115 protein-coding genes, 2 tRNA genes, 8 pseudogenes and 1 riboswitch (2 of these 126 only partly in view) are annotated in these 110,466 nt (G+C 63.0%); of the genes and pseudogenes, 72 read left to right on the forward strand and 53 right to left on the reverse strand.

Translation table 11 applies throughout. The features are described 5' to 3' along the window. On the reverse strand, positions 1-489 hold the beginning of the coding sequence (locus tag HK436_RS10020; RefSeq protein WP_173189289.1) for an ROK family protein. 753 nt of this gene lie to the left of the window's left edge; 489 of the gene's 1,242 nt are visible here — the first part of the coding sequence; it begins with the start codon at positions 487-489; its stop codon lies off the left edge, out of view. 187 nt (positions 490-676) lie between these two features. Between HK436_RS10020 and xylF the strand changes: the two genes are divergently transcribed. The 3 genes and pseudogenes from xylF (at position 677) to HK436_RS10035 (ending at position 3,933) form a co-directional block, all read left to right on the forward strand. Further along, positions 677-1,720, forward strand: coding sequence for a D-xylose ABC transporter substrate-binding protein (gene xylF, locus HK436_RS10025; protein WP_173189291.1), 1,044 nt, complete (start codon positions 677-679; stop codon positions 1,718-1,720). A gap of 105 nt (positions 1,721-1,825) precedes the next feature. Continuing rightward, positions 1,826-3,135: pseudogene (locus tag HK436_RS10030) on the forward strand (sugar ABC transporter permease). Between the two features lie 12 nt (positions 3,136-3,147). Further along, positions 3,148-3,933 carry an ATP-binding cassette domain-containing protein gene (locus tag HK436_RS10035; RefSeq protein ID WP_173189293.1) on the forward strand — a complete coding sequence of 262 codons (786 nt, stop codon included), beginning with the start codon at positions 3,148-3,150 and terminating at the stop codon, positions 3,931-3,933. A 75-nt stretch (positions 3,934-4,008) separates the two neighbouring features. Here the strand turns inward: HK436_RS10035 and HK436_RS10040 are convergent, their stop codons facing one another. After that, complete coding sequence (locus HK436_RS10040) at positions 4,009-4,266, reverse strand: YMGG-like glycine zipper-containing protein (protein ID WP_173189295.1); 258 nt, start codon at positions 4,264-4,266, stop codon at positions 4,009-4,011. 235 nt (positions 4,267-4,501) lie between these two features. Between HK436_RS10040 and HK436_RS10045 the strand changes: the two are divergent. From HK436_RS10045 to HK436_RS10060, 4 genes and pseudogenes are all read left to right on the forward strand, one after another. Then, positions 4,502-5,415: pseudogene (locus HK436_RS10045) on the forward strand (site-specific tyrosine recombinase XerD). A gap of 84 nt (positions 5,416-5,499) precedes the next feature. Beyond that, positions 5,500-6,450 (forward strand): acetyl-CoA carboxylase carboxyltransferase subunit alpha, encoded by a 951-nt coding sequence (locus tag HK436_RS10050; protein ID WP_173189297.1) that lies wholly within the window; start codon positions 5,500-5,502, stop codon positions 6,448-6,450. 207 nt (positions 6,451-6,657) lie between these two features. Then, entirely contained in the window at positions 6,658-7,851 is a 1,194-nt protein-coding gene (locus HK436_RS10055) for a L,D-transpeptidase family protein (RefSeq protein WP_173189299.1), read from the forward strand. Beyond that, positions 7,852-8,091 carry a sulfurtransferase TusA family protein gene (locus HK436_RS10060; protein ID WP_173189301.1) on the forward strand — a complete coding sequence of 80 codons (240 nt, stop codon included), beginning with the start codon at positions 7,852-7,854 and terminating at the stop codon, positions 8,089-8,091. A gap of 10 nt (positions 8,092-8,101) precedes the next feature. Here the strand turns inward: HK436_RS10060 and HK436_RS10065 are convergent, their stop codons facing one another. Further along, entirely contained in the window at positions 8,102-9,205 is a 1,104-nt protein-coding gene (locus tag HK436_RS10065; protein ID WP_376769157.1) for a CobW family GTP-binding protein, read from the reverse strand. 7 nt (positions 9,206-9,212) lie between these two features. Then, positions 9,213-10,307, reverse strand: a complete 1,095-nt coding sequence (locus HK436_RS10070; protein ID WP_173189304.1) for a D-alanyl-D-alanine carboxypeptidase family protein — start codon at positions 10,305-10,307, stop codon at positions 9,213-9,215. A gap of 209 nt (positions 10,308-10,516) precedes the next feature. Here HK436_RS10070 and HK436_RS10075 point away from each other — a divergent pair, with 209 nt between their 5' ends. From HK436_RS10075 to HK436_RS10100, 6 genes are all read left to right on the forward strand, one after another. Next, positions 10,517-11,683 carry a M20 aminoacylase family protein gene (locus HK436_RS10075; RefSeq protein ID WP_173189306.1) on the forward strand — a complete coding sequence of 389 codons (1,167 nt, stop codon included), beginning with the start codon at positions 10,517-10,519 and terminating at the stop codon, positions 11,681-11,683. A gap of 65 nt (positions 11,684-11,748) precedes the next feature. Next, a tRNA-Arg gene (locus tag HK436_RS10080) sits at positions 11,749-11,825 on the forward strand. 397 nt (positions 11,826-12,222) lie between these two features. Beyond that, positions 12,223-13,968, forward strand: coding sequence for a S8 family peptidase (locus tag HK436_RS10085; protein ID WP_173189308.1), 1,746 nt, complete (start codon positions 12,223-12,225; stop codon positions 13,966-13,968). Further along, on the forward strand, positions 13,965-14,630 hold the full coding sequence (locus tag HK436_RS10090) for a hypothetical protein (RefSeq protein WP_173189310.1): 666 nt from the start codon (positions 13,965-13,967) through the stop codon (positions 14,628-14,630). Before HK436_RS10085 ends, HK436_RS10090 begins: the two co-directional genes overlap by 4 nt. A gap of 152 nt (positions 14,631-14,782) precedes the next feature. Next, positions 14,783-15,076 carry a hypothetical protein gene (locus tag HK436_RS10095; RefSeq protein ID WP_173189311.1) on the forward strand — a complete coding sequence of 98 codons (294 nt, stop codon included), beginning with the start codon at positions 14,783-14,785 and terminating at the stop codon, positions 15,074-15,076. Positions 15,077-15,532: 456 nt separating this feature from the next. Further along, positions 15,533-15,787, forward strand: coding sequence for a GlsB/YeaQ/YmgE family stress response membrane protein (locus tag HK436_RS10100; protein ID WP_173189313.1), 255 nt, complete (start codon positions 15,533-15,535; stop codon positions 15,785-15,787). A 15-nt stretch (positions 15,788-15,802) separates the two neighbouring features. Here HK436_RS10100 and HK436_RS10105 read toward each other — a convergent pair whose 3' ends face one another. The 9 genes and pseudogenes from HK436_RS10105 to HK436_RS10145 all read right to left on the reverse strand — a co-directional run bounded on the left by HK436_RS10105 (position 15,803) and on the right by HK436_RS10145 (position 26,091). Beyond that, a complete protein-coding gene (locus HK436_RS10105) occupies positions 15,803-16,117 on the reverse strand; it encodes a hypothetical protein (RefSeq protein ID WP_173189315.1) in 315 nt (104 codons plus the stop codon). Between the two features lie 152 nt (positions 16,118-16,269). Next, entirely contained in the window at positions 16,270-18,462 is a 2,193-nt protein-coding gene (locus tag HK436_RS10110; RefSeq protein WP_173189317.1) for a TRAP transporter permease, read from the reverse strand. 112 nt (positions 18,463-18,574) lie between these two features. After that, positions 18,575-19,549: a TAXI family TRAP transporter solute-binding subunit gene (locus HK436_RS10115; RefSeq protein WP_173189318.1), complete on the reverse strand. Its 975-nt coding sequence runs from the start codon at positions 19,547-19,549 to the stop codon at positions 18,575-18,577. Positions 19,550-19,778: 229 nt separating this feature from the next. Further along, the gene (locus tag HK436_RS10120) at positions 19,779-21,122 is read right to left on the reverse strand and encodes a sigma-54-dependent transcriptional regulator (RefSeq protein ID WP_173189320.1); all 1,344 of its coding nucleotides are present in this window, start codon (positions 21,120-21,122) and stop codon (positions 19,779-19,781) included. Continuing rightward, positions 21,119-22,869: pseudogene (locus HK436_RS10125) on the reverse strand (sensor histidine kinase). The gene HK436_RS10120 and the pseudogene HK436_RS10125 overlap by 4 nt, the downstream one beginning before the upstream one ends. Before the next feature lie 165 nt (positions 22,870-23,034). After that, positions 23,035-23,331, reverse strand: a complete 297-nt coding sequence (locus HK436_RS10130) for a GNAT family N-acetyltransferase (protein WP_173189322.1) — start codon at positions 23,329-23,331, stop codon at positions 23,035-23,037. After that, positions 23,328-23,956, reverse strand: a pseudogene (locus tag HK436_RS10135) (alpha/beta hydrolase). The gene HK436_RS10130 and the pseudogene HK436_RS10135 overlap by 4 nt, the downstream one beginning before the upstream one ends. A 4-nt stretch (positions 23,957-23,960) precedes the next feature. After that, on the reverse strand, positions 23,961-24,896 hold the full coding sequence (locus HK436_RS10140) for a VOC family protein (RefSeq protein ID WP_173189324.1): 936 nt from the start codon (positions 24,894-24,896) through the stop codon (positions 23,961-23,963). A 205-nt stretch (positions 24,897-25,101) separates the two neighbouring features. Beyond that, positions 25,102-26,091: a PRC-barrel domain-containing protein gene (locus HK436_RS10145; RefSeq protein WP_312860538.1), complete on the reverse strand. Its 990-nt coding sequence runs from the start codon at positions 26,089-26,091 to the stop codon at positions 25,102-25,104. Between the two features lie 350 nt (positions 26,092-26,441). Between HK436_RS10145 and HK436_RS10150 the strand changes: the two genes are divergently transcribed. Next, positions 26,442-27,347 (forward strand): diacylglycerol/lipid kinase family protein, encoded by a 906-nt coding sequence (locus tag HK436_RS10150; RefSeq protein WP_173189326.1) that lies wholly within the window; start codon positions 26,442-26,444, stop codon positions 27,345-27,347. A gap of 6 nt (positions 27,348-27,353) precedes the next feature. Here the strand turns inward: HK436_RS10150 and HK436_RS10155 are convergent, their stop codons facing one another. From HK436_RS10155 to HK436_RS10170, 4 genes are all read right to left on the reverse strand, one after another. Next, positions 27,354-27,557: a hypothetical protein gene (locus tag HK436_RS10155; RefSeq protein ID WP_173186379.1), complete on the reverse strand. Its 204-nt coding sequence runs from the start codon at positions 27,555-27,557 to the stop codon at positions 27,354-27,356. Positions 27,558-27,641: 84 nt separating this feature from the next. Then, a complete protein-coding gene (locus HK436_RS10160; protein WP_194248458.1) occupies positions 27,642-27,995 on the reverse strand; it encodes a hypothetical protein in 354 nt (117 codons plus the stop codon). 110 nt (positions 27,996-28,105) lie between these two features. Then, positions 28,106-28,447: an ElaB/YgaM/YqjD family protein gene (locus HK436_RS10165; protein ID WP_173189328.1), complete on the reverse strand. Its 342-nt coding sequence runs from the start codon at positions 28,445-28,447 to the stop codon at positions 28,106-28,108. Between the two features lie 87 nt (positions 28,448-28,534). Further along, positions 28,535-29,290, reverse strand: a complete 756-nt coding sequence (locus HK436_RS10170; protein ID WP_173189330.1) for a Crp/Fnr family transcriptional regulator — start codon at positions 29,288-29,290, stop codon at positions 28,535-28,537. A 90-nt stretch (positions 29,291-29,380) separates the two neighbouring features. Between HK436_RS10170 and HK436_RS10175 the strand changes: the two genes are divergently transcribed. Then, positions 29,381-29,833: a response regulator gene (locus HK436_RS10175; protein WP_244648645.1), complete on the forward strand. Its 453-nt coding sequence runs from the start codon at positions 29,381-29,383 to the stop codon at positions 29,831-29,833. On the opposite strand, the gene HK436_RS10180 is transcribed toward HK436_RS10175, so the two are convergent. After that, on the reverse strand, positions 29,819-30,370 hold the full coding sequence (locus HK436_RS10180) for a sigma-70 family RNA polymerase sigma factor (protein ID WP_173189331.1): 552 nt from the start codon (positions 30,368-30,370) through the stop codon (positions 29,819-29,821). The genes HK436_RS10175 and HK436_RS10180 overlap by 15 nt on opposite strands. A gap of 2 nt (positions 30,371-30,372) precedes the next feature. Then, positions 30,373-30,585, reverse strand: coding sequence for a NepR family anti-sigma factor (locus HK436_RS10185; protein WP_173189332.1), 213 nt, complete (start codon positions 30,583-30,585; stop codon positions 30,373-30,375). 221 nt (positions 30,586-30,806) lie between these two features. On the opposite strand from HK436_RS10185, the gene HK436_RS10190 reads away from it, so the two are divergent. From HK436_RS10190 to HK436_RS10205, 4 genes are all read left to right on the forward strand, one after another. Then, positions 30,807-31,601, forward strand: a complete 795-nt coding sequence (locus tag HK436_RS10190; protein ID WP_173189333.1) for a response regulator — start codon at positions 30,807-30,809, stop codon at positions 31,599-31,601. Between the two features lie 150 nt (positions 31,602-31,751). Next, the gene (locus HK436_RS10195) at positions 31,752-31,919 is read left to right on the forward strand and encodes a DUF1328 domain-containing protein (RefSeq protein ID WP_173189334.1); all 168 of its coding nucleotides are present in this window, start codon (positions 31,752-31,754) and stop codon (positions 31,917-31,919) included. Between the two features lie 267 nt (positions 31,920-32,186). Then, positions 32,187-33,134 carry a sensor histidine kinase gene (locus tag HK436_RS10200; protein ID WP_244648647.1) on the forward strand — a complete coding sequence of 316 codons (948 nt, stop codon included), beginning with the start codon at positions 32,187-32,189 and terminating at the stop codon, positions 33,132-33,134. Positions 33,135-33,376: 242 nt separating this feature from the next. Continuing rightward, the gene (locus tag HK436_RS10205) at positions 33,377-33,556 is read left to right on the forward strand and encodes a hypothetical protein (protein ID WP_173189336.1); all 180 of its coding nucleotides are present in this window, start codon (positions 33,377-33,379) and stop codon (positions 33,554-33,556) included. Positions 33,557-33,568: 12 nt separating this feature from the next. Here HK436_RS10205 and HK436_RS10210 read toward each other — a convergent pair whose 3' ends face one another. Then, positions 33,569-33,718, reverse strand: a complete 150-nt coding sequence (locus HK436_RS10210; protein ID WP_173189337.1) for a histidine kinase — start codon at positions 33,716-33,718, stop codon at positions 33,569-33,571. Between the two features lie 254 nt (positions 33,719-33,972). Here HK436_RS10210 and HK436_RS10215 point away from each other — a divergent pair, with 254 nt between their 5' ends. The 5 genes from HK436_RS10215 to rlmN all read left to right on the forward strand — a co-directional run bounded on the left by HK436_RS10215 (position 33,973) and on the right by rlmN (position 38,678). Further along, positions 33,973-34,569 carry a shikimate kinase gene (locus tag HK436_RS10215; RefSeq protein WP_312860539.1) on the forward strand — a complete coding sequence of 199 codons (597 nt, stop codon included), beginning with the start codon at positions 33,973-33,975 and terminating at the stop codon, positions 34,567-34,569. After that, entirely contained in the window at positions 34,569-35,696 is a 1,128-nt protein-coding gene (aroB, locus tag HK436_RS10220) for a 3-dehydroquinate synthase (protein WP_173189339.1), read from the forward strand. The genes HK436_RS10215 and aroB overlap by 1 nt, the downstream gene beginning before the upstream one ends. Next, a complete protein-coding gene (locus HK436_RS10225; RefSeq protein WP_173189340.1) occupies positions 35,693-36,964 on the forward strand; it encodes an HlyC/CorC family transporter in 1,272 nt (423 codons plus the stop codon). The genes aroB and HK436_RS10225 overlap by 4 nt, the downstream gene beginning before the upstream one ends. A 10-nt stretch (positions 36,965-36,974) precedes the next feature. Further along, complete coding sequence (locus tag HK436_RS10230; RefSeq protein WP_173189341.1) at positions 36,975-37,553, forward strand: TetR/AcrR family transcriptional regulator; 579 nt, start codon at positions 36,975-36,977, stop codon at positions 37,551-37,553. Between the two features lie 174 nt (positions 37,554-37,727). Next, positions 37,728-38,678 carry a 23S rRNA (adenine(2503)-C(2))-methyltransferase RlmN gene (rlmN, locus tag HK436_RS10235; protein WP_244648649.1) on the forward strand — a complete coding sequence of 317 codons (951 nt, stop codon included), beginning with the start codon at positions 37,728-37,730 and terminating at the stop codon, positions 38,676-38,678. A 6-nt stretch (positions 38,679-38,684) separates the two neighbouring features. On the opposite strand, the gene HK436_RS10240 is transcribed toward rlmN, so the two are convergent. Further along, positions 38,685-38,987, reverse strand: coding sequence for a BolA family protein (locus tag HK436_RS10240; RefSeq protein ID WP_173189343.1), 303 nt, complete (start codon positions 38,985-38,987; stop codon positions 38,685-38,687). A 147-nt stretch (positions 38,988-39,134) separates the two neighbouring features. Between HK436_RS10240 and HK436_RS10245 the strand changes: the two genes are divergently transcribed. The 4 genes from HK436_RS10245 (at position 39,135) to HK436_RS10260 (ending at position 43,711) form a co-directional block, all read left to right on the forward strand. Then, positions 39,135-39,752: a J domain-containing protein gene (locus HK436_RS10245; protein WP_173189345.1), complete on the forward strand. Its 618-nt coding sequence runs from the start codon at positions 39,135-39,137 to the stop codon at positions 39,750-39,752. Positions 39,753-39,830: 78 nt separating this feature from the next. Next, entirely contained in the window at positions 39,831-40,817 is a 987-nt protein-coding gene (gene cobS / locus HK436_RS10250; protein ID WP_173190099.1) for a cobaltochelatase subunit CobS, read from the forward strand. A gap of 3 nt (positions 40,818-40,820) precedes the next feature. Next, positions 40,821-42,713: a cobaltochelatase subunit CobT gene (gene cobT / locus HK436_RS10255; RefSeq protein WP_173189347.1), complete on the forward strand. Its 1,893-nt coding sequence runs from the start codon at positions 40,821-40,823 to the stop codon at positions 42,711-42,713. Further along, complete coding sequence (locus tag HK436_RS10260; protein WP_173189349.1) at positions 42,710-43,711, forward strand: esterase-like activity of phytase family protein; 1,002 nt, start codon at positions 42,710-42,712, stop codon at positions 43,709-43,711. The genes cobT and HK436_RS10260 overlap by 4 nt, the downstream gene beginning before the upstream one ends. A 206-nt stretch (positions 43,712-43,917) precedes the next feature. Here the strand turns inward: HK436_RS10260 and HK436_RS10265 are convergent, their stop codons facing one another. Genes HK436_RS10265 through HK436_RS10275 form a run of 3 tightly spaced genes read right to left on the reverse strand, consistent with a single transcriptional unit; the run spans position 43,918 to position 45,452 of the window. After that, a complete protein-coding gene (locus tag HK436_RS10265) occupies positions 43,918-44,280 on the reverse strand; it encodes a response regulator (RefSeq protein WP_173189351.1) in 363 nt (120 codons plus the stop codon). A gap of 3 nt (positions 44,281-44,283) precedes the next feature. Next, on the reverse strand, positions 44,284-44,826 hold the full coding sequence (gene hpt, locus HK436_RS10270) for a hypoxanthine phosphoribosyltransferase (RefSeq protein ID WP_173189353.1): 543 nt from the start codon (positions 44,824-44,826) through the stop codon (positions 44,284-44,286). Continuing rightward, positions 44,826-45,452, reverse strand: a complete 627-nt coding sequence (locus HK436_RS10275; protein WP_173189355.1) for a hypothetical protein — start codon at positions 45,450-45,452, stop codon at positions 44,826-44,828. The genes hpt and HK436_RS10275 overlap by 1 nt, the downstream gene beginning before the upstream one ends. Before the next feature lie 182 nt (positions 45,453-45,634). Between HK436_RS10275 and ftsE the strand changes: the two genes are divergently transcribed. The 4 genes from ftsE to HK436_RS10295 all read left to right on the forward strand — a co-directional run bounded on the left by ftsE (position 45,635) and on the right by HK436_RS10295 (position 48,913). Further along, entirely contained in the window at positions 45,635-46,294 is a 660-nt protein-coding gene (ftsE, locus tag HK436_RS10280; protein WP_173189357.1) for a cell division ATP-binding protein FtsE, read from the forward strand. Further along, positions 46,287-47,273 carry a cell division protein FtsX gene (locus HK436_RS10285; RefSeq protein ID WP_173189359.1) on the forward strand — a complete coding sequence of 329 codons (987 nt, stop codon included), beginning with the start codon at positions 46,287-46,289 and terminating at the stop codon, positions 47,271-47,273. The genes ftsE and HK436_RS10285 overlap by 8 nt, the downstream gene beginning before the upstream one ends. A 64-nt stretch (positions 47,274-47,337) precedes the next feature. Then, positions 47,338-48,027: a YdcF family protein gene (locus HK436_RS10290; protein WP_173189361.1), complete on the forward strand. Its 690-nt coding sequence runs from the start codon at positions 47,338-47,340 to the stop codon at positions 48,025-48,027. Positions 48,028-48,112: 85 nt separating this feature from the next. Further along, complete coding sequence (locus HK436_RS10295) at positions 48,113-48,913, forward strand: lysophospholipid acyltransferase family protein (RefSeq protein ID WP_173189363.1); 801 nt, start codon at positions 48,113-48,115, stop codon at positions 48,911-48,913. Here the strand turns inward: HK436_RS10295 and HK436_RS10300 are convergent. Then, a complete protein-coding gene (locus HK436_RS10300; RefSeq protein WP_173189365.1) occupies positions 48,873-49,421 on the reverse strand; it encodes a gamma-glutamylcyclotransferase in 549 nt (182 codons plus the stop codon). The two genes, HK436_RS10295 and HK436_RS10300, sit on opposite strands and share 41 nt — an antisense overlap. 62 nt (positions 49,422-49,483) lie before the next feature. On the opposite strand from HK436_RS10300, the gene HK436_RS10305 reads away from it, so the two are divergent. Continuing rightward, positions 49,484-50,476 carry a DUF2125 domain-containing protein gene (locus tag HK436_RS10305; RefSeq protein ID WP_173189367.1) on the forward strand — a complete coding sequence of 331 codons (993 nt, stop codon included), beginning with the start codon at positions 49,484-49,486 and terminating at the stop codon, positions 50,474-50,476. Between the two features lie 3 nt (positions 50,477-50,479). Here the strand turns inward: HK436_RS10305 and HK436_RS10310 are convergent, their stop codons facing one another. Both HK436_RS10310 and hisC read right to left on the reverse strand, forming a co-directional pair. Beyond that, a complete protein-coding gene (locus tag HK436_RS10310; protein WP_173189369.1) occupies positions 50,480-51,415 on the reverse strand; it encodes a prephenate/arogenate dehydrogenase family protein in 936 nt (311 codons plus the stop codon). A 3-nt stretch (positions 51,416-51,418) separates the two neighbouring features. Beyond that, a pseudogene (gene hisC, locus HK436_RS10315) lies at positions 51,419-52,524 on the reverse strand (histidinol-phosphate transaminase). An 80-nt stretch (positions 52,525-52,604) separates the two neighbouring features. Further along, a riboswitch (SAM riboswitch) is annotated at positions 52,605-52,682 on the forward strand. A gap of 55 nt (positions 52,683-52,737) precedes the next feature. On the opposite strand from hisC, the gene metA reads away from it, so the two are divergent. Continuing rightward, positions 52,738-53,676: a homoserine O-acetyltransferase MetA gene (metA, locus tag HK436_RS10320; protein ID WP_173189371.1), complete on the forward strand. Its 939-nt coding sequence runs from the start codon at positions 52,738-52,740 to the stop codon at positions 53,674-53,676. Here the strand turns inward: metA and HK436_RS10325 are convergent. Both HK436_RS10325 and HK436_RS10330 read right to left on the reverse strand, forming a co-directional pair. Then, a complete protein-coding gene (locus HK436_RS10325; protein WP_173189373.1) occupies positions 53,603-55,006 on the reverse strand; it encodes a mechanosensitive ion channel family protein in 1,404 nt (467 codons plus the stop codon). The two genes, metA and HK436_RS10325, sit on opposite strands and share 74 nt — an antisense overlap. Positions 55,007-55,057: 51 nt before the next feature. After that, positions 55,058-55,819, reverse strand: a complete 762-nt coding sequence (locus tag HK436_RS10330; RefSeq protein WP_173190100.1) for a class I SAM-dependent methyltransferase — start codon at positions 55,817-55,819, stop codon at positions 55,058-55,060. Positions 55,820-55,926: 107 nt separating this feature from the next. On the opposite strand from HK436_RS10330, the gene gloB reads away from it, so the two are divergent. Both gloB and HK436_RS10340 read left to right on the forward strand, forming a co-directional pair. Next, positions 55,927-56,694, forward strand: coding sequence for a hydroxyacylglutathione hydrolase (gloB, locus tag HK436_RS10335; RefSeq protein ID WP_173189375.1), 768 nt, complete (start codon positions 55,927-55,929; stop codon positions 56,692-56,694). 1 nt (position 56,695) lies between these two features. Continuing rightward, positions 56,696-57,127 (forward strand): cupin domain-containing protein, encoded by a 432-nt coding sequence (locus tag HK436_RS10340; protein WP_173189377.1) that lies wholly within the window; start codon positions 56,696-56,698, stop codon positions 57,125-57,127. On the opposite strand, the gene HK436_RS10345 is transcribed toward HK436_RS10340, so the two are convergent. The 4 genes and pseudogenes from HK436_RS10345 to HK436_RS33995 all read right to left on the reverse strand — a co-directional run. Next, a complete protein-coding gene (locus HK436_RS10345) occupies positions 57,117-57,785 on the reverse strand; it encodes a lysoplasmalogenase family protein (RefSeq protein ID WP_173189379.1) in 669 nt (222 codons plus the stop codon). The genes HK436_RS10340 and HK436_RS10345 overlap by 11 nt on opposite strands. After that, a complete protein-coding gene (gene yddG, locus HK436_RS10350) occupies positions 57,782-58,672 on the reverse strand; it encodes an aromatic amino acid exporter YddG (RefSeq protein WP_173189381.1) in 891 nt (296 codons plus the stop codon). Before yddG ends, HK436_RS10345 begins: the two co-directional genes overlap by 4 nt. 72 nt (positions 58,673-58,744) lie before the next feature. Continuing rightward, positions 58,745-59,032, reverse strand: a complete 288-nt coding sequence (locus HK436_RS33990; protein WP_244648651.1) for a hypothetical protein — start codon at positions 59,030-59,032, stop codon at positions 58,745-58,747. Between the two features lie 2 nt (positions 59,033-59,034). Next, positions 59,035-59,505: pseudogene (locus HK436_RS33995) on the reverse strand (DUF3108 domain-containing protein); the annotation flags it as partial. 254 nt (positions 59,506-59,759) lie between these two features. Here HK436_RS33995 and rpmB point away from each other — a divergent pair. Further along, positions 59,760-60,056, forward strand: a complete 297-nt coding sequence (gene rpmB, locus HK436_RS10360) for a 50S ribosomal protein L28 (protein WP_173189385.1) — start codon at positions 59,760-59,762, stop codon at positions 60,054-60,056. Between the two features lie 81 nt (positions 60,057-60,137). Next, positions 60,138-60,755, forward strand: a complete 618-nt coding sequence (locus HK436_RS10365; protein ID WP_194248460.1) for a queuosine precursor transporter — start codon at positions 60,138-60,140, stop codon at positions 60,753-60,755. Positions 60,756-61,118: 363 nt separating this feature from the next. Here HK436_RS10365 and HK436_RS10370 read toward each other — a convergent pair whose 3' ends face one another. The 4 genes from HK436_RS10370 to argH all read right to left on the reverse strand — a co-directional run bounded on the left by HK436_RS10370 (position 61,119) and on the right by argH (position 66,748). Next, positions 61,119-63,677: a TIGR02302 family protein gene (locus HK436_RS10370; protein ID WP_173189387.1), complete on the reverse strand. Its 2,559-nt coding sequence runs from the start codon at positions 63,675-63,677 to the stop codon at positions 61,119-61,121. 124 nt (positions 63,678-63,801) lie between these two features. Continuing rightward, positions 63,802-65,067, reverse strand: coding sequence for a diaminopimelate decarboxylase (gene lysA, locus HK436_RS10375; protein WP_173189389.1), 1,266 nt, complete (start codon positions 65,065-65,067; stop codon positions 63,802-63,804). Between the two features lie 12 nt (positions 65,068-65,079). Beyond that, entirely contained in the window at positions 65,080-65,292 is a 213-nt protein-coding gene (locus tag HK436_RS10380) for a hypothetical protein (protein ID WP_173189391.1), read from the reverse strand. Between the two features lie 34 nt (positions 65,293-65,326). Beyond that, positions 65,327-66,748: an argininosuccinate lyase gene (argH, locus tag HK436_RS10385; protein ID WP_173189393.1), complete on the reverse strand. Its 1,422-nt coding sequence runs from the start codon at positions 66,746-66,748 to the stop codon at positions 65,327-65,329. 40 nt (positions 66,749-66,788) lie between these two features. On the opposite strand from argH, the gene tlpA reads away from it, so the two are divergent. Then, a complete protein-coding gene (gene tlpA, locus HK436_RS10390; protein WP_173189395.1) occupies positions 66,789-67,457 on the forward strand; it encodes a thiol:disulfide interchange protein TlpA in 669 nt (222 codons plus the stop codon). Positions 67,458-67,658: 201 nt separating this feature from the next. On the opposite strand, the gene HK436_RS10395 is transcribed toward tlpA, so the two are convergent. From HK436_RS10395 to HK436_RS10450, 12 genes are all read right to left on the reverse strand, one after another. Next, positions 67,659-68,981 (reverse strand): branched-chain amino acid ABC transporter permease, encoded by a 1,323-nt coding sequence (locus tag HK436_RS10395; protein WP_173189397.1) that lies wholly within the window; start codon positions 68,979-68,981, stop codon positions 67,659-67,661. After that, on the reverse strand, positions 68,978-69,982 hold the full coding sequence (locus HK436_RS10400; protein WP_173189399.1) for a branched-chain amino acid ABC transporter permease: 1,005 nt from the start codon (positions 69,980-69,982) through the stop codon (positions 68,978-68,980). Before HK436_RS10400 ends, HK436_RS10395 begins: the two co-directional genes overlap by 4 nt. A 4-nt stretch (positions 69,983-69,986) precedes the next feature. After that, a complete protein-coding gene (locus HK436_RS10405; RefSeq protein ID WP_173189401.1) occupies positions 69,987-70,691 on the reverse strand; it encodes an ABC transporter ATP-binding protein in 705 nt (234 codons plus the stop codon). Beyond that, a complete protein-coding gene (locus HK436_RS10410) occupies positions 70,688-71,482 on the reverse strand; it encodes an ABC transporter ATP-binding protein (RefSeq protein ID WP_173189403.1) in 795 nt (264 codons plus the stop codon). Before HK436_RS10410 ends, HK436_RS10405 begins: the two co-directional genes overlap by 4 nt. 278 nt (positions 71,483-71,760) lie before the next feature. Further along, on the reverse strand, positions 71,761-72,966 hold the full coding sequence (locus HK436_RS10415) for an ABC transporter substrate-binding protein (protein ID WP_173189405.1): 1,206 nt from the start codon (positions 72,964-72,966) through the stop codon (positions 71,761-71,763). 230 nt (positions 72,967-73,196) lie between these two features. After that, positions 73,197-74,078 (reverse strand): 3-hydroxybutyryl-CoA dehydrogenase, encoded by an 882-nt coding sequence (locus tag HK436_RS10420; protein WP_173189407.1) that lies wholly within the window; start codon positions 74,076-74,078, stop codon positions 73,197-73,199. A 121-nt stretch (positions 74,079-74,199) separates the two neighbouring features. Continuing rightward, positions 74,200-75,129, reverse strand: coding sequence for an electron transfer flavoprotein subunit alpha/FixB family protein (locus HK436_RS10425; RefSeq protein ID WP_173189409.1), 930 nt, complete (start codon positions 75,127-75,129; stop codon positions 74,200-74,202). Between the two features lie 25 nt (positions 75,130-75,154). Beyond that, entirely contained in the window at positions 75,155-75,901 is a 747-nt protein-coding gene (locus HK436_RS10430) for an electron transfer flavoprotein subunit beta/FixA family protein (protein ID WP_173189411.1), read from the reverse strand. A 213-nt stretch (positions 75,902-76,114) separates the two neighbouring features. After that, positions 76,115-76,879: a rhomboid family intramembrane serine protease gene (locus HK436_RS10435; protein WP_173189413.1), complete on the reverse strand. Its 765-nt coding sequence runs from the start codon at positions 76,877-76,879 to the stop codon at positions 76,115-76,117. 30 nt (positions 76,880-76,909) lie between these two features. After that, positions 76,910-77,491: a cob(I)yrinic acid a,c-diamide adenosyltransferase gene (locus tag HK436_RS10440; protein WP_173189415.1), complete on the reverse strand. Its 582-nt coding sequence runs from the start codon at positions 77,489-77,491 to the stop codon at positions 76,910-76,912. A gap of 19 nt (positions 77,492-77,510) precedes the next feature. Continuing rightward, positions 77,511-77,702 carry a twin transmembrane helix small protein gene (locus tag HK436_RS10445; RefSeq protein WP_173189417.1) on the reverse strand — a complete coding sequence of 64 codons (192 nt, stop codon included), beginning with the start codon at positions 77,700-77,702 and terminating at the stop codon, positions 77,511-77,513. 19 nt (positions 77,703-77,721) lie between these two features. Beyond that, positions 77,722-78,588: an SDR family oxidoreductase gene (locus tag HK436_RS10450; RefSeq protein ID WP_173189419.1), complete on the reverse strand. Its 867-nt coding sequence runs from the start codon at positions 78,586-78,588 to the stop codon at positions 77,722-77,724. Between the two features lie 51 nt (positions 78,589-78,639). On the opposite strand from HK436_RS10450, the gene HK436_RS10455 reads away from it, so the two are divergent. Continuing rightward, positions 78,640-79,494: a YihY/virulence factor BrkB family protein gene (locus HK436_RS10455; RefSeq protein WP_173189421.1), complete on the forward strand. Its 855-nt coding sequence runs from the start codon at positions 78,640-78,642 to the stop codon at positions 79,492-79,494. 186 nt (positions 79,495-79,680) lie between these two features. Continuing rightward, entirely contained in the window at positions 79,681-81,459 is a 1,779-nt protein-coding gene (locus HK436_RS10460) for a methyl-accepting chemotaxis protein (protein WP_173189423.1), read from the forward strand. Positions 81,460-81,466: 7 nt separating this feature from the next. Here the strand turns inward: HK436_RS10460 and HK436_RS10465 are convergent, their stop codons facing one another. Together HK436_RS10465 and gluQRS are read right to left on the reverse strand one after the other, a co-directional pair. Then, complete coding sequence (locus HK436_RS10465; RefSeq protein ID WP_173189425.1) at positions 81,467-82,330, reverse strand: DMT family transporter; 864 nt, start codon at positions 82,328-82,330, stop codon at positions 81,467-81,469. A gap of 169 nt (positions 82,331-82,499) precedes the next feature. Next, positions 82,500-83,375 (reverse strand): annotated as a pseudogene (gluQRS, locus tag HK436_RS10470) (tRNA glutamyl-Q(34) synthetase GluQRS). A 77-nt stretch (positions 83,376-83,452) separates the two neighbouring features. On the opposite strand from gluQRS, the gene HK436_RS10475 reads away from it, so the two are divergent. After that, positions 83,453-84,151 (forward strand): DNA-3-methyladenine glycosylase family protein, encoded by a 699-nt coding sequence (locus tag HK436_RS10475; RefSeq protein ID WP_173190104.1) that lies wholly within the window; start codon positions 83,453-83,455, stop codon positions 84,149-84,151. 74 nt (positions 84,152-84,225) lie between these two features. After that, positions 84,226-84,783, forward strand: coding sequence for an HNH endonuclease (locus tag HK436_RS10480; protein WP_173189427.1), 558 nt, complete (start codon positions 84,226-84,228; stop codon positions 84,781-84,783). A gap of 42 nt (positions 84,784-84,825) precedes the next feature. Here the strand turns inward: HK436_RS10480 and HK436_RS10485 are convergent, their stop codons facing one another. Together HK436_RS10485 and HK436_RS10490 are read right to left on the reverse strand one after the other, a co-directional pair. Next, positions 84,826-85,332 (reverse strand): disulfide bond formation protein B, encoded by a 507-nt coding sequence (locus HK436_RS10485; RefSeq protein ID WP_173189429.1) that lies wholly within the window; start codon positions 85,330-85,332, stop codon positions 84,826-84,828. Positions 85,333-85,340: 8 nt separating this feature from the next. Continuing rightward, positions 85,341-85,922 carry a YqaA family protein gene (locus HK436_RS10490; RefSeq protein ID WP_173189431.1) on the reverse strand — a complete coding sequence of 194 codons (582 nt, stop codon included), beginning with the start codon at positions 85,920-85,922 and terminating at the stop codon, positions 85,341-85,343. Between the two features lie 357 nt (positions 85,923-86,279). Between HK436_RS10490 and HK436_RS10495 the strand changes: the two genes are divergently transcribed. The 29 genes and pseudogenes from HK436_RS10495 to HK436_RS10625 form a co-directional block, all read left to right on the forward strand. Further along, entirely contained in the window at positions 86,280-87,065 is a 786-nt protein-coding gene (locus HK436_RS10495) for an SGNH/GDSL hydrolase family protein (RefSeq protein ID WP_173189433.1), read from the forward strand. Positions 87,066-87,162: 97 nt separating this feature from the next. After that, positions 87,163-87,247, forward strand: a tRNA-Leu gene (locus HK436_RS10500). Positions 87,248-87,445: 198 nt separating this feature from the next. Beyond that, positions 87,446-88,150, forward strand: a complete 705-nt coding sequence (locus tag HK436_RS31310; RefSeq protein ID WP_244648656.1) for a tyrosine-type recombinase/integrase — start codon at positions 87,446-87,448, stop codon at positions 88,148-88,150. Further along, entirely contained in the window at positions 88,150-88,362 is a 213-nt protein-coding gene (locus HK436_RS32345) for a tyrosine-type recombinase/integrase (RefSeq protein ID WP_376769142.1), read from the forward strand. The genes HK436_RS31310 and HK436_RS32345 overlap by 1 nt, the downstream gene beginning before the upstream one ends. A gap of 23 nt (positions 88,363-88,385) precedes the next feature. Next, positions 88,386-88,655, forward strand: coding sequence for a tyrosine-type recombinase/integrase (locus tag HK436_RS32350; RefSeq protein WP_280515594.1), 270 nt, complete (start codon positions 88,386-88,388; stop codon positions 88,653-88,655). A 90-nt stretch (positions 88,656-88,745) separates the two neighbouring features. Beyond that, entirely contained in the window at positions 88,746-88,970 is a 225-nt protein-coding gene (locus HK436_RS10510) for a helix-turn-helix transcriptional regulator (protein WP_173189435.1), read from the forward strand. A 1-nt stretch (position 88,971) separates the two neighbouring features. Beyond that, positions 88,972-89,589, forward strand: a complete 618-nt coding sequence (locus HK436_RS10515; RefSeq protein ID WP_173189437.1) for a DUF1441 family protein — start codon at positions 88,972-88,974, stop codon at positions 89,587-89,589. Next, the gene (locus HK436_RS10520) at positions 89,586-91,661 is read left to right on the forward strand and encodes a phage terminase large subunit family protein (RefSeq protein WP_173189439.1); all 2,076 of its coding nucleotides are present in this window, start codon (positions 89,586-89,588) and stop codon (positions 91,659-91,661) included. The genes HK436_RS10515 and HK436_RS10520 overlap by 4 nt, the downstream gene beginning before the upstream one ends. Positions 91,662-91,733: 72 nt before the next feature. Next, positions 91,734-91,958: a gpW family head-tail joining protein gene (gene gpW, locus HK436_RS10525; protein WP_173189441.1), complete on the forward strand. Its 225-nt coding sequence runs from the start codon at positions 91,734-91,736 to the stop codon at positions 91,956-91,958. A 107-nt stretch (positions 91,959-92,065) separates the two neighbouring features. Then, a pseudogene (locus tag HK436_RS10535) lies at positions 92,066-93,588 on the forward strand (phage portal protein). Then, positions 93,546-93,671, forward strand: a complete 126-nt coding sequence (locus tag HK436_RS32355) for a hypothetical protein (protein ID WP_280515595.1) — start codon at positions 93,546-93,548, stop codon at positions 93,669-93,671. Before HK436_RS10535 ends, HK436_RS32355 begins: the two are co-directional and overlap by 43 nt. Next, entirely contained in the window at positions 93,664-94,998 is a 1,335-nt protein-coding gene (locus HK436_RS10540; RefSeq protein ID WP_206680498.1) for a S49 family peptidase, read from the forward strand. Before HK436_RS32355 ends, HK436_RS10540 begins: the two co-directional genes overlap by 8 nt. Before the next feature lie 47 nt (positions 94,999-95,045). Next, positions 95,046-95,468: a head decoration protein gene (locus HK436_RS10545; protein WP_173189447.1), complete on the forward strand. Its 423-nt coding sequence runs from the start codon at positions 95,046-95,048 to the stop codon at positions 95,466-95,468. Positions 95,469-95,529: 61 nt separating this feature from the next. Further along, complete coding sequence (locus HK436_RS10550) at positions 95,530-96,612, forward strand: major capsid protein (protein WP_173189449.1); 1,083 nt, start codon at positions 95,530-95,532, stop codon at positions 96,610-96,612. A gap of 82 nt (positions 96,613-96,694) precedes the next feature. Next, entirely contained in the window at positions 96,695-96,988 is a 294-nt protein-coding gene (locus HK436_RS10555) for a hypothetical protein (protein ID WP_173189451.1), read from the forward strand. A 56-nt stretch (positions 96,989-97,044) separates the two neighbouring features. Then, positions 97,045-97,503, forward strand: coding sequence for a hypothetical protein (locus tag HK436_RS10560; protein WP_173189452.1), 459 nt, complete (start codon positions 97,045-97,047; stop codon positions 97,501-97,503). Then, on the forward strand, positions 97,500-98,126 hold the full coding sequence (locus HK436_RS10565) for a phage tail protein (RefSeq protein ID WP_173189454.1): 627 nt from the start codon (positions 97,500-97,502) through the stop codon (positions 98,124-98,126). Before HK436_RS10560 ends, HK436_RS10565 begins: the two co-directional genes overlap by 4 nt. A 44-nt stretch (positions 98,127-98,170) precedes the next feature. After that, a complete protein-coding gene (locus tag HK436_RS10570) occupies positions 98,171-98,617 on the forward strand; it encodes a hypothetical protein (RefSeq protein WP_206680499.1) in 447 nt (148 codons plus the stop codon). A gap of 202 nt (positions 98,618-98,819) precedes the next feature. Further along, positions 98,820-99,554, forward strand: a complete 735-nt coding sequence (locus HK436_RS10575) for a phage tail tube protein (RefSeq protein WP_206680500.1) — start codon at positions 98,820-98,822, stop codon at positions 99,552-99,554. Positions 99,555-99,584: 30 nt separating this feature from the next. After that, positions 99,585-99,989, forward strand: coding sequence for a phage pre-tape measure protein (locus HK436_RS10580; protein WP_173189458.1), 405 nt, complete (start codon positions 99,585-99,587; stop codon positions 99,987-99,989). Positions 99,990-100,092: 103 nt separating this feature from the next. Further along, the gene (locus HK436_RS10585; RefSeq protein WP_173189460.1) at positions 100,093-100,248 is read left to right on the forward strand and encodes a hypothetical protein; all 156 of its coding nucleotides are present in this window, start codon (positions 100,093-100,095) and stop codon (positions 100,246-100,248) included. Between the two features lie 944 nt (positions 100,249-101,192). Further along, complete coding sequence (locus HK436_RS10590) at positions 101,193-102,236, forward strand: tape measure protein (protein ID WP_173189462.1); 1,044 nt, start codon at positions 101,193-101,195, stop codon at positions 102,234-102,236. A gap of 68 nt (positions 102,237-102,304) precedes the next feature. Beyond that, positions 102,305-105,049, forward strand: a complete 2,745-nt coding sequence (locus HK436_RS10595; protein WP_173189464.1) for a hypothetical protein — start codon at positions 102,305-102,307, stop codon at positions 105,047-105,049. Between the two features lies 1 nt (position 105,050). Then, a complete protein-coding gene (locus tag HK436_RS10600) occupies positions 105,051-105,557 on the forward strand; it encodes a hypothetical protein (protein WP_173189466.1) in 507 nt (168 codons plus the stop codon). Then, the gene (locus HK436_RS10605) at positions 105,554-107,134 is read left to right on the forward strand and encodes a WD40/YVTN/BNR-like repeat-containing protein (RefSeq protein ID WP_173189468.1); all 1,581 of its coding nucleotides are present in this window, start codon (positions 105,554-105,556) and stop codon (positions 107,132-107,134) included. The genes HK436_RS10600 and HK436_RS10605 overlap by 4 nt, the downstream gene beginning before the upstream one ends. Continuing rightward, entirely contained in the window at positions 107,131-107,961 is an 831-nt protein-coding gene (locus tag HK436_RS10610; protein WP_173189470.1) for a phage BR0599 family protein, read from the forward strand. The genes HK436_RS10605 and HK436_RS10610 overlap by 4 nt, the downstream gene beginning before the upstream one ends. A gap of 6 nt (positions 107,962-107,967) precedes the next feature. Continuing rightward, positions 107,968-108,204, forward strand: a complete 237-nt coding sequence (locus tag HK436_RS10615) for a hypothetical protein (RefSeq protein WP_173189471.1) — start codon at positions 107,968-107,970, stop codon at positions 108,202-108,204. Continuing rightward, positions 108,201-108,395, forward strand: coding sequence for a hypothetical protein (locus HK436_RS10620; RefSeq protein ID WP_173189473.1), 195 nt, complete (start codon positions 108,201-108,203; stop codon positions 108,393-108,395). The genes HK436_RS10615 and HK436_RS10620 overlap by 4 nt, the downstream gene beginning before the upstream one ends. Then, on the forward strand, positions 108,388-110,466 hold the 5' portion of the coding sequence (locus HK436_RS10625; protein WP_173189475.1) for a phage tail protein. The gene runs 690 nt beyond the window's last position; the window shows 2,079 of its 2,769 coding nt (coding positions 1-2,079); the start codon lies at positions 108,388-108,390; the stop codon falls past the right edge of the window. The genes HK436_RS10620 and HK436_RS10625 overlap by 8 nt, the downstream gene beginning before the upstream one ends.

Raw genomic sequence — 110,466 nt, forward strand, 5'->3', positions numbered from 1 at the left:
GCGCGCCTCGGAATCGGTGATGCCCTGGATCGCAAGCGTCATGCGCAGCACCGGGCCGTGGTCCGGTTCCATGCGCGCCAGCAGCCTGCCAACGGCGGCGGTGACGGCTTCGACGAGGCCGCTGGCCGTCATCGTCAGCGTCGCGGGGCGCGAAATATCGTGTATGATCGCCTTGCCCGAATAGTCGATCAAGGAAGCGGAGAGCGAGTTGAGCGAGAGGGCGATGGCGACGACGGTGGCCGCGCGTGGGTTTAGGCCGAGCGCGACCTGCGGACGGCCGCGCTTCAGCGCTGCCGTTTCTCCATTCTTGGCCTGCGCCAGAATGCCTTCCTCGATGAGGTCGGCGGAGATCGTCGATATGGTGGAATTGCTGAGCCCGGTGACGGCGGCGATCTCTGTCCGCGATGGCTGTCCGGCACGCCGCACGGCGGCAATCACCATTGCGCGATTGCGGCGCCGAAGATCGTCGTGGCGTACGCCGACCGTCATGTTCCCATCCTCCCTGGTGCGCCGCCGGTCTAGCCGCCTTCCGGCAGCTTTGCCAGCACCGCGCGGAAGATATTGACACAGGGCTTCCGCTGAGTCATTATTTTTTTCGAGGCTCGAAAAAAGAGCTTCGCATCTGTTGTAGAGCAAGTGTCATCAAGCGCTCCAACGGGGCGCAGGGAGGAACATCATGAAGAGATTTGCAACCGCCATGCTGGCGGGCGTCGCCATGTCGCTCACGCTTTCTGCCGCGGCTCATGCCGAAGGCAAGATCATCGGCGTGTCGTGGTCGAACTTTCAGGAAGAGCGCTGGAAGACCGACGAAGCCGCGATGAAGGCAGCGATCGAAGGCGCCGGCAACACCTACATCTCGGCCGATGCGCAGTCGTCCGCCGCCAAGCAGCTTACCGACGTCGAGGCGCTGATCTCGCAGGGCGCCAACGCCCTCATCATCCTGGCGCAGGATGCCAGCGCAATCGGCCCCGCCGTCGAAAACGCAGTCGCGGAAGGCATCCCGGTCGTGGGCTATGACCGCCTGATCGAGAATGCCGACGCCTTCTACCTGACCTTCGACAACAAAGAAGTGGGCCGCATGCAGGCGCGCGCCGTGTTCGAAGTTGCGCCCGAAGGCAACTACGCGTTCATCAAGGGCTCGTCGGCCGATCCGAACGCCGACTTCCTGTTCTCCGGCCAGATGGAAGTTCTCAAGGAAGCGATCGACAGCGGCGCCATCAAGAATGTCGGCGAGGCCTACACGGATGGCTGGCTGCCGGCTAACGCACAGCGCAACATGGAACAGATCCTGACCCAGAACAACAACGAGGTCGACGCGGTCGTGGCGTCCAACGACGGCACCGCCGGCGGCGTGGTTGCTGCGCTCGAGGCACAGGGTCTTGCCGGTTCGGTGCCGGTTTCCGGCCAGGATGGCGACCATGCCGCGCTGAACCGCGTTGCGCTCGGAACCCAGACCGTTTCGGTCTGGAAGGATGCGCGTGAACTCGGCAAGGCTGCGGCGGAGATCGCCAACCAGCTTTCCGACGGCACCGCGATGGATGCGGTGGAAGGCGCAATGAAGTGGTCCGACGGCCCGAATGGCGTCGAGATGAACGCGATCTTCCTGTCGCCCAACCCGATCACGCGCGACAACCTCAATGAGGTCATCGATGCGGGCTGGGTCTCCAAGGATGTCGTCTGCCAGGGCGTTGCCGCCGGCACCGTGGCTGCCTGCGACTGAGCGCGGCTGACTGCCCTCGCAAACGCCGCGGTTTGACGAGAACCGCGGCGTTTCATTGCTGAATTTGCCGGCGCCGGTTTCCGCGCTCCGGATGGGAGGACGACAATGTCGGATGCAACAACGCATGCGCCGGCTGACAAGGCACGGGCCAGCGAGCTTGGCCCTGTCGCACGCTTTCTCAAGGCAACGGAACTCGATACACGCATGCTGGGCATGATCGGGGCGCTGCTGCTGATCTGGATCGTGTTCCATCTGCTGTCCGGGGGCTTTTCCTGACCCCGCGCAATCTTTGGAACCTGTCGGTTCAGTCGTCATCCATTGCGGTGATGGCAACCGGCATGGTGCTGGTCATCGTGACCCGAAACATAGACCTTTCGGTCGGTTCCGTCCTCGGCTTCGCCGGTATGATCATGGGCGTGACACAGGCGGAAGTACTGCCCAGCCTCATCGGTTTCGGCCATCCGGCGATGTGGTTGCTGGCCGCCCTTGTCGGCCTTGCGGTCGGTGTTGCCGTCGGCGCGCTGCACGGGTTCATCATTGCCTATCTCGGCGTTCCGGCCTTCATTGTCACGCTGGGTGGATTGCTCGTTTGGCGCGGCGCGGCCTGGTGGGTGACCAGCGGGCGAACCGTCGCGCCCATGGACGCCACGTTCCGCCTTATGGGTGGTGGACCGGATGGCGCGATCGGCGCGATGTGGAGCTGGATCGTCGGCCTCGTAGCCTGCGCCGCCGTCGTCCTGATGCTGATTGGCGGGCGTACCCAGCGGCGGCGTTTCAACTTTCCGCTGCGCCCGGTCTGGGCGGAGGTGTTTCTTGCCGTGGTCGCCTGCGGTCTGATCCTTGCGGCCGTGATGGTCGCCAATTCCTATCCATGGCCGGTCGGCATCGTGCGCCGATATTATGAGGCGCTTGGCGAAAGCGTGCCGGAGAATGCGTTCATTGCGCATGGCATCGCCATTCCGGTTCTGATCGCGCTCGGCGTCGGCATCATCATGACATTCGTTGCCACGCGCACCCGCTTCGGCCGCTATGTCTTCGCCATCGGTGGCAATCCGGAAGCCGCCATGCTTGCCGGCATCAACACACGCTGGGTGACGATGAAAATCTTCATGGTGATGGGCGCGCTCGCTGCCATCGCGGCCATGATCTCGACCGCACGCCTCAACGCCGCCACCAACGCTCAGGGCACGCTCGACGAGCTGCTGACGATCGCCGCGGCTGTCATCGGCGGCACCTCGCTGTCGGGCGGCGTCGGCACGATCGCGGGAGCGATGATCGGCGCGGTGCTGATGCAGTCACTCGCCTCGGGCATGATCCTGCTCGGTGTCGACACGCCGCTGCAGAACATTGTCGTCGGTTTGGCGCTTGTCGTGGCCGTGTGGCTCGACACCGTCTATCGCCGTCGCGTGCAGTAAGGGAGGATGACCATGGCAAGCCAGGCACCGCTCGTCGAGATGAAGAACATCTCGATCTCTTTCGGCGGCATTCATGCCGTCGACGACGCCTCGATCGACCTCCACGCAGGTGAGGTTGTCGCATTGCTCGGCCACAACGGCGCCGGCAAGTCGACGCTGATCAAGATCCTCTCGGGCGCATACAAACGCGACGAGGGGCGGATTTTCGTCAATGGCGAGGAAGCCTCGATCCACAATCCGCGCGACGCAAAGAAATACGGCATCGAGACGATCTACCAGACGCTGGCTCTGGCCGACAATGTCGACGCCGCCGCCAACCTGTTCCTCGGTCGCGAACTGCGCACGCCATGGGGCACGCTCGACGACGTTGCGATGGAGTCCGAAACGCGCAAGGTGATGGGGCGGCTCAATCCGCGTTTCCAGCGTTTCAAGGAGCCGGTCATCAAGCTCTCGGGCGGTCAGCGGCAGTCTGTGGCCATTGCGCGCGCCATCCACTTCAACGCACGCATTCTGATCATGGATGAGCCGACGGCGGCGCTCGGTCCACAGGAGACCGCCCAGGTCGGCGAACTGGTCAAGCAGCTCAAGGCCGACGGCATCGGTATCTTCCTCATCAGCCACGACATCCACGACGTGTTCGATCTCGCTGATCGTGTTTGCGTGATGAAGAACGGGCAGGTGGTTGGTACCGCTCGGACGGAAGACGTCACCAAGGACGAGGTGCTGGGCATGATCATCCTCGGCAAGTGCCCTCCTGGTGCAACGCCCGGCCCCGGCGCGATGCGCGAGGCGGCCTGACAGTTCTGCCAATCGTCGGCGCAAACTAAAAGGGACCCTCGCGGGTCCCTTTTCGTCTGGCGAGATGCCGAGCGACTAGCAGCGGTCGGTGTAGACCTGGCCGTACTGATCGCGGTAGCGGCAATAGCCCGGGCGATCGGCAACCCGACCGATCAGATAGCCGCTGGCGCCGCCAATGGCCGCACCCGCAAGGGCGCCGCCTACACGGCCGGTCGCGAGACCGCCGACAGCAGCACCAACCGCCGCGCCGCCAACTGCCGTCTGTTCGGCCGTCGTGCAGCCGGTTGCAGCAAGGCCAGCCACAAGCGCGGCCGCCAACATAACTTTCTTCATACCTGCCTCCATTGTTGCAATCACCCTTCCGCTGGCACCATGCCGCCAGCTTGTGGCCTTATCAAGTCCCCACTTGGGATGCATCCGCGCCACATGATTGCGTCGGGATTTGACCACAAGGAAACTTGCGAAAGGCGAAAGGGTTCCCGACAAGCCGGAACGGCCCGTCGAAAGCCTTCATATTTTGACAATGCGTCGGGCGCTAGAGTCCAGGGATCGGCGAAGAGGCATATGAATGAAGGGCGCGGCAAGGCTCGAAGCATTCCTTGAGATGATGAGCGCGGAGCGTGGAGCGAGCGCCAACACGCTCGAGGCCTATCGGCGCGATCTCGAAGACGCCGCTGGCTTTGTCGACGGGGGCTTGCATCGGCGAACGCCGACGATATCCGGCGCTGGCTCGACGATGTCGCTGCGCGCGGTTTCGCGCGATCCTCGCAGGCGCGGAAGCTTTCCGCCGTGCGTCAGTTCTTCAAGTTCCTCTACGTCGAGGGCATGCGCACCGACGATCCAACAGGCATCGTCGACACCCCTAGGAAGGAGCGGCCGCTTCCCAAGACAATGGGAGAAGACGCGGTCACGCGTCTGCTCGAACGGGCCGAGACTGACAGGCAAATGGCGGAGAACGACGCGGACAGGCTCGCTGCGTGCCGCCTGCATGCGCTTGTCGAAACGCTTTATGCGACTGGATTGCGCGTGTCCGAACTGGTGTCGCTGCCTCTCACCGTGGCCTTGCGTGACGAGCGCTTCTTTGTCGTGCGGGGCAAGGGCGGCAAGGAAAGAATGGTTCCGCTGTCGCAAAAGGCCCGTGCGGCGCTGCGAGACTGGCTGGAGATTCGTGCGCAATATGCGTCTTTCAAGGATAGTCCGTTCCTTTTCCCGGCGACTTCAGAGAGCGGGCATCTGCCCAGGCAGGTTTTCGCGCGCGAATTGAAGGGACTGGCGAGCCGGGCCGGGGTGCCGGCCGCCAAGGTGTCGCCGCATGTGCTGCGGCATGCTTTCGCCAGCCATCTTTTGCAGAACGGCGCCGATCTGCGCGCCGTACAGCAGCTTCTCGGCCACGCGGACATCTCCACGACCCAGATTTACACTCATGTGCTTGAAAACCGGCTGGTTGAGCTCGTAAGCCAGCATCATCCGCTTGCCGAGTAGCGCTCGGATCGTTATGTGAAGCCCCCAACAGCGCATTTTTCGCGCCTTTCGACCGCTCAATCACCTCCAGATACAGTAGGGCGAATGTTCAACTATCTCGATTTCGAAAAACCGGTTGCCGACCTCGAAGGCAAGATTCTCGAGCTCAAGAAGCTCTCAGAGAGTGGCGAGTCGGTGGATGTCGGAGATGAGATCGCGCGGCTGGAGAAGCGATCCCAGGAAGCCCTGCGCGAAGCCTACAGGCAGTTGACGCCCTGGCAGAAGGTGCAGGTCGCGCGTCACCCCGACCGGCCGCATTGCCTGGATTATGTGCAGGGCCTGTTCACGGACTTCACCCCGCTTGCAGGTGACCGGGCGTTCGGCGAGGACAATGCGGTCATCGCCGGGTTCGCGCGGTTCCAGGGTGAGGCGGTTGCCTTGCTGGGGCTCGAGAAGGGCAACGACACGCAGACCCGCATCAAACATAATTTCGGCAGTGCGCGCCCCGAAGGCTACCGCAAGGCGGTGCGCGTCATGGAAATGGCGGACCGTTTCGGCATCCCGGTAGTCAGCTTGGTCGATACGGCCGGCGCCTATCCGGGCATCGGCGCGGAGGAGCGCGGCCAGGCGGAAGCCATTGCACGGTCGACCTCGGCCTGCCTGTCGCTGCGCTCGCCCAACATTTCGGTCATCATCGGCGAAGGCGGCTCCGGCGGCGCGATCGCGATCGCCGTGGCCAACCATGTCTATATGCTCGAGCACTCCATCTATTCGGTGATTTCGCCGGAAGGTGCGGCCTCCATTCTCTGGCGCGATACGACGCGCTCCAAGGATGCCGCGACCAACATGAAGATCACGGCGCAGGATCTTCTGGAGCTCAAGATCATCGACGGCGTGATCGCGGAGCCGCTGGGCGGTGCGCACCGTGGCACAGACGCGGTCATCAAGGCCACCGGCGAACAGATAGCCAAGGGGTTTGAGGACCTTTCCGGTGCGAATATGGACTATCGCGAGCACCGTCGCGAAAAGTTCCTTGCGATGGGCCGTACGCTCTAGCGGGCAATTGCACCACCGTTTTGCCACAAAATCGCCGCGTCTGTACTTTCAATGAAAGTGACGCTGCATTGCTTTCGCCGGGTGCGAAAGGTAAATATTGCGGTAAGAATTTTTCAAGGTTAACCGATCAATGATCGGTATCGGGGCACAAGCAGTTTCGGGGACGGACGGCCCCGGCATTCAAACCAGAGTACGATCCGCGATCCAATGAAGACCAGTATCGCACGCGCCAGCCTCTTGATGATGGCAGCCCTTTTCATCGCGGGTTGCACCGAGGCCACATTCGAGGATATCGCGCCCAAGGCGGAGAAGAGGCTGCCGCCCGCGCTCGTGCAGTCCATGCGCGCCAAGGGCATGTCGACGACCTCGCCGATCATGGTGCGCATCTTCAAGGAAGAGGCGGTGCTAGAGGTCTGGAAACAGAAGGACAACGGCCGCTACGACCTCGCCACCAGCTACGACATATGCAAGTGGTCCGGAAAGCTGGGGCCTAAGTTCACGGAAGGTGACAGGCAGGCGCCCGAGGGCTTCTACACGGTGCGCCCGCATCAGATGAACCCGCAGTCGAGCTATCACCTCTCGTTCAACATCGGCTTCCCGAATGCTTACGACCGGGCGCACGGCCGCACTGGCCAGCATCTGATGGTGCATGGCGCATGCTCGTCGGCGGGCTGCTACTCCATGACCGACGAACAGGTCGAGCAGATTTACGCTTTTGCCCGCGATGCATTCAAAGGCGGCCAGACCGACTTCCAGATACAGGCTTTCCCCTTCCGCATGACGGCCGCCAACATGGCGCGTTACCAGGACGATCCGAACTACGAGTTCTGGACCATGCTCAAGGAAGGCTACGACCATTTCGAGATCACCAAGGTCCCGCCGAAGGTCGATGTCTGCGGCAAGCGTTACGTGTTCAACCAGATCGCGCCGGCCGGCACCACATTCTCGCCGACCGCCGCCTGCCCGGCGACCACGCAGCCGGAATCGCTGTCTGTTGCCTACAAGAGCTATCAGTCCACTTACGATTCCGCCTTCTCCGCGGCTCTGGGCTCGCGCAAATCGTCGACGCCTGCGCCGACGATTGCCGGTGTGAAAGAGGCAGCGCTTGTCGCCGACTGGTCGCGTCGCCGCGCGCGTGGCGAGAAGGTGACCCGCCTGCCGCCGTCGCTGGAGCGGCCGCAGGTCCTGATGGCCGAAGAGCAGAAGGCACCTCAGAAGCTCGAGGCAACGGTTGCTGCCGTGCCGACGCCGGCGCCGGCCACTGAACAGGCCGCTGCACCGGCGGTCGAGCCCGAGGGCAACGCGCAGTCCGAGACCGTTGCTGCCGGCGCGCAGGCTACGCAACCGGAGCGTGAGGGCAAGAGCCTGCGCCGCCGGCTGCTCGGCATGTTCGGCGGCTAATTGCTTCGCGACGCAGCCGAAACGTATGATCTCAGGGGTTTGAACTGCCCCCTGCCGGTACTGCGCGCAAAAAAGCGGCTGGCCAGCATGGCCCAGGGCGCACGGCTGTGGCTCGAGACCACCGACCCGCTCGCCATCATCGACATTCCAGCCTTCTGCACCGACAGCGGCCACAGGCTTGTCGCCACCGAGGATGCGCCCGGTGGCGGAAACCGCTTCCTGATCGAACGGGGCGGCTGAGCGCGGTCGCTCAGACCTTGTAGCCGGCGATGGCGAGCGGATTGTCCGCGAGAGCCGCTCGGTCCGGCGTGTCGATAGCCGGTTCGCCCGTGAAGGCGGTAAAAAGCCGCCTCACATAATCCTCCGGCAGGTCGAAGGCGATGATGACGATCCTGGTGCCACGCGGGCCTTCCGGCCAACCTGCAAGCCGCGCGGGCGGATGAAGCAGCGTCTGAACGCCGTGAATGACCAGCGGGCGGCCCGGGTCTTCCGCGAGCTCGATCACGCCCTTCATGCGCAGCAACTTGCTGCCCTGGGTCGAACGCAGCAGGTCGAGGAACATTTCGATCGTAGAAAACGAAACCGGCCTGTCGTGGACGAGTGACACCGTGGTTACACGATCGTCGTGATGATGGTGATGGCCGTGATCATGATGCTCATGGTCATGATCGTCATGATCATGATGGTCGTGCTGCCGTTCCTCACCTAGCCAGCGGCGGACATCGGCGATCTTGGAATTCGGATCGTAGAGCCCGCAATCCAGCAGGTCCGACGCTCTCGTTGAGGAGACGCTGCCGTCAAGGATCGGTGCATTGGGGTTGAGCGCGCGCAACCGCGCGCGCAGCGTCCCGCTCTCGTCGGCGAGATCGGACTTCGTCAGCACGATCCGATCGGCCACTGCTATCTGCCGCACGGCCTGCTCGTGGGTGTCCAGCGTTGCCGCCGCATTGACGGCGTCAACCACGCAGACCACGCCGTCCAGCCGCAGCGCCTGGGCCAGCACAGGGTGTCCCATTACCGATTGCAGGACGGGCACAGGATCGGCCAGTCCGGTCGTTTCGATGACGATGCGTTTCAGCGGGGCGATGCGGCCGGTCTGCACCCGGTCGATCAGGTCAGCCAGCGTGTCGACGAGTTCGCCGCGGACCGTGCAGCACAGGCAACCGTCAGATAGTTCGATCACGCCGTCCGACGCCTGCTCGACCAGCATGTGGTCGATGGAGACCTCGCCGAATTCGTTGACGATGACAGCGGTGTTCTGAAGCGCCGGGTCTTTCAGCAGCCTGTTGAGCAGCGTGGTCTTGCCCGCCCCGAGGAAGCCGGTGAGGATCGAGACCGCGATCGGTTCGTGGATCACCTGTTCAGCCGCCTTCCGCCATCGCCGCTGGCGCATAATCCGGGCGCGGGGTAGGGATCGGCACGTCGGCATAGCGCGGTGCCTTCGATTCCGGGCCTGTCGCACCGCCAAGCGCCACGGCGACCGCTACGCGCTCGCGCGTCGGCTCCTTGATATAGGGAGAGGTGTACACGGGGTGCCCTTCGGGACCGCGCGCTTCGGTGACCGCCTTCCAGTGCGCCTCGGTGCAGATCACCGGACGCAGGTTCACAGCGCTCGGTGCCTCCTTGCCTGAAGGGCGTAGCTGGCCGAGATAGGGCGCGGTATCCCCCGGGGTCGCAAAGCCGCGCTCCAGCAGATTGGCGGCCTTGTCGGCGCGCGCCTCCACTGTCGGCTCGCCGATCACGACGGCCATCAGGCTGCGTCCGCCTCGGGTGGCGGTGGCGATCAGGTTGAAGCCGGAGGGGCAGGTGTAGCCCGTCTTCATGCCGTTGGCGCCGTCGAAGCGCATGATCAGGTCGTTGTGGTTCTCGAGCAGTTTGCCACCGGCCTGCAGGGCTTCCATGCTGAAATAATGCGCGTGTTGGGGGAACTCGTTGCGCAGGGCCATCGCCAGCACTGCGAGGTCGCGTGCGTTGGTCGTCTGCTCGTCGGCATGAAGCCCGTGGGGATTGACGAAACGTGTGCCGGACATGCCGAGGCGCTGCGCTTCGGCGTTCATGCGTGCCGCGAACGCGCTGCGCGAGCCAGCAACGCTTTCGGCGAGCGCCGTTGCGATGTCGTTGGCCGACTTGACCATCAATATCTTGATCGCATTGTCCACGGTCAACACGGACCCAGGCTTGTAGCCCATCTTGCTGGGCGGCTCCTTTGCGGCGCGCTCGGAGATGCGCACCGGCGAATCGAACGCGATCTCCCCAGCCTTCACGGCACGAAAAGTCACCAGCACCGTCATTAACTTGGTCAGCGAAGCCGGATACCAGGGCGCAAACGCATCCTCCTGCTCCAGCACCTTGCCGGTGTTGAGGTCCACAAGAACCGCCGGGCCGGCCTGTGCCGCGCCTGCCGCGAACACGGTCGCCAATGCCAGCCCTATCGTCGGGAAAAAACGCCGCCGCATGATCAATCCAAAATCGCCTCTTGCCGAATTCGCCCGCTGGTCATTAAGGTTCCGCCGAGGTGGCGAGCGCCACCCATCATTTGCCGAAACAACAGGACCCGGACGTTCACCCCCTGCTATTTAGCCTATGTGACGCCAAGATGGCAAAGCCGTCGTGGTTTGATACCGGTTGGGGAACGAATACGGGGCAAGCATGAGGGGCTGAGCGGATGCCAATTCTCAATCGCGTCGCGGAGCTGCACGACGAAGTCACCGGATGGCGCCGCCACCTGCACACCATCCCGGAACTTCTCTACGATGTGCACCAGACGGCAGCCTTCGTCGAAGGCAAGCTGCGGGAGTTCGACTGCGACGAGGTCGTGCCCGGCCTGGGGCGGACCGGTGTTGTCGGCATCATCAAGGGAAACCTCGGCGACGGGCCGACGATCGGCCTGCGGGCCGACATGGACGCGCTGCCGCTCAATGAGATCACAGGCAAACCCTACGCCTCGCAGACGCCGGGCAAGATGCACGCCTGCGGCCATGACGGCCACACCGCCATGCTGCTGGGCGCGGCGAAATATCTCGCTGAGACCCGCAATTTCGCGGGCTCCGTCGCGGTGATCTTCCAGCCGGCCGAGGAAGGTGGCGCCGGCGGCAGGGCCATGGTGCAGGACGGGATGATGGAGCGCTTCGGCATCTCTCGCGTCTTCGGCATGCACAACATGCCCGGCCTGCCGGTCGGCCAGTTCGCGATCCGCCCGGGGCCGATCATGGCGGCGACGGCCGAGTTCACCATCACTGTGAAAGGGCGCGGCGGTCATGCAGCCATGCCGCACGGCACGGTCGATCCGATCGTGATCGCCAGCCAGATCGTGCAGGGCCTGCAGACGATCGCGGCGCGCTCGGTCGATCCGATCGATTCGATCGTTGTGTCCGTGACCAAGTTCCACGCGGGCGACGCCTACAACGTCATTCCCCAGGAGGCGCAGCTCGCCGGTACGATCCGTACGCTGCGCACGGAGGTGGGCGAGGCTTCCCGTGAGCGCATGCGCGCCATCTGCCAGGGCATAGCTGCCGCGCACGGCGCTACCGTCGATGTCGACATCGACGTGAACTACCCCGTCACCTTCAACAATGCCGAGGAAACCGAGTTTGCCTCGGGCATCGCCATTGAAGTGGCCGGCGCGCCGCAGGTGAATACCGACATCAACCCGGTGATGGGCGGCGAGGATTTCTCCTACATGCTGGAGGCCCGTCCCGGCGCCTTCATCTTTGCGGGCAATGGCGACACCGCCAACCTTCACAACCCCGCCTACGACTTCAACGACGAGCTGATCCCGCACGGAATTTCGTATTGGGTGCGGCTGACGGAAACCGCGCTCGGACGGGCCTGACAGGCCCGTTCGTCGGCCCCAAAACGGTTGGCGAAAGCCCGCGAAACGTCTATACCGCGCTCAGCGGTCCCGTAGCTCAGCAGGATAGAGCATCAGATTCCTAATCTGAGGGTCACAGGTTCGAATCCTGTCGGGATCACCAGCGCTCTCTTCCCGCAGAAAAAGTTTGCCGTGGCGCTTCAAGTGATTGGTGGCCACTGCGTACCGCTTCGCATTCATCTCCAAAAGCTATGCGCGCGTGCAAAAGTGTATGCCCGAGGGATCGCCGGTACGTTCGATTGCCGTAGCCCGGTAATGGTCTCTCTGCGGCATAGGCTCGCCATCACGGCGGGCTGACACAGCCGTTTCAATGCAAGTCAGCGCAATCCGGATGCCGTTCCGCGGTGGGGTCGATGCTGCTCGCGGTTTTTGCACAGGAGGCATTCATGGCAGATAGGGCGAAGGCTTGGCGCGGGCGCCTTTTGGGCGCGATCGCGGTCGGTCTTTTGGTTTCGACGGGAGCGGGCCCGTCCATGGCATCTGGGGAGGCACCCGCTGCCGTGACCCGCAAATTCGAGAAGCACGAGGCTTTGTGGGCGAAGCTCGCGGCCAACCCCGAGGCGCGGCTGCCCGTCATCGTGCGTTTCGACATGCCCGCGCTGCCCGATGCCGCCAGCTTCGCGAGCCCGGCTGCGGCGGACGAGGCCCATACAAAGGCAATCCGTGCCGCGCAGGACAGGATCCTCGCGACGGCTTTCCCGCAAGGCGCACTGTCTTCCGCGTCAGCGGCGGAGAAGAATCTCAAACGCATGGACTTCTCGCCGATGTTCGGCATCGTTGCCAGCGCGGACGAGATCGCGCGCCTTGCCACCGATCCGAACGTGACCCTCATCCAGGAGGATCGCCTCAGCAAGCCGTCACTGAACGAGTCGCTGCCGCTGATCCAGATGCCGGCAATGTATGCGGCCGGCGCAACGGGCAACGGGCACCACGTGGCTGTGCTCGACACCGGCGGCCGGCGTAGCCATCAATTCCTTTCGAGCCGTATCAATTCCGAAGCCTGCTACAACACAACCGGGATCCAGGGTTCCGTCAGCCAGTGTCCGGGTGGCGCCAGTTCCTCGACCGCCACGGGATCGGGCGAGGACTGCACGGCGAGCAACATCTATGGATGCGGGCACGGCACGCATGTTGCCGGCACGGTCGCCGGTTACAATACCTCGCCTGCCTCGGGACAGCCGACAAGCGGTGTCGCTCGCGACGCGCGTCTCATTTCGATCAACGTGTTTTCCCGCTTTCCAGCGAACTCGAGCAGCCCTTGCGGTGCAATTTCCGGATACACCCATTGCGTCCTGACCTTCGACACGGACCAGATACGCGGGCTGGAGAGGGTCTATGCGCTGCGCAACACCTATAAAATTGCAGCCGTCAATATGAGCCTGGGTGGCGGGGAGGTTTCCGCACACTGCGACAACGACGCGCGCAAGCCGATCATCGACCAGCTAAAGGCCGCCCGCATCGCAACGGTGATTGCGGCGGGCAATGACGGCTACGATTCCGCCGTCGGAGCGCCGGGTTGTATTTCCAGCGCGGTCACGGTGGGTTCGTCCACCAAGTGGGACTTCCGGTCCGACTTCTCCAACTGGGGCAATCTGATCGACGTGGTCGCACCGGGCTCGGACATCTATTCGTCCTACATCAACGGCAGCGCCAACAACTACTTCTCCTTCAGTTCGGGGACCTCAATGGCGTCGCCTCACGTTGCGGGTGCGTTCGCGGCGCTGCGCAACGCCTTCCCCAACGCCACAGTCGATCAGATCGAGAACGCGCTCAAATCGACGGGCGAGGGTATTTCCTCGGCAGGGGTGGTGAAGCCGCGTATCAACGTCAACGATGCGCGCATCGTGCTCGGCGGTGGAACGCCGCCACCACCTCCAACCGGGCCTGCAAACAACCACTTCGTTAACCGGATCACGGTGCCGCTCCCGGCTGTCGGCGGTACGCGGACGGTCACTGGCTCGAATGTCGGCGGAACTGCAGAGGGCGGCGAGCCGATCCATGCTGGCAAGCACAGTGCGCTCAACAGCGTGTGGTGGCGTTATACGCCGACTGCGTCGGGGCCCATCACCATCGATACGCTCGGCAGCAATTTCGACACCGTTCTCGCCGTCTACCGGGGTCGTCTGTTGGCTCGCTGGCGGAAGTCGCCTCCAACGACGATGCCGATTACTACACGATCCAGTCGCAGGTCAGATTCAACGCCACTGCGGGCGTCGAATACCAGATCGCGGTCGCCGGCTACATGAACGAGGCAGGCAACATACGCCTCAGCGTGCATGGTGGTGTGGCGGCGGCACCGGCCAACGACAATTTCGTCGACAGGCAGAATGTAAATCCGCCTTCGCGCGCTGGCTCGCGTCGAACCGTTGCCGGTTCGACTGTGCTTGCGACCGCAGAGCGCTTCGAGCCCTACCACGCCGGCTGGAGAAACTCGCGCAACAGTGTCTGGTATCGTTTTACGCCACAGAGCACGGGCCGGGTGACGATCGATACCAGAGGCAGCGATTTCGATACTATCCTGGCGGTCTATTCCCGCAACAGCCTGCGTCACCTCACCGAGGTCGCATCAAACAACAACACCGTTGGCCTCGGGCGCCAGTCGCGGGTCAGCTTCCGGGCACTTGCTGGGCGCCAATACCAGATCGCGATTACCGGATACGCCAACCGAGGCGGGAATCTAAGACTTAACATCACCGGTGGGGAGCCAGTCAGGCGATCGTCGGCGCTGGACAACACTGCGGCTGCCGACAGGGTCAATGGCTCGTCTGCTCCATCACAAGCTGTCGACGGGGTATCCTCCAACGCTGCAGCGCAGTCCGTAAGCCCATCAGCTGCAACACTGCCGCTGTTGCAGCAGGGCAAGCCGTTACGGGGGCAGGCGATACGAATGACATCGCAACCGGCTTAAAGCCGGCGCCGACCAGCAGCGTCGACGGTGTAAAGCTTGTCAGCACGATCGTGGCTTCAGGCACTGATGGCTCGCTGCCGGATGGTGGGGACGAGAGCGTTGCGATGCTGGCCGTTACGAATGCCGGCAGCCGGGCGGCTAGGCTCACGGCGGTGCTGTCGGTCGTCTCGGCGGACGGTGTTTCAATTCCGGTTCCGGCAGGGCTGTCGATCTGCCGGACCGACGCAAGCAGCGGAACATGCGTCGGCGTCAAGGCGACGTCCGTGGTCTTTGATGCCGAACCGGATCGCGTGATCACATTCGCGGCGTTTGCCAGCAGTCGCGAGGACGTGAGCGCGCTTCAATCCGGCCACGGCGTTCTTCAGGTCCGGTTCCGGCAGGGTAATGACACCATTGGAACTGCCAGCCTGGAAATCGGCGGTACGCACGTAATCGGTTCGCTGTAGCGCTCTCCAGCGGTAGGTCTGAAAGTCAAAAGCCCCGCGGCCGAAAGGCTGCGGGGCTGTTGCCTGAGCGACCCCCTCTCCGGGCGTTGCATTCATGGGTGACAGATTCATACCGCTGGGGCAAGTCAGCCCTCAAGCGTCCGGGGAGAAAAAGCTCCAGAAACAGAAAAACCCGCCGGGGGAGGAGGATCCGGCGGGTCAATCTGAAGCGCGGCAAGGGAGGAGGTTCGCCGCGCCAGGTTGTCGGCTTTCTGGGAGGAGGAAGATCGCCGACACCGGTGAGATAGAAATTGCCGTTCACGAATTCAATTGCAGAATCTGCATGGCTGCCTTGCGAGAACGGCTGCGCCGTTCCGCCGCACGTTCAGAAGCGATCCGCGCCTCGCGTGGTGCTGCTGGACAGCGCCTTCGCTGGGGTCCATGATCCTCTTGTCTCAGGAGAGGAGGCCCCGAATCATGGGCATTGAAAGTCTTATCGTCTTCATTCTTATCGGTGCGATTGCGGGCTGGCTGGCTGGCCAGTTGGTCAAGGGCTACGGGTTCGGACTGCTGGGCAATATCGTGGTCGGCATCGTCGGCGCGTTCATTGCCGGGTTCCTGTTCCCCGCGCTTGGCATCAGCCTGGGTAGCGGCGTCATCGCAGCCATCATCCACGCCACGATAGGCGCGGTGATCCTGCTGGTGCTCATCAGGCTCATCAAACAGGCCTAGGGCTCTGCGCCGGCGCTAACGGCGCCGGCTGCCCAGTATCGCGGCTGCGGCGACGGTCAGAGCCACCAGCCCCACCACTGCAACGGTCCGCGTCGGATTGGCGCGGATCGTTTCCTCGAAATCGTGAGCGCGCCGGCGGATGACGGGCAAAGCGTCCGATACGCGTTCCGCAAGTTCTGCATAAAGATCGCTGGCCTGGTCGCGCGTGTCGCGATAGGCGCTGCTGCCTTGCCGGGACGCAGCCTTTCCGAGAGCCGCGACTTCCTTGCGCAGCGCCCCGATTTCCTTATGGAGGTCGAGTGAGGACTGGTGTCTTGAGAAAAGCGCCATGCTGTAAACTCCATGCCTGAAAGGGTCAGCGCCAAGCCGCCGCTGCGAAGGCAGCGGCGGTGCTGTAGTGGCAACGGAATTGCGTGGCAAATGGTTCCGTCCGGACGGCGGGCACGACGTAGGCCGCGGCGCCCGCCCTCGGGAGCGGCCGGTCAGTCCAGGCCTCTTGCGATGGTGCGCGTTCCGACGAGACCCTTCTGGTAGACGAAGACCCCCACGGCAATCACGAGACCGGCGATGTCGGTCGCCAGCCCGCCCTTGATCATCGCCAGGGCTCCTGCCAGCAGCAGCACACGCATGACTGCGTTGAGCGGACCGAAGAACCATGCCTGCACGGCTGCCGAAAGCAGGTAGACGCCAAGGCAGGCGGTTGCGAACACGTGCAGGATTTCGAGCCACGAGCCCTGCATGAGCAGCGCCTGAGAATAGAAGAACATGAACGGCACCACGAAGGCGGCGAGGCCGAACTTGAAGGCTTCCACCGATGTTCGCATCGGATCGGATCCTGACAGTGCAGCCCCGGCGTAGGCTGCCAGCGCGACCGGCGGCGTGATCGCGGACATCACTGCGTAGTAAAACACGAAGAAATGCGCGGTCAGCACCGGTATGCCCAGCGAGATCAGGCCCGGCGCGACGACGGCGGCCGCGACCGCATAGGCCGCGGTCGTCGGCATGCCCATGCCGAGAATGATCGATATGCACATCGCAAAGAACAAGGCCAGCAACTGGTTCTGTTCCGCGATGCCGAGGAGCAGGGTGGAGAAGCGCGCGCCGACGCCCGTCAGTGCGATAACGCCGACGATGATGCCCGCGCATGCGCAGACGGCGACGAGCTGTATCGACATCTTGGCGGCAAGTTCGAAGGCGCCGAGGATGGCGCGCGGTCCCATGCGGTGCGGGGTCAGCCAGCTTACCACTGCGGCAGACACCATCGCCAGCGTGCCGGCCCGGATCACCGAGTAGCCCGCGAAGAGCGAATAGATCAGGATCACGATCGGGAAGAACAGATAGGCCTGCTTCAGGAGTTCCTTGAAGACAGGCAATTCCTTCTTCGGCAGGCCCTTCATGCCCAGCTTGGTCGCCTGCAGGTCGACCATGAAGTAGATGGAGGCGAAATAGAGGATTGACGGGATCAGTGCCGCGATCACGATCTCGGTGTAGGGGATGCCCGTCACCTCGGCCATGATGAAGGCGCCGGCACCCATGATCGGCGGCATGATCTGTCCACCCGACGAAGCGGCAGCCTCGATCGCGCCGGCGCTCTTGGCGGGGTAGCCGACGCGTTTCATCAACGGGATCGTCAGCGAGCCGGTGGAGACGACGTTGCCGGCCGACGTGCCGTTGATCATGCCCATCAGGCCTGATGCGAAAACCGCCACCTTGGCCGGGCCGCCACGTGCTCGACCCGCGGCGGCAAAGGCGAAATTGACGAAATAGTCGCCGACCTTCGACGCCTGCAGGAAGGCCGCAAAAGTGATGAACAGGATGATGTAGGTGGACGACACGGCGACGGGGTCCCCGAGGATGCCCTGGTCCGTGTAGATGTAGGTGAAAAAGCGCTCGGGCGTGTAGCCGCGATGCGCCAGGAAGCCCGGCAGGTAGGGACCTGCGAAGGAATAGATAATGAACACGCAGGCGATGGCGACAAGCGCAAGGCCTGCGACGCGACGCGTTAGTTCGAGGATGAGCAGGGCGCCCACGAGGGCCGCATGGAAATCGGCGGGTTGTGCCAGCGCGGTACCCGCGCGCAGGCGGATCGCCTGGACGTTGAAGAGGATGTACCCGGCGACCGTTACGGCCGCGATGGCCAGCAGAAGGTCCGACCAGTGAACACCGTCCCGGTCCTTGCGCGGGAAGAACCAGCTTCCGGCAATTGCCGCGATGGTGCCGACGATCAGCGGCAGGCCGTAGCTGCCGAAAACCATGGCAGGCGGGCGAACGAGCCCGGCTGTCCACCACGCAGCCCAGGCGAAGCCGACCATGGCCGCGCCGTAAAGCACACCGGCAGCAGCGACCAGAGCGATCGCGGTTTCAAGCGGCTTGAGCTTCAGGAAACGCGTGCTGGCGTCGGTGCCGCCAACATTGCTCGAAGAAAACAGGATGAAGCCAATGAGCAGGCCGCCGGCGACATGGGTCACACGATAGGCCCAGGTCTCCAGCGGATAGAAGTTCATCACCCCGATGTGGAAAACCGTGTAGGCGATGCACAGCGCCATCAGCAACCAGCCCAGGCGCGCGCCGGTGAAATCGCGCTGATTGGTGGCCAGTGCTTCCTCGTCGGCCCCGCTGGATACGATCCGCTCGACGGGTGCGGCGTCCGTCCTGATTTTTTCTGCTTCGGTCATGGCTGTCCTCCCTGGCGTGCGCGTGCGTCTGCAGCGCCACTGCCGATACTTGCCGTGAGCGGAGGCCGGCGCCGATCGGATTGATCGCCGCCGGCCAGATCGCCTCGCGCGATTACTGTCCCTTGAGCTCGTCCGGGATCGAGATGCCGGCTTCCTCGTAGTACCGCACCGCACCGGGGTGGTAAGGCAGGAAGCTGTTCTTGTCGGTATTGGCCGCGATGGTCTCGGCTGCAGTGGCGTGGATCGCCAGCATGCGGTCGTTGTTCTCCATCACCAGCTTGGTGATCTCGTAGGCCAGCGATTCCGGCATTTCCTGATGGGCCACGGCGAAGTTCCAGAGGCTGACGGTGCCCTGCGGGTCCGGGTAGCCTTCATAGAGGCCGCCGGGAATGTCGAAGGCGGAGAGTTCCGGGCGCGCTTCGAGGATCTTGGCCGCCTCGTCGCCGGTGAAGGCGAAGATGTTTACGGGGTTTTCCGCCGCGATCTGCGCGAAGGCTGCGATCGGCACGCCGGCTGCGAAGGCGAAGGCGTCGATCAGGCCGTCCTTGACCTGGCTGACGGCGTCGTTGGCGCCCGAATAGCTGATGTCGGCGGTGATGCCGTTGATTTCGAAGAAGCGCGGCCAGTAGGTCGCTGCCGTGCCGCCTGCCGGGCCAACGGAGACGCGCTTGCCTTCAAGGTCCGCCAGCGACTCGATGCCGGACGACTTCAGCGCCACGGCCTGAAAGGGTGTCTGATACATCGGGAACAGCGCGCGCAGGCTTTTGTGCTCCACGCCCGGTGCAAGCTCGCTCTCGCCGATCCAGGCCTCATAGGCCGGGCCCATGGTGACGAGGCCGATCTGGTGGTCGCCGGTCTCCACCAGCGTCGCGTTCTGCACCGGGCCGCCGGTGACCTCGCCCGAGGCGTTGACGCCGAGCGACTCGGTGATCAGGCCGGCAAGGCCGGTTCCGTAGATGAAGTAGGTGCCGCCTTGGCTGGCGGTGCCGATCGTCAGGCTGGTCGGCCAGCCCTCACGGTCCTGCGCAGAGGCGGGGACGGCAAGAAGCGTGGCGGCAGCCATCGCTGCGATGGTGAAATGGCGCATGGGTAATCCTCCCGGTTTGCGTAAGATGTCGGCCGCCCGGTCCGCAAGTTTCCTCCCGAAGCCTTGGCGGTTGCGCGCAGCACACGCAGACGCGACACCGGCGCGCAACGGCCCGATCGCTGGCAACCGGGCATTGGAAGTGACTAATTTTGCCTGATGGGTGGATTTCGTAACATTGGGCGCGATTGGCGTGTGGTTTCCCACACAAGCGTGGGCTGGTCCCTGTTGCCTACGCCTCGGTGGTTTCGCCGTCGCGGCCCAGCGCATAGCGCTGCATTTTTTCGTAGAGCGTCTTCCGGGAGATGCCCAGTTCTTCATAGACCGACTTGAGGCTGCCGCCGTGCGCTTGCAAAGCGGTGGCGATGACCGAGCGCTCGAAGCGCGCGACCCGGTCTGACAGCTTTGCCGTCATATCGTCGGCGCCATCGTCCACACCTTCTATATCGAGCCCGAGTACATAGCGATCGGCTGCGTTGCGCAATTCCCGAACATTGCCGGGCCACTCGCGGCGCGCGATCTCGGCGAGCAGTCGCGGCGAGACCTCACCCATATCACGACGGTGGCGTCCGGCCGCCTCGCGGAGAAGCTGCAGGAAGAGGATCGGCACGTCCTCGCGCCGGGAAGACAGTGGTGGCACGTTCAGGGTCACTACATTGAGGCGGTAGAGCAGGTCGGCGCGAAACCGCCCCTGCGCGACCTCGTCCTCCAGCTTCACCTTGCTGGTGGCGATGAAACGCACGTCGAGTGGTATCTGCTCGTTGGAACCGAGACGCACGATGACGCGGTCCTGGATGACCCTGAGCAACCGTGCCTGCAGTTCGGCGGGCATGGAACCTATCTCGTCGAGCAGCACCGTGCCGCCGCGTGCGTGCTCGAACTTGCCATATCGCGCCCGCAGCGCGCCGGGAAAGGCGCCGATCTCGTGGCCGAAAAGTTCGCTCTCGATTAGGTTGCCGGGCAGAGCGGCGCAATTGATCGCGACGAAGGGGCGGTTCGCTCGGCTGCTGATGTCGTGCACGGCGCGCGCGACGACCTCCTTGCCGACGCCCGTGTCGCCGACGATCAGCAGATCGGCGTCGGTGCCGCCTACGGCCCGGAGCCTGTAACGCAGGTCGATCATTGCAGCCGAGCGGCCGGGAAGCCGCGACTCGATGTCGTCGGGGTGGCCGGCCGCTGCGCGCAGCAGGCGGTTCTCGAGTACCAGCATGCGCCGGTCGAGCGCACGCTTGGCGACATCGGCCAGATGCTGCGCCGCGAAGGGCTTTTCGATGAAGTCATAAGCGCCTTCGCGCATCGCCCGAACGGCTAGTTGCACGTCGCCGTGTCCCGTCACCAGAATGACAGGCAGATCGGAATCGATGTCGCGAACCTTGGCCAGCAGGGTCATGCCATCCATGCCGGGCATGCGGATGTCGGTGACGAGCACGCCGTTAAGGCCGGGCGTCACGTAGCTGAGCGCGCTTTCGGCGCTTGCAAACTCCTGCACCGCGATGCCCGCAAGCTCCAGCGACTGGGCGGTCGAATGCCTGATCTCCTCCTCGTCGTCGACGAGGAGTACGGCGGGCGGTTTCATTCGGCCGCCTCGCTTATCGGCAGCTTGGCGGCGTCAAGCACGATCGACACCAGGGTGCCGCCTTCGGGATGGCGCTCGACGGCGAGGCTGCCGCCGAAATCCTTGACGATATTGTAAGAGATCGAAAGTCCGAGGCCGAGGCCCTTGCCGACGCCCTTGGTGGAGAAGAATGGATCGAAGATGCGTTCGGCGATGGCCGCGGAACGCCGGGACCGCGGTCGCGAATCGTGATCGTCACGCGGCCGCCGGCAGTGGTCGCGGCCAGGTCGATGCGCCTGTCCGGCAATCCTTCGATCGCGTCGGCCGCGTTGGAAAGGATGTTGACCAGAACCTGCTGGAGCCGCACCGACCCCGCCTTGACGACCGGCGGTTGCGCGCCCAGATCGACGGCGATCTCGGCGTCGGCTGCATTCAGCCGCCAGGCGACGATTTCGAGCGTGTCCCTGACAACGTCGTCGAGCGAAACGGGCCGCAGTTTCTGGTTCGGCTTGCGGGCGAAATTGCGCAAGTGCCTGCTGATTGCCGCCATGCGGTCCGTCAGTTTGGAGATGCGGGCAACGGCATCTCCGGCCTCGTCAGGACGGCCGCGCTCCAGCAGGATCGCCGCATTGTCGGCATAGGTTCGAACGGCGGCCAGCGGCTGATTGAACTCGTGCGACAGTGCAGCCGACATCTGCCCGAGGGCCGCCAGCTTGCCGGCCTGGACGAGATCCGATTGTGTCTTGCGGAGCGCGCGTTCGGTAGCGCGGCGCTCGGTGACTTCTTCCTCGAGCCGGTTGTTGACGGCGGCAAGATCGGCGGTGCGTTCCTCGACCCGCCGTTCGAGTTGCTCCTGTGCCTCTCGCTGGACCTGAAGGCGCTCGGCCAGGCGCGCCCGGCGCTGCAGCCAGGCGGCGAGGCCCGTTGCTCCAAGTCCCAGCAGAAGCACCATTGCGGCAACGACCGTCAAAGCCTGCGCGCGCGCGGAGGCGGTGTCCAGCAACACACTTACCGTCCAGTCGGCCTGCGGCATGCTTTCGCCGACGACAAGGTATTCTCGCATTCCGTCTTCGTTGGAGATCGTCAGCAGGTTGTGATCGCGATGTGTCATACCCGCGCTTACCGGCAATTCAGTTAGGTTCGCGTTGGCGTAGCGGCGTGTGGCCGCCGTGCGGGCGAGGCGTTCCTCGGTCAGCGGCAGGATGGCCGAAAACAGCCAGTCTCTCCGCCCGGTCATGAAGATGATGCCCTCGGGGTCGGTGACGATGATCTCGTATTCGTCGCCGCGCCACGAGCTTTCAATCGAGTCTATGTCGACCTTGAAAACCACCACGCCGCCGATGCTGCCGTCGATGCGGATCGGCGCGCCGAAATAATAGCCCCGCTTCAGGGATGTGGTTCCGAGCGCGAAGAAGCGACCCTCGCCGCCGGCGATGGCATCGAAGAAATAGGGCCTGTAGCTGAAGTTCTCGCCGACGAAGGTCGGGGTCTGATCATAATTCGAGGCGGCGATCGTGAGGCCGTCCGGGAGCATGACGTAGATGTCGGAGGATTCGAGCAGCCCATTGACCGATTTGAGATATCGGTTCATCGCGTCAACGGCGGCCCGATCGCCGGGATTGCTGACGAGATTCTTCACGTCCTGATGATCGGCTATGAGTTCGGGCAGCTTTTCATATCGCGCGAGCTGGCCCCGCAGCGCCGTCACTGCGAGGCCGAGCGTGTTTTCGCCACGTATTGCCGCCTGGTCGAGATAGTACGCGGTCATCAGGCGCGAGCCGAAATAGGCGACGAGCACGCACAACAGAGCGGCAGCCACTCCCAGGATAATAGAATGTCGCCGCCAAAGCCTGTTCATGCGTCGTCGCCGGTTCTCGCTCTCATGCCGACTATAGCGCGGCGCGAAGCCCCGAGTCGAACGGATGCAGGACCGCTATTTCTTCAGCACGTCCGCCCATTCCGGATGACGGCGGAACTGCGCGGCCGCGAAGGGGCACAGGGGAATGATTGTCTTGCCGGCGGCCCGCGCGTCCTCGACCGCCCGAGTAACGAGCCGCGCGCCGACACCCTGGCCCCGGAACGCGTCCGGCACTTCGGTATGGTCGATGATAAGCTGATGATCGCCGACCCTGGTGAAGGTCATTTCCGCTTCGGCACCATTTGGTCCCTTGAAGACATAGCGGCCCTTGGCGCCATTGTCCTCGAGTTCGATCCCGTTTTCATCGGTCATGTAAATGCTCCTTTTGCCGGCGCTGTGGACAGGAATGCCTCGGCGCCCAGAATTTCCGGCTGACGTATCTCGTGGCCACCTTCATGCCACAGCAGCTCCACATCCGCCCCCAGCTTTCGCAGGTCAGCTTCCAGCTTCTGCGTCAGCGCTGGTGGGCAGATCGGATCGCGCTGGCCGGCGGTCATCAACACCTGTGTGCCGTCGAGCGTGCCGTCCGCCTGCGGCTCGAAGGGTATCAGCGGGTGCATCAGTACGGCCTTGTCAAACAGGCCTGGCGCGGCAAACAGAACCGAAGCGAGAATGTTGGCGCCGTTCGAGTAGCCGAGACCGAAAACCGCCGAGGGCTTCTTCTCGTCGACGTGGGTGCGAACGAACTCGACCATCTTCTGCGTTGCGCGCTCAAGATCGTCCATGTCGTAGACGCCTTCGCCGGTGCGACGGAAGTAGCGGGCCGCGCCATGTTCGGAAACGTCGCCGCGCGGTGCGATAACGGTTGCCGCAGGCATCAGCTCGCGACCAAGGCCGAGGAACTGGTTTTCGTCGGCCCCGGTTCCGTGGAACACGAAGAGCAGGGGGCCGCCGGGTTCTCCCCGGCGGTCTTGTGGATATACGCGTCGCTCGTCATCGCCTCAGTCCTCGATCGGCTGGAGATGGCTCTCCAGATAGGGCCGCAGGTGCTCGTGCTGCGACGGCAGCTTCAGCGCCTCGCCGAGATGTTTCGTGTCCTCGTCGCGGTCGAAGCCGGGTTCGTTGGTGGCGACCTCGAACAGCACCCCGCCCGGCGTGCGGAAATAGATCGCCCAGAAATAATCGCGGTCGATCACCGGCGTCACCTGGTAGCCGGTTTCCATCAGTGCCTTACGGACTTCAAGCTGCTTTGCGCGGTTCTCGACCGCGAAGGCGACGTGATGGACCGAACCCGCACCCTGCCTTGCATGGCCGAGGACAGGCAGGGATTCGACATCGATCACATCGGCGCCGTTGCTGTCGCCCTTGACCGCGAAGCGGCGCACCGAGCCTGACTTGTCGATCTCCTCATAGTTCATGAACTTGAGGAGTTCGGCTGTCGCGCCGCCGTCCTGCAGTCGCATGGACACCGAGTGGAACCCACGGATCGCCTCGTCGCTGCCGACGCCGCCGTTGGTCCATGGCGCGCGACCGTCGTCACGTGTCTCGACAAGCGCGAAACCGTCGCCATCCGGTCCTTCGAAGGTCAGGCGCTGCTCGCCAAAGAGCTCGGAACGCTTCAACCCGGTCACGCCCTCGCTGACAAGACGCTGCGCCCAGAAGGCAAGCGTGCCTTCGGGCACGGAGAACGCGGTGAAACCGACCTCTCCCGTACCCGGACGACCGCGGGCCGCATCCGGGAAAGGAAAGTAGGTCATGACAGAGCCGGGCGTGCCGAACTCATCGGCATAATAGAGATGGTAGACATCCGGCGCGTCGAAATTGACGGTCTTCTTGACCCGGCGAAGGCCGAGCTTGTGGGTGAAGAAGTTGTTGTTCTCTTTGGCGTCGCGCGCCAGAGAGGTCACATGGTGAAGTCCCTTGATCTGGTCGAGCATGGTCGGGCTCCCTTCTATCCGCCGCAAGATCGCGGCGCTTGACGCCATATGTCGTGCTAAAAGGCCCAGAGGGAAGACTGCGGCGGCGCGATGGACTGTGCTGTATTATCGAACAATGATGCTTTCATCGTTCACCCATTTGCCGCAAGCAAAGAAAAGGCCCGCGCTTCAAGCGCGGGCCTTCATCAATTTCCGATCGGAAATGTTACTGGACCGTCAGAAGCTGGTCGTCACGGTTCTCGGCAAACGAGCCTTCGTCATAAGCGGCCTGTGCCTCGAGCTGCTCCTGGGTGAACGTCGTGTACAGATAGTACTCGCCGTCTGCATCCGACAGGAACGCCAGATTATCCATGCTGACTGCAACTTCCTTTTCGCCGATGCCGAGGAAACCGCCGACGTCGATGATAACAGCTTCTACCTGCCCATCATCCGACAGGATGATGTCGCCGATCTCGCCGATATTCTCGTCATTGGCACCGTAAACGGTGGTTCCGACAAAATCATCGGCGCTGATGTCACCGACCTGCACCTCATTCAGCGACGAGCGATCGATCGCGGACGTCTGGGTTTCATCCGTCTCGGTCATCGTATCGTCGGCAGGGGCAGCAGCCGTTTCCTCGTCTGCCGGTGCAACTTCCTCGCTGGCAGCCATGTCATCAGCAGGTGCTGCTTCCTCGGTTGCGGCCATATCGTCTGCGGGAGCGGCTTCTTCGGTCGCAGCCATGTCGTCACCAGCAGGAGCCGGAGCGGCAGCCATGTCATCAGCCGGAGCGGCCGCGTCGTCGGTCATGCCGGCTTCATCTTCGGCCACCGGTGCAGCGGCGAGATCTTCGGCAGTGGCGGGCTGGGTGTTGCCAACCTCGGCATCAGCCGGCTGCATCTCATAAGCTGCAAGGTCGAACTCGTCCTGAGCCTCGAGAGCCTCGCGAGTCGTCTCGACGACGATATATTCCTCACCGTCCATCTCGGTCCACTCGACCAGATCATACTGCAAAGCGACCTGCTTCTCGCCGATGCCGAGGAAGCCGCCTACACCGACGACGATAGCCTGGATATTGCCCTCGCTGTCGAGGACGAGATCCTTGACCTCGCCGATGTTTTCGGCGTCCTGACCGCTACCGTTATAGACGGTCTCGCCGATCAGGTTGGACGCAAGGTGTCCCTCGGCATGCTTCACCTGAGGTGCAGCTTCCATCGGGCGTCTGCCGCCGGGGCGGGAGCGGTGGTCTGAGCCACGGCTGCGCCGGTTGCGATAAGCGTTGCGATTGCAGTTGTCGCCAAAAGGTTCCGGATCATGTTAAACTCTCCTTGTGCATGTTCCTTTGCACGGTCGCGTCCGGAACCAAACTTTCGCAGGAGAGGTCCGGACGTGACCTTCACAACCCGACAACGTGGCCACCGCCGATCTGGTTCCGACTCGAAAAAAATCAGCCGTTCACTCAGCCGTACTGGAACGATACGCAATGTCAGCGCATTAAGCTTGGCTAAGGCGCCCCGCCGGCGCGCCTGATTTTCCCACAAATCAAGTCTGGAGACCTGCAAACGATGCGCTTCCAGATAATCCTCAACCGTGAAGGCGGAACGCTGCGCACACTCGACCTTGCAGTGTTCACCGCACGCCTGCGCGAAACGGTGCAGGAGGCGGGCCATCAGGTGATGGTGGCCGTGGTCGCAGGCAAGGAAATCGAGCACGCGCTTGACGAGGCGCTTGCCGGGGACTGCGACGTCGTCATGGTTGGCGGAGGCGATGGCACGGTGTCCTGTGCCGCTGGCAAGCTGATGGACAGCGACAAGGCGCTTGCGATACTTCCAGCCGGCACCATGAACCTTTTTGCAAGAAGCCTGGGCGTCCCGCTCGAGCTCGAAGCCGCGGCTGCCGCGCTTTGCGGCGGAGAATTTCGTGACGTGGATGTTGCGAGCGCCAACGGCAAGCCGTTCATTCACCAGTTTTCGGTCGGGCTTCATGCCAAGCTTATTCGCCTGCGGGAGAAGGAAGTCTTCCGCTCCCGGCTCGGCAAGATCAGGGCGTCCATACGCGCCGGTTTTGGAGCCTTCTTTCGGCCGCCCCGGATGAGGATCGGCCTCACGCTCGATGATGGCGAGGAGAGGATGCTGGCAACCGCCGGCATCGGAATCACCAACAATGTCTTCGGAGAAGGCCACCTGCCGTATGCGGATGTGCCGGATGGGGGTGTGCTTGGGGTCTACGTCACGCGGTCACGCACGCGCGGGGACATGATATTGCTGGCCCTCAATATGCTGCTTGGTCGATGGAAGACAAACGATCAGGTCGAAATGCTGACGGCGCAGGAGGTACGGCTCCGCCTGCTCGCGCGGCACGAACGGTTCGGATGCGCCATGGATGGCGAGCTCTGCGAGCTTGAGAAAGAGACGACCGTTCGCTGCCATCCAGGTGTGCTGAAGGTGCTTGCTCCCGCAGAGCCAGCATAAAATACGCTACCCGGCGGGCTGCGTGCCCTCTGCGGCAGGCTGTTCTGCGGGCGCCCCGCCCACGGGATCTTGTGGATCGATTGAACTTCCGAAGATACCCACGCCCCACCAAACCAGCATGGCAAGTGCGAGAGCGCAGACAAGCACGACGAGCACCTGCCATCCACTGCGCCCCTGACGGGCCTTGTTCTTGTCCACGGTCTTGGTCATTTGGAAGCTCCGATGTCAGAAAGGTTTTCTCCGACACCAATGCGGCCACGGGACCCAGGTTCCCGGCAAGGCCGTCGATAAAACTCAATCCGGAGAATTGTCTGCGCCGTCTGTCGGCGACGTATTCTCGCGCATTACCGCCCAAGCAAGAGCCGCCACTGCAGGCACCACGAGAGCGAGGCCAGCTTTGCGGCTCGCAAGCAGCGTAGGAAGCATCGCAAAGGCAGCCGCTCCGGCGAGGGCTCTCGCCTCGCTTTTGCGGCGCCTGGCGACGCGGCGTTCACGAGCCTTGGCGGTTATGGAACTGATGCCCAGCAACAGGAACGCGACGACTATAAAGCCGCCGGCAAATGCCAACGCCGCTTCGACCGCACCGATTTCCCTTGCCGCGGCAATGAAGCCGGCAACGATTAGGGGAAGCTCACGCCGCAAAGGCAAAAAAGCCCTGCGGCCAAGTACACAATTGCCTTTCGGCGCGCGCGTGCGACCGCTTCCGATGCTTCACCGGAAACGATCGACGCGATCAATGATGCAAGCGCTCCCACGTGTCAGCGACGCGACAGAAGTGCGAGGAAATAGCCGACACCCACCGCTATCGCGAGGGAGCTAATGGGCTTTTCCCGAACGGCGTCCGACACCTGCCTTTCCATATCGCTGGCATTGGCGCGAATATTCTCCATCGCGGCCTCACCCTTGACGCGGAGCTGTTCGGCACCCTCGGTTGCCGCCCGTTTCGCCGCGGAGTAGGAGTGCTGGCCGGTAGCGGACAATTGTGCGCTCAGCCGGGCCACATCTTCGCGCAACCGCGCGATCTCGGCTTCAAGGTCTTCCGGCTTCGCCTTCGTGCCGTTGCCGCCTCTGGTAACCTTGCCGGTGGGTGCCGTTGCCATATCGTTACTCCCTTTGGTGTTGCCGGGGACAACGCTCGACCATAGCGCAGGTTCCCGAAGTGGGTGAAGTGCCATCAGGACCGTCGGTCATATGAAGGGACGAGCAATCTCATTCGACGGTTCCCAACCCGATAATTCCGCCAACTTGTCGGCATCGAGGACCTCGCAACCGCCGTCGCGCCAGCGAACAAGCTTTCGATCTATCAGCTTGCGGATCGTCTTGTTGGTGTGGACGAGTGAAAGGCCTAGTGTGTCGGCAAAATGTTGCTGGGTTATCGGTAGCGTAGTGGTCCCGTTGAACATACCTACCGCATGCGCCCGGTTGGTCAGAAAGGCTATGAGATATGCAAGCCTCTCCAGTGCGGAACGCCGGCCAATGCTCAGAAGGTTTTCATCGAGCATGCATTCCTCGCGTGAGGCCAACCATGTCACATCGTAGGCAAGTTCCGGATGCTCGCGGTACAGCGACATCAGTTCGCCGCGCTCGAACACGCATAGCGTCATCGGCGACAGTGTTTCAACCGAGTGCTGGATTTCCTCCATCAGCGTGCCCTGCAGACCTACAAGGTCGCCGGGCAGCACGTAATTGACGATCTGCCGCCGTCCATCAGACATAAGCTTATATCTAAAACCCCAGCCCATAAGCACGGTATAGAGGTGCGGGTTCCGTGTGCCTTCGGCGAGCACGGTTGCGCCTTTGTCGACGGAGAGTTCGCCCCGCTTGAAGCGCGACACGAATTCCAGTTCCTTTGGTTTGAACCTGCGGAAGGCGTCGCGAGGAGCCAGAGGACACTTCTCGCACGGATACTTACGCTCCGAACGCACCGTCGGCTGTTTTTCCATGGTAGTACCGCCCCCTCACTGGTCGCCCGACCCTTTTACCTGGCAGCAAAACGCGCCACTGTGGGCAAGGTTGCCGCTGTGTCTTTTTAAATGACAGACGGCATGCAATCGGCCACATATCGCACCTCACGGAGGTTAGTGATTTTGCAAGAAGTTCGCCTGGACGGCATGCGCGTCCTTGTCATGGAGGACGAGTTCCTCATCGCAATGGATGTGGAACAGCTATGCCGGGAACATGGTGCGGCTGAAGTTACAATCGTTCGCCAGATCGAGGATCTTGGCGACGACCCCTTCGCTGGCCAGGCGTTTCATGTCGCCGTTCTGGATCTGATGCTGGGCGGCAATTCCACGACGGAATTCGCAAACTCCCTTTCCCAACGCGGCATACCATTCGTTTTCGCGACCGGACATACAGATGTCCAGGAGCGTTTTGGTATCGTTTCCGACATCGAGGTGGTTGCCAAACCTTACGGCGGAACTGACCTCATTGCCGCGCTCGGTCGTGCGATCGAGCGCGGCCGTGATCGTTCAAGCGGCGTTTGATCCCATAACCTGAGCGGAAATGGCATCGGGTCCGAAATCAGCCTCACCGCTCACGTTGAGAATTTCCTGAAGCCTGCTGCGCGCCCGGCTCACCCGGCTCTTGATCGTGCCAACGGCGCAGTCGCAGATTTCGGCGGCCTCTTCGTAAGAGAAGCCGGACGCGCCGATCAGGATGATCGCTTCGCGCTGGTCTTCAGGCAATGTCTCGAGAGCCGTGCGAAAATCGTCCAGGTCCATGGAGCCCTGCTGAGCCGGATGGACAGCCAGACGCGCCGTGATGACACCGTCGCTGTCCTGCACCTCGCGGCCACGTTTGCGCATCTGCGAATAGAATTCGTTGCGCAGAATAGTGAAGACCCAAGCCTTGAGGTTGGTGCCGGGCTGGAAGGATGCCTGCTTGTCCCAGGCCTTTACCAGCGTTTCCTGTACGAGATCGTCGGCCTTGTCCGCATTTTGCGAGAGTGACATGGCGAACGCTCGAAGGCTTGGAATGGCGCTCAGCAGATCCTGTTTGAAGGTCGATGCTGCGTCGGCCATGATCATTGTCCCTCGCCGGCTGGCGTGGCGCCGGAATTTTCACTCTCCTCGAGCTGCTTGAGAAGGTTTGCGAACCTGTCCGGCACCTCGTCGGAAACGAGATCGTCATAATATTGCTTGAGTTTGCGGCCGATTTCCGAATTCGGTCCCAGCGTTTCGGAGCTGCGCCCCGGCTTCTTATGGCCGCCCGTCGCGGCCGCTATATTTGGCTTCATGCTTATGTCTCTAGCCCCCGGTCTGTCGAACACTCAACCTCAGGTCAGCCGTTCGCACGGGCCTGCGAACGCTCGAATGGTGGGCTTCAACGTGTGTGTTTGAATATCGTTCCGCAAATGTTGGAACTTTTTTGGATGTACCGCGTTTTCGACTTTCTGAACGCCGGCCGGCTTCCGTCCTCCGGCTTTCATCCTAACGTCACTGAGGGAGACGCCATATCATGAGTTTGTCCGCAAGGATCGCGCCGCACCTTCCCTATTTGCGGCGCTTTTCCCGCGCCGTAACGGGTTCGCAGAACAGCGGCGATGCACTGGTCGCAGCAACGCTGGAAGCGATCATCACCGACGTCAGTGTTTTTCCGAAATTGTCGAGCGACAGGATTTCGCTGTATCGGGTTTTCACCGCCCTTTTCACCTCCGTGAGCATTCGCGTACCGGAAGCCGATGATTCGGCCGGCTGGGAAAGTCGTGCTGCCGCAAATCTGTCCGCTCTTGCGCCGATGCCGCGTCAGGCGTTCCTGCTCGTGGCCGTCGAGGGCTTTTCGGAAGCCGAGGCCGCCGAAATCCTCGACGTCGAGGAGGATCGTTTCGCGGAGCTGATCGCAGAGGCTAGCGACGAGATTTCGCGGCAGGTCGCGACCGACGTGCTCATTATCGAAGATGAGCCGCTCATCGCCATGGACATCGAAGAGATGGTTGAAAGCCTCGGGCATCGCGTGGTCGGCACCGCGCGCACCCACAAGGAAGCCGTGGCGCTGTTTTCGACCAAAAGGCCGAAGATGGTGCTGGCGGACATCCAGCTTGCCGATGGCTCCTCAGGCATCGATGCCGTCAACGAAATCCTCGCCGGTACGCCGGTTCCGGTCATTTTCATCACCGCTTTTCCGGAGCGGCTGCTCACCGGCGAGCGGCCGGAGCCTGCGTTTCTCGTGACCAAGCCGTTCAATCCGGACATGGTCAAGGCGCTTATCAGTCAGGCGCTGTTCTTCGACCGGCAGGCGAAGGCTGCCGCCTGACGGCAGCTCATGCTGGTCGATCAGCAATGAGGGCCGCCTGTCCGGCGGCCTTCTCTTTGTCGCTGTTTCTGCCGGAATCCTTCCGCTTGCGGCCCGGGAACAAAACGCAGAAGGCAGCGTTTTTGGAATATAAGTTCAAGGAGACACGCCATGCTTTACTGGGCTCTCGTTTTTCTCGTCGTTGCGATCATTGCCGGTGCGCTCGGATTCGGCGGCATCGCGGGTGCTTCCGCCGGTATTGCGCAAATACTGTTCTTTATCTTCCTCGCCTTCCTCGTCATTTCGCTCATTGCAGGGCTGATGCGCCGGGCAGGCTGATGTCCCGCGCTTCGATGCATCTCCGCTCGCGGTGGTGCATGGGAGAGGCGGAGTTCGCAGACCCCTCAGCTCGCACTTCGCCACCCGCCGGATGCCGCAAGTCATCGACTTTGCGGCGTCCGGCGGCGTCAATTTGGAACCGCGAGCTGCAAGTTTCGTTGCATAGTACAATTTGCGTTTTGCATCGACCGGGTAGAGCGCCATAATTCCGGGGTGGATTTATGCATACGGCGAAAGTCGGGGGATGAAGTGGAAATGAGGCGCGGCATGTTGCGCGCACTGCGCAACACGGGCATCATCGTCATCTATCAGACGCCCGACCTGCATGTGCAGTGGGGCCAGAACGTGCCTGCCGAATGGTCGTCCGACGACATTGCCGGCAAGGTCGATAATCAGTTCATGCCCGCCACGGCGATCGAGCGTATAGTCGAGCGCAAGCGCGCCGTTTTGGCATCTGGCGCACCGGAAACGCTAGAGTTCAGATCGAGTGTCGATGACGGCGGGCGCTGGTACGATATGTGGATCGATGCCGATACCGACGATGATGGCGTCATCGCTGGCGTTGTCACGACCATCGTCGAGATCACCGAGCGAAAGCGGCGGGAGCAGACACTGCGCACCTTGCTGCGTGAGGTCAGCCACAGGTCCAAGAACCTGCTGGCAATCATCCAGAGTATCGCTACGCAGACGGGCAGGTACTCGACCAGCATCGACACCTTCCTCGACAGGTTTCGCGGTCGGCTTCAGTCGCTCGCCTCTTCCCAGGATCTGGTAACATCCTCCAACTGGCGCGGTGCCATGCTGAGCGAGTTGGTGGAAGGCCAGGTGGCGCGATACAGGGGTGAGGATGACGACAGCGTCAGCCTCCAGGGTGTCGATGTGTATCTGAACCCCAACGCCGCCCTGCATATCGGGCTGGCGCTTCACGAACTGGTGGTTAATTCCATGAGCCATGGGGCGTTGGCGCGCCCCAACGGGCAGGCACATCTGACAAGTGCCTTGAACGGTGCGGGCGGAGATGGTCCGCCTACGCTCGTCCTGACCTGGAGCGAACGTACCAACGCAGCCGAGATGCAGGACGAGAAACGCTTCGGCAGTGTGGCGCTCGAACGCGTCGTTCCGCTTTCGCTCGACGGCAAGGCGGAATTCCACGTCGAGGATGATCGCCTCGACTATCGTCTTGAAGTGCCGGCAGCGAATTTCGAGGCCGACTGACCCTTTCACAAGCGAAAAAAACAAGCCGGTCGCATGACCGGCTTGTGACGAATTTCAGGGTGTTGCCTTGGTTGTCGACCGGCCGCCCATCGGAGGGGGCGATTGGGGGTGCGGGCGACCGGTCACTGACAACAAACGCACAGTGGGTGCGGTGGTTCCATGCGACGTGCATTAACTTTTCACAGGAACCGCGAGCCCCTTCGTACGTTCATTTGCGACCTTGACCTGTCATGGAGATGACGATGATTTCGCAGATGAACGCGGTTCATGAAGGTGCCCGGCTCGCGATGGGCGACCACAGGGCTGCCGATCCGCTGCTGCGGCGCCGGCGCCAGCCTGTGGCAAGTCTCCAGCAGCGGATTCTGACGACTATTGCCGGGATACTTCTGGTCGGCGTGCTCGCGGCCTTGCTGGTTGTGTGAAAGCTGCTGCGCCTACTGCGCCGGGTTGAGGCGTTCCGGCGGGATGCGGACAGTCATCTCGCCCTTGTTGGGCTCAACATAAAGAACCAACGCATACATGCTGCCGTAAACCAGACCGGCCAGGACCGCCAATATGGTCAGAAGTCGGAACAGAGTTGGCATGCATCGCCCTTGAACTTTTTGCCGATTGAACCGGTCCCGTTATGGGACGGGTGCGTTATCATTTCAAGGATCAGAACCAACGCGAACAGGCCGCGATGCTTGACGCGGTGAGGCTTTTCATGTCGATACCGCCTTCAAAGGACGGAGGCGATGGCGGACGCGATGTGTCCCGACATTTCGAGCTTGCGCCGCCGCATGCACTGCGATGCGGCATCGATGTCGCGCGGTTTCCTCGCATTGCTGAGGACGGCGTCGTGACGAACACCGGCCCGCATCTCGTTTCGACGTTGCGCGATCGCCTCGGCGATCGTGTCGTCGTTTTCGTGGGGCTGATGGGAGCAGGCAAGACCGCGATCGGGCGCAAGGTCGCGCAGGCGTTGCAGCTTCCGTTCGTCGACAGCGATCACGAGATCGAAACGGTGTCGCGTATGACGGTGCCCGAGCTATTCGAGCGCTACGGCGAACCGGAATTTCGCGCACTCGAACAGCGTGTCATCGAGCGTTTGCTGCGTGAAGGTCCGCGGGTGGTTTCCACCGGAGGCGGCGCCTTCATGAATGCGCAGACGCGCGAGGCGATCGCAGAGCACGGCATCTCAATCTGGCTCAAGGCCGATCTCGACCTTTTGATGGAGCGCGTGGCGAAGAAGCAGAACAGGCCGCTGCTTCAGAATGCGGACCCGCGCGCGATCATGGCCAAGCTTATGGCGGACCGGTATCCGGTCTATGCGCTTGCCGATGTCACGGTGGAGACCCGCGACGCGAAACGCGAACTGATCATGGACGAAGCCATCCAGGCCCTTGGCGACCATCTGGAGCGGTTTGCCACCCGTGACGAAACGAGAACTGCTTGATGACCACCGACACGCCAGACATACGCACAGTTCACGTTGCCCTCGGCAGCCGCGCCTATGACATTCTCATCGGCGGCGGTTTGCTGGCTTCAGCCGGCGATACACTCGCCAGGCGTTTTCCCGGTGCGCGGGCAGCGATCGTCACCGACGAGAACGTCGCTGCCCGGCACGCGGCCACCCTCAAGCAAAGCCTGGAAGGCGCAGGTATCGCGACGGCGACGATCACGATCGTGCCGGGCGAGCGCAGCAAGAGCTTCGCCGTGCTTCAACAGGTCGTCGACGAGGTGCTTGCGGCGCGGCTCGAGCGCGGCGACATCGTTATCGCGCTCGGCGGTGGGGTCGTCGGCGACCTTGCTGGTTTCGTCTCGGGCATCGTGCGTCGCGGCATGGCCTTCGTGCAGGTGCCGACCTCTCTGCTGGCGCAGGTGGATTCGTCCGTCGGCGGCAAGACCGGCATCAATACCACGCATGGCAAGAATCTGGTCGGGGTCTTCCAGCAGCCTGGGCTCGTCATCGCCGACAGTGACGTCCTCGACACGCTGCCCGAGCGCGAGTTCCGCGCCGGCTATGCCGAGGTGGTCAAATACGGCCTCATCGACCGGCCCGATTTCTTCGCCTGGCTGGAAGCCAATTGGCGGGACATCTTCTCCGGCGGCTCCGCGCGCGTGGAAGCGATCGCCGTCTCCTGCCAGGCCAAGGCCGATGTCGTGGCGCGCGACGAGTTCGAGGCGGGCGACCGTGCGTTGCTGAACCTCGGCCATACTTTCGGCCACGCGCTTGAGGCTGCGACAGGCTATGACAGCGCGCGTCTCGTCCATGGAGAGGGCGTTGCGATCGGCATGGCGATGGCGCATCGCTTCTCGAGCCGAATGAACCTGGCAAGCCCCGACGATGCAGCCCGTGTCGAGGCCCATCTCTCGGCTGTCGGCCTGCCAGTCGCGGTCTCCCAGATTTCGGGCGATTTGCCGGGCCCGGAGCGTATGCTCGACTATATTGCCCAGGACAAGAAGGTCTCGCGCGGCTCCCTGACCTTCATCCTGACACGCGGCATAGGCCGTTCCTTCGTAGCCAGGGACGTGCCGGCCTCGGAAGTGCTGTCATTCCTGAAGGAGAACCTGCCCTCATGACCCTGGAGATGTGGCTCACGCTCGCGGCGATCGTGGTGCTGATCGCCATGTCGTTCCTGTTTTCCGGCACGGAGACCGGCATGACCGCGGTATCGCGTGCGCGCCTGCACTCGCTGGCCAACAGCGGCGACAAGCGCGCAATCCTTGTCGAGCGGCTGATAGAACGCCGCGACCGGCTGGTGGGCGCGCTGCTGATCGGCAACAACCTCGTCAACATTCTCGCCTCGGCGCTGGCGACTAGCTTGCTGCTTTCGATCTTCGGCCAGAGCGGCGTCGTCTACGCCACGATTGCGATGACGGTCACGCTGGTGATCTTCTCCGAGATACTGCCGAAGTCGTGGGCGCTGGCCAAGCCGGAGCAGTTTGCGCTTTTCGTGTCGCCGTTCGCCAGATTGGTGGTTCTGTTGTTCGGCGCGCTGTCGACCGGTGCAAACTGGATCGTGCGTCACCTGCTCTCGCTGTTCGGCGTCAGCCTCGCCCGCGACGATTCGATGCTGTCGGCGCACGAGGAACTGCGCGGCACAGTCGCCGTGCTTCATCGCGAGGGCTCCGTCGTCAAGCAGGATCGGGACCGCATGGGCGGACTGCTCGACCTGCACGAACTCGAAGTCTCTGACATCATGATCCACCGCACCAATATGCGCATGGTGAATGCGGATGATCCGTCAGAAACGCTGGTGCGCGAGATCTTGCAGAGCCCGCATACGCGCATGCCGTTATGGAAGGGTTCGACGGAAAACATCGTCGGCGTGATCCACGCGAAGGATCTGTTGCGTGCGCTCAACGAGGTCGGCAACGACTTTGCCAAGATCGATATCATGAAGGTGGCGTCTAAGCCCTGGTTCGTGCCCGACACCACGTCCCTGCAGGATCAGCTTAACGCGTTCCTGCGCCGCAAGTCGCATTTCGCGATCGTCGTCGACGAATATGGCGAAGTGGAAGGGCTGGTGACGCTCGAAGACATCATCGAGGAGATCGTCGGCGAAATCGCCGACGAGCACGATGTCGAGATGCAGGGCGTGAAGCAGGAGGCCGACGGTTCGGTGGTCGTCGAGGGGTCCGTGCCGATCCGCGATCTCAACCGTGCGCTCGACTGGAACCTGCCCGACGAAGAAGCGACCACAATCGCCGGCCTCGTCATTCACGAAACGCAGTCGATCCCGGAGGAGAAGCAGGCCTTCACCTTCCACGGAAAGCGCTTCATCGTGATGAAACGCGACAAGAACCGCATCACCCGCATCAGGATCAGACCAGCCGAAGGGGCGTAGGGGAGCGAGCATGCCCCGACCGAAGCTGCATAGCGACGATGAAATCCTCGAAACGGCCCAGGCCGTGCTGTTGCGTAAGGGACCATCGGATTTCACGTTATCGGACGTTGCCGTTGCCGTGGGCCTGTCGCGCGCCGCGTTAATTCAGCGATTCGGCGACAAGGCCACGCTCCACGCTCTGGTCATGGAACGGATGACGCAGGAAGTTCGCGACTATTTTGTGCAAGCGCCATCCGAGCCGGGTTTGGGACCGCTGTGGTTCATGCTCAAAGACCTCATTGCCGGGATGGGCACCGGCGAGGGCAGCGAAGCCTATCTCCTGCTTCTGTGGGGCGACGTCCGCGACCCCGCTCTGCGTGTGCTTGCGAACGAGCGCAACGAACTGGTCAGGGGTGCGATAGAAGTGCGGCTTCCAGCCGGCCCACATGAGCCTTTCAAAACGTCGCTGCTTATTCAGGCCGTCATTCAGGGAAGCTGCATGCAGTGGATGGTCGCCCGTGATGGGGACCTCGCTTCGTTCATGACTCAAAGCACCGCCAATGTGCTGTCGGTACTGTACCCCGATCAGGAGTTTCCGGCAGCGCCATAGCTACAGCCGCTTGAATATAACTTACGCGTCGGTTATTTATGTAGCGATTGTCACCTATGTGTGGTGACGCCGCACGGACCGACCATGCACCTCTCAGAACTCAAGTTGGATGACAGCCTCGAGGGCGGGAGCCCTCGTGTGCATGCTCTCGACCTCACAGCCAGACAGTTCGATATGCTGGCCGCGGCATATGGCACAACAATAGACTATCGGGACCTGTTCTCACCGCAGCGTGATTTGCCAGGTCGACTGCGTGACTGGGCCGACAAATCGGGGATCAGACTACGGAAGCTCTCGACCAGAGCCCGGGAGCGTGGAAGCAGGTCTGAAAAGGTGCTGTTTGGGCTCGACGACGGCTATGCGATCGAAACCGTTCTCATTCGCCGCCGCGATGGCATGACTGCTTGTGTTTCCTCACAAGTGGGTTGCGCATTCGCCTGCCGCTTCTGCGCGTCCGGTCAAGCGGGCCTCAAAAGAAACCTGAGCGCCGGCGAAATCGTCGAGCAGGTCGTCAGAGCCGGCCCCAAGGTCAATCGCATTGTTTTCATGGGAATCGGCGAACCGCTGAACAACTATGCCAATGTTCTGGATGCAGTACGAATCCTGCGGGACAGGCGCGGCATGGCGCTTCCGACGTCGGGGATAACTGTCTCGACGATTGGTATTCCCAAGGCTCTGCGAAGCCTTCGCGAGGAGCATCTTGCGATCAATCTGACGATTTCGCTGCACGCGACGACACAGGAGGTGCGGGATCGCCTCATCCCCGGAGCGCGCAAACATGCCTTGCGCGAGGTGGTCGCCGGCGCGCTTTCATGGGCGCAGCGGCACAACCGTGTGGTGACCTTCGTCTATCTCGTTCTGCCGGGCATCAACGATACCCACGCGGATCTGCAGCGGCTGATCTCTATGTTTTCAGGCCGGCCGGCCCGTATCAATCTGATGCGATGGAATCCGGTCGACTCGGTCGACCTGGCGCCCACCAGCGATGACCGTCTCCGATTTTTCCGCCAGAAGCTTGAAAGGGCAGGCGTGCCGGTGGTCGTGCGCGACACGCAGGGACGTGACATCGGCGCTGCGTGCGGGCAACTGTGGCTCCGCGACCTTACCGGCATCAGGATAGGCTGACGGGCTTCACCATCGCGTCTTTTCGCCCGGCGCCGCGGGCTCGATCGCGAGCGCGTGGACGCTTGCAGCCAGCTCATCGGCCAGGAGCGCGTTGACTGCGCGGTGACGCTCTATCCTGCTCATCTTTGCGAAGGCCTCTGCCACGATACGGACACGGAAATGGGTTTCACCCGTGCCGTCGAACGTCTCGTGGTGGCCGGACTCCGTATGGTGGTGTCCCGCGTGCAGGTGGCTCTCGTTGATGACGGCGAGGCGTTCCGGTGAAAAGGCCGCGGCAAGCTTCGCTTCGATCGTGGACTGGATGGACAAGGTCGGTTTCCTTCACCATATGAGGACGGTTCCGCACCGCCGACATCGTTTCGATTCATGCGGTTGGGGGATGATCCCGCAAATGTCAATTCTTGTATCGCACTGCGAAGAGACCATAATCGTCTGGCTGCTTCGGCTCAGGAACGGATGAAACCGTATTCAAAATATTTCGAGAAGATCAAAGTCCGCCGCGACCCGCAGGCGGAGCTGAAGTCGCACGCGCCCATATGTCAGTGGGATGGTTGCGAGGAGGCGGGCACCCATCGCGCACCCGTGGGCCGCATGCGCGAGGGCGAATATTTCCAGTTCTGCTTCAACCATGTGCGCGAATACAACAAGGGTTTCAACTACTTCTCGGGGCTGGCCGACAGCGAGGTAGCGCGCTACCAGAAGGAAGCGATGACGGGCCACCGGCCGACTTGGAAACTGGGCGTCAACGGTCATGCACGCTCCACGCCAGACTACGCGCAGAAGCGCTCGGGTGCGGCGGGCTATTACAATCGGGTGCGCGATCCGTTCGGCATGTTCGGCGGCGAGCCGGATCCGGAGCGTCCGCGGACGCGCAAGCTGAAAACGCTTGAGGCCAAGGCGCTGGAAACGCTTGGACTTGAGGCCAGCGCGACTGGCGCGGCCATAAAGTCGCGCTATAAGGAGCTCGTGAAGCGCCACCATCCGGATGCGAATGGCGGCGACAGGGGTTCGGAAGACCGGTTTCGCGATGTTCTTCAAGCTTACCGCGTGCTCAAACAAGCAGGTTTGTGTTAGCGACGCGGTCTGCTAAAGACGGCCCCCGAAGATGACAGGAACACTGGCGGCAGCGTTGCTTCCGCGTGTGGAGGCATGATGAACAAGCACGATCGCGACATCGCAAACCTTCCCGACACCACCGTCTCGGTGAAGGACACTTTCGGTTTCGAGTCCTCGATGGTGGTGCCGGCCTATTCGGACGCCAACGAACATGTGCCGGACGTCGATCCGGACTATCTGTTCGACCGTCAGACCACGCTCGCCATCCTCTCGGGCTTTGCCTACAACCGCCGCGTGATGGTCTCCGGCTATCACGGCACAGGCAAGTCGACCCATATTGAGCAGGTCGCGGCGCGGTTGAACTGGCCCTGCGTACGCATCAACCTCGACAGCCATGTCAGCCGTATCGACCTCGTCGGCAAGGACGCCATCGTCGTCAAGGAAGGCATGCAGGTCACGGAATTCCGTGATGGCATCCTGCCTTGGGCCTATCAGCACAATGTCGCGCTGGTCTTCGACGAGTACGACGCCGGCCGGCCCGACGTGATGTTCGTCATCCAGCGTGTGCTGGAATCGTCCGGCCGCCTGACGCTTCTCGATCAGAGCCGCGTCATTCGTCCGCACCCGGCATTCCGCCTGTTCGCCACCGCCAATACGGTCGGCCTCGGCGACACGACCGGCCTCTATCACGGCACGCAGCAGATCAACCAGGCGCAGATGGACCGCTGGTCCATCGTCACCACGCTCAACTACCTGCCGCATGACAACGAGGTCGAGATCGTCCTGGCGAAGGCCAAGCACTTCCGCACCGAGAAGGGGCGCGACATCGTCAACAAGATGGTGCGGGTCGCTGACATGACGCGGTCCGCCTTCATCAATGGCGATCTGTCGACCGTTATGAGCCCGCGTACGGTCATCATGTGGTCCGAGAACGCCGAGATATTCAACGATGTCGGCTTTGCCTTCCGCCTCACATTCCTGAACAAGTGCGACGAGCTGGAGCGCGCCGTCGTGGCCGAGTTCTATCAGCGCGCCTTCGGCGAGGAATTGCCGGAAAGCGCTGCAAACGTGGTGCTGGGGTAGCCGTTGGCGGGCCCAGGCGACAATACGCGCAACAAGCCCGGCAAGGGCGGCGACACCGACGCGTTCAAGCGGGCGGTGTCGGTCTGCATGCGCGCGCTTGCCGGTGACGGTGAGCTCGAAGTCGCCTTTGCCAAGGAGAAGCCGGCGCTGGCAGGCTCGCGCGCGCGCCTGCCCGACCTGCCCAAGAAGGCTTCGGCCGCAGACATTGCCGTCACGCGTGGGCTCGGCGATTCGATGGCGCTGCGCCGCGCCTGTCACGATCCCCGCGTCCATACGCGCCTTGCGCCCGAGGGCAAGCAGGCGCGCGCCATCTTCGACGCCGTCGAGCAGGCACGTGTAGAGGCGATCGGCAGCCGGGCGATGCAAGGCGTGGCCGACAATATCGGCTCGATGCTGGAAGACAAATACGCCAAGGCAAACCTCGCCGACGTCGCCGACCAGGCCGACGCACCGCTGGAGGAAGCCATCGCGCTGATGGTGCGCGAGAAGCTGACTGGCCGTGAAGCGCCGCGCAGCGGCCAGCGCGTCGTCGATCTCTGGCGCAAGTGGATCGACGACAAGGCCGGCGGCGACATTGCCGGGCTCGCCGACAAGCTGGACGACCAGCAGGCCTTTGCCCGCGTCGTGCGCGAGATGCTCGCCTCGATGGAAATGGCCGAGGAGCTGGGCGAGGACGAGCAGAGCCAGGAATCGGAAGACGAAGAAAACGAGCCGCAGGGCGAGGAAAGCAGCGAGCAGGGCGGCGAGGACGATTCAGGCTCCGAGCAGTCGCAGGCCGAGGAAAGCGACAGCGCCAGCGAGGATGAGGAGACCGGCGAAACGGAATCCTCGGAAGCCAGCGCCGACGAGCTTTCCGATGACGAGGACCTCGACGCCGAGACGCCGGGCGAAGCCAAGCGGCAGGACAACCCCTTCGCGAACCTGCCCAAGGAGATCGATTACAAGATCTTCACCGGCGCGTTCGACGAGACGGTCGGGGCCGAGGAGCTTTGCGACGAAGAGGAGCTGGAGCGCCTGCGCGCCTTCCTCGACAAGCAGCTCGCCAATCTGCAGGGCGTGGTCGGCCGGCTTGCGAACCGCCTCCAGCGCCGCCTGATGGCGCAGCAGAACCGCTCCTGGGACTTCGATCTGGAAGAGGGTGTCCTTGATACTGCGCGTCTGATGCGTGTCGTTATCGACCCGATGCAGCCGCTCTCATTCAAGTGGGAGCGCGACACCCAGTTCCGCGACACGGTGGTCACGCTGGTGCTCGACAATTCGGGCTCCATGCGCGGTCGCCCGATCACCGTCGCCGCCACTTGCGCCGATATTTTGGCGCGCACTCTGGAGCGCTGCGGCGTTTCGGTGGAAATCCTCGGCTTCACCACCCGCGCCTGGAAGGGCGGACAGTCGCGCGAGAAGTGGCTCAAGGAAGGTAAGCCCGCCAATCCGGGTCGGCTCAACGACCTGCGTCATATCATCTACAAGTCGGCGGACGCGCCCTGGCGGCGCGCCCGGCGCAATCTCGGCCTGATGATGCGCGAGGGCTTGCTGAAGGAGAATATCGACGGCGAGGCGCTTTTGTGGGCGCATCAGCGGCTGATCGCGCGGCCCGAGCAGCGCAAGATCCTGATGATGATCTCGGACGGCGCGCCGGTCGACGATTCCACGCTGTCGGTCAATCCGGGCAATTATCTGGAGCGGCATCTGCGCGCCGTGATCGAGCTGATCGAGACGCGTTCGCCGGTGGAGCTTCTGGCGATCGGCATCGGCCACGACGTGACGCGCTACTATCGCCGCGCCGTGACCATCGTCGATGCGGAAGAACTGGCCGGCGCCATGACCGAGCAGCTTGCCGCACTGTTCGGCGAAGAAAACCAGCGCGATGCGCGGCGTGTCGCCCGTCGCGGGCGATGAGGCGTTTTCACGCGGCGCTTGGCGCCGTGCTGTTGTTTCTGACAGGCGGAGCGGGCCATGCGCAGGAAGGCGCACCCGAACCCGTCGAGCTCCAGAGTTCCCAGATCACGCGGTTCGCGCTCGGCTCGGCCGAGACACGTTTCGGGTCGCTCGAATTCGTTGGCGGGCTCGAGCTGAGCGCGCAGGATCGCCGTTTCGGCCAGTTTTCCGGTATGCGCTTTCTGTCGGCGGGAAGCGTGTTTCTCGGCGTTGCCGATCACGGTTACTGGTTCCGCGGGCGCATCGAGCGCGACGGCGCTCATGTGCCGGTACGTGTCAGCGATTTCAGCCTGCAGGCGATGGTCGACGCCAACGGGAATATCGTGGACGCAAAGGAAGACAAGGATGCCGAGGGCCTGGAGGTCCATGACGGCATCGCCACGGTCGCCTTCGAGCGCGATGCGCGCATCGTCGAATATGCCATAGGCCCGGATGGGATGGCCGGCCCGCTGCGCGAGATCGACTTCGTCGTGCCGCGCCACGAGCTGCGCTACAATCAGGGCTTCGAGACCGTCGCGCGCGCACCCGATGACAGCGCGCTCGCCGGAGCCCGCATCGTGGTCGCAGAACGCAGCATCGATACCGAAGGCAACATCTTCGCCGCGATTGTCGAGGGTCCGCAGCGTGGCATCTTCAAGGTTCTGCGCAGCGACGATTTCGACGTCACCGACGGGGCATTCCTGCCCGGCGGCGACCTTCTGCTTCTGGAGCGACGCTTCTCGATCGCACAGGGCGTGGCGATGCGGCTGCGACGGATCGAGGCGGCAAGCCTCATGCCGGATGCGTTGGTCGACGGCACCGTATTGATGCAGGCCGATCTCGCCTACAGGATCGACAACATGGAAGCGCTGGACGTCTGGCAGCGCGAGGACGGCGAGACGATCATCTCGCTCGTCTCCGACGACAATCAGTCCTTCCTGCAAAGGACCATCTATTTGGAGTTCCGCCTGCTGGACTAGGTTGTGCGTCCTTCGAGGCTCGCTCCGCTCGCACCTCAGGATGAGGACTGTAGTGCATCGCTCCTGCATGATGGTGGGTTCGAGGGTGGTCTTGTCGGCCTTTATCGAGCCCACCGCGAGCGGGTTCGATCAAACCACATCCCTCATCCTGAGGTGCGAGCGGAGCGAGCCTCGAAGGACGCACCAAAGCCAAGGCCGCTGTGCCGCTACTGCAGCGCCCTTTGCACCTTGGTCCTGATCTCGTTGAGCGTGAACGGTTTCGGCACGACGTCGATGATGATGTCGGCAAGGTCCGCGGCGCGTTCGCGTTGCTCGGCATAGCCGGTCATCAGCAGGATCCTGAGACCCGGGAATTCGCTGGCGGCGCGCTTGGCCATCTCGATGCCGTCCATGGCAGGCATGCGGATGTCGGAGAGTACGAGGTCGTAGCCGCCATCGGCGCTGCGGATCGATTCGAGCCCGAGATCGCCGTCTTCGGCAGTCTCGACCTCATGGCCGCCGGCCGCGATGGCGCGTGCGGTGAAGGCGCGCACGGATTCGTCATCCTCGACGATCAGTATCCTGGCCATGCCTCAGGCGTCTCCCTTGACCACGCCGACAAACGGCAGCTCGCGAAAGGCGTGCGCGACGTCCATGCCGTATCCGACCACGAAATAGTCGGGGCAGTCGAAGCCGACGAAGTCGGCCGTCAGGTCGGTCTGGCGCTTGCTGTGCTTGTCGAGCAACACGGCGATCGAGACGCTCTTCGCCCCGCGCGACATCATCAGTTCGCGTGTGAACTTCAGCGTCTTGCCCGATTCGAGAATGTCGTCGATCAGAAGCACGTCGCGGCCGGCGACTTCGTTGTCGATGTCGCGCAGCACCTTCACCTCGCCGGAGGTGGTTCCGGTGCCGTAGCTGGAGATGAAGATGAACTCGACTTCCGGCGACAGCCCGGTGTCGTGCATGGCGCGAATCAGGTCGGCCGCAAAGATGAACGAGCCCTTGAGGATCGAGATGACCAGCAGGTCCTCATAGTCGCGCTCGGCGATTTCCTTGGCCAGTTCCAGATTGCGTCGTGCGATGGCCGAGGCGCTGAACAGAACCTCGATTTCCTTGCCGCGTACCACAGGCATCAGCGGTTACCTTCCCGGAAGCTGACCGAAACGGATTTCACGCCGTACCTAGGTGCCTCCAGGCGGCTCGAAAAGGAGTAGCGGTCGCCTGGCTGCAGTTCGGCGCCGTTTGTCCCCAGAAAATAGTGCGTTGCCGCGCCTTTGTTATCGGTGACCATGATTTCGATCGGCGGCACCGGACTGGCGCTCCCGCCGTGGTTTTCGGCAAGTCCGTCGATGAACAGCACATCGCGACCGTCACGGTTCTCGATCCGGCTCTTGACCTCGCCGATCCGCAGCGGCTGCAGCCGCTCGGAAGGGGCGGGAAGCACGACGTTGCGCACAAGCGCATGGCCGCCGGAAATCCAGAAGGCGAGGATGACAAGGGTGAGACCGAAAGACCAGAAGAGGGGCCCGCCCTGCCTGCCGCGCGGTTCATCCTGCGCGGCGGCGATATCGGCCTTGAGAAAATCCATGCCTGTTGCCGGCGCGACAGGCTCGAAGCCGCGCGGACTGGCATTTGCCGGACCGTCAACCGTTTCGTATTCCGCGTCCGTGACATCGGCCTTGCGCACGTTTCCGCTGCGTATGGCCTCGCCTGTCATGATTTCGCCGGAAACCGGGCGTGCCTTGTCGTCCTCGTTCATGCGGCCGGCCGTCCTTTAGCGTGGTGCTCCTGCAGGCAGTAGACCGAAATGGTTAATGCTTCGCTGCGGAAACACCCTTCAGACGTGGAATTTAACCCGGCCTTAACCATGCCGATGGATGTTCGGGCTTGCCCCGTTCCGCCGAAACGCAACCGGCCAATCGCAAGACGTAAGGACTCCCGGTGATCCGATTCGAGAATGTCGGCCTTCGCTATGGCATGGGACCGGAGATCCTCCGCGACATCTCATTCGATCTGCCTGAACGCTCGTTCCAGTTTCTGAGCGGCCCGTCGGGCGCCGGCAAGACCACGCTGCTGCGCCTGCTGTTCCTGTCGCTCAAGCCGACGCGCGGGCTCATCACGGTCTTCAACAAGGATCGCGCGCGCATCACACGTCGCGAACTGCCGATGCTGCGGCGGCGCATCGGCGTCGTGTTCCAGGACTTCCGCCTGCTCGACCACATGACCACCTACGAGAATGTGGCCTTGCCCCTGCGTGTGCGCGGGCGCGAGGAGGCCACGTATCGGTCGGACGTGATCGAGCTTCTGAAATGGGTGGGTCTGGGCGAGCGCATGCATGTGCTGCCGCCCGTGCTGTCGGGCGGCGAAAAGCAGCGCGCGGCAATCGCGCGGGCGCTGATCGAACAGCCGGAAATCCTGCTGGCGGACGAACCGACGGGCAATGTCGATCCGCCGCTGGCGCGCCGGCTTCTGCGCCTCTTCATCGAACTGAACCGGCTGGGAACGGCGGTGGTCATCGCCACCCACGATCTCGGCCTGATGGAGCAGGTCGACGCACGGCGCATGATCCTCGCTGACGGGCGGCTGGAAATCCATGATTGACCGGGATCCAGCAGAAGAGGCCGAGCACGAGGAAGCGGCCCCGGCACGTCCCGAGCGCACGCCGCGCAAGTCTGCGCCGATCGTGCCGCCGCAAAACGTTGCCGGCAGTGCGCTGATCCTCGTCATCGCCATCATGACGTTCCTGTCATGCCTGACGCTTGGCGCGGTCACGCTGGTGCGCGACACCGCGGCGACATGGCAAACCCAGATTGCCCGCGAGGCGACGATCCAGATCAAGCCGGCCGAAGGTTTCGACATGGAGGCGGGCCTGGCCACCGCGCAACGCATCGTGTCGGGTTTCGCCGGCGTGCGCTCGGCCTCGATCGTCGGCGCCGAGGCGACGGTCAGGCTGCTCGAACCGTGGCTTGGCTCGGGCCTCGACATCGACGAACTGCCCGTACCGCGTCTCGTGATCGTGACGATCGATCCGGCATCGCCGCCGGATTTCGCCGCGATGCGTACAGCGCTCAGCGCTGAAGTGCCTCAAGCGTCGCTCGACGATCACCGCACCTGGGTCGACCGGCTGGTCGCCATGGCGCGCACGACCGTGACAATCGGCATTTCGGTGCTGGCACTGATGCTTGCAGCCACCGTGCTTTCCGTCGTCTTCGCCACGCGCGGTGCGATGGCCGGCAATGGCCACATCATCGAGGTGCTGCATTTCGTCGGGGCCGAAGCGCGCTTCATCGCCGGCGAGTTCCGCCGCCATTTCCTGCTCACGGGCATGAAGGGGGCCGCGGCGGGTGGATTGGCCGCGATCATTGTCTTAGTTGCCTTCTCATGGTGGTCTTCGCGCAACATGGCGACGCCCGAAGCCGATCAGGCCACGGCGCTGTTCGGCAATTTTGCAATCGGTACAGCGGGTTATGCAGGTGTGGCCCTGGTGGTTGTCGCCGTCGGTGCGCTGACTGCAGCCACATCGCACCTGACGGTGGTTTCCTATCTAGGAGACATCGATGCCCGTCATCATGACGGTTGAAAGCTGCTGAAACTCTTTCAGAAGCGGCTATTCATTGCCGCAATTCGCAGTTAACCATGGCACTATGAAGGGGCCCGTAAGGACAGTTGCGCCACAGAGGCGCTGGCTGCGCGCGCTTGCCGTCTCGGCAGTCGTGCTTCTGTGCGGCTGTCTTGCGTTTCTCGGCGGGTTTGCGGCCTTTTCGACGCATGTGGCCCGACTCGCCACGCCTGCCGAGCCGCGCGATGCCGACGCCATCATCGTCCTGACCGGCGGTGAGAAGCGTCTCGACGCGGCATTCGACCTGCTTCGCTCGGGCAAGGGGCAGCGGCTGCTCATCAGCGGCGTGAACCCCTCGGCGCGCGTGGTCGACCTGCAACAGGCGACGGGTGGAGACCCGGATCTCTTCGCTTGCTGCGTCGATATCGACCGCGCCGCGCTCGATACGATCGGCAACGCCGAAGAGAGCGCCAAATGGGTGACCAGTCATGCCTATGGCAGCGTCATCGTGGTCACCAACAATTATCACATGCCGCGCAGCCTGCTCGAACTGAAGCGTTTGATCGGCGACACCGACCTGCTGCCCTATCCGGTCGTAAACACCCGCCTCGATGGTGGAGAGTGGATGACCAACCGTGATGCGCTGCGGGTGCTGTTGACCGAATACGCAAAATATCTCGCGGCAGTGGTGCGCGGGGCGTTCCCGCGTCTGGGCTCGCAGCAGGCCGGCATGGTGGAGGTGACGGCGCCTGCTTCCGCCGAAATGGTCCAATAGGACCCGCTCGGGCCGCGACGCATTCCCCTTTGCGGCTGCTTGGTGTAACCAGACCTCCGCACGACAACCCCTCAGGCCGGTCCCCATGCTCGTCGTCAGGTCGCTGGCGTTCAACGTCGCCTTCTATGTCAGCCTTATCGTCCAGATGATCTTCTGGACACCGTTCTATTTCATCGCGCCGCGCCACCTCGCCTGGTTCGTGCCGAAATTCTGGGCGCGGTCGAGCCTCAAGCTGCAGGAATGGATCGCCGGCACCGAAAGCCGGATCGTAGGCATGGAAAACCTGCCGGAAGGGCCGTTCATCCTGGCGCCCAAGCACCAGTCCTTCTGGGATACGATCTCGTTTTTTCCCTACCTGCGCGACCCGGTCTACATCCTCAAGCGCGAGCTGATGTGGATCCCGATGTTCGGCTGGTACGTCGGCAAGATGCGCATGATCCCGATCAACCGCGGCAGCCGCTCCAAGGCGCTGAAACAGGCGCTGGTGATTGCGCGCGAGCGCATGGCAGAGAACCGGCAGCTCATTATCTATCCGGAAGGTACGCGCCGCGCGCCCGGCGACGAGCCGGCCTACAAATGGGGCATCGTCGAAATCTACTCGGCGCTGGGTGTTCCCGTGGTGCCTGTTGCGCATGTCGCGGGTCTCTACTGGCCGCGCCGCAAGTTCCTGCGGTTTCCGGGCGTCATCCATGCCCGCTTCCTGCCTCCGATCGAGCCGGGGCTGGGAAAGGAAGCGTTCATGGAGCGACTGGTTTCCGAAACCGAGGCTGCCTGCGATGAACTGCTGGTCGAGGCCGCGCGTTCGGCCAACCCACCGCAGATGCCGCCCACGGCCGTAAAGCGGCTCAGGGAACTCGGGGTGGAACCGCCGGCTGCGAGGGACTGAGGCGCTCGGCGACCCGCTCCAGCCAGTGATCACGGATGCCCAGTGCCCTCAAGTGGCCGATCGTGTTCAGCACATACTCCTCGTTCGGGCCGGACTGGCCGACCGAGCTGCGGACGGTTCGCGCTGCTTCATCGACATCGACGCGCGCTGCATATTGCAGGTGATGACGGTCGACGACGTAGGTCACGGCTTCAACCGTGTCGCCGCTGTCGAGCCTGATAGGAAGCCTTTTTTCCAGGTAGACGTTTGTGACGAGCTCGCGTTCGCGCAGATAGGCCATTACCTCGCCGGAAAGATCGTCCGGGACACGGAAGGCGAGGCCGAGGCAGGATCCACCACGATCCAGACCCAGCACAAGGCCCGGCCGATCCGGAGTTCCGCGGTGGACGTGCGAGCGCACGCACAGCGCCCGGCGATAGCCCATGAGACGCGCCCTGTGCGTTTCGGTATGGGCAAAACCCGGCCGCCACATCAGCGAGCCATAGCCAAACACCCAAAAATCGCCCATATCGCCTAACCACACTGAATGCACCGGACAGTTCCGGGGCGAGGGGTAGCGAGAGCGAGGGCATGGCGTCAAGCGGTGCAGGACGACCCAATTATAGCAGACGGTTCTTCTGGTTCGCGCTGGCGATCGTGCTGGCGGTCGTGCTTTATTCGTTCGGCTGGCACTATGCTTCCCGGCGTCTGGTCGACGAGGTCAACGCGACCGTGGCTGGAGTTAACCGCGATGGGCGCCGCGCGAGCTGCGAAAACGCCGAGGCGCGGGGCTATCCGTTCCGCATAGGCGTGTTCTGCCGGTCGGTGATGTTCGAGGACGGACGAAACGGCATCGGCTTCCGGGCACGGCAGTTCCGCTCGGCCGCACAAATCTATGCGCCGAAGCACATCATAGGCGAACTCGACGGGCCGGCGACACTGCAGGTGCCGGGTCTCAACGCGCTCGATCTGACCTGGTCGAGCCTGCAGGCCAGTGTGCGGCTCGCCTTGCCGCTGCCCGAGCGGATGTCGATGGAAAGCCGCGACCTGGTGGTAAGGCTGGATGAGCCGGGCGACCTGTCACCGCTTCTCGGGCAGGCGGAGAGCTTCCAGCTTCACATGCGACCGGCCGGCGCAGACCTCGATCTGGCCGCCCGTTTTTCCTCTTTGCTGCTCGATGCCGAACTGGTCGGTGCAACCACCCTGCCACCGCTCGACGGGCTGGTGGACGTGTCGCTTGCCGGATGGGCGGAACCGATCGAGGACCGTCGCAGCCTGCGTGGCCGCTCGGGCACGATCCGCAACATTACGCTCTCGACGGCTGAAGGAGCGGGCGTGACGATCACCGGACCTGTGGTGATCGACGAGGCGGGGCTTGTCGACGCCGAATTGAGCGTCACGGTGCGCGAGCCTCAGGCGCTGGCCAGCATCCTGGCCGAGCTGATGCCCGAATCCCGTAGCGAAATCGAGCTCGCCATGACGGGACTGTCGGCGATGGGAGACACGCCCACATTGCCGCTGCGTATCGACGGCGGCGAAGTACGTCTGGGCTTCCTGTCGCTGGGCTCGATACCGCCGCTCTGAAGTTCAGCGCTTTTCCGGATGGGAGGCGACGAAGCGGCCGAAGTCTGGCGCGTCGATTTCCTGCCCGGCCTCGATGATCGAGCGGCGCACGGCTCGCGTTCGCGTGAACATCTCGAACAGCTTGTCGCCGTCGCCCCAGCGGATCGCGCGCTGCAGCGAGGCGAGGTCCTCGGAGAAGCGCGACAGCATCTCGAGGATCGCGTCCTTGTTGTGCAGGCACACGTCGCGCCACATGGTCGGGTCGGAGGCCGCCAGTCGCGTGAAGTCTCGGAAGCCGGAGGCGGAATATTTGATGACCTCCGACTTGGTCACCGTTTCCAGATCGTCGGCGGTGCCGACGATGTTGTAGGCGATGATATGCGGCAGGTGCGACACCATCGCCAGCACCATGTCGTGGTGCTGCGGGTCCATCGTGTCGATGTTCGAGCCGCATTCGCGCCAGAAGGCGGCGAGCCGATCGACAGCTGCTTCATCGGTGCCTTCCAGAGGCGTCAGGATACACCAGCGGTTTTCGAACAGTTCCGCAAAGCCGGCATCAGGACCGGACTTTTCCGTGCCCGCGAGCGGGTGGCCGGGAATGAAATGGACGTGTTCCGGCATGCGCGGCTGCATCTGCGCGATCACCGACGCCTTGGTCGAGCCGACATCGGTCACGATGGCGCCCGTCTTCAGCGACGATGCGATGAGCTCCGCCACCGCGCCGGAAGAGCCGACAGGCACCGAAACAATGACGAGGTCGGCTTCCACGACCGCTTCGGCGGGATCGGACAGGTATCGGTCCCCGAGGCCGAGCTCCGCGGCGCGCGCCAGCGTTTCTTGGCTCCGGGTCGAAATGACGATCTCGCCGGCAAGATTTTCCTGGCGGATCTTCCGCGCCAGTGACGAGCCGATGAGGCCGATGCCGATCAGCGCGATCCGGTCGAACATGGGGTCGGACATGGTTCAGTCTTTCAGAAATTCGGAGAGGGCGGCGACAACGCCGCGATTGGCTTCCTCCGTGCCGATCGACATGCGCAGCGCGTTGGGAAAGCCGTAGGCGGCGACACGGCGCAGCAGATAGCCGCGCGCGCTCAGATACTCGTCGGCTGCGGCCGCCGAGTATCGTGCGTCGTCCGGGAAGTGGATGAGGATGAAGTTGCCGACGCTGGGCGTGACCCTCAGCCCAAGCTTGCGCAGTTCCTCGCTCGTCCAGTTGCGCCACTCCTCGTTGTGGGCCGCGGAGCGCTCCACATGCGCGCGGTCGAGCATGGCAGCGACACCCGCCTCGATCGCCATGGCGCTGACATTGAACGGATCGCGCACACGCTCCAGCACGTCGACGACATGTTGCGGCGCATAGATCCAGCCGATACGCGCGCCGCCCAGGCCATAGACCTTGGAGAAGGTGCGGGTCATGACGACGTTGGCGGAACCGGCGACGAGCTCGACGCCCGCTTCGTAGTCGTTGCGGCGCACGAATTCGGCGTAGGCGGCGTCGATGATGAGCAGCACGTCCCTGGGCGCAGCGCTGCATGCAGCCGGCGTATCTCGCCGAAGGGCAGATAGGTGCCGGTTGGGTTGTTGGGATTGGCGAGGAACACCGCTTTCGTCTTCGGCGTCACGGCGGCAAGGATTGCGTCGACGTCGGCGCGTTCGTCGGTTTCCCCGGCCACGACCGGGGTGGCGCCGGCCGCGCGGATGTAGATCGGATAGGCAAGGAAGCCGTGCTCGCTGTAGATCGCCTCGTCGCCGTCGCGCAGATAGGTGCGCGCCATCAGGGCGATGGCCTCGTCCGAGCCGTTGAAGGCCATTACATTGGCCGCGTTCAGCCCATGCACGCTGGCAATCGTCTCGCGCAGGCGCGTCGACGAACCATCGGGATAGAGTTCCAGCCGGTCGGCGATCGCGCGCACGGCCTCTACCGCCTTCGGCGATGGCCCGAGCGGGTTCTCGTTGGCCGACAGCTTGTGAACCTTCGCAACACCTGCCGGCGCATGGCTCTTGCCGGGCACGTAGGCATCGATCTCCATCACGCCGGGGCGCGGTTGCGGGCGAAGCTCGGTGGTCATGGGCGTATTCCAGCTTGAAGGGCCGCCTGCCTCTAGCAAGCTTTGCCGTTGACGCAAAGGGCGGGCAGGCCTAAAAGCAAGATCAGACCCGTGGTGATTTGGCCGGTCGGCTTGCAGCCACGTTAAACAAGTTGCTAAAGGGCCGTTTGCAACATGTCCGTTGGGACCGGCCGCGAATTCGCCGCCGGTTTTTTTGTTTTTGGAGTGTTTGCAGTGCCGATCAAGATCCCCGACCAGCTTCCCGCCCGAGACGTACTGGTGCGCGAGGGCGTGTCCGTCATGGACGAGCGCTCGGCGTTGCGGCAGGACATCCGGCCGCTGCAGATCGGTCTGCTCAACCTGATGCCCAACAAGATCCGCACGGAGACGCAGATTGCCCGGCTGATAGGCGCGACGCCGCTGCAGGTGGAACTGACGCTGGTGCGCATCGGCAATCACAAGGCCAAGAACACGTCCGAAGAGCATCTCATCACCTTCTACCAGACGTGGGAGGAGGTCCGGTCGCGCAAGTTCGATGGTTTCATCGTCACTGGGGCGCCGATCGAGCTGCTGCCTTTCGAGGACGTCACCTACTGGGACGAATTGACCAAAATCCTCGACTGGACGACGACCAACGTGCACTCGTCCTTCTTCATCTGCTGGGGCGCCATGGCTGCCGCGTGGCATTTCCACCGCGTGCCCAAATACACGCTGGAGAAGAAGGCGTTCGGCGTTTACCGCCACCGCAACCATGCCCCGGCGTCGCCTTTCCTCACCGGGTTTTCCGACGATTTCGCCATACCGGTCTCCCGCTGGACGGAGGTTCGCAGCTCCGATATCGCGGCCAATACCGGGCTGGAGCTGTTGATGGAGTCGGATGCCACCGGCCCTTGCATGCTTGCCGAGAAGACCGGCAACCGGCTCTATATGTTCAACCACATCGAATACGATTCCACCTCGCTGAAGGAGGAGTACGACCGCGATGTCGCGGCCGGTTCGCCGATCGAGGTGCCGCACGAATATTACCCGGGCAACGATCCGGCGCGACCACCGCTCAACCGCTGGCGCTCGCATGCGCATCTGCTCTTCGGCAACTGGATCAACCAGGTCTATCAGACGACGCCGTACGACCTGGCGGAGCTCGGCGGCAGCTCGGAGGCGGTGGTGGCCTGATCACGCAGCCGGCCGTTGCTTCAGCCGGCCGGCTTCCTGCGCCGCTGCGATCGCGGCTTGCTTTCAGGGATCGGCGTCTTGAAGACGATCTCGCGGTGCGGGTAGGGATCGCGATGCCGGCCTCCTGAAAGGCATCCCACAGCGCCAGCAGCACCTTTCCGCGCACGTTCGTCAATCCCTGCTGTGGGTCCTTGATCCAGAAGCGCAGAACGAAGTCGAGCGAGGAATCGCCGAACTCGGTCAGCCAGCAGACCGGCGTCCGGCTGGCCTCGACGCGCGACACGGTCATTGCGGCCTTGATCGCTAGTTCGGAAACCTGATGCGGGTTGGCATCGTAGGAGACGCCGAACTTCACGTCGAGCCGCACCAGCTCATCCGAGAACGACCAGTTGATCACCTGCTGCGTGATGAAATCCTCATTGGGGATCAGATATTCCCGGCCGTCGCGGGTAACGATGGAGACGAAACGTGCGCGCAGATCGCGGATCCAGCCGAAGGTTTCGCCCAGCGATATCGTGTCGCCGGGCTTGATCGACTTGTCGAGCAGGATGATGATGCCAGAAACGAAGTTGGACACGACCTTCTGCAATCCGAAGCCGACGCCGACGCCGACCGCGCCTGAAAAGACCGTCAGTGCCGTCAAATCGACGCCGACCGCCGACAGCGCGGCGGTGCCGGCAAGCACGATCAGCGCGAACTTGACGATCTTGCCGATGAGTACCCGCAGCGAGGGCGTCAGGTCGCTTGCAGCCTTCACCCGGTCGTCGATCATGTTGCCGATCATCACGGCCAGCCAGATCGCGGCGATCAGCAGCAACGTCGACTTGAGCAGCAGAAGAACGGTCAGCCGCGTTGTGCCCAGCGGCAGTGCAATGCTCTCCAGCGCCAGGGATGCGTCGTCGTCAAGGTCGAGAATGGTCAGGCAGGCATAGATCCAGGCCAGCCACTGCACCAGCCGCGCAGCGAACCTGTTGCGGATAATGCGTGATGCGACGGTAACGACCAGCCAGGCAAGCGCAAGCGACAGCGAAATCGACACCAGCACGGTGTTGCTCGGCCAGGTGACGCGATTCAGCACGACGAGCGCAGCCGCCTGGAAAGCGACGAACAGGATCCAGTCGACCCGCCGCAGCAGCGCCACCAGAACGCGCAGCATCGCCGGCTGGCCGCGTATCTGCCGGGCGCGCTCCTCGAGTGAGGCTTCGAGGCGGCGGGCGATGAGTTTCGCCGCAAGGAACAGGAGCGCGATGAGAACGAGCTGGTAGGCAAACCAGGGCCGCATCGCGTATTCGAGCCATGACTGGCCGGCGTCGACGAGTTCCTGAGGCATCAGCGATCCTCCCTCTTGGGAGGTTAACGACTGTACGCAGGATTACCAGCGCTATGGGCCTAAGGTGCGGGCGTCTTCGCGAATCGCCCGTGTCGCGCCCTGCGGGGAGAGTACCGGCACGAACACACGCCGCGAGGCCCGCGCCGCGACAGGCACGCCCTGGTACAGCCGCTTCTGGGCTTCAACCACGATCACGCCGGCAAAGATCGGCCATAGTCGCCGGCCGGTACGCTCCAGCAGTACGTGCAGTCGCATCATCCAGCGTCTTCGAGATGGTGGAAAATGCAGCGCGTCCGCCCATGACCCGGGCGTGAAATTGGTGTCCCGGAGGAGGTTGTTGAGCTGCGTACGGGAAAACGGCCGCCCGGTTCCGAAAGGCGTGTGCTCAAACCGCGCCCAGACGCCGCGACGATTGGGTACCACGATGACCAGCCTGCCGCCTGGCGCCAGCACGCGCCAGATTTCCATCAAGGTCTCGCGCGGGTTCTCGGCATGTTCGAGCGCGTGGACGAGCAATATGCGATCGATGGACGAATCGAACAGCGGCAGTTCCTCGTCAAAGACGAGCGCCGTAGCCGAGGGGCCGCCGGCGGGCCAGTTCACCGCCCCCTGCAGCGCAGGCATGAAGGCGAAGACTCGCTCGGCATCACCGCCGAAGCGCTCCAGCCACGGCAACGTATAGCCAAGGCCGACCAGCCGCTCGTTGGGCAGCGATGCCCAGACCGAGGACAGTGCCATCGCGATCGAGCGCTCGGCGAGGCGGCCCAGCGTCGAGGTGTAGAAGGCGCGCAGATCGATGATGTCGGACAACATGGCGCGAACCGTATCCGTGGGCCGGCGCGACTTCAAGGCAGCTCTCTCGGGCGGTGACAAGGCGCGTGCTCGGCCCTATCGTGCGGCCCAATCAAAGGAGGCACGACATGGCGGTCGAGATAGAACAATTCATGTGCCGAAGTGACAATTTCGGTGTTTTGGTGCGCGATACCACAAGTGGCGAGACGGCGCTGATCGACGCGCCGGAAGAAAGGGCGATCCTCGAGGCGATCGAGCGCACCGGCTGGACGCCGACGATGATCCTGACAACGCACCACCATCTCGACCATGTGGAAGCCAACCTTGCGCTCAAGGAGCGTTTCGGCCTGCGCATCGTCGGGCCGAAGGCCGAAGCATCGAAAATCCCGGGCATCGACGAAACGGTCGCCGAGGGCGACACGGTCCGGCTCGGCGGCGAGGAGGTGCGGGTCATCGAAACGCCGGGCCATACGGCCGGCCACGTATCCTACTACCTGCCGCGGTCCCGCGTGGCGTTCACCGCCGACACGCTGTTCGCGCTCGGCTGCGGACGGCTGTTCGAAGGCACGCCGGCGACGATGCTCGCCTCGCTGAAAAAGCTTGCCGGGCTGCCGGCCGAGACCATCGTCTATTGCGGCCACGAATATACGCTGTCCAACGCCCGCTTCGCGCTGACCGTCGATCCGACCAATCCGGTGCTGAAGCAGCGCGTGAAAGCCGTTGAGGCGTTGCGCGCCGAGGATCAGCCGACATTGCCGACGACCATCGGCGAGGAAATGGCGACCAACCCCTTCATGCGCTGGCACGACCCTGCGATCCGCCGCAATCTGGGCATGGAGAATGCCACCGACGAGGCCGTGTTCGCCGAAATCCGCAAGCGCAAGGATGTCTCCTGACATGCGGGCGGCCGACATCATTGCCACGCTCGGCATGCAGCGGCATCCGGAAGGCGGCTGGTATGTCGAGACCTTCCGCGACGATGCCGGCGGCGAGCGCGGTCATTCGACCGCGATCTATTTCCTGCTGGAAGAAGGTGACCGCTCGCATTGGCACCGCGTGAAGGATGCCGCCGAGATCTGGCATTTTCATGCCGGCGCGCCGCTGGAACTGACGATCTGGTGCGAGGGCGACGTCGCGGTCGAGCGGTTGCGGCTCAGTGCCGACCTTGCGGCAGGGGAGCGCCCACAGGGCATCGTGCCGGCCGGTTGCTGGCAGGCGGCGCGTTCGACTGGTGCCTGGACGCTGGTCGGCTGCACGGTCGCGCCCGGCTTCCTGTTTTCCGCTTTCGAACTTGCCCCGCCGGGCTGGGAGCCGCCCGTCAGAGGATGAAGGCGAGGGTGATCGCGACCTGCGCCAGATAATACAGCATCCACACCGAGGGCGCCGCCCAGGCATGGTGGCGCGATGCCGGCGCGAAGAGGAACTTCGCCGTGGCCAGTATCGCGTCGGAAACAACGAACATCGCTGCGCCAACCATCACCAGCGGAGCTGCAACCGTCGCCGAACTCCACATCATGGCAAGGATGGCGGCCGCATAGGCTGCCACGGCAAGACGCATATCCGGTCCCGCCGCGGGCAGCAGCCGGCGCAGCAGCGGCAGAGCTGCCAATGTGACCGCCACCGGCAATGCCAGCCGCCATGGCTGCACGGCGAGGATTTCGGTCCCCGCGCCGGTAGCTACAAACAACGCGACATAGGCAAGATGGGCGACGAGAAAGCTCGCAAGCCCGCCGAGGAAGGCCTTTTCGCCGTCCTGTGCCAGAAACGCGTCGCCGATCGCGCTCAGCGCCAGGGCGGCGACCAGCAGAAGCGGCCCACCCTCGACCTGCGCCAACACCGCCAGCAGGGCAACCGAACCCGTCTTGACGACCGTTCTCCGCCAGGATGGCGGCCGATGCAGCATCAACAGGTAGAGAAAGGCGGCTACGGCGGAAAGCAGCAGCGTGCCGTTGGAAAGCGACTCCGGCCCGCCGGCAAACGGCATCATGCGCCGACCTCCCGTCTTGCCCGGGTTCTGGGCTTGAACAGCATGGACTTGGCGGCCAGGACGGCGCCGGCCGTTATCAGGATGCACGCAATGAGGATATTGAGGCTGGCGGTTGCAGCACCCGCGGCGATCAGCACCAGCGTCGAGAGCAGCGGCGCGGCATAGCTGGCCGCGCCAAGCACCTGTATGTTGCCGCGTTTTACGCCGTGATCCCATGCGTAGAAGGCCGCGCCGACGGGCATCAGGCCGAGCCCCAGCACGGCCAGCCACTGGCCCGCATCTGCCGGCCAGATGGTTTCCTCAAGCAGCAGGTGGCATACAAGCGAGAGCAGGGCCGTCGCCGCGCAGAACCAGGTGACGACGCTGGTCGGCACCGCCGGGAACCGTCGTGACAGCAGCGAATAGGACGACCATGTCAACGCGCACAGGCCGGCCATGGCGTAGCCAAACGCATATTGCGCGTCGAAGGAGAGCCCGCCACCGCGCGAGACGATCAGGAACGCGCCGGCAAGCCCCAGCACGGTACCCGCAATATGGTGCCAGCGCAGCTTCTCGCCCGGCAGCAGGGCCGAGCCGACCACGATGAGCAGAGGCCAGAGATAGGCGATCAGGCTGGCCTCGACCGCCGGCGCGTTGCGCAGCGCCGTGAAGTAGAAAAAATGGTAGCCGAACAGGCCGGCGATGCCGATCAGCCATACGACTGGCGGGATCGGGGCGCGCGTTGCGGGTGGGCTGACGGCGCGCATGGCGAGGCCGACGCAAGTGCCGATCGCGAAGGTAAGGGCGGACAACTGGAACGGCGGCACCGCGCCGGAGGCGGCGGTAAACAGCGCCAGCAGCGCCCACATCACGACCGCAGAAAATCCGATCAGGGTTGCGCGCGCCATCGATGGTGCCTCCTCGCCTCGTGCGCGCAGCGTTAGCCGGATGGCGGACTGGCGGCAAGGGCTGGAAGGTCCTTAGCGCGCTTCGATGCGCTGCGCGGTGATGCGCACGGGGCCGATCTGGGTGCCGACGGATGCGTCCACGGGCGTGAAGAAGCCGGTCTTCCCCAGCGGGGCAAATGTGATCGCGATGCGGCTTCTTGTTTGCAGGAAGTCGATCTGCTTGCGGCCCTTGCGATAGCCGGATACGGCAACGAAGCGTGCGTCGCAGGTGACGCGGCCGTTCGAATCGGCCGGGCCGCGGGCGAAAGCTGTAGATCGGCGCGCATCTCGCCGTCGAATGCCCGGATGGTGCGGTTGCATACGGCGTCAGGATCGGAAGTGCGGATCAGCGTCGACGTCAGGGGGTCGAGTGCTGCGCGCAAGTGGTCTTCGGCTACCGGTATCCAGGTGTCACCGCGCTTCGGTTCCGGTTTGTTTTCAACGCTCGAGACCGTGCCGCGCGCGAAGCGTATCGTGGTGCGGCTCTTCTTGCGGCCGGAATCGTAGTGCGAGCGGAAGGTGCGTGGAAACGCTCCATCCCTGCCGATGGAGCCTTCGACGCGCGTGGTTCCGGTCGTCTTGTCGAAGATGCGGGCGATGCCCGAACTGGTGAGCGACCCGTCGATGGTGAAGCTGTCTGCGGTGAACGTGCTGTCGAAGCGCGCCTTGGCGATCGGCAGGCCCAGCAGCGTCACCGAATAATCCGCGCTGAAGGATTGCTGTTGCGCAGCCGCAGCGGGCACGGTTGTCGCGAGGACAACAAGAACGAGACATGAAGCAAGCGAGCGGGCCATAGGCACCTTCCGTCTGGTAGGAGTGTCCCTTCCGTTACCTCCGGGTTGTCCGCTGCTTGGCGGTCAAATCCGGCGAATATAAGGATGGGCGCGGTGGTTTTGCGCGCTCACGGTGAGCTTGCGCTTGACCGGATGGCCAAATGCCACTATGGGAACGGCAACTTTTCCAAGAGGCCGCCTGATACTGCCCGCGCGCCGTTCGCTGATGGTGCGGCAGTGGGGTATGGCCCGGCAACGAAACGAAGGTACAAGACATGTCCCGCGCTTGTGAACTGACCGGCAAGGCCGTGATGACCGGCAACAATGTTAGCCACGCCAACAACAAGACCCGTCGTCGCTTCCTGCCCAACCTGTGCGACGTGACGCTGATCTCGGAAGCGCTCGGCCAGAACGTGCGCCTGCGCATCTCGGCAAACGCGCTGCGCACGGTCGAGCATCGCGGCGGCCTCGACGCTTTCCTGCTCAAGGCCAGCGTGTCCGAGCTTTCGCAGCGCGCCCGCCTGCTCAAGAAGCAGATCGCCAAGAAGGTTGCCGAGCAGGCTGCCGCCTAAGCGCGCGGCCGCTTCCGCGTCCTTTCGATGATGCGGCGGGCATCCGGCCCGCCCACTGGTTCCATCACCCAGGATAAAAAAATGTCCAGACAGCTACAGGTCTGGCCCTTCGTGGCCTCCATGGCGGCAGTCGTCGTCGCATCCAACTTCCTCGTCCAGTTTCCATTTGCGCATTTCGGGCTTCAGGATCTCCTGACCTGGGGTGCTTTCACCTATCCGCTCGCCTTCCTCGTCAACGATCTGACGAACCGGCGCTACGGCCCCGCCGCCGCGCGCAAGGTCGTCTATGTCGGCTTCGCCATCGCGGTGGTGCTGTCGATCTGGCTGGCGACGCCACGCATCGCGATTGCTTCCGGCTCGGCCTTTCTGGTGGCGCAACTTCTCGACGTCTCCGTCTTCGACAGGCTCAGGGAACGTGCCTGGTGGCAGGCGCCGCTGATTTCCTCGGTGATCGGCGCCATCGTCGACACGGTGCTGTTCTTCTCGCTGGCCTTTGCAGACCGCTTCGCCCTCCTCGACACCGCGCTCGGCCGCGAGGACAGCTCGCTCGGCTTTGCCGTGCCGTTCCTGCTGGGCGGCGAGGTGCCGTTGTGGGTGTCGCTCGCACTCGGCGACTTTGGCGTGAAGATGCTGATTTCCATCATCATGCTGGCGCCTTACGGCGCGCTGCTGAGCGTGCTCAAGCCGGCCAGGGCGTGATTCTTTCGCTCACGGGCCGTACGCTCGCTTTACTCGCTGGCCCTGCCCCTTTGACAAGCTCAGAGGCGCGCCGGACGACCGGCGGCCCGTCAACTCGCGGCCGTTTTCGCCTACACGCGGCATTGCTCTCGTCGGTTCGGCGATCTTGCTGCCGGACAGCGTCTCCCTCTCCACCGTCATCCCGGCCGACCGAGCGCAGCGAGGGAAGAGCCGGGATCCATTGGCTAGAAAATCGTGTGGCACGGCCCGGCTCAATGTGTAGCACCCGTCACCGCGAGAACCCGCAACCCGGCCGCGCTGCTCAATGGGTCCCGGCTCAGCGGTCGCTGACGCTCCCTTGGCCGGGATGACGCCGGAGAGTACTCAGCGCATCTCCAGTAGGCGCTCGAGGTAGTTGCGTTCCAGTTCGGGGCTGAGCGCGTTGCCGAGCCTGCGGCGGATTTCCTCCAGGATGCGGCGCGCGCGCTGCACGTCGACCTCGTCGGGCACCTGCACGGAATCGCCGAAATCCGGCCCGGTGGTGGCGCGCGGCCGGCCGAGCGGGTCGCGATCGGAACTCTGCTGGCGGCCGCCTTCCTCGCTACCGCCCTGTTCGCCCTGCATGGCCTGCATCATCTGCTGCATCATGTCCTGCGCGCCACGGCGCAGCGCCTCCAACGCCTGCCCCTGCTCGCCGACGGCGCGGTCGCCCTGCTGGTCGCCAAGGGCGCCCTCGGCGCGGCCCATGGCCTCGCCGGCCTCGCCGAAACCTTCGCCAGGCTCCATGCCCATGCCCTCAAGAGACCGGGTCAGTGCATCCAGATCGCGTTGAAGCTGCCCCTGGCCTTCCTGAAGCTGGCGCATCGCCTCGGCAAACTCCTCAGGCGTCATCGGCTGTTGGCCGCCCTGTTGGCCCTGTCCCTGCTGCCCCTGCTCGCCCTCCTGGCCGGGCTGCATCTGGTCGAGACGGAAGGTCTCGTTCATCGTCTCCTGTTGACGGCGCATCAGTTCGCCCAGCTCGTCCATCTGCCGGCGCATCTCACTCTGCTCGCCTTCGCCGGGGTTCATCTGCTGCTGGTTGCCGGCCTGCAGATTGTTCATCATCTCCTGGAGCTGCTGCAGCATTTCCATGGCCTGGTCGCGTGCCCCCGAGCGGGCGAGGTTCTCGAGCTGGTCCATCATGCGTTCGAGATCGCTCTGGCTCAGCTCCTGCCCCTCCATCGGCATCTGCATGGCCATGTCGGGATTGCGCTGCGCGCGCTCGGCGAATTCGCGCAGGAATTCGCGCATCGCCTCGCGAAGCTCGGCCATGAGCTCTTCGATCTCCTCGTCGCTCGCGCCGTTCTCGAGGGCCTGCTTGAGAGCCTCCTGCGCCTGACGCAGCCGCCGCTCGGCGGCAGAAAGGGCGCCGTCCTCGATCGTCAGCGCGATTTCCCACAAATAGTCGGCAACGTTGCGAAGCGCTTCGTCGGAGTCGGCCATGACAAGGCGCGTGCGCGCCGCCATGATACCCAGATAATGCGATAGGTTGTCGAACGTATCATCCGGCCGCAGCGTGATCGCGTCGATGAGGTCGAGCACGCGCCCCTTGCGGTTGGCATCGAGCGCGAGGATTCGCCGCTGCTCGACGATCGCCCTGGCCAGCGGGTTGGCGAAGGGACGCTCCGGCAGCACGATCTCTTTCGTCTCGCTACGAGCCCGTTGCTCGGCGCCGTCGAGCGCTTCAAGGGTCAGGTTGACGCGCGTTCCGGCCCACGGGTGTTCGGTAAGGTCCAGGGACGTGCGGGCGGCAATGTCGCGGCCGTTGCGGCGGGGCAGCACCAGCGGCATCTCGGGCGCCTCATAGAGCGGCCGCGCGCCGGTTGCCTGCGGTTCAGCCTGCTCAAACACGGCTTCGGCACTGGCCGCGCCATAATCGTCCTCGACCTCATAGGCGAGTTCCAGCGCGCCGTTGATCGCGCGCTTCGGCTCGTCGGCAAAGCGGATCGCGGGTGGATCGTCGGGAATGACGTTGAAAGCCCAGCGCTGCAGCTCGCTGCTGCCGGACTGCAGCGTCAGCATGCCGTCGGAGTCGAGCGTGCCGGCAAACTGGCGCGCGGTCGTCGATGCGGCGGTATTTGTGTCGGACGAGGCGGCTGCGGGCTCAATTGCCAGCGCCTCGCCGGTATGGGCGTCGAGATAGGAAAGCGTCTCGTCGCCAGCGCCGCCGGTCACGCGCACTGCTATGGCGCTGCCTTCCGGCACCTCGAATACCGGCGCTTCCTCTTCGCCCATACGTGCACTCAGGAAGAGCGGCGCGCGACCGGTATAGGCAGGCGGTGTCACCCAGGCGTCGATGCGCGCCGGCACCACGTCGGCGCTGGCATGGCTGCGGAAGGCGTCACGCGGAGAACCGCCCAGCGGACCGAAGGAGAAGGCAAAGGCGACGACCAGCAGGAGCGCCGCGATCGCGCGAAGCCCCCACGGATCGCGCTCGGGCACGCGTGCGCGAGGCATGTCGCCGGAAAGCCGGTTGAGTCGTGCCGCCATACGTTTCTGGTGTTCGCGCCACAGCGCCTGCGCAAAGGGGCCCTGCGCGGCCTGCGAAAGCTGGTCCGTCTGTGTCAGCACCGGCGCGTGCTCGAGGCGGTTGGCATGTTCGATGCGCCGGTCGATCTCGGTGGACTTCGGTGAACGGTAGAAGCGCAACGGGTAGAGCGCCGCCATGCCAGCCAGCGCCAGGACGCCGAGCAGCAGCATACGGGGCCAGTCCGGTATCATCCGGAAGATGCCCAGCCATGACAGGCTGAGGAACAGGCTGGCAACGATCAGGAACGGGAGGACAAGCGGCCAGAGGCGCTCGATGACGATCGCCCCGCGCACCACCGCGCGCGTACGCCCGAGTCGGGCGAGCAATCCGCGCTCGACAGCCGGGTGCGTCCTTCTCTCGCCGCTTTCCGCCATCCGGTCCTTTCGGGAGCCATCATCTCTGCGGTGCCGGAATCGCACCGCTCTACGAAAGGATAGCAGCAAACGCGGCGAAGGCGAGGCGGCGCGCGAAATCGTGATTGACGCCTGACTTTTGGCGCTACAGCCAGCCCGGGATCGAATCCATCCCTATCACATCGTCGTAAGTGGGGCGGGGGCGGACGACGTGGAAACGGTCGCCGTTGACCAGCACTTCCGGCACCAGAAGACGGGTGTTGTAGGTCGAGGCCTGCACTGCGCCGTAGGCGCCGGCGGTGGCGACGTAGACGAGATCGCCGGATGCCAGCCTCGGTAGGTCCCGATCGTGGCCGAGATAGTCACCTGTCTCGCAAACCGGGCCAACCACATCGGTCATCAGTCGCGGTGCGTCGGCCGGCTGCTCGATCACGGGCCGGATGTCGTGAAAAGCGTCGTAGAGCGTCGGACGGATCAGGTCGTTCATCGCCGCATCCACGATCAGGAAATTCCTGGCGTCGCCTTCCTTCAGATAAATGACCTTGCTGACGAGAATACCGGAATTGCCGGCAATCAGCCGGCCGGGCTCGAAGATCACCTGCAGGCCGAGCGGCTTCATGTGGCGATTCACCACCGCCGCATAGGCATCGGGCAGTGGCGGCGGTTCGTTGTCGTTGCGGTAGGGGATGCCGAGCCCGCCGCCTACATCGACATGAGTGATCGCGTGACCTTCGGCGCGCAGCGTCTTGGTCAACTCGACCAGAAGCGCGATCGCGTCATCGAAGGGCTGCAGCTCGGTGATCTGGCTGCCGATGTGCATGTCGATGCCGCAAACCTTCAGTCCCGGCAGCGCGGCGGCGCGGGCATAGGCGGCACGCGCGTCCTTCCAGGCTATGCCGAACTTGTTCTCGGCCTTGCCGGTGGAAATCTTCTTGTGCGTCTTCGCGTCGACGTCCGGGTTGATGCGCAGCGAGGTCGGCGCAGTCCGGTTGGCGGCAACCGCGCGGGCTGAAAGCAGTTCCAGCTCCGGCAGAGATTCGACGTTGAAGCAGCGGATGCCGGCTGCCAGAGCGAAGTCCATCTCGTCCGCCGTCTTGCCGACACCGGAAAACAGGATCTTGTCGGCCGGTATGCCGGCTGCCAGCGCGCGGCGCAGTTCGCCTTCCGAGACGACGTCCGCACCCGCGCCCAGCTTGGCAAGCGTGCGGATGACCGCCTGGTTGGAGTTGGCCTTGGTTGCGTAGCAGACGAGCGCGTCGAGTTGATCGAACGCCTTTGCGAAAACGTTGTAGTGCCGCGTCAGCGTCGCGGTCGAATAGCAATAGAACGGCGTGCCGACGACGGAAGCGATCTCCGGCACTGAAACGTCTTCGGCGTGCAGAACGCCGTCGCGATACTCGAAATGGTTCACGGAAGCCGCTTTCTAGATCAGGCCGTCGAGGAAGAATTTGCGATCCTGAACCGGCGGCTTTGGCTCTGGCGGCAGCGGCTGATCGTTGCGCCGGGCTTCCTCGCGCGCGTCGCGGGCCGCTTCGTAAGGCGTGTCGAGCGTGCCTGGACGGCGGCCGCAGGCGGTCACGGCAACGCCGATCGCCGCCAGCAGAAGTGTCGTTCTGATAAGGGTTCCGGCGTGCATCCTGCCTGTCCGTGCAATTGAGTGTGCGGTGTTTCTAGCGGAGTTTTGCTGCCGATGCATCCCGTTTCAAGCGCTTGCGCCAGTAGCGCACCTGACGACGCACCTCCTGCGGGGCGGTGCCGCCGAAGGACGAGCGGCTCTTGACGGAGGCGGCGACGGAAAGCACGCCGAACACGTCCGCAGTGATGCGGCTGTCGATTTCCTGCAGCTCCTCCAGCGACAGCTTTTCGAGCGCAACCTTGCGGGCTTCGGCGGCGGCAACGGCCCGGCCTGTGACATGGTGCGCTTCGCGGAATGGTAGTCCGGCCTCGCGTACCAGCCAGTCGGCGAGATCGGTCGCGGTCGAATAGCCGGAGCCGGCGGCCCGCTTCATCGAGGCTGCGTTGATCTCCATGTCGCCTACCATGCCGGTCATTGCCGCCAGCATCAGGTCGAGCGTCTCGGCGGCGTCGAAGACGGCTTCCTTGTCTTCCTGCATGTCCTTGGAATAGGCGAGCGGCAGGCCCTTCATGACCGTGAGCAGCGCGATGAGGTGGCCGTTGACGCGGCCGGTCTTGGCGCGCACCAGCTCGGCGGCGTCGGGGTTCTTCTTCTGCGGCATGATCGAGGAGCCGGTCGAGAACTGGTCGGACAGTCGCACGAAGCCGAACTGCGGCGTCGACCAGATGACGATCTCTTCCGCCAGCCGCGACAAATGGGTGGCGCAGATGGCTGCCAGCGACAGGTATTCCAGCGCGAAATCGCGGTCGGACACGCTGTCTATGGAATTGCGGGTGGGCTCGCGGAAGCCGAGCGCCCTGGCCGTACGGTGGCGGTCGATGGCAAAGCCGGTGCCGGCAAGCGCTGCCGCACCCAGCGGCGACTCGTCCATGCGCTCGATGGCGTCGCGCACGCGCGAAAGGTCGCGCGCGAACATTTCCACATAGGCCATGCAATGGTGCCCGAAGGTGACCGGCTGAGCTGTCTGGAGATGGGTGAAGCCGGGCATGACGGTGGCAGCATGATCCTGCGCGCGGTCGAGGAACGCCTCTATCAGGCCAACCAGCGCCACGTCGGTGCGCTGAAGCTCCTCCTTGACCCATAGCCGGAAATCGAGCGCCACCTGGTCGTTGCGCGAGCGTGCCGTATGCAGGCGGCCTGCCGAAGGGCCGATCAGGTCGGCCAGCCGCGCCTCGACATTCATGTGAATATCCTCAAGCCTGGCCGAGAACTTGAAAGTGCCCGCCTCGATCTCTGACAGGATCGTGTTCAGCCCGTGAGCGATCTTCTTTTGATCGTCGGCAGATATTATGCCTGTTTCCGCCAACATCTCGGAGTGAGCGATCGAGCCGCGGATGTCCTGTGCGTAGAGCTTCCTGTCGAAGCCGATCGAGGCGTTGATCGCTTCCATCACCGCTGCGGGACCCGAGGCAAATCGTCCGCCCCACATCTGATTGCTGGCCTTTTTCTCGCTCATGGTGATAACGGGGCTCCCGAAGGACTGAGTGGACTGACTGATGGCAAACGGCAAATTCCATCTACCGACCGGACGGCTGATCACGCTTGCAATCGTGGCTGGCGTCACTGTCGGTGCGATCGGCGTATACGTGATGGGCGCACCTTCTGGCAACAATCCGCAGCAGGTTGCCGCGCTCGATGCGGACACTGCGGCCTGTCAGGCTAAGGCCGAAACGCTCGAGGCCGTGGATGCAGCAGCCCGCGGCGAGGTCGCGGCGATACTGGCCGCCAACCCGCCGCAGTCGGTCAAGGATCTCGCCTTCAATGCCCCGGACGGAAGCCCGATGACGCTTGCCGACCTGTCCGGCAAGACGCTGCTGGTCAATCTCTGGGCGACTTGGTGCGCGCCATGCCGCGAGGAGATGCCCGCGCTGAACCAGCTCCAGAAGGATATGGGAAGCGATGCCTTCGAGGTGGTGGCTGTCAACGTCGACACGGGCAGCGACGAGAAGCCCAAGCGGTTCCTAGAGGAAACGAAGGTGGACGCGCTTGGCTACTATCGGGATTCGACGCTCGGCCTGTTCAACGAACTCAAGCGGCGCGGGCTGGCGCTTGGCCTGCCGGTGACGCTGCTGGTCGACGACGAAGGCTGCATGATCGGCCACATGAACGGACCTGCCGAATGGGCCAGCGACGACGCCAAGCGCCTCATCGAAGCGGCGATGTAAAGAACGTAGCCGTCATCCCGGCCAACCGAGCGTAGCGAGGGAGAGCCGGGACCCCATTGGTCCAGAAATCGTGGAGCATGGCCCGGTTCAGGATGTGCCGCATGTCATCGCCGTCGCGAGAACCCGCAACCCGGCCGCGCTGCTCAATGGGTCCCGGATAGCCTTCGCTACGCTCCGGCTTCCGGGAAGACGGGTTTCACGTCACTTTCGCGCCGCCATCGCGGAACGTTCCGGTATCAGGCCGCGCGGGGCGAAGCGCAGCACCACAAGCAGGATCACGCCCATCAGAAGCGGCCGCATGTATGGCGCGGCATCGGCGAGGTGCAGCCGGACCGGGTTGGTCGTCGCCATGCCGGCCGTGATGACAGACATCAGCCAGCCGCCCACGGGTTCCGCCTCGACCCAGATGAACCAGATCAGGAAGCCGCCCAGCACCGCGCCCCAGTTGTTGCCGGAGCCGCCGACGATCACCATCACCCAGATCAGGAAGGTGAAGCGCAACGGGTTGTACTGACCCGGCGTGAACTGACCGTCGAGCGTGGTGAGCATCGCGCCCGCAATGCCGACGACGGCAGAGCCGAGCACGAATATCTGGAGGTGACGGCCGGTCACGTCCTTGCCCATCGCTTCTGCTGCGTCGCGGTTGTCGCGAATGGCGCGCATCATGCGGCCCCAGGGCGAGTTGAGTGCCTTCTCCGCCAGCCACATCAGGACAATGAGCACGACGGCGAAGAGCAATGCGTAGGAGAGCCGAACGTAGATCGACGAGAACGAGATCGGATCGATTCCCAGTCGCGTGGACAGGTCGACGAACCATTGCGCCTGTTGAAGCTGCACCTCGTAGGCAACGGGGCGCGGCAGGCCCGACACGTTCTTGACGCCGCGCGTCAGCCACTCCTCGTTGCGCATGAAGGCGATGATGATCTCGGAAATGCCCAGCGTGGCGATGGCGAGGTAATCTGCCCGCAGGCCGAGCGCGATCTTGCCGACCAGCCATGCCGCACCCGCCGCGAAGACGCCGCCTACCAGCCACGAGAAGATGATGGGCATGCCGAGACCGCCGAGATAACCGGTGCGCGCGGCATCGAAGCTCTCGATGGCCGAGACAGCGGGATCGAAGAAGCGGCGAATGACGAAATAGCCGATCACCGCGATGGCGAGGGTCGCCAGTGTGCGCACGCTGCCGGAGGTGCGCCCGCGCACGAAGACGGCGATGCCCACCGTGCCCACCAACGCCAGAAGCGACAGGCCGATGCCGACGCCGCCGGCCGACCAGGCGCCCGGTATCGGCGGCATGGAGACGATCACGCCGGCGAGCCCGCCGAGTGCTGCAAACCCCATGATGCCGACATTGAACAGGCCGGCATAGCCCCACTGCATGTTCACGCCCAGCGACATGATCGCAGAGATCAGGCATAGGTTCAGGATCGTGAGGCTCAGGGTCCAGCTCTGGAAAACGCCTACCGTGACGAGCAGGATCGCCATCGCGCCGTAGAGATAGATGATGCGCTCGCGGTTGCTCATAGCACGCGCCCCTTGAAGATGCCGGTCGGCCTTATCAGAAGCACGAGGACGAGGATGACGAAGGAGATGGCGAACTTGTATTCGGTCGACAGGAGCTGGACGAGCCCTTCCGGCTGGAACCCGAGATACTCCAGCACCCGCTTGTAGGCATAGGTCAGCGTCACTTCGGAGAAGGCGACCACGAAGCCGCCGGCGATCGCGCCTAGCGGCTGGCCGATGCCGCCGACGATGGCCGCGGCGAAGATCGGCAGAAGGAGCTGGAAGTAAGTGAAGGGCCGGAAGCTCTTGTCGAGGCCGTAAAGCACGCCTGCGATCGTCGCGAGCGCTGCCGCGATTATCCAGGTCACCATGACGACCTTGTCGGGATTGATGCCCGACAGCAGCGCCAGGTCCTCATTGTCCGAATAGGCGCGCATTGCCTTGCCCGTGCGCGAATATTGCAGGAACCAGAACAGCGCGGCGACGACGATGACGGCGACGATCACGGTGATCGCCACCGGCAGGCGGATCGCCAGCCCCTCGGCGAGCCCCGTATATTCGCGGAAGCCGCGCACGGTGACGAGGAAGCGTTCGCCGTCGGCAAACCGCTGGTCGTTGGGGCCGATGATCAGGCGAACGATGCCGTTGAGCACGAACATGACGCCGACCGAGGCCATGACGAAGACGATGCCTGCCGATTTCTGCTTGCGGTAGAAGCGAAAGACGAGGCGGTCGATCAGCAGCGCCATGGCGACGGCGCCGATGATGCCCACCGGCAGCGCCAGGAGAGCAGTAGGCAGCGGGCCGAGGGTGACGCCCATGCCGATCAGCCACCACGTCACCAGAATCGTAATCATGGTGCCGAATGCCATCAGGTCGCCGTGGGCGAAGTTGGAGAAGCGCAGGATACCGAACACGAGCGTGACGCCCAGCGCGCCGAGCGCGAGCTGCGCGCCATAGGCGAGGCCCGGAATGAAGACGAAGTTTGCGAACACCACCAGGGCGTTGAGGAAACCTTCCATGACCTCAGCCTCCCAGGAACGATGCGCGGACTTCCGGGTTGGCAAGCAAGGCCTCCCCGGTGTCTGTGAAACGGTTGCTGCCCTGCACCAGGACGTAGCCGCGATCGGCAATGGCGAGAGCCTGGCGTGCGTTCTGCTCGACCATCAGGATGGCGATGCCGGTGGCCGCCACTTCAAGAATACGGTCGAACAGTTCGTCCATGACGATGGGCGATACGCCGGCGGTCGGCTCGTCGAGCATCAACACACTCGGCCGGGTCATCAGAGCGCGGCCGACTGCAACCTGCTGGCGTTGGCCACCGGAGAGCTCGCCCGCCGGCTGGCGGCGCTTTTCCTTCAGGATGGGGAACAGGTCGAAGACCTGCGCCATGGTATCGGAGAAATCGTCCTGGCGGATATAGGCGCCCATCTCCAGGTTCTCCTGCACGCTCATGGTGACGAAGACGTTGGAGGTCTGGGGCACGAAACCCATGCCGGCCTTGACTCGGTCCTGCGGGGAAAGGGCGGTGATGTCGCGGTCGCCCAGCATCACGCGACCTTCGCGCAGGCCGAGCATGCCGAACATCGCCTTCATGGCGGTGGACTTGCCGGCGCCGTTGGGCCCGACGATGACGGCGATCTCGCCTTTTTCGACAGCGATGGTGCAGGAATGCAGGATGTCGGCGCCACCATAGCCGCCGGTCATCGCCTCGCCGATCAGGAAGCTCATGCACTGCCTCCCTTCGACTTCTTCGCAGGCCTATTCTTGAGACCGCGGCCCAGATAGGCCTCGATCACCTGCTCGTCGGCCTTGACCTCCTCGGCCGAGCCCTCGATCAGCACCTTGCCCTCGGCCATCACGATGACCGGGTCGCACAGGCGGCCGATGAAATCCATGTCGTGCTCAATCATGCAGAACGTATAGCCGCGCTCTTTGTTGAGGCGGATGATGGCGTCGCCCAGCGTGTTGAGCAGCGTGCGGTTGACGCCGGCGCCCACCTCGTCGAGGAACACGATCTTGGCATCGACCATCATAGTGCGGCCGAGCTCGAGCAGCTTCTTCTGGCCGCCGGAAAGGTTGCCGGCGAACTCGTCGGCGACATGCGAAATCTCGAGGAACTCGATCACCTCGTCGGCACGGGCACGCACCTCTTCCTCGCGTGCGCACTTTGATGGGCGAAGCCAGACGTCGACGAGGCTTTCGCCCGGCTGCTGGTCGGGAACCATCATGAGGTTCTCGCGGACGGTCAGTGTGGAGAATTCATGCGCGATCTGGAATGTGCGCAGCAGCCCCTTGTGGAACAGCTCGTGCGGGGTGAGGCCGGTTATGTCCTCATCGCCCAGCCAGACCGTTCCGGAGGACGGCTTGTAATGGCCGGCGATGACATTGAAGAGCGTGGTCTTGCCGGCGCCGTTCGGACCGATCAGGCCGGTGATCGAACCTTTGGCGATCTCGATGCTCGCCCCGTCAACCGCCCTGATACCTCCGAAATGCATATGCAGATCGTCTACACGGATCATTCGGTTCCCCTGAGCCGTTTGCGGCTCTTGTTCTCGTTGCCTGGAATGAAACGCGGGCCTTCTGCCCTTGAATCCTTGGAAAAAGCAAGCTGCGAGCGGCCGATTTGTCAGATTTTCGCATCTTATGTGCGAAAATGTAGCGCCTTACGCAGCGTTATACTGCGCTTTCAGTCCGCATTTATCCAGATGTCGTTGTGGCACCCACCCGGCTGCCGCATGCTCCATGTGCGAAAAACCCGGCCTCGCGGGGAGGCCGGGTCTTGTCGTCTTACGCTGGCTTAGCGGAACTGGACCGTCTTGAACTCACCGTTTTCGATGATGTACTCGCGGTAGGTTCCGGCCGCTTCACCGGGGCCGATCAGCTCGACATTGGTTGCGCCGACATAGTCGATGTCACCGCCGTCCTTGAGGATCTGCAGGCCCTTGGCGAGGTCTGCCGCAATGATCTGCTCGCCCGGTGCGTTGGCGACCTCAAGCATCGCGTCGCGGATCGCCGTGCGGTCCGTGGAGCCTGCCTTCTGCATGGCCAGCGCGATCAGCGCAGCGGCATCGTAGCTTTCGCCGGTGTAGGAGCTCGTCGGGTCGAGGCCCGCAGCCTTCGCAGCTTCAGCGAACTTGGCCGAACCCTCACCCTCGGCACCGGGGATCACGCCGATCGTGCCTTCGATGCTGTCGCCCATCGCGTCGATGAGGCTCTGGCCGTACATGCCGTCGCCGAGCGCGAAGCGGTCGAACGCGCCGGTGTCGACGGCCGAGCGGATGATGCCGACACCGCCCTGATCGACATAGCCGAGTACGACGAGAACGTCGCCGCCGGCGGCTGCGAGCGCGCCGACCTCGGCCGAGTAGTCGCCCTTGCCGTCGTCATGCGGGGCAGCGATCGTCACCGTGCCGCCGGCCGCCTCGAAGGCAGCGACGAAGGAGTCCGAGAAGCCCTTGCCGTAGTCGTTGTTGGTGTAGCTCACCGCGACGGAATCGATATCGTATGAACGGATCACCTCGGTCAGCACTTCGCCCTGACGCGCGTCGGAAGGCGCGGTGCGGAAGAAGTAGTCGTTGTCCTCGATGTCGGTCAGCGCCGGTGAGGTCGCCGACGGCGAAACCATCACGACACCGTTCGGCACCGCGACGTTGTTGACGATACCGATGGTCACGCCCGAGCAGTCGGCGCCCATGATGGCGGCAACGTTCTCGGTGGTGACGAGGCGCTCGGCAGCGGCCGTCGCGGCAGCGTTGTCGATGCAGGTCGAGTCCGCGCGGACCGGCACCAGCGTCTGGCCGTCTAGGAACAGGCCGCTGTCGTTGACTTCCTTCAGCGCGAGCTCGGCGCTGCCGCCCATTCCGGGCGTGATGCTTTCGAGCGGGCCGGTGAAGCCCAGGATGATGCCGACCTTCACTTCCTGCGCCTGCGCGACGGCGGACGCGGCAAAAAGGAGCGCGCCGGCGACGGACGCGGCAAGCGCGTTGCGAGTTCTGGATGACATACGAAAAACCTCCACTTGGTCGTGTTTGTGCGTCTTGTTTTTGGCCCGGCCCCCGCTAGGGCTGGATTGAGGCCGATACTCTTACCGCGCCGCGGCTTTGTAAAGCCGGGAACGGTCAAGCCGCGAAAACAAAACGGAAATTGGCTAACGGGCGCACGAAAGGAGCAGCGACCCTGTCACCAGGGGCGCGGTTTTGCGCGCTGCAATTGTGGGTAGCGCCGTGCCTTGGCTCAGCGGGTCGGGACGGGATGCTCGCCGCGATAATCGTAGAAGCCGCGTCCGGCCTTGCGACCGAGCCAGCCGGCCTCGACATATTTCACCAGTAGCGGGCAGGGGCGGTACTTGGAATCCGCGAGACCGTCATACAGAACCTGCATGATCGACAGGCAGGTATCGAGGCCGATGAAATCCGCAAGCTGCAGCGGACCCATCGGATGGTTGGCGCCCAGCTTCATCGCCGTGTCGATGGCTTCCACCGAGCCTACGCCCTCGTAGAGCGTGTAGATCGCCTCGTTGATCATCGGCAGCAGGATGCGATTGACGATGAAGGCCGGGAAGTCCTCGGCCACCGTGATCGTCTTGTCGAGATTCTGGACGAATTCGCGCGCAGTCTCGAAGGTCGAATCCTCGGTGGCGATGCCGCGCACCAGCTCGACCAGCTTCATCACCGGCACGGGGTTCATGAAATGAATGCCGATGAAGCGCTCCGGCCGGTCGGTCTGCGCGGCAAGGCGCGTGATCGAGATCGACGAGGTATTGGTCGCCAGCAGTGCTTCGGGATTGAGGATCGGGCAGAGCTGGGCGAAAATCTTGCGCTTGACGGTCTCGTCCTCGGTCGCCGCCTCGATGACGAGATCGACGCCTGCGAGATCCTCTAGTGTCGGAGCTGCGGAGATGTTGGCGAGTGCGGCCTTGCGCACCTCCTCCTCCATCTTGCCGGACGAGACCTGCCTGGCCATGTTGCCGTTGATCGTGGCGATGCCGTTCTCGATGCGCTCGGGCGAGATGTCGTAGAGCTTGACCTTGTAGCCTGCCTGGGCCGCTACGTGGGCGATGCCGCCGCCCATCTGGCCGGCGCCGATGATGCCTACCGTTCCGATCTTGCCAGTCATGACGCTGATCCCGTGGTCGGGCCGTTTTTCGGCCGTGCTTTTGTTGCGGTGCAAACTAAAAGGGCGGGGTGACTTCTGTCTACCCCGCCCTTCACAAATTAATACGCCGGTCGGCGGTGCGTCAAAGCGCCTTTTCGAGTTCCGGCAGAACAGTGAAGAGGTCGCCGACGAGACCGTAGTCGGCCACCTGGAAGATCGGGGCTTCCTCGTCCTTGTTGATGGCGACGATCACCTTGGAGTCCTTCATGCCGGCCAGGTGCTGGATCGCGCCGGAGATGCCGACGGCGATGTAGAGCTCAGGCGCCACGACCTTGCCGGTCTGGCCGACCTGCCAGTCGTTCGGCGCGTAGCCGGCATCCACCGCGGCGCGGGACGCGCCCACCGCGGCACCCAGCTTGTCGGCGACAGGCAGGATGACTTCCTGGAACTTTTCCGAAGAGCCCAGCGCGCGCCCGCCCGAGATGATGATCTTGGCCGAGGTAAGCTCCGGACGATCGCTCTCCGAGAGCTTGTTCTCGACGAAGGTCGAAAGACCCGGATTGGCGGCCGCCGAAACGGTCTCCACCGCAGCGGAGCCGCCTTCGCCTGCCGCCTGGAAGGAGGCCGTGCGGACCGTGATGACCTTCTTGGCGTCGGTCGACTGCACGGTCTGGATGGCGTTGCCGGCATAAATCGGGCGCTTGAACGTGTCGGGCGAGACGACCTCTATGATCTCCGACACCTGCATGACGTCGAGCAGGGCTGCGACGCGCGGCATCACGTTCTTGCCCATCGTGGTGGCCGGCGCGACCAGCGCGTCGTAGCCGTCGGCGAGCGACACGACGAGGGCCGCGGTCGGCTCGGCAAGGCGATGCTCAAGCTCATCGGACTCGGCCAGCAGAACCTTGCGTGCGCCCTTGAGCTTGGCGGCGGCGTCGGCGGCAGCCTTGGCGCCCTTGCCGGCGACAAGAATGTCTACGTCGGAGCCGATCGCCAGTGCAGCGCTCAGCGCCTTGGCGGTCTGGTCGGAAACGGTTGCGTTGTCGTGCTCGGCAACGAGAAGAATGGCCATATCGATAATCTCCCTTTTCCGGACCCTAGAGGACGCCTGCGGACTTCAGGCTCGACACCAGCTCGGCGACGTCCTTGACCTTGACGCCCGCCTTGCGGCCGCCTGGCTCCTCGGTCTTCAGCACTTTGAGGCGCGGCGACGCATCGACGCCGTAATCGGCGGCCGACTTCTCGTCGAGCGGCTTCTTCTTCGCTTTCATGATGTTGGGCAGCGAAGCGTAGCGCGGCTGGTTCAGGCGCAGATCGGTGGTCACGATGGCCGGCATCGACAGCTCCACCGTCTGCAGGCCGCCGTCGACCTCGCGGGTGACCTTGGCCTTGCCGCCGTCGATCTCGACCTTGGAGGCAAAGGTGCCCTGCGACCAGCCGAGAAGTGCCGCCAGCATCTGGCCGGTCTGGTTGGCGTCGTCGTCAATTGCCTGTTTGCCCAGAATGACGAGCTCCGGCTTTTCCTCGTCGACGATGCCCTTCAGGAGCTTCGCAACGGTGAGCGGCTCGGTGGTCTCTTCGATCTTGACCAGAATGCCGCGGTCGGCGCCCATGGCGAGTGCGGTGCGGATCGTCTCCTGCGCCTGCGCCGGGCCGATAGACACGACGACGATCTCCTCGACCTTGCCCGCTTCCTTCAGACGGATCGCCTCTTCGACGGCAATTTCGTCGAAGGGGTTCATCGACATCTTCACATTTGCGAGTTCGACGCCCGATCCGTCCGACTTGACGCGGATCTTCACGTTGTAGTCGACAACCCGCTTGACAGGGACAAGAACTTTCATGCGCGTGAGACCTTTCCGAGATTTTTGTCGGAGCTGCGTAGCAGCCCCTCATGCCGATCGCTTGCCGGATACCGACATCGTCGGGACGAAACTCAGCACGTCGCGCCGCCCGCCGGGCAATGCGTGCCGTGGCCGCATGAGGCTGTAGTCATCCGTCGCGCCAGCGTCAATATCCGCTGCCGGCTCAAACCGTTTGAATTGTGCAGCGGGCCGTCAGCGCCTGCCCCAAGGCGAGGGTGCTTCGGCCGGCGGTGGTGGCGCGGGCCTTTCAACCTCGGCTGCTTTCGGCGTGACCACTGTCTGGTCCAGCAGCGGAACGTCGCGCCGGCGCAGCACCAGCACGAGCACTGCGCCGGCGATGATGCCGCCGACATGGGCCGCCCAAGACACTTCGCCCTCGCCGTCTAGCGCGATCATCGCGAACTGAAACAGGATCCACAGCGCCAGCAGGATCCAGGCTGGAAGGCGCAGCGGCACGCGACCGAAGGCGAGCACCCAAACTTTCACGCGCGGATGCAGGATCAGGTAGGCGGCGATGATGCCGGCGACGGCACCCGAAGCGCCGATCAGCGGTGCGTGGGAGGTCGGCACGAGCAGGCCGTGCATGAACGCGCCGGCGGCCGCACAGGCCAGATAGAAGATCAGGAACCTGAAATGGCCGAGCGCATCCTCGACATTGTCGCCGAACACCCAAAGAAACAGCATGTTGCCGCCCAGATGGAAGATGTCGCCGTGCAGGAATGAATAGGTGATGTAGGTCGCCTGGTCCGGCACAAGAACCAGATTGGGCGGGCGCACGACATTGTCGAACAAGGTCGCCGGTATGTAGCCCAGCCCGATCACGGTTGCTTCGATGAACTGCTCGCTCGCGACCGCCGTCAGCAGGTAGACGAGGCAGTTGGCGGCGATGAGGCCCAGCGTTACATATTGAAGGCGGATGCGCTTGAGCGTGTTGGCGTCATGAAGCGGTATGAACATGTTCCCCCGCGCCCCGCCTCGGCACTGGGGCTATCTGTTTTGTCCCGGCACCCATAACACATCGCTTTCGCCATTGTCATTGACGGCGCGGGCGGCGACGAACAGGAAATCGGAGACGCGATTGATGTATTTGATCGCTTCCGCCCCGACGGTTTCACCATCCTTCAGCGACAGTTCGACCATCAGACGCTCAGCGCGGCGTGCGACCGTGCGCGCGAGATGAAGCGCGGCCGCTGCTGGTGAGCCGCCGGGCAGGACGAAGGTGCGCAGCGGCTTGATGTTGCGGTTCAACGTGTCGATGTCGGCCTCCAGCCGCGCCACCTGCGAGGCGACGATGCGTAGCGGCTCGTAGCCGAGGTCCTGCCCGGTATCGGGCGTAGCGAGGTCTGCCCCGAGATCGAAAAGATCGTTCTGGATGCGGCCGAGCATCGCGTCGATCTCCGCATGGGCGCTCGCGGTATGGAGCCGCGCCATGCCGATGCACGCATTGGCCTCGTCCACCGTCCCGTAGGAGGTAACCCGCAGGTCGTATTTAGGCCGCCGCTCGCCGGAGCCCAGCGCCGTCGTGCCGTCATCTCCGGTGCGGGTGTAGATCTTGTTGAGTACGACCATCTTGCAGTTCCCCGATCGTTCAGCCGCGCGAGAAATAGAGCGCAAGCAGAATGAACACGAGCGCGAAGAACTGAAGCAGCACGCGAGCCTGCATCAGCTTGTTGGAGGTGTTGCCGGACCCGCCACGCAGCATGTTCATGAGGCCACGGATAAGCACGATCACCACGGCGACCATGAAGAGGATGGCGATGATGTTGAAGGCTGTCGACATGGTTGGTTTCCGATCTCGTTCAGGCGCGGTTGGCAAGGAAGCGGTATAGCACGGACGCCGGCAGCAGCCGCTTGAGCAGCGCGCCTATCTTTGCCGGCGTCGTGACCAGGTAATGCGGCCGTGGGCGCGGGCTTTCCAGCGCATGTTTGAGAACTGCATATACCGCGTCGGGCCCGAGTTTCATCCGCGACCTGACGCCGCCCTGACGTAGCCGCGCCAGTTGTGCCTCGTAGTCCGGCCGGTGTGGCGATGCCTCGACATCGATGTATCGCTCGAACCAGGCAAGGCCGTTCGACGGCAATTTCGATTCGATCGGGCCGGGCTCGATCATCGAGACCTCGATGCCGGATCCGTCGAGTTCCGACCGAAGCGTCAGCATCAGCCCCTCGAGCGCGAATTTCGACGCTGTGTAAGCGCCGCGATATTTGACCGGCAGGAGGCCCAGTATCGAGGAACAGTGAACGATGCGGCCATGCCCCTGCGCCCGCATGACCGGCACGATCCGCCGCGTTAGGTCGTGCCAGCCAAAGAAATTGGCCTCGAACTGCTCTCGCAACGCCTCCACGGGCAGGTCTTCGACCGCGCCGGCCTGCGCGTGGGCTCCGTTGTTGTAGAGGGCGTCGAGACGTCCGCCCGTACGGGTCGTCACCTCCGCAACGAGCGCCTCGATCGAGGCGGGGTCGCGGTAGTCGAGGAACAGGGCCTCGATGCCCTCGGCCTCCAGGGCTGCAATGTCTTCAGGCTTGCGCGCCGTTGCGAACACCCGCCAGCCATCACGCTTGAGCGCGCGTGCGCAATAAGCGCCGATGCCGGACGAGGCGCCGGTGACAATGATTGTGCGCAACTTGTCAGCCTGTTGCTTCGTATCTGTATCGATGCTTGCCATGAAGGCGATTCCCTTCCCATATTCGCACGTGCGATACAATCGGCCGGAAAAATGCTGCGCAGACTGGTTATCATCAAACGCGTCCTCGGCGACGCCATCGGACATTTCAACTATGATGACGGGTGGGCGCTCGCCAGCCATCTCGCCTTGTCGGCCCTGCTGGCGCTGTTTCCTTTCCTGATTTTCGCAACGTCGCTGGCGAGCTTTCTCGGTGCCGATGCCTTTGCCGAAACGGCCGTGCATCTCATTTTCGACACCTGGCCGGAGGAGATCGCAGCGCCGATCGCTCGCGAGGTGTCGAGCGTGCTGACCATCCAGCGCGGCGATTTCCTGACCATCGGCATCCTCGCGGCCGCCTTCTTCGCCTCCAACGGCATCGAGGCGTTGCGCGTGGGGCTCAATCGGGCCTATCGGGTGCTCGACCGGCGCTCGATCTTCTTCCTGCGCGCGCAGAGCCTCGCCTTCGTGCTGGTGGCGACGATCGGCTTTCTGGTCGTCTCGTCGCTGCTCGTCGTGCTGCCGGTCGCCATCGGCATCGCGCAGCAGCGCCTGCCGTGGATCGAGCCCTATATCGGTACGATCAATCTGTGGCGCATCCTGATTGCTGCTGTCATCATCGTTCTCGCGCTGATCGCGGTGCATCTCTGGCTGCCGGCGGGCAAGCGCCGGTTTCGCGAGATCGTGCCCGGGCTGATCTTCACGCTCGTGTTCTGGGTGGTCGGTTCATCCCTGTTCGCCACCTATCTCAGCTACTACTCGACCTATGCCTCGACCTATGCGGGGCTGGCCTCGATCATGATCGCGCTGGTGTTCCTCTACATCGTGTCGGCGATCTTCATCCTCGGCGGCGAGCTCAACGCGTCCATCAAGCGGTACCTCGATGCGCGCGCCAAGGTGGCGCAGTAGTCTGCAACCGGACACCAACTTTAAGTCGGCAAAGCAATAGCGATTGTTTAACCTTGTCGCTGGTAGTTATGTTGCGGGCGAGGCGAACAAAAACGGACGGGCAGGTAGGCCCGCTTTTCGGTGGATTCAGGCGCTGGAGACCAGTGTCGCAAGGTCTTTTAAGACCGGAACCCGAAAGGCTTTGCCATGCCGAAGCTGCTTTCCGCGCTTCTGTCCGACGACAGCGCCATCGTAGCCGCCATCGACCGCTCGCAGGCTGTCATCCACTTCGATCTCGCGGGCAACATTCTCTTTGCGAACGCCAATTTCTGCGCGGCGATGGGCTATGAATTGTCGGAGATCGCCGGCCGCCACCATCGGATGTTCGTAGACCCGGCGGAAGCGGACAGTGCCGAATATCGCGAATTCTGGGCGCGATTGGCGCGCGGCGAATACGACCAGCGCCAGTACAAGCGTTTCGGCAAGGGCGGTCGGGAGATATGGATCGAGGCGTCCTACAATCCTCTGTTCAGGCGCGGTAAGCCCTACAAGGTGGTCAAGTTCGCCACAGACGTTACCGCGGCGCGGCAGCGAGCGGCCGAGGATGCCGGCAAGCTGGCGGCGATCTCGAAATCCCAGGCGGTCATCGAGTTCACGCCTGAAGGCGAAATCCTCACTGCCAACGACAATTTCTGCGAAACGCTCGGCTATGAGCTTGCCGAAATCCAGGGCCGGCATCACCGCATGTTCTGCGATCCGGGCTATGCCCAAAGCGACGAATACCGCCAGTTCTGGCCGAGGCTCGCCCGGGGCGAATTCATTGCCAACGAATTCGTGCGCTACGGCAAGGGCGGCAAGGAAATCTGGATCCAGGCCGCCTACAACCCGATCGTCGATCTTAACGGCAAGGTGGTGAGGGTGGTGAAGTTCGCAACCGACGTCAGCGAGCGCATGAGCGCCGTCGTCGCGCTGGGAGGCGGCTTGCGCGCGCTTGCGGAGGGCGACCTCGAGCAGCGACTGGAGCGCGCCTTCGTGCCCTCGATGGAGCAGGTGAGGACCGATTTCAACGAGGCCGTCGGCAAGCTCTGCGCAGCGATGCAGGCTGTGGGCCATAATGCAAGGTCGATCGCGGCCGGTGCGGAGGAGGTGCGCTCTGCCGCATCGGACCTTTCGAGGCGGACCGAGCAGCAGGCGGCCTCGGTCGAGGAGACTGCCGCGGCACTCGAGCAGGTTACTGCGACTGTCTCGGATTCGAGCAAGCGGGCGGAGGAAGCGGGCAGCCTTGTGCGGCAGACGCGCGAGAATGCGGAACGCTCGGCCGACGTGGTGCGCAATGCGGTTGCCGCCATGGGCGAGATCGAATCATCGTCCCAGCAGATTTCCAACATCATCGGTATGATCGACGAGATCGCCTTCCAGACCAACCTGCTGGCGCTCAATGCCGGCGTCGAAGCCGCTCGTGCAGGAGAGGCCGGACGGGGTTTTGCCGTGGTGGCGCAGGAGGTGCGGGAACTCGCGCAGCGGTCGGCAATGGCGGCCAAGGACATCAAGGAGCTGATCGGCACCTCGGGGAGCCAGGTCGAGCGCGGCGTCTCACTTGTGGGAGAAACCGGCAAGGTGCTGGAGCAGATCGTCCAGCAGGTGCAGGAGATCAACACCAACGTCGCTGCCATCGTGCAGGGCGCGCGCGAACAGGCGACCAGCCTCGCCGAGATCAACCGCGCGGTGAACACGATCGATCAGGGCACGCAGCAGAATGCGGCAATGGTTGAGGAATCGACCGCAGCCAGCCACTCGCTGGCGGGCGAGGCGCAATCGCTGTTCAGCCTGCTGACGCAGTTCAAGACGGGTGAGGCGGCTGCAACGCCTGCTGCTTCCCAGCAATCGCAACCGGCGCCATCGCCCGCGCGGCAACTCGTTCGGCAGGTGAAGAGTGCCTTTGCCGGAAACGCGGCGCTGGCAAGTGACGACTGGGAGGAATTCTGACGCGTCCCTATCGGCGGGTCGCCATCGCGACGCCGATGGTGGTGATCGCCATGCCGACGAGCTGGACCGGTGTCAGCGTTTCGCCGAACAGCACCCACGCGATGAGGGCTGTGACCGCGGGCACGAGGTAGAAGAGTGACGAGACCTTCGACATCTCGCCCTCGCGGATCATCATCATCAGAAGGAAGATCGCACCGATTGACAGTACCAGCACCAGCCACGCCATGGCGAAGACGAGTTCGCCGGTCAGCGTGAACTGGCGCGTCTCGAAGGCGAATGAGCCGATGGCCATCACCATGGCGGCGCCGAGATATTGCCACAGCGTCGCGGTGACGAGGTCGGCGTTGGATACGAACTTCTTCTGCCACACGGTGCCGGCGCTGATCGCCACCGCGCCGGCCAGGCAGGCCAGGAATGTTGCCAGCGTGACGCCGCCGATTGCCTGGCCGATCTTCGGCGCCAGCACAATCACTATGCCGAGGAAGCCCGCGGCGAGCCCCGCCCAGTGGCGGGGCAGGATACGCTCGCCTAGCGCCCAGCCTGCCATGACGGCGGTGATCAGCGGCTGGAGCCCGATGATGAGAGCGGAAAGCCCGGCCGGCAGCCCATGCCGGATCGACCAGAACACGCCCCCGAGATAGACGCCGTGGATCAGCGCGCCGGCAAATGCGGCATGCGCGGCCTTGCGTGGAGGCAGCTTCTTCGAACGCATCACCAGCATGATCAGCAACAAGACGACCGCCGCGAGCACGAAGCGTACGGCGAGGAAGCTGAACGGCTCCGACCATGGCATCGCGTAGCGGGCGCCAATGAAGCCGGTTGCCCAGAGCAGCACGAATAGAACGGGAATGAAGCTTGCAGCGCGGGACATGGCTCGGGCTTGGGATCGATGGCAGGCAGCCCGCTCTAGTGCCGATCGCCGCGACAAGCAAAGGATTAGAATTGAGCCAATGGTTTCGTGTCACTGACAGGCAAGATTACAACGCCACCTTGGCGGAGCAGGCTCCTGTGTCGTCTAACGGTCAACCAGGCGCCAGCCGCTACAGACCGACCATGCGCGTGACGTCCGTCGGCGTGAGGCCGGCGGTACGCAGCGCGGCGAGGCCGGTGTCCTTCCTGCTTTTGGACAGTTTTCGGCCGTCGTCTCCCAGCACCAGGTCGTGGTGCAGATAGACCGGCGCAGAAAGCCCAAGCAGCTCCTGCAACAGCCGCTGGACGGCGGTGGCGTGAAAAAGGTCACGGCCGCGCACCACGTGGGTGATGCCCTGCAACGCATCGTCGACCACGACGGCGAGGTGGTAGCTTGTCGGCACCTCCTTGCGCGCGATCACGACATCGCCCCATGCCGCCGGATCGGCTGTGATGCAACCGGTCTCGCCTGCCGGGCCGCTGCCCTGCTCGTCCCACAGGATGGGACGCGCGACATGCGCGAGCGCCGCTTCGATATCCAGCCGCCAGGCAAAGGGCTCGCCCTCGTCGATCCGGGTAAGTCGCTCCCTGCTCGAAAGACTGCGCTCGGCCGTCGGAAACAGCGGCGCGCCATCCGGATCGCGTGGCCATTCGCGGCCGACGGCTTCAGCCTCGACGATCATTGCGCGCGCCTCGCCCCGGCTCATGAAGGAGGGATAGGCAAGCCCCGCATCGATCAGCCGGTCGAGGGCTTCGGCATAGTCGGCGAAATGGTCCGACTGGCGGCGCACGGGTTCTTCCTATTCGATGCCGAGCCAGGCGAGATCGCGATAGATCGCCTCTTCGAATTCCGGGGTGCAGCGGCCGATGTCGATATCCTCGATCCGCAGCAGCAGGCGGCCGCCGGTCTCGCGCGCAAGCCTCGCGTTCAACAGCGCCGAATAGGCGTGGCCGAGATGCAGTTCGCCATTGGGGCTCGGCGCGAAACGGAAGACCGGCCGTGTCATGAGAATGTCGGCAATCGGATTGTGAGGTTCATCGCGCGATTGCTACGGTGGCCTGCAATCAAGAACAAGGGCGAATGATGCGCAGGATCGAGACGCTGGAACACATTGCCGCAGGGCTTGATGCGTTGGTGGCCATCGATCCCCGGCTGTCAGCGGTCGTCGCTGCCGCCGGCGAGGTGCCGCTGCGCCTGTCGGAACCGGGCTTTGCCAGCCTCGTATCGATCATCGTCTCGCAGCAGGTTTCGCGGGCGAGCGCCGACGCGATCCTGGGCAGGCTCGTGGCGCTGGTCGATCCGCTCGATGCGCCGGGCGTGCTGGCGGCCGGCGAGCAGGCGTTTCGCACCGCCGGCCTCTCGCGGCCCAAACAGAAGACGCTGCTGGCGATAGCCCGTGCGGTTGTCGAGGACGGGCTCGACCTCGACCACCTTGCCGCTGCGGATCCCGACGAGGCGATGGCGCGGCTGACCGCGCTGCACGGCGTCGGGCCGTGGACCGCGGAAGTCTACCTGCTGTTCTGCGCCGGCCATCCCGACATCTTCCCGGCTCACGACGTCGCGTTGCAGACCGCCGTCGGCCATGCGCTGGCTATCGAACCCCGCCCCGACGCGAAAACGCTCTACCGAATCGCCGAATCATGGACGCCCTGGAGAGGCGTCGCGTCGCGGCTTTTCTGGGCCTACTATCGCGAATTGCGCGGACGGGACGCTGCACCGCCCACCGAAACGGCGAAAAAGCCGCAAAAACAGCATGATTTGGAATTTTGCGGCGCGAAATAGCCGCTTCACATTCCTGCAATCTCGGGATTACAGTATCCGCGCCGATCGAAGCCCGAGCCCAAGGAGGTCAGTCAGTGACGATCGCAGTCTCGCCGGATGCGCTGCCCGCACTGGTGTTGAACGCGGACTATCGTCCGTTGAGCTATTACCCCTTGTCGCTCTGGTCCTGGCAGGACGCGATCAAGGCGGTCTTTCTTGATCGGGTCAACATCGTTGCCGAATACGAGCACGCGGTGTCGTCGCCCTCCTTTTCCATGCGCCTGCCGAGCGTCGTCTGCCTCAAGAGCTATGTGAAGCCCTCGCGGCATCCGGCCTTCACCCGCTTCAACGTCTTCCTGCGCGACCGCTTCCAGTGCCAGTATTGCGGCACCCATGAGGATTTGACCTTCGACCACGTGATCCCGCGCCGCTGCGGTGGTGCGACCACCTGGGAGAACGTCGTCGCGGCCTGCTCGCCATGCAATCTGCGCAAGGGCGGGTTGATGCCGCGGGACGCCAAGATGTGGCCGCGCCAGAAGCCGATGCAGCCCACCGTGCACGACCTGCACAACAACGGCCGGCTGTTTCCGCCCAACCATCTGCATGAGAGCTGGATGGATTATCTCTACTGGGATGTCGAACTGGAGCCGTAGGCGGCTTCCATCAGATCTCCGCGAATTTTGCGGTTCCGGTTCTCAGGCCTTGCGAAACGCGGCGACGTAGGCGATCGCGGCGAGCGCGAGGCTTGCCACCACATTCCAGCCGGCGAAGGAGAGGCCGAGGAAGCGGCCGGCCGCCTGGTCGCATGAGGGTGGGATCACCGCATCGAGCTGGTCGAGAAGGCTGCCGCCGGAGGGTGCCGGTGCCACCACACCGCAATCTGTCGGGCCGGGCCACCATGCCCATTCCACACCTGCGTGGAAGATGCCGAGATAGAGGCTCCATGTCATCAACAGCGCACCGGCAAGCAGCAGGCCGCGCGTCACGATGGCCGGTCCCCTGAAGAGAGCCGAGACCAGCGCCAGCACCATCACCGGGATGCCGATATAATAGGGCAGCCGCTGCTCGAGGCAGAGCTTGCACGGGATATAGCCGCCGACGTGCTGGAATCCCAGTGCGGTGCCCACAGTCACGGTCATGCCCAGCACCAGAAGCGCTGCGGCGGCGGTTTGAATCTTTCCAGTGGCGGCGGTCAGCGACATCGGACCCCTCAGAATATGTAGCGCACGGCGACGAAGCCGCCGATCAGGAGAATCATGAAAAGGGTGAAAAGAAGGCCGAGATTTTTCTCGATGAAGGTCCGGATAGGTTCCCCAAACCTGTAGAGCAGCCACGACACCAGGAAGAAGCGCAGACCACGCCCGACGATCGAGACGATGACGAGCGTGACGATGTTGAAGCCGGTGAAGCCGGAGAAGATCGTCAGCACCTTGTAGGGGAACGGCGTCACCGCACCGAACAGGATGCCCCACGCGCCCCAGGTGTCGTACCAGCCCTGCACCTTCGCGAAGGCGTCCTCCGCCTGGTAGAGCTCGATGATGTGTGTTCCGATCGCGTCGAACAGAAAGGCACCGATCACATAACCAAGCAGCGCGCCGAGCACCGATGCAACAGTGCAGATCAGCGCGTAGCGAATCCAGCGCGCGCGCTCGGCCAGCACCATGGGGATCAGCAGCACGTCCGGCGGGATCGGGAAGAACGAACTTTCGACGAAGGAAACGGCGGCCAGCGAGCGTTCTGCATGACGGGTGCGCGCGAGCGACATCGTCCAGTCGTAGAGGCGGCGAAGCATGGAGGGACCCCGGTTGCGGAAGCCTCTCCTAGAAAGAAAACTGTTGCCGCGCAATGGCGCGGTCCGCCGCATCCGATTGAACTCGCGCGATAGTTACCGCGCTCGAACGCCGCTTTTTCCACCGTGATGTGTGCGTTCCGAAACAGGGTTTCTGCCTGATGTTCCGAAATCCACCCATGGCGGACGGCTCCTCCTACATTTCTGCCCTTGGGTTCGATTCCTGCCTTGCCGTCCCGGGCGGCAATGCGTTCGCTCGACCTGTCGCGCGATGGAGGAGGCCGTTGTCCGCTGAATGGTGGGGTATCAACGCGCTGGCGCGACGCTAGAACATCCATGCCCGAGACAGGAGGAAAACTCGTGATCCAGAAAACACGCGCCGTGGTGATCGCCGCTTTCGTGGCGATGCTGCCGTTCCACGCGCTGGCACAGGATGCCACAGAGCCGGAGGAAGATGGACCCCGCCAGGTCCTGTTCGTTGGCAACAGCTATTTCTATTACAACAACAGCCTGCACAATCACGTCCGTCGAATGGCGGTCGAAGGGCTTGGCGTTCCGCTCGGCGATCTCGACTATCGGTCGATCACGATTTCAGGCGGATCGCTGATGCACCATCCGATCGGGCATTACCTGACGCCGGGTGCGATCGGCTATGACACGCCGTTCGACGTGGTGATACTGCAGGGGCACAGCGGCGCGGCGCTGAGCGAACGCCGCACCGGCTCCTTCAATGAGACGGTCGCGGCTGCAAGCGAGCAGATCAGGGAAACAGGCGCAAAGGTGGCACTCTATATGACCCATGCCTATGGCGAGGGTCACAAGGATTTCGCCGCGGACAACACCGAGATTATCGCTGACCTCTATGGCAAAGCTGGCGAATCGGCCGGTGCTGTCGTCATTCCGGTGGGCCTTGCTTTCGCCGAGGCGCAGCGGCGCGATCCCGAACTCGTCCTGCACCAGACCTACGATGACAGCCATCCCAACGTGAATGGCTCATACCTCGCAGCGGCTACCGTCTACGCAACGTTGTACGGGCAGTCGCCGGAAGGCCTCGAATACGATTATTACGGAGCGGTAGACCCCGACATGCGCGTCTTCCTGCAGGAGGTCGCAGCCGACACGGTCGAGGCCTTTGAGGCGCGTTGATGTCCATGTTTACGCAGCGGTGATCGCTTGACGCACCCATTATCGTTCGTATAGTCCCGGCGCGTTCCGCGAACCTGTGCGGAACGCGCCCTTCTGGGCCCCTGTGGCGGAATTGGTAGACGCGCTCGACTCAAAATCGAGTTCCGCAAGGAGTGCTGGTTCGATCCCGGCCAGGGGCACCATTAGCCTTTCCTGATTGATGCCAATCAGTCCCAACTAGTTCCAGGACGTACTGATTTTTCATAGGAAATTGGCATATCGTCGATTTCTGCTGTCCCTCATGATCCCGATCCGTGCCACCCAATCCACGGAAAAATGCAGTAAGTTTCCGGTTGAGTTACTGCATGGGCCAACTTAGTTACTGCATAGGAGGTTCCCCTATGGCGTTGACGGACCTGAGTCTTAGGAAGGCGAAAGGACGCGAAAAGCCGTACCGGATCAGCGACGAGCGCGGTCTGTACGCGATTGTTCGGCCCACGGGCGCGGTATGGTGGCGCTTTGATTACATCGTCAATGGGAAGCGCAAGACGATGTCGATGGGGGTCTATCCTGATGTCCCCCTCTCAGACGCTCGCGAGGCGCGCGACCAGGCGCGGAAGCTCGTTGCCAAAGGAGTCGACCCGGTTGCGGCCAAACGGGAGGCTGAGAAGGCGAAAGTCGAAGGCATCGGCAATACGTTCCGTGTGATTGCGCAGGAGCATATCGACGATCTTAGAGAAAAGGGGCGGACCCCTAAAACCATCGAGAAGAACGAATGGTATCTGTTCGACCTCGCCTCTGAAATTTGTGATGACCCCATTTCCGAGATACCGGCGTCCAAAGTTCTCAAGGTCATCCGCCATATCGAGGCGAGTGGGCGCGTGGACACAGCCCATCGAGTCAGGGCTGCAATCGGGTCGGTCTTCCGCCTTGCAATCAGAACTGACCGGGCCACCGTCGATCCGACACTTGCTTTGCGCGGAACGCTTCTCCCGATCAATGCGACCCCCAAGCGGCCATCGTCGATGAGACCTCCTTCGGGCGGCTCCTGCAATGCGTCGATGAGTATGATGGGTGGCCGACGCTCCGTGCCGCCTTGCAGATAATGGCGCTGTGTTACCCGCGTCCTGTCGAACTGCGGAAAGCCGAATGGAGCCACATCGACCTAAAGGGCAAGCGCTGGACAGTCCCCGCCCATCTGACCAAGATGCGCCGGGAGCACATCATACCCTTGTCCCGGCAGGCGGTGACGATCCTTGAGGCGGTCCAAAAATTCTCGGGGAAGGTCGGCTTGTGTTTCCGTCGATCCGCAACATGAAACGCCCCTTGTCCGAGAACGCCATGAACTCGGCTTTGCGGCGGATGGGCTACGCCTCGGATGAGCACAGTTCCCACGGCTTCCGGTCGAGCGCCAGTTCCATACTGAACGAGCGGGGTTTCCGCTACGATGTAATCGAAGCTTCGCTGGCACATCTCGATCCGAATGAGGTCCGACGAACGTACAACCGCACGGCCTATCTCAAGGAGCGAACCGAGATGGCGCAGTCGTGGGCCGACATCTGCGATGAACTCAAGAAGCGTAAACGCCGGGATCACGGCGACCTGGTCTGAGCGGAAATCCACAAGTCCCAATCCGTCCTCTTGCATGACCACTTTCAGTTGACTATACCAACTGAAAGTGGACAGTTTGGGACAGACGAATTGGGACAGGCTCATCACACTGACGAAGACCTTCGCCTCCTGCGCATTGATCGGGTGCTCGATCTGGTCCCGCTTGGCCGGTCTTCGCTCTACAGGTCGATCAAGGATGGCTCCTTCCCCGCACCGATCAAGCAGGGCGGCGTTGCCATGTGGCCGAACAGCGAAATCCGGTCCTGGCTCCATGGGAAGCTGGCTGAGCGCCGCGACAATGGGGACTTGATCTGACGTGCGCCGCCATGACGACCTTGTAGGCGGCGAAGAGGATGTCGAGCAGATCAGTCTTCGCACCGCAGATGTTCACTCGGTAGTCGGCGGCGTTTCGCTGCCTTGGCTGATGAAGGCGTTCCGCCTGGGACGCGGCACCGCTGAGCGGAAGCTGATGGGCTGCGCGCCCATCGGCACGGGCAAGCATGGCACCCCTCTTTACGACCTTCCCGAGGCCGCTGCCTACCTCGTGAAGCCCCGCGTCGACATCGAGCAATACATCAAGACGATCAAGCCTGACCAACTGCCCGAACGGCTTCGGGAAGCCTACTGGTCCGCGAAGCTCAAGAGCCAGCGGTGGGAAGAAAAGGCGGGACATCTATGGCGCACCGAGCGCGTTCTGACTGTGTTCTCGGAAGTGCTCCAATCCATGAGAACTAAGTTGCAACTCATCCCTGATCGGGTCGAGCGCGCACACGGCCTTACCGTCGAACAGCATCAGGTGATCAGCGCCATCGTCGATGAGGTTCAGGACGAAATCTACAAGGAGCTTGTCGAGTTCGCGAAGAGCGGGAAGACGCCGAACCAGATGGGCGAGGAAGGTGATCCTCCCGAGCGTGACGAGGACGATCTGATATGAGGCAGTTCACCACCCTCGAACAGATGCTCCTTGCCACGGCTGAGGCGATCCGACCGCCTGAGAGGCTGACAGTCGCGGAAGCCGCCGAAAAGTACCGGAGGCTGAACAACCCCGGCCACTACATCGGCCCGTGGGACAACAAGATTGCGCCCTACCTCACGGAGGTCATGGAGGCGCTGACCTCCTTGGAGCACACCGGCACGATTTTCGCTGGTCCCGCTCGTTGCGGGAAATCGGACCTCTTCTTCAACTGGCTCACCCACACGGCGATCTGCGATCCCGCTGACATGATGCTCGTGCATATGACGCAAAGCACGGCGCGTGACTGGTCGCAGGGTGATCTTCGCAAGGCGTTCCGCCATTCACCTGACCTCGGATCGAAGGTGATCCCCGGTCGGCAGAACATGAACGTCCACGACATCCGTTTCCTCTCGGGAATGCGGCTGCTCGTTAAGTGGCCGACGATCACCGAACTTTCGGGCAAGACCATCCCCCGCTTGTGGGCGATGGACTATGACCGGATGCCGCAGGACGTGGACAAGGAGGGCACCCCGTTCGATCTGATGCGGAAGCGCGCACAGACGTTCGGGCGCTACGGTATGGCGGTTGCCGAGTCCTCGCCCGGTTTTGAGGTCGAGAACCCGCGCTGGCTTGCCAAGACACCCCATGAGGCTCCCCCGACCGAAGGCATCCTTGCGCTCTACAATCGCGGCGACAGGCGGCGCTTCTACTGGCGTTGCGCGAACTGCAAGGAGCCATTCGAGGGCGATTTCAAGCACCTGTCATATCCCGACAGCAAGGACCACGTCGAAGCTGCCGAGATGGTGACGCTCGACTGCCCGAAATGCGGCTACAGCCACACCCATGAACCCGGCCCCGGCCAGCCAGGCAAGCACGAACTGAACTACTATGGGCGGTGGGTACGTGAGGGGATGCTGTGGCTCCCCGATGGAACGATGTCCGGTGCGCCCGTGCGATCCGACATTGCGTCTTTCTGGCTCAAGGGGGTCGCCGCCGCTTTCGTCAGTTGGAAAGAACTCGTTTTCAAGTACCTCAAGGCGATGGAGGAATACGAGAACACCGGCAGCTTCAAGGCGCTCAAGGTGACGGTAAACACCGATCAGGGCAACGCTTTCGTCCCGCCCACCATGATCGGCGAGCGCCTGCCGGAAGACCTCAAGGCCCGCGCCCGCGACTACGGCGAGAAGGTGGTTCCGCCTGGCGTCCGCTTCCTCGTCGCCACGATCGACGTTCAGAAGAACCGCTTCGAAGTGCAGGTCCACGGCGTTGGCGTCGGCGGGGACATCTGGATCATCGACCGCTTCAATATCAAGAAGTCCGACCGCCTCGACGAGGATGGCGAAAGGCTTTGGGTGAGCCCGTCGACCTATCTGGAAGATTGGCACCTACTCGTCGAACAGGTGATCGAGAAGACCTACCCACTCGACGACGGGTCAGGTCGTCAGATGAAGATCAAGACCATTGGTTGCGACTCGGGCGGTCGCAGCGGCGTCACCGGCATGGCCTACAAATTCTGGAAGTGGCTCAAGGACGAGCACCCCGGAAACCACCACGTCCGCTTTCAGTTGATCAAGGGTGAGCCGAAGCCGAACGCGCCTCGGGTTCGCATCGGCTACCCCGACACTGAACGTAAAGATCGCCACGCGGGCGCTCGCGGCGAGATTCCGGTGCTGTTCCTCAACTCGAACATGCTCAAAGATCAGGTGTACGGACTGCTCGGTCGCACCGAGGCGGGCGGCGGCTGCGTTAATTTTCCCGACTGGTTGGAGTCGTGGTTCTACACGGAACTGACGGTCGAAACGCGCACGACGAAGGGATGGGAAAACCTCAAGAACCATCGCAACGAAGCGTGGGACTTGTTGGTCTACTGTTTCGCAATCATGGTTTCGCGCCACGCTCGGATCGAAGCAATCGATTGGGACAGCCCACCGTCCTGGGCGGAAGAGTGGGACGGCAACGACATGGTCTTCTCTCCCGATGAGGGTGTGCCCTTCGCGCACGACGACGAGCCAGCGGTCAGCCTCGCGGCTCTTGGGGAGAGCCTTGCCTAAAGTGTCACCTAATAGTTGATATGACCACTTTTACGTGTTACGTCGGCATTAACCCTAATGGCGGTGTATCCCGTGGCAACGACAGCAGAACTCCAAGCGCGATTGGCTGAGGCCGAAAAGGCGTATCACGAAATCGCTACTGGCGGTGGGGTTCGGACGCTCGTCGATCAATCGGGGGAGCGGATCGAGTATCAGCCCGCCAGCCTGTCCCGTCTTCAAGCCTACATCCTCGACCTCAAGCGGCAGCTTGGCATCCTTCCCCGTCATGCGGGGCCGTTGGGGTTCTATTTCTCATGAGCTTCCTGGCTAACGATCCTGAAATGCAGGAGTTGCTTGGCGGGCCTCCCGGTCAGGCGACGGAGCCCGAGCGGGTCGAAGTTCTCCCGGCTCGCTCGGGCGACCCGATGGCGACCCTACCAGGCGGGGCATATGAGGGTGCCAGTCAGTTCGACCGCGAGCTTGCGCTTTGGCGTCCGAACCTCAATTCCGTCGATGGGGAGATCATCCCCGACAAGCCGGTGCTCGACGCGCGCACTCGCGACATGCTGCGCAACGACTCTTATGTCGCCAGCGGCGCGAACATCCACAAAGACAACATCGTCGGCGCGGCGTTCCTGCTCAACTCGAAGCCGGTACATCAGGTGCTCGGCCTCGACGAGACGTGGGCTGAAGAGTTTCAGGAAGAGGTCGAAAGTAAGTTTACGCTTTGGGCCGAGAGCATCAACAACTGGCCCGACGCAGCCCGCAAGGGAACGCTGACGGACCTCGTCCGCCTCGCTGTAGGCGTCCATCTGATGTCAGGCGAAGTTCTCGCGGCGGTCGAATGGATCAGGAGTCCGCTCGGCCCTATAATACCGCTATTCAGATGGTCGACCTCGACCGCCTGTCGACGCCTCCCGGCATGATCGAAAGCCGTCGTCTGCGCGCGGGTGTCGCGAAGAACGGTCACGGCGCGCCCATCGGCTACCATATCCGCAAGGCCCATCCTAACGAATGGCTCGACGCGGACTCGTACCAGTGGAAATACATCCCCTCCCACAAGCCGTGGGGTCGGGTCCAGATGATCCACATCTTCGAGTCCATGCGGCCCGATCAGACGCGCGGCGTTGCCGAAATGGCTTCCGCGTTGCTCGAAACGAAGATCGCGCGGAACTTCCGCAAGGTGGCGCTGCAACGCGCTATCGTCGACGCCACGTATGCGGCCTCAATTGAGTCCGAACTGCCGACTGAGGCCGTTTATCAAGTCCTCGGCGCAGGGAATATGTCGGCAACAGATGTCCAGAAGGCCATCCAAGGCTACGCGACCGGCTACCTGAACTCGATCAACGAGTATTCGGGTGCCAAGGGACACAAGATCGACGGGGTGAAAATCCCCCACTTCTTCCCTGGCACCAAGCTCAACATTCGCCCTGCCGGTCACGGCGGGCCGCTCGGCACCGAGTTCGAACAGTCGCTCCTGCGCTACATCGCCGCGAACCTCGGCATCTCCTACGAGCAGCTTTCGCGCGACTATTCGAAGACGAACTACTCGTCCGCGAAGGCTGCAATGGCCGAGACGTGGAAGTTCATGCAGTCGCGCAAGAAGGTAATCGCCGACCGCTTCGCCAGCCACATCTACATGCTGTGGCTCGAAGAGGCGATTTCCAAGGGGCATATCGATTCCCTGCCGCGCAACGCTCCGAACTTTTGGGAAGGGCTCAACCGCGAAGCCTATTCGGCTTGCGAGTGGATCGGCGCGAGCCGGGGGCAGATCGACGAACTCAAGGAGACGCAGGCGGCGGTTCTTCGGATCAAGTACCACCTGACAACTTACGAGGACGACTTGCCCGCCTCGGCAAGGATTGGCGCAAGGTTCTCGCTCAGCGTGAGCGTGAGCAGGCGATCATGGACGAACGCGGTCTCACCGTCGACCAGCAAGACAACATGATGAACGCCGCGACCGGCGCGCCGCGCGAGTCCGAAGCCAAGGACGAGAAGGACGACGGCTCAGAGGACAATGCCGATGCTTGATACCCTGCTCGCCCGCTTCCACATGATGCAATCGCTCATTGCCGAAGAGCAGTCAGGCGTCCTTCTGTCGTCGCTTTCGGCGGTGTCCAATCATGAGCGGGCCGAAGACCTGACAAGCGCCACTATGGCGAGCGACGAGGACTTCTGGCCCTCGGCGGATAGCTGGCAGGCGCGCTACCGGCCATACAACGTCGTCAACGGTGTGCTGCAAATCCCGGTTCGCGGCGTCCTCCTTCACGACTTTCCGTGGCAACTCGGGTCGTGGGCGACGGGCTATGCCTACATCTGGAAAGCCATCGAACGCGGCATGGCGGACTTCAACGTCAAGGGCATCGCCTTCATGATCCACTCGCCAGGCGGCGAAGTGGCGGGCTGCTTTGAACTGGTCGACCGCATCTACGGCATTCGCGGCCAGAAGCCGATCCGCGCGTTCGCGCACGAATACGCATACTCGGCGGCTTACGCGATTGCCTCGGTTGCAGACGACATCACAGTTTCCCGCACGGGCGGCGTCGGCTCCATCGGCGTCGTCACGATGCACATCGACGTTTCGAAGCTGATGGAAGACATCGGCTACAAGATTACCTTCATCAAGCGCGGCAAGCACAAGACGGACGGGAACTCATACGAGCCCCTTCCGGCCCACGTGGAAGCCCGCATCCAAGCGCGGATCGACGCGCTCGGAGAAGTGTTCGAGTCCTCCGTGGCTCGAAACAGGGACATGAACGCTGAGACCATTCGAGCATTCGAAGCGCTCACATTCATGCCCTCGGAAGCAGTGTCGAATGGGTTGGCCGACAAGATCGGCCCGCTTGACGATGCCATGGCCGCATTCGTGGCCGATCTCTCTAAGGACGAAGGAGAAGAGCAGATGTCCACTCAGAAGGACACGGCAGTCGATCAGGCTGCCATTGATACCGCTCGTGCCGAGGGCCGTGCGGAAGGTAAGGCCGAGGGTGTTGCCGAGGGCAAGACCGCAGGTCTCAAGGAAGGTGCGACCGCCGAGCGCGAACGCATTTCGGCGATCATCGGCTCGGAAGAGGGTCAGAAGCGCCCGGTCGCCGCGATGGCGGCAGCGCTGGATACCGACATGCCGGCTGATCAGGTTACGGCCTTCCTGGCGAAGCTGCCGGAAGAGAAGTCCGACGCGCCCAAGGGCAAGGGTGAAAACGGCCAGGACTTCTCGAAGGCCATGGGGCAGGACAATCCCGATGTCGGGACTGGCGGCGACAAGGCCGAAGGTGAAGCGGACGCTGACGACGCTTCCGGCGTCGTGAACTTCGCGGCTTCGATGGGCCTGCCGGGGCTGCGCAAGCGCACCGCCTGATGGCCTAAATTTCCACCTTTAAGTGACAAAACCTATTGGAGGCTGAAATGGCCGAAGTCGCAGTTCCCTACCTCGAAGCCGGTGAAGCGGCGTTCGAAGTGCTCGACGAATACACGCAGAGGTTCCTTCTGTCGGGCAATCACCCGCCGCTCGCACCGGGCTATCCGATGCGCGTGGACGCCGATCAGGCGCTTTCGCAGTTCCACGTCGTCGGGCTCGACGCCGATGGAGACCTCGTCCCTGCAACTTGGAATGCCGATCCCGCCCTCGCCGTGAAGGCCATCGGCGTGGTGACGCAGGCCGTCGTCGGCAACTCGGACGGCACCACGACGGTCCCCGTCTTCTATTCGGGCTGCTTCAACCCGGATGCGCTGGTTTGGGACGCCAGCTTCGACACCGAGGGCAAGAAGATGACCGCCTTCAACGGCTCTCCCACGCCGACCACCATCACGCTCCGCAAGCGGGGCTGACGCGACCACCCGATCACAACCCGCAGGTTGACGATCTGTAGAACTTGAAAGGAACCTGAAAATGGCAAACCCGTATGAGGTTTGGAATACCCGCAGGTCGCTCGGCGTGATGCGAGACGTCGAACCTGCGTTCACCTACTGGACCGACATCGGTTTCAGCCGCAGCCTTACGTCCACGGACGAGTGGGTTGACTTCGAGAAGCTTCCGGCTGTCGCCCGCAAGCTCGCCCCGTTCGTCCGACCGCTCGGCAGCGGCAAGCCGCTCTATGACGACCGCTCGACCGGATTCCGGTTTAAGCCTGCCTATGTGAAGCCGAAGGATGTCATCGATCCGCTGATGCCGCTGACGAAGCGCGCCGGTATCGACCGCTCGATGATCGAGCCGTCGCAGATCACTCCGATGCAGCGCCGCGACCTGATCCGCACGGCCATGACGATCACCCACGTTCAGGCTATCGAACGTCGGTGGGAATGGATGGCCGCGCGCGCCATCATCGACGCCAAGGTTACGATCGAGGGCGAAGAATACCCCTCTGTCGAACTCGACTTCCGTCGTCAGGGCAACCTCACCGTCGTCAAGACCGTCGACTATTGGGGCGATACCGGCGTGTCGATCTTCTCGGACATCCAGACCTGGGCGGATCGCATGTTCAATGCTCCGTTCGGCGGCTTCCCGACGCGCATGACGGTCGGCTCGAAGGTTTGGGCGGTCATGCGGATGGACAAGGAGTTCATGGAGCACATGGACACCAACATTCGCAATCCGCGCGCCACCATCGAGCGTGGTCTGATCGGTGCAGACAAGGTCGTCAAGGTCGGCGAACTGGCGGTCGGCGGCGCGTCCGGTGCCGTGATCGAAATCTTCCTCTACCGCGATACCTACGTGGATGAGGCGGGCATCGAGACCCCGTTCATGGCCTCGACGGACATCGTCATGACGGCGTCCGACGAACGGATCATGGGCTACCAGTGCTTCGGCGCGATCATTGATCCGTCCGCGCAGTATCAGCCCGTGCCGATCTACCCGCGCAACTGGCAGGAAATCGGCGATCCGATCGTCGAATACATCATGCACCAGTCGGCACCGCTCTTCGTGCCGCTGAACGCGAACGCCACGTTCAAGGCAACCGTCGTCCCCGAGTAATCCTCGGCGACTCTCCGACAGGGCGGCTCTTGAGCCGCCCTGTTCCACCACGCACTGAAACAGCCACTCAGGAGAATGAAAAATGAGCACCAAGCTCGTCGTCGCCGTTCACGAGGTCGAATACCTCAACGGCAAGAAGAAGGATTTCGCAGTCCCCGGTTCGATCTTTGGCATCGAGTCCGATCTGGCCGCGAAGCTCGAAAAGCGGGGTGCCGTTCGCGAGCCTACCGAAGCGGAACTGGCCCTCTACGAGAAGCAGAACAAGGCCCCTGCGAAGAAGGCCGCTGCCAAGACTGCCGACAACGGCGGTGACGGTGACAATGGCGGCAACGGCGGCAAGGGCAAGGGCGGCAAGCGCGAGGAAGCGCCGGTCTAATGCCTGGCCGTTTTCGCCAGCATATCAGAAAGGCGCGGGGACAGCTTCATGATCACATGAGCGTCCCCGCGCTCTACTTCGCGTCTCCCTACGTGCCGGGGGATACGCCGGTCACGGAAATCAGCGTCCGCGTCCATGATACGCCTATCGTGCTTGGCGACCTCAAGGGCACCAATTTCAATTACGCCGAGATCGAGGACAACTCGCCGCGAATCATCTTCCTGCGTAGCGAGGTCGAGCCCGCCCGAGGCATGATCGTTTCGGTTGAGCCAGGTGTCGCATACCGCGTCGACACAAACCGCGCTCCCAACGACATTACCACTACGTCGCGCGTCGTGCGCCTGACCAAAGACGAAGCCGCTGGCCTCCCCGTGCCAGGCGACCTCATCCCCATCAACGTTCGCATTGAGGCGATCTTCCCCACGTTCACGGTCGAAGCGTCTGCCGTGCTCCCCGTCGCTGCGCTCGGCGACCTCGCCTTTCCTGCCGCCACGGTCGAGGGAGAGGGTTCATGAGGACGAACGCCATCTACACAAGCAAGGGCAGCTACGTCTTCATGATCGAAGGATTGGAAGACCTTGGCTCGCTCGATGATCTAAAGCCGCAGATCGTCCAAGCGGCACATCAGGCGATTAATCGAACCCTCGATCGTGCGCGAACCGCATCGGCGCGCGAGATCCGAAAACAAGTGAATTTCCCCGCTGCGTATCTTCAGGGTGAGGATAGTCGACTCAGTGTGACGCAGCGCGCGAGCAGCAGCCGCCTCGAAGGCGTCATCACGGGCCGCAGGCGCGCGACATCCCTTGCGCGCTTCGTCGTCGGCAGCAGTCGGGGGAAGGGCGTCAGCGTCAAGGTCAAGCCTGACAAGGTCGAGACGATGAAACGCGCCTTCCTGATGAAGCTGCGCGCCGGAAACGCCAGCATCGACACCAAGAGCAACCTTGGGCTGGCCGTTCGCACCCGTGACGGGAAGAAGCCGAGCGCCGCCTACAAGCCGGTCAAGATCGGGGAGAACCTGTATCTGCTCTACGGCCCCTCGGTCGATCAGGTGTTCAGAACGGTTCGCGAGGACGTTGCGAAGGACACCCAGGAGTTCCTGAACCGTGAGTTCAACCGACTATTGGACCTGAGACTATGAGTGAACCGCACGTAGACCCGTTTCGCCTGCGAGTCTTGAAAGCGTTGAGCGGCGTCCTTGAAGAGGTCGCCTACGACGGTGGCACTATGGCGGGCAAGTCGTTCCGTGGCCGAATGCTCTACAGCGATGACGATCCGCTCCCCATGCTTTCAGTGCTTGAGCCACCGATCCCGCTCGACGTGCTGTTCAGCAAGGGCGACAACCCGAACTCGACGGGCATGTGGGAACTGCTCGTTCAAGGCTTCGTCAAGGACGACCCGGAAAACCCTACCGACCCCGCCCATCACCTGATGGCGACCACGAAGGCACGACTGGTTCAGGAAAAGCGCCGGGATCGCGGCATGAACATCTTTGGCATGGGAGGCCGGGTGGTCGAAATGTTCATCGGGCAAGGTTCGGTACGGCCCGCCGATGACGTCTCGCACCGGGCGTTCTTCTGGCTCACGCTGACTCTGCGCCTCGTTGAGAACCTTGAGGATGCCTACGAGTAGCTATGGTTAACATTTCAACTGTGTGTTATCAAAACCATGTCTAAGTTGAAATAGCGAGGCGAACGGACGTTGCGACCTTTGAGGGCGCTCACCTGTACCCACAGTGTCAACCTCTTGGTGCCAACACGTAAGCAAAGTGGAAATAGACGGCCTAAAGGAGAAACCCAATGGCGAACAACTATACCCTCGGTCGTGGCGAGCTTTGGTTCGCCCCGTTTATCCAGAACACGCAGACCCCTCGTGGCGAGCGCTACATCGGCAACTCCCCGAGCTTTCCATCACGGTCGAAACGGAAAACCTCGACCACTACAATTCGGATCGCGGCGTTCGCGAGAAGGACGAGTCGATTGCGTTGCAGACTGATCGCAATGGCTCCTTCACCACGGACAACGTCGATCCCGAGAACCTGGCACTGTTCTTCTTCGGCTCCACCACGGCGCTCACGGATGCAGGCGGCACCGTCGAAGGCGAAGCCATCGGCCCGGTCGAGGTCGGCCTTACCTATCAGCTTGGCGTGAGTGCCAATAACCCGGCAGGCGTCCGCAACGTCAGCGCTGTGGCGGTGACTGATGGCGATGCGACCACTTACGTCCTCGACACAGACTACGCCCTCGACGCCGAGCTTGGGCGCATTACGATCCTGGCGGGCGGCGCAATCACGGACGAAGCCGCACTGGAAGCCGACTACACGACCGAGGCGAGCACCCGTGAACGCATCGTGTCGGGCTCCCAGGCTATCGAGGGTCAGCTTCGCTACATCTCCTACAACCCGGCAGGCAAGCAGTTCGACTACCTCCTGCCGTGGGTGAAGATCACGCCCAACGGCGACTTCGCCCTCAAGGGCGACGAGTGGCAGACCATCCCGTTCAGCGTCGAAGTCCTCAAGAAGGGCAACATGCAGGCCGTCTACATCGACGGTCGCCCGATGATCGCCTGACGACCACCCGGCCATTAGAAGGAGAACATAATGGCGCTCAAAGGCTATCGCCTTCCGACTCTCGATGTGGAGCTTCCGGGTGGGGACTCGTTCCCCGTTCGGGGGCTCTCCCTCCCTGACATCACGTTCCTCGTCAGCCGCCACGGCGACACGATGCGAACACTGTTCGACAGATACAGCGGCGACGAGACCATAGCGATTAGCGACCTCGCCAGCGTCGGCACGTCGATCCTTGAAACCGCCCCGACCTTGGCGGCGGAAATCGTCGCTGTCGCGGCGGACGAACCCGACGAAATGGAAACCATCATGAGGTTGCCATTCCCGGTTCAGGTCGACGCGCTTGAGAAGGTCGGGAAACTTACTTTCGACACGGCAGGTGGACCAAAAAAGTGGTCGAGACCGTCATCCGGGTCTTCCGAGGGATCAGCGACATGACAGCCGATCTACGGACCTCGAAGGCTGGCTCCTTGGTGTCAGGCGGCAAGTAAGCCTCCTGCGCTCCGAAGGCCACATCAATGTCGACGAATACCCGGTCGGCATGGTGTGGGTCGAAGCGGGATTGGTCGTCCAGCGCATCAACCGCATGGAAGCGACCCGAGCCCTCCTGCTTCGAGATGCGGTCTCGGCTGTGATCACCAAGAAGGCTCAGAACAAATTCAAGGAAACAATCGACAAGTTGAACGCCGAAGACTAGCTCGGCTTTCAACCCTATGTTATCAAGACCACTAATGGTTGACATGAGGCGGGCGAGAGGATGGCCGACAGAGACGTCAAGCTCATCATTCGAGCAAAGAACGAAGCCACCCGCGCCATTGACTCGGTTTCCGACGCTCTCAAGGAACTGAACAAGTCGCAGGAGGACACGGGCCGTTCCGCCTCGAAGGCGGACGGTCTCCTTAGCGAACTCGGCTCGGAGTTCTCGCGGCTCAACAAGGAAATCGCGGGACTCAACGCCCTGTCGAAGGTGGCGGGCGAACTCGGCAAAGTCGAGAAGGCCGTGTCGGGCTTGAGTCCGACCTGCGCCGGTCAGCGGGCGAGTTCGCCAAATACGCCCGTGAGGCAGAGAAGGCGACTACGAACACGGCGCGGCTCAAGGGCCAGACGGATCAGTTTCGTCAGTCTGTCGAGCGTGAAGAAGCGGCCCTTCGCTCGCGCCGCGAAGAGCGCCGCAAAGCTAACGCCGAGCTTCGCAAGTCAGAGACGGCCTACCGCCGCCTGCAAGCCGCAATGGCAAAGCAGAAGGGTGGACCTTCGGCGGCGGCACGATCGGCGGAAGCGTTCCTCGCTGCCGATGTGGAAAAGGCTCGCGCCGCAGCCGAGCGGGCCTCAGCCGCGTTCGAGAAACAGGGCACAGTGGTCCGCAGCGCCAAGGGCGCGCTTAAGGAACATAGCGCCGAGGTCCGCCGCTCGGAGGCCGAGCAGGAGCGCCTTGGCAATGCGACCCGCCAAGCGGCGGCAGAGACGCAACGCAACCGTACCGCCCTTGCGCAGTCGCGCACCGTGCTTGGTGAAATCAGGACCGCAGCGACCGGCGCTGCTCAGTCGCTCGGTGGCGTAGCCGTTTCGCAGCGCGAGATTACCGAGGCTTCCCGGCAGACCGCAGCCACACTCGGCGCGGTCGGGGCCGAACTGGCGGCAATGAAACGGTTCTCGGACGGGGGCGGCGGCTTCACCAATCCGCAGACCGCCGAAGCGATCCGCAGGCAGCGCGAAGAAGTCGACAAGGCTCGCGCGTCCTACGAGGTTCTTGAGGCCCGCGCTCAGCGCCTCGCGGCGGCGCAGCGGCGCATTGGAGCCCCGACCCGCACCGCAGCAGCCGCGCAGCGTGAAGCTGCCGAGGCTGCTCGCGTGGCAAAGGAAGAAATGGAACGGCAGATCGCCGTTCTGAACCGGATGCCGGGGGCCATCAACCGCGTTCGTGGCCTGCGAGGCATCTTCTCAGGCTTCTACGGCGAGTCGCGTCAGGCGATGTCGGTGTTCCAGCGTATGCGTGGCGAGATCCTGTCGCTCGCCACCGCCTATGCGGGCCTTTACGGGACGATCCAGAATATCGGCGGCGTCATCACCGCGTACCAGTCACTTGAGGCCGCTCAGAACCGCCTCGGCGCTGTCTTTAATCAGAACGACACGGCAGTTCGCAACGAACTGTCCTGGCTCGAACGGCAGGCCGCGCGCCTCGGCATTTCGTTCGACACGCTCTCTAACCAATATTCCAAGTTTGCCGTGGCAGCGCGAGCGGCCAATTTCGAGTCCGAGGCGACCCGTAAAGTCTTCCTTTCCGTGGCCGAGGCTGGCCGCGTGAACAAGTTGTCGCTCGAACAGATGAGCGGCATCTTCCTCGCGCTCGAACAGATGATTTCGAAGGGGAAGGTGCAGTCGGAAGAACTGCGCAGGCAGTTGGGCGACCGCCTCCCCGGTGCCTTCAACATCATGGCAAAGGCCCTCGGCGTCACAACCGCCGAACTCGACAACATGATGAAGAAGGGGAGGTACTGGCGAACCAGTCCACCCTTATCAAGTTTGCCGACGAACTGGACGACCGCTTCGGCGGACAGCTTGGGGCCTCGCTCAAGTCGACGACCACGCTTATCGGGCAGTTCACGAACGAGCTTTTCCAGGCACAGCTTCGCGTTGCCCGTGGCGGCTTCATCGAGTCCCTTAACGTTGCCCTCGCCAATCTGAACCAGTGGTTCCGCTCCCGTGAAGGGCGCGACTTCTTTCTGTCGCTCGGGTCTGCCCTCGGCAAGTTCGTGACGGTGCTTGCAGAGGTTCCCAAGTATTTCGGGCTCATCAGTTTCGCCGTGAAGGCGTTCATTGGCCTCAAGCTCGCACAATCGTTCCTGCAACTGACTGGCGGGCTGCGCGGGGCGAACGGCGCACTCGTTACCCTCGGCGGTACGCTTGCCACCGTGCGCGGCGGTTTCTCGACCTTTGGAACGACCCTGACGCGGATCACCGCGACCCTTGGAACTGCCAGCACCGCAGCGATGTCGTTGACCCGGATCATCCGCCTGCTTGGTGCGGCGATCATGCGTGTCCCCATGCTCGCACTGTTCTCGGTCGCGGCCTACGCCATCACCGAGCTTCTGACCGGATGGGCTGGCGGGATCGACGACGCGACGAGTGCCCTCGACGAACATGAACGCCTCCTTCAGGAGGTCATCAGCGCCTATGAGGTCGCCAAGGACAAGACCGAAGATTGGGCCAAGGCGGTCAAGAGCGGCACGTCGACGCAAATTCGAGCGGCGCTCGTGCAACTGCGCTCGGAACTCAAGACCGAGATCGACAAGGTCACGCAAACCATTGAAGACGCGATGGCTGGCCCGACCTGGCTCTCAAATGCCGGTCCCGCCTTCCGCCTCACCGGAGCGTCGAAGGAACAGGTGGAAAGCCTCAAGCGCCTGGCCGATGGCCTGCGCAACGGCGCTGTCGATTTGGACGTATTCCGTCGATCCGTCGACGACATCGGAAAGCGCACGAACAGCAAGATCGTCCTCGAACTGGCTCAGCAGTTCTTGGAAGCGGCGGACAAGATCGGCCAACTCAAGGACGCCAGTGATCAGAGTGAGGCCGCGCTTCGGCTTCTTAGCGGGGTGGCAAGCGAAGCTGACGAGGAAATCCTCGGCCTCAACGCCGCTGCGAACGAATCCGCCGACGCTTTGGGTGGGGCAACGGACTCCGTCAACGGCTACGCCGAGGCCCTGAATAAGGTGAAGGGGATGATCCCCGAGCTTGCCGACGAGATGTCGAAGCTCGCCGACATCGCCAAGCTCGATGAAGCCTACGCCGCCATGATGAAGAACGCCCGCACTATGGGCGAAATCATGCAGGCGAACCAGTGGTACGCTCGCGCCCGTGGCTCGATCAATGAGCGCTACACGAACTACGAGGCCGTCTATACCGGCCAGCGCGGAACGCCGCAGGGCGCGGAAATGGAACGCCTTGTCTCGGCGACGATCCGCCTCGCCGAGCAGATGGGCCTTAGCGCCAAGGACTTGCTCACTGCAATGTCTTACGAGACGGGCGGCACGTTTGACCCGTGGAAGGCGGGTCCGACAACGCAGTGGGGTCAGCACCGTGGCCTGATCCAGTGGGGCGAGCCGCAGGCCGCGCAATATGGCGTCAGTGCCACCACATCTATCGAGGATCAGATTCGCGCAGTCGGAAAGTACCTGACTGACGCGGGCGTGAAGGCGGGCGACGGGCTCCTGCAAATCTACGCCGCCATCAACGCCGGTAGTGCGAGCAAGATCAACGCCTCAGACGCGAACAATGGTGGCGCGCCGGGGACGGTACTCGACAAGGTCAGCGGTCAGATGGGCGGGCATCAGGCGCGCGCCGACGGCCTCCTTGCGGCCTACGGTGGCCTCGTCGAGAAGACTAAGGAACTCGTCCAGAACGAGCAGAAGGCGAACGAGGAACGGGTCAAGGGCGAGGAAGCTACCGCAAAGCTCCTTGCCGACACTGAGTTCCAGATCGCGCAGCAGCAGTTGATCGCCGAGGGCAAGAACCGCGAAGCCACGATCGAGGAAGCGATCCGGCGCGCGAAGGAGCAGAACAAGAACCTCACCGCCGAGCAGATTGCAGCGATCACCGAGGCGACTGGCAAGCTGTGGGACATGCAGAACGCGACGGCGGGCGTCGAAGCCGCAGAGAAGCGCGTCAACGACCTGTATCAGCTTCGCCAGGAGCTTATGCAGCAGATCGAGTATTTTCAGGGGCAGGGTGAACTTGGGAAGGCGGACGCCCTCAAGTCGCAACTCGAAAACGTCAACGCGGAACTCGAAGCAGCCATCGCCAAAGCCATTGAAATGTGGCGCGCCATCGGCGGGCCGCAGGCTGATCTTGCGATTGCCAAGCTGAACACCACGAAGATGGGAATCGCAGATGTCGGCAAAGAGGCCGTCATCAGTGGCAAGCAGATTGCCGAGCGGTTTGCCAGTGTGCTCACCAACGCGCTCAAGTCCATGGCGCAGGCTATCGCCGAGGGCAAGGATGCGTGGGAGGCGTTCTCGACGGCCTTCCTGCAAGGCATCGCCGAGATGCTGATCGAAATCGGCGAACTGATCCTCAAGCAAGCGATCCTGAATGCGCTACAGGGCTTCTTTGGCGGCTTCGGTGGCGGCGGCGGCGGACTCCTCGGCGGGCTCCTGCGTCACGATGGCGGTCGCGTGGGCGCTGGCGGGCACACCCGCGCCGTTTCGCCTGCTTGGTTCGCGGGGGCCATGCGTCTGCATGAGGGCGGTGTCGCCGGTCTGCGCCCCAACGAAGTTCCGGCGATCCTCGAAAAGGGCGAGGTCGTGGACCCCGGCGACGGGTCGATCTTCCGCAAGATGTTCGGCGGTGAGCAGCAGCCTCCGACTGTGAAGGTGGTCAACACTTTCGACAGCGCCGACGTGCTCAGCGAGGGACTGAACAGCCCGGTTGGCGAGCAGGCGTTCATCAACGTGGTCAAGCGCAATGCGGGCAAGGTCCGCCAGATTCTCGGGCAGTAGGATGGTCGTCAGCACCCAAATCCCCTACCGCCAGTATATCGAATGGGCGGTCAACGACAGCCTCGGCGATTTCGCCGGGGTGAGCCTCATCTATGGAGACGGACGCTTTGTCGCCACTGCGCACGGGGATGAGCCGCGCGTTGTTTCATCATTGACGGGACTGAATTGGGCGGATGCACTCACGGGTTCGAGCATCCGGGCAATCGCCTACGGCGACGGCAAATACGTTGCCTTCCACAGCCCCTCGCGGCGGGTTTGGGTTTCTTCCGATCTGGTGAACTGGTCGTGGAACCTGAGCCCCGACGAGTCCGGGACGTGGCGGGAACTGACGTATGGCGATGGCATGTTCGTGGCTGTCAAGCAGGATGGCGACGAGCGCATCGTAACTTCACCGGATGGTGAGAACTGGACCCCCGTGTCGCGCCGGGGGACAGCAATTGGTCGGCAGTCGCCTACGGAAATGGCCTCTTCGTCGCTGTCGCGTTTGCGGGCGACGACCGGATCATGACCTCGCCTGATGGCGTCAACTGGACACTGCGTAGCGCACCCGCGAACCGATCCTGGCGGGCCATTGTCTTCGCTGACGGCCTCTTCGTTGCTTCCGGCGTTGGGGGTGTCGCGACCTCCCCGGATGGGATCAACTGGATCGACTATCCGGTGGGAGGTTTGCAGAGGTGGGAATCCGTAGCCTACGGGGATGGCTGGTATGTCGCCGTGGGCGTGAACGGTCTCAACAACCTTCTTACCTCTCGCGACGGCGTCACATGGACCGTCTCGTCCGCCCCTGAGCCCAACGAATGGACCGACATCGTCTTCGGCAGCGGTCGGTTCCTTGCTATCGGTAGGCAGGGCGACAACCGCGTGATGATAGGGACGCCCCGCTCGGGCATTGGCGATGAGCCGGTGTTTCTGCCGCTCTCACCGAATTGGGCGCAACCGCTCCGAGAATCTTACGAGTTCAAGACCGACATCATCACATCATGGGATGGTAAGGAACAGCGGCGCGCTGTCCGCTTCAACCCGCGTATCGAGATCGACTTCCTCGCCCACCTGCACGGCTGGACCAAAAGCCAACTCGATCAGTTCATGGCCGCGCGACAGCCTCGCGAAACTTGGTTGCCACGGTTCGTCCAGTTCGCAACGAGCACGATTTCCATGCCGCCCGAGGCCACGGTGCTCGCGGTGTCTGGTGACACGTCCTGGCTCACGCCGGGAATGACGGTGGCCCTCTACGACGGCAGGGGGAAGCTCGAGTCCCGTGTCGTGGCATCGGTCGGGGCCGGAACAATCTCGTTCACCGGCGAGTCTATGACTGAGTTCCCCATCGGGAGCCGGATCAGCCCCGTCTATCGGGGCCGCATACAGGTGACGCCGAAGGTTGAAAGGCTGACCAACGACATCGCCACGATGCGGGTGCAATTCTCGGTCGACCCCGGATCATTCACCTACGTGCCTGCGCCGGGAGACAGCTTCGTGGATTTCCGCGAGGCGTTCATGCGTGGCCCGAATTGGGGTGGCGGCGTCACTCTTGATCATGTCTGGCCGCGTGAAACCGTGGACTACGAGTTCGGCAGAGTCGAGCATTTCGTCCCCTATGATTTTCCCTCGCGGATCACGCGGATGAACTTCGTGGGGCGAGACAAGGACGACGTGAAATCGGCTATCGACTTCTTCTGGCGTCACCGTGGCCGGTGGAAAGAGTTCGTCATGCCGACGTGGGAGAACGACGTTCCCTACGCCTTCATCGCGGCAGGTTCGCGCTCGATCCTAGTCGACGGGACGGACTTCGGCGCGGCCTACGCTGACAGCACCGTCTATCGCCGCATCGTCCTTCGCCTGGCTGACGGTACGTTCCATCACCGAGCCGTCGATTTCGTCGATGTCCTCCAAGACACCGACACGTCGGTCCTCTGGACGACCGAAGACCTGCCAACGCTGAGCCTCACGCCATCGACGATGTTCGGCATCTCGTGGGGCCTCGTGAGCCGCCTCGCCAGTGACCGCCTCGACATCGATTGGCTCACGGACTCGGTGGCTCAATTCAGCCTGACCTTTCAATCTTTGGAGAACTTCGACATCCAATGAGCTTTCAGCCGATCGAAGAGTCGCAGGAACGGGGCGCGCCGGTTGAACTCTATGAGTTCATCTACGGGTCGACCTCGGGCGCGCGCTATCACTACACGAACGCAGATCAAAACATCTCGTTCGGCGGGGCCACATATAAGGCCATTGCCATCGACCGCGACACCTATAGCGCGGCGGGAAAGACTGACCGTCATTCGGTAAACATCCGCCTCCCCGTGACGGCGGACTTGGCCTACCTGTTCACGTCGTATCCCCCGACGCAACCCGTCGTCGTGATCATCCGACAAGGGCATCTGACCGACAACGAGGCGGACTTCATTGCCGTCTGGACGGGGCGCTGCCTGTCGGCGGCGAAAGAGGGGAACGAGCAGGTGTTGACCTGTGAGTCAACCATTGTGTCGCTCAAGCGCCCCGGCCTTCGCCGCAACTATCAGTTCGCGTGTCCCTACGTGCTCTACGGCGAGGGATGTTTCGCCAACAAGGCTGCGGCGACCAGCAACGCGACCGTTGTCGAGTTCAGCAACGGCAAGCTCACACTCGATACGAACTGGTGGGGCGAGGATGACCCGCAGGACTACGCGGGCGGCATGATTCAGTGGAACACCGACAAGGGGCTTGAGGCGCGCACGATCCTGACCGTCGACGAGGAAGGGCGGATGAGCCTGATCGGGCCGCTGCGCGACATCGTCACTGGCGAGGTCATTCAGGTCATCAAGGGCTGCAATCACCGAATGGATGGGTGCCGCAAGCACAACAACATCCAGAACTTCGGGGGCCAGCCGTGGATACCGCTCAAGAACCCCGTCAAATACCATCCGTTCTGGTGATCCGAAATGCTGTGGAACATCATCATCGGCCTCGGCCTCATGATCCTCGGCTACGTGCTGATGCCGAAGCCGAAGCTCGATAAGCCCGACGAAGTCACCGAAATGGACAGCCCCACGTCCGAGGCAGGCAAGCCGATCACCGTGATCTTCGGAGACATCACCGTGACGTCTCCGAACTTCCTGTGGTGGGGCGACAAGAAGTTCTACGAGCGCAACGTGAGAGGCGGGAAGAAGTCGTCATGAGTGATCGTCTGACCATGGGAGATGTGCGCCGCGCGGGCTACTGCGTAAGAGGTTCCCGGCGCTGGTTCGAAGCGACCGGAAGGGACTTCAAACTCTTCCTGCGTGAGGGGATGCCGATGGATGAAGCGCGGCAGATCGACGACGCGGTTGTGAAGGACATCCTCAAGAAGATGGGGGTGAACGATGGGTAAGTTCAAAGGGGGCGATAGCACCCCATACATCGACTACCACCTGTCCTTCCATCTCGGCTTCTGCACCGGGCCGGTCGATTCCCTTGAGGGAATCTGGATGAAGGACAAGGAGGTCCACGGCGAACAGATGCTCGGCGGCGACATGGTGGCCGTGGACAAGCCGGAACTGTTCGGAGGGAACCAGCGCGAGGGTGGCGTCAAAGGCAACATCCATTTCAGGGATGGCAACTTCGCGCAGCTTGTGCCAGGCGCGTTCGCATCTCGTGTGGGGCTCGACGTTGAGGATACCCCCGCCTTTCGGGGCATCGCATCTCTCTACTTCTTTGGCCCCGATGACAGTGGCGGGTTCAAGGTCTCGGCGAACTACCCGACCGTTCCGCCTGTAAAGGCCCGCTTCCGCCGAGGATCGTGGTCGCTCGGGGCCACCCACGCGATCATCGAGAACGTCATTGAACCAGAAGACGAAGAGGACGAGGATTCCGAACCCGTCGTTCGCCACGATAGCAACGGTTCGCACATCATCTATGAATGCCTCGTCGATAGGATTTGGGGCATGGGTGGGGCACCGTCGCTGATCGACGCACAGTCCTTCCGTGACGCGGCTGAAACACTCTTCAACGAGAAGTTCGGCCTGAGCATGAAGTGGGTTCGATCGACGACGATCGAGGCGTTCGTTCAGGAAATTCTCGACCACATCAACGCGCTGTTCTTCTTCAACCCCGGAACGGGCCTCGCGACCCTAAAGCTTCTGCGCAATGACTATGACCGCGACAACCTGCCAGATCTCGGCCCCTCGAACTCGCGGCTCATCACGTTCCGCCGCAAGCTTTGGGGTGAGACGGCCAACGAAATCGTCGTCACATGGACGAACCCGCTTTCGGAAGAAGAGGAAACCATCACCTACCAGTCGCTCGGCAACATCGCCATGCAGGGCGAGGTCGTCAACGAGGGCCGGAACTACTACGGCGTTCGCTCGCCAACGGTCGCGAGTGAAATTTGCGCACGAGACATCGTCTCTGCGTCGTATCCGTTGGCGATGGCAACGGTCGAGGTTGATCGGCGGCAATGGAAGGTTCTCCCCGGCGATGTCGTCAACTTCACCTGGCCCGTCGAGGGGTACGGCATCGGTAGGATCATCATGCGCGTCATGGAGATTGACTACGGAAAGCCTGCCGAGGGCAAGATGCGTCTCGAACTGGTCGAGGATGTGTGGGGACTCGATTCAGCGGAGTTCCTTGGCCCGCCCCCTGAGAGCGAATGGAAGAACCCCGACCAAGACCCCGAGGACCCGATTTACGAGTTTGCGATCCCGACGAAGTTCGCAGCAGCGCCGTACCCCGTGGTCCAAACCCTTGCCGGTAGGTTCTACGATCCGAGCGACGACGACTACCCGGTCATCGTGGTCGCCATCATGTCGACGCCCACGACGCAGATGTCCGACCTACAAAGGATTGTCGTGTGGAAACCCGGCATCCTGCCAAACGGCGATCCCGGTTATGTCAGCATCGGCGAACGCAATCTAACCGGCAAGGCGAATACGACCATCGCTCTCATCCCGGAATCCATCAGCATCGTCACATTCGCGAATCTGGTGGGAGGGGAAGGCCCGGTCGAAGGCGGCTTCGTGCTGGTCGGCGACCGTGACGAGTTCGGGGCTGAGTTGATCCAGTTGCTTCACTATCTCGGTGACGGCCAGTGGGAGGTTGCGCGCGGCGTGATCGATACCATCCCGCGCGCATGGCCAAGCATGACGCCCGTCTGGTTCCTCGGCCCCGACTTCTACGCCTTCGATTGGAACGAACCGCTTGCTGATACGACGCTCGATTACCGCATCCAGCCGCGCACGTCGGAAGGCGTCCGCGATCTGTCGGGCGTCACCGTCCAGTTCACCGAGCATCCGGCGCGACACTACTTCCCATTCCGCCCTGCCAATGTGAAGGTGGACGGTGTTGACTTCGGTATCGTCGACCACAGCCAGGATCATAACCCGCGTGTTTGGGAAATCCCCGTCACCTGGTCGAGCCGACACCGTAAAAACGAAGATGTCATCATTCGTAAGTGGGATGAGCCG

This window comes from Neoaquamicrobium sediminum (assembly GCF_013240295.1).
Lineage (GTDB): Bacteria > Pseudomonadota > Alphaproteobacteria > Rhizobiales > Rhizobiaceae > Aerobium > Aerobium sediminum.

Excerpts from the sequence above, each read along its gene's own strand:
- xylF (WP_173189291.1), top strand. The coding sequence starts at position 677 with ATGAAGAGATTTGCAACCGCCATGCTGGCGGGCGTCGCCATGTCGCTC.
- HK436_RS10035 (WP_173189293.1), top strand. The coding sequence starts at position 3,148 with ATGGCAAGCCAGGCACCGCTCGTCGAGATGAAGAACATCTCGATCTCT.
- HK436_RS10040 (WP_173189295.1), bottom strand. The coding sequence starts at position 4,266 with ATGAAGAAAGTTATGTTGGCGGCCGCGCTTGTGGCTGGCCTTGCTGCA.
- HK436_RS10050 (WP_173189297.1), top strand. The coding sequence starts at position 5,500 with ATGTTCAACTATCTCGATTTCGAAAAACCGGTTGCCGACCTCGAAGGC.
- HK436_RS10055 (WP_173189299.1), top strand. The coding sequence starts at position 6,658 with ATGAAGACCAGTATCGCACGCGCCAGCCTCTTGATGATGGCAGCCCTT.
- HK436_RS10070 (WP_173189304.1), bottom strand. The coding sequence starts at position 10,307 with ATGCGGCGGCGTTTTTTCCCGACGATAGGGCTGGCATTGGCGACCGTG.
- HK436_RS10075 (WP_173189306.1), top strand. The coding sequence starts at position 10,517 with ATGCCAATTCTCAATCGCGTCGCGGAGCTGCACGACGAAGTCACCGGA.
- HK436_RS10090 (WP_173189310.1), top strand. The coding sequence starts at position 13,965 with ATGAACGAGGCAGGCAACATACGCCTCAGCGTGCATGGTGGTGTGGCG.
- HK436_RS10100 (WP_173189313.1), top strand. The coding sequence starts at position 15,533 with ATGGGCATTGAAAGTCTTATCGTCTTCATTCTTATCGGTGCGATTGCG.
- HK436_RS10105 (WP_173189315.1), bottom strand. The coding sequence starts at position 16,117 with ATGGCGCTTTTCTCAAGACACCAGTCCTCACTCGACCTCCATAAGGAA.
- HK436_RS10110 (WP_173189317.1), bottom strand. The coding sequence starts at position 18,462 with ATGACCGAAGCAGAAAAAATCAGGACGGACGCCGCACCCGTCGAGCGG.
- HK436_RS10115 (WP_173189318.1), bottom strand. The coding sequence starts at position 19,549 with ATGCGCCATTTCACCATCGCAGCGATGGCTGCCGCCACGCTTCTTGCC.
- HK436_RS10120 (WP_173189320.1), bottom strand. The coding sequence starts at position 21,122 with ATGAAACCGCCCGCCGTACTCCTCGTCGACGACGAGGAGGAGATCAGG.
- HK436_RS10130 (WP_173189322.1), bottom strand. The coding sequence starts at position 23,331 with ATGACCGATGAAAACGGGATCGAACTCGAGGACAATGGCGCCAAGGGC.
- HK436_RS10140 (WP_173189324.1), bottom strand. The coding sequence starts at position 24,896 with ATGCTCGACCAGATCAAGGGACTTCACCATGTGACCTCTCTGGCGCGC.
- HK436_RS10145 (WP_312860538.1), bottom strand. The coding sequence starts at position 26,091 with ATGGAAGCTGCACCTCAGGTGAAGCATGCCGAGGGACACCTTGCGTCC.
- HK436_RS10150 (WP_173189326.1), top strand. The coding sequence starts at position 26,442 with ATGCGCTTCCAGATAATCCTCAACCGTGAAGGCGGAACGCTGCGCACA.
- HK436_RS10155 (WP_173186379.1), bottom strand. The coding sequence starts at position 27,557 with ATGACCAAGACCGTGGACAAGAACAAGGCCCGTCAGGGGCGCAGTGGA.
- HK436_RS10165 (WP_173189328.1), bottom strand. The coding sequence starts at position 28,447 with ATGGCAACGGCACCCACCGGCAAGGTTACCAGAGGCGGCAACGGCACG.
- HK436_RS10170 (WP_173189330.1), bottom strand. The coding sequence starts at position 29,290 with ATGGAAAAACAGCCGACGGTGCGTTCGGAGCGTAAGTATCCGTGCGAG.
- HK436_RS10175 (WP_244648645.1), top strand. The coding sequence starts at position 29,381 with ATGACAGACGGCATGCAATCGGCCACATATCGCACCTCACGGAGGTTA.
- HK436_RS10180 (WP_173189331.1), bottom strand. The coding sequence starts at position 30,370 with ATGGCCGACGCAGCATCGACCTTCAAACAGGATCTGCTGAGCGCCATT.
- HK436_RS10185 (WP_173189332.1), bottom strand. The coding sequence starts at position 30,585 with ATGAAGCCAAATATAGCGGCCGCGACGGGCGGCCATAAGAAGCCGGGG.
- HK436_RS10190 (WP_173189333.1), top strand. The coding sequence starts at position 30,807 with ATGAGTTTGTCCGCAAGGATCGCGCCGCACCTTCCCTATTTGCGGCGC.
- HK436_RS10195 (WP_173189334.1), top strand. The coding sequence starts at position 31,752 with ATGCTTTACTGGGCTCTCGTTTTTCTCGTCGTTGCGATCATTGCCGGT.
- HK436_RS10200 (WP_244648647.1), top strand. The coding sequence starts at position 32,187 with ATGTTGCGCGCACTGCGCAACACGGGCATCATCGTCATCTATCAGACG.
- HK436_RS10205 (WP_173189336.1), top strand. The coding sequence starts at position 33,377 with ATGATTTCGCAGATGAACGCGGTTCATGAAGGTGCCCGGCTCGCGATG.
- HK436_RS10210 (WP_173189337.1), bottom strand. The coding sequence starts at position 33,718 with ATGCCAACTCTGTTCCGACTTCTGACCATATTGGCGGTCCTGGCCGGT.
- aroB (WP_173189339.1), top strand. The coding sequence starts at position 34,569 with ATGACCACCGACACGCCAGACATACGCACAGTTCACGTTGCCCTCGGC.
- HK436_RS10225 (WP_173189340.1), top strand. The coding sequence starts at position 35,693 with ATGACCCTGGAGATGTGGCTCACGCTCGCGGCGATCGTGGTGCTGATC.
- HK436_RS10230 (WP_173189341.1), top strand. The coding sequence starts at position 36,975 with ATGCCCCGACCGAAGCTGCATAGCGACGATGAAATCCTCGAAACGGCC.
- rlmN (WP_244648649.1), top strand. The coding sequence starts at position 37,728 with ATGCTGGCCGCGGCATATGGCACAACAATAGACTATCGGGACCTGTTC.
- HK436_RS10245 (WP_173189345.1), top strand. The coding sequence starts at position 39,135 with ATGAAACCGTATTCAAAATATTTCGAGAAGATCAAAGTCCGCCGCGAC.
- cobS (WP_173190099.1), top strand. The coding sequence starts at position 39,831 with ATGAACAAGCACGATCGCGACATCGCAAACCTTCCCGACACCACCGTC.
- HK436_RS10260 (WP_173189349.1), top strand. The coding sequence starts at position 42,710 with ATGAGGCGTTTTCACGCGGCGCTTGGCGCCGTGCTGTTGTTTCTGACA.
- HK436_RS10265 (WP_173189351.1), bottom strand. The coding sequence starts at position 44,280 with ATGGCCAGGATACTGATCGTCGAGGATGACGAATCCGTGCGCGCCTTC.
- hpt (WP_173189353.1), bottom strand. The coding sequence starts at position 44,826 with ATGCCTGTGGTACGCGGCAAGGAAATCGAGGTTCTGTTCAGCGCCTCG.
- HK436_RS10275 (WP_173189355.1), bottom strand. The coding sequence starts at position 45,452 with ATGAACGAGGACGACAAGGCACGCCCGGTTTCCGGCGAAATCATGACA.
- HK436_RS10285 (WP_173189359.1), top strand. The coding sequence starts at position 46,287 with ATGATTGACCGGGATCCAGCAGAAGAGGCCGAGCACGAGGAAGCGGCC.
- HK436_RS10290 (WP_173189361.1), top strand. The coding sequence starts at position 47,338 with ATGAAGGGGCCCGTAAGGACAGTTGCGCCACAGAGGCGCTGGCTGCGC.
- HK436_RS10295 (WP_173189363.1), top strand. The coding sequence starts at position 48,113 with ATGCTCGTCGTCAGGTCGCTGGCGTTCAACGTCGCCTTCTATGTCAGC.
- HK436_RS10300 (WP_173189365.1), bottom strand. The coding sequence starts at position 49,421 with ATGGGCGATTTTTGGGTGTTTGGCTATGGCTCGCTGATGTGGCGGCCG.
- HK436_RS10305 (WP_173189367.1), top strand. The coding sequence starts at position 49,484 with ATGGCGTCAAGCGGTGCAGGACGACCCAATTATAGCAGACGGTTCTTC.
- HK436_RS10310 (WP_173189369.1), bottom strand. The coding sequence starts at position 51,415 with ATGTCCGACCCCATGTTCGACCGGATCGCGCTGATCGGCATCGGCCTC.
- HK436_RS10325 (WP_173189373.1), bottom strand. The coding sequence starts at position 55,006 with ATGCCTCAGGAACTCGTCGACGCCGGCCAGTCATGGCTCGAATACGCG.
- HK436_RS10330 (WP_173190100.1), bottom strand. The coding sequence starts at position 55,819 with ATGTTGTCCGACATCATCGATCTGCGCGCCTTCTACACCTCGACGCTG.
- gloB (WP_173189375.1), top strand. The coding sequence starts at position 55,927 with ATGGCGGTCGAGATAGAACAATTCATGTGCCGAAGTGACAATTTCGGT.
- HK436_RS10340 (WP_173189377.1), top strand. The coding sequence starts at position 56,696 with ATGCGGGCGGCCGACATCATTGCCACGCTCGGCATGCAGCGGCATCCG.
- HK436_RS10345 (WP_173189379.1), bottom strand. The coding sequence starts at position 57,785 with ATGATGCCGTTTGCCGGCGGGCCGGAGTCGCTTTCCAACGGCACGCTG.
- yddG (WP_173189381.1), bottom strand. The coding sequence starts at position 58,672 with ATGGCGCGCGCAACCCTGATCGGATTTTCTGCGGTCGTGATGTGGGCG.
- HK436_RS33990 (WP_244648651.1), bottom strand. The coding sequence starts at position 59,032 with ATGCAACCGCACCATCCGGGCATTCGACGGCGAGATGCGCGCCGATCT.
- rpmB (WP_173189385.1), top strand. The coding sequence starts at position 59,760 with ATGTCCCGCGCTTGTGAACTGACCGGCAAGGCCGTGATGACCGGCAAC.
- HK436_RS10365 (WP_194248460.1), top strand. The coding sequence starts at position 60,138 with ATGTCCAGACAGCTACAGGTCTGGCCCTTCGTGGCCTCCATGGCGGCA.
- HK436_RS10370 (WP_173189387.1), bottom strand. The coding sequence starts at position 63,677 with ATGGCGGAAAGCGGCGAGAGAAGGACGCACCCGGCTGTCGAGCGCGGA.
- HK436_RS10380 (WP_173189391.1), bottom strand. The coding sequence starts at position 65,292 with ATGCACGCCGGAACCCTTATCAGAACGACACTTCTGCTGGCGGCGATC.
- argH (WP_173189393.1), bottom strand. The coding sequence starts at position 66,748 with ATGAGCGAGAAAAAGGCCAGCAATCAGATGTGGGGCGGACGATTTGCC.
- tlpA (WP_173189395.1), top strand. The coding sequence starts at position 66,789 with ATGGCAAACGGCAAATTCCATCTACCGACCGGACGGCTGATCACGCTT.
- HK436_RS10395 (WP_173189397.1), bottom strand. The coding sequence starts at position 68,981 with ATGAGCAACCGCGAGCGCATCATCTATCTCTACGGCGCGATGGCGATC.
- HK436_RS10400 (WP_173189399.1), bottom strand. The coding sequence starts at position 69,982 with ATGGAAGGTTTCCTCAACGCCCTGGTGGTGTTCGCAAACTTCGTCTTC.
- HK436_RS10405 (WP_173189401.1), bottom strand. The coding sequence starts at position 70,691 with ATGAGCTTCCTGATCGGCGAGGCGATGACCGGCGGCTATGGTGGCGCC.
- HK436_RS10410 (WP_173189403.1), bottom strand. The coding sequence starts at position 71,482 with ATGATCCGTGTAGACGATCTGCATATGCATTTCGGAGGTATCAGGGCG.
- HK436_RS10415 (WP_173189405.1), bottom strand. The coding sequence starts at position 72,966 with ATGTCATCCAGAACTCGCAACGCGCTTGCCGCGTCCGTCGCCGGCGCG.
- HK436_RS10420 (WP_173189407.1), bottom strand. The coding sequence starts at position 74,078 with ATGACTGGCAAGATCGGAACGGTAGGCATCATCGGCGCCGGCCAGATG.
- HK436_RS10425 (WP_173189409.1), bottom strand. The coding sequence starts at position 75,129 with ATGGCCATTCTTCTCGTTGCCGAGCACGACAACGCAACCGTTTCCGAC.
- HK436_RS10430 (WP_173189411.1), bottom strand. The coding sequence starts at position 75,901 with ATGAAAGTTCTTGTCCCTGTCAAGCGGGTTGTCGACTACAACGTGAAG.
- HK436_RS10435 (WP_173189413.1), bottom strand. The coding sequence starts at position 76,879 with ATGTTCATACCGCTTCATGACGCCAACACGCTCAAGCGCATCCGCCTT.
- HK436_RS10440 (WP_173189415.1), bottom strand. The coding sequence starts at position 77,491 with ATGGTCGTACTCAACAAGATCTACACCCGCACCGGAGATGACGGCACG.
- HK436_RS10445 (WP_173189417.1), bottom strand. The coding sequence starts at position 77,702 with ATGTCGACAGCCTTCAACATCATCGCCATCCTCTTCATGGTCGCCGTG.
- HK436_RS10450 (WP_173189419.1), bottom strand. The coding sequence starts at position 78,588 with ATGGCAAGCATCGATACAGATACGAAGCAACAGGCTGACAAGTTGCGC.
- HK436_RS10455 (WP_173189421.1), top strand. The coding sequence starts at position 78,640 with ATGCTGCGCAGACTGGTTATCATCAAACGCGTCCTCGGCGACGCCATC.
- HK436_RS10460 (WP_173189423.1), top strand. The coding sequence starts at position 79,681 with ATGCCGAAGCTGCTTTCCGCGCTTCTGTCCGACGACAGCGCCATCGTA.
- HK436_RS10465 (WP_173189425.1), bottom strand. The coding sequence starts at position 82,330 with ATGTCCCGCGCTGCAAGCTTCATTCCCGTTCTATTCGTGCTGCTCTGG.
- HK436_RS10475 (WP_173190104.1), top strand. The coding sequence starts at position 83,453 with ATGCGCAGGATCGAGACGCTGGAACACATTGCCGCAGGGCTTGATGCG.
- HK436_RS10485 (WP_173189429.1), bottom strand. The coding sequence starts at position 85,332 with ATGTCGCTGACCGCCGCCACTGGAAAGATTCAAACCGCCGCCGCAGCG.
- HK436_RS10490 (WP_173189431.1), bottom strand. The coding sequence starts at position 85,922 with ATGCTTCGCCGCCTCTACGACTGGACGATGTCGCTCGCGCGCACCCGT.
- HK436_RS31310 (WP_244648656.1), top strand. The coding sequence starts at position 87,446 with ATGGCGTTGACGGACCTGAGTCTTAGGAAGGCGAAAGGACGCGAAAAG.
- HK436_RS32345 (WP_376769142.1), top strand. The coding sequence starts at position 88,150 with ATGGCGCTGTGTTACCCGCGTCCTGTCGAACTGCGGAAAGCCGAATGG.
- HK436_RS32350 (WP_280515594.1), top strand. The coding sequence starts at position 88,386 with ATGAACTCGGCTTTGCGGCGGATGGGCTACGCCTCGGATGAGCACAGT.
- HK436_RS10520 (WP_173189439.1), top strand. The coding sequence starts at position 89,586 with ATGAGGCAGTTCACCACCCTCGAACAGATGCTCCTTGCCACGGCTGAG.
- HK436_RS32355 (WP_280515595.1), top strand. The coding sequence starts at position 93,546 with ATGGACGAACGCGGTCTCACCGTCGACCAGCAAGACAACATGATGAAC.
- HK436_RS10540 (WP_206680498.1), top strand. The coding sequence starts at position 93,664 with ATGCTTGATACCCTGCTCGCCCGCTTCCACATGATGCAATCGCTCATT.
- HK436_RS10545 (WP_173189447.1), top strand. The coding sequence starts at position 95,046 with ATGGCCGAAGTCGCAGTTCCCTACCTCGAAGCCGGTGAAGCGGCGTTC.
- HK436_RS10550 (WP_173189449.1), top strand. The coding sequence starts at position 95,530 with ATGGCAAACCCGTATGAGGTTTGGAATACCCGCAGGTCGCTCGGCGTG.
- HK436_RS10555 (WP_173189451.1), top strand. The coding sequence starts at position 96,695 with ATGAGCACCAAGCTCGTCGTCGCCGTTCACGAGGTCGAATACCTCAAC.
- HK436_RS10560 (WP_173189452.1), top strand. The coding sequence starts at position 97,045 with ATGAGCGTCCCCGCGCTCTACTTCGCGTCTCCCTACGTGCCGGGGGAT.
- HK436_RS10565 (WP_173189454.1), top strand. The coding sequence starts at position 97,500 with ATGAGGACGAACGCCATCTACACAAGCAAGGGCAGCTACGTCTTCATG.
- HK436_RS10580 (WP_173189458.1), top strand. The coding sequence starts at position 99,585 with ATGGCGCTCAAAGGCTATCGCCTTCCGACTCTCGATGTGGAGCTTCCG.
- HK436_RS10585 (WP_173189460.1), top strand. The coding sequence starts at position 100,093 with ATGGTGTGGGTCGAAGCGGGATTGGTCGTCCAGCGCATCAACCGCATG.
- HK436_RS10590 (WP_173189462.1), top strand. The coding sequence starts at position 101,193 with ATGAAACGGTTCTCGGACGGGGGCGGCGGCTTCACCAATCCGCAGACC.
- HK436_RS10600 (WP_173189466.1), top strand. The coding sequence starts at position 105,051 with ATGGTCGTCAGCACCCAAATCCCCTACCGCCAGTATATCGAATGGGCG.
- HK436_RS10605 (WP_173189468.1), top strand. The coding sequence starts at position 105,554 with ATGACCTCGCCTGATGGCGTCAACTGGACACTGCGTAGCGCACCCGCG.
- HK436_RS10610 (WP_173189470.1), top strand. The coding sequence starts at position 107,131 with ATGAGCTTTCAGCCGATCGAAGAGTCGCAGGAACGGGGCGCGCCGGTT.
- HK436_RS10615 (WP_173189471.1), top strand. The coding sequence starts at position 107,968 with ATGCTGTGGAACATCATCATCGGCCTCGGCCTCATGATCCTCGGCTAC.
- HK436_RS10620 (WP_173189473.1), top strand. The coding sequence starts at position 108,201 with ATGAGTGATCGTCTGACCATGGGAGATGTGCGCCGCGCGGGCTACTGC.